At 63.6% G+C, this 113826-nt stretch carries 103 protein-coding genes (2 of these 103 only partly in view); 43 read left to right on the top strand and 60 right to left on the bottom strand.

What is annotated here, in order from left to right:
* The 9 genes from bamA to rpsB form a co-directional block, all read right to left on the bottom strand.
* Window positions 1-1842: the 5' portion of an outer membrane protein assembly factor BamA gene (bamA, locus tag CXQ81_RS08300; RefSeq protein ID WP_101336962.1), read on the bottom strand. It extends 546 nt beyond the left edge of the window; 1842 of the gene's 2388 nt are visible here — the first part of the coding sequence; the start codon lies at window positions 1840-1842; its stop codon lies beyond the left edge, outside the window.
* 74 nt (window positions 1843-1916) lie between these two features.
* The gene (gene rseP / locus CXQ81_RS08295; RefSeq protein ID WP_101336961.1) at window positions 1917-3269 is read right to left on the bottom strand and encodes a sigma E protease regulator RseP; all 1353 of its coding nucleotides are present in this window, start codon (window positions 3267-3269) and stop codon (window positions 1917-1919) included.
* Between the two features lie 54 nt (window positions 3270-3323).
* On the bottom strand, window positions 3324-4514 hold the full coding sequence (gene ispC / locus CXQ81_RS08290) for a 1-deoxy-D-xylulose-5-phosphate reductoisomerase (RefSeq protein WP_101336960.1): 1191 nt from the start codon (window positions 4512-4514) through the stop codon (window positions 3324-3326).
* Entirely contained in the window at window positions 4511-5317 is an 807-nt protein-coding gene (locus CXQ81_RS08285) for a phosphatidate cytidylyltransferase (RefSeq protein WP_101336959.1), read from the bottom strand. Before CXQ81_RS08285 ends, ispC begins: the two co-directional genes overlap by 4 nt.
* Window positions 5317-6072, bottom strand: coding sequence for a polyprenyl diphosphate synthase (gene uppS, locus CXQ81_RS08280; protein ID WP_007924072.1), 756 nt, complete (start codon window positions 6070-6072; stop codon window positions 5317-5319). Before uppS ends, CXQ81_RS08285 begins: the two co-directional genes overlap by 1 nt.
* Before the next feature lie 14 nt (window positions 6073-6086).
* Window positions 6087-6644, bottom strand: a complete 558-nt coding sequence (gene frr, locus CXQ81_RS08275) for a ribosome recycling factor (protein ID WP_007924074.1) — start codon at window positions 6642-6644, stop codon at window positions 6087-6089.
* A complete protein-coding gene (gene pyrH / locus CXQ81_RS08270; protein ID WP_007924076.1) occupies window positions 6641-7384 on the bottom strand; it encodes a UMP kinase in 744 nt (247 codons plus the stop codon). Before pyrH ends, frr begins: the two co-directional genes overlap by 4 nt.
* Window positions 7385-7592: 208 nt before the next feature.
* Window positions 7593-8459 carry a translation elongation factor Ts gene (tsf, locus tag CXQ81_RS08265; RefSeq protein ID WP_009042383.1) on the bottom strand — a complete coding sequence of 289 codons (867 nt, stop codon included), beginning with the start codon at window positions 8457-8459 and terminating at the stop codon, window positions 7593-7595.
* A 204-nt stretch (window positions 8460-8663) separates the two neighbouring features.
* A complete protein-coding gene (rpsB, locus tag CXQ81_RS08260) occupies window positions 8664-9404 on the bottom strand; it encodes a 30S ribosomal protein S2 (protein WP_007924078.1) in 741 nt (246 codons plus the stop codon).
* 407 nt (window positions 9405-9811) lie between these two features.
* Between rpsB and map the strand changes: the two genes are divergently transcribed.
* From map to dapC, 3 genes are read left to right on the top strand one after another with little or no spacing between them, the layout of a single operon-like run.
* On the top strand, window positions 9812-10594 hold the full coding sequence (map, locus tag CXQ81_RS08255) for a type I methionyl aminopeptidase (RefSeq protein WP_007924079.1): 783 nt from the start codon (window positions 9812-9814) through the stop codon (window positions 10592-10594).
* 47 nt (window positions 10595-10641) lie between these two features.
* Window positions 10642-13344 (top strand): [protein-PII] uridylyltransferase, encoded by a 2703-nt coding sequence (locus CXQ81_RS08250; protein ID WP_087091379.1) that lies wholly within the window; start codon window positions 10642-10644, stop codon window positions 13342-13344.
* Window positions 13345-13383: 39 nt separating this feature from the next.
* The gene (gene dapC / locus CXQ81_RS08245) at window positions 13384-14583 is read left to right on the top strand and encodes a succinyldiaminopimelate transaminase (RefSeq protein WP_101336958.1); all 1200 of its coding nucleotides are present in this window, start codon (window positions 13384-13386) and stop codon (window positions 14581-14583) included.
* A gap of 111 nt (window positions 14584-14694) precedes the next feature.
* On the opposite strand, the gene CXQ81_RS08240 is transcribed toward dapC, so the two are convergent.
* Window positions 14695-16341: a Na+/H+ antiporter gene (locus CXQ81_RS08240; protein WP_087091377.1), complete on the bottom strand. Its 1647-nt coding sequence runs from the start codon at window positions 16339-16341 to the stop codon at window positions 14695-14697.
* Window positions 16342-16621: 280 nt separating this feature from the next.
* Between CXQ81_RS08240 and CXQ81_RS08235 the strand changes: the two genes are divergently transcribed.
* The 4 genes from CXQ81_RS08235 (at window position 16622) to CXQ81_RS08220 (ending at window position 19752) form a co-directional block, all read left to right on the top strand.
* Window positions 16622-16930 carry an arsenate reductase gene (locus tag CXQ81_RS08235; RefSeq protein ID WP_238437447.1) on the top strand — a complete coding sequence of 103 codons (309 nt, stop codon included), beginning with the start codon at window positions 16622-16624 and terminating at the stop codon, window positions 16928-16930.
* Between the two features lie 34 nt (window positions 16931-16964).
* Entirely contained in the window at window positions 16965-17999 is a 1035-nt protein-coding gene (gene dapD, locus CXQ81_RS08230; protein ID WP_007924084.1) for a 2,3,4,5-tetrahydropyridine-2,6-dicarboxylate N-succinyltransferase, read from the top strand.
* Between the two features lie 140 nt (window positions 18000-18139).
* Window positions 18140-19345: an aminotransferase class V-fold PLP-dependent enzyme gene (locus CXQ81_RS08225; protein WP_101336957.1), complete on the top strand. Its 1206-nt coding sequence runs from the start codon at window positions 18140-18142 to the stop codon at window positions 19343-19345.
* Window positions 19342-19752, top strand: a complete 411-nt coding sequence (locus tag CXQ81_RS08220) for a SufE family protein (protein ID WP_101336956.1) — start codon at window positions 19342-19344, stop codon at window positions 19750-19752. Before CXQ81_RS08225 ends, CXQ81_RS08220 begins: the two co-directional genes overlap by 4 nt.
* A 145-nt stretch (window positions 19753-19897) precedes the next feature.
* Here the strand turns inward: CXQ81_RS08220 and tcdA are convergent, their stop codons facing one another.
* Window positions 19898-20707, bottom strand: a complete 810-nt coding sequence (gene tcdA, locus CXQ81_RS08215; protein ID WP_178081050.1) for a tRNA cyclic N6-threonylcarbamoyladenosine(37) synthase TcdA — start codon at window positions 20705-20707, stop codon at window positions 19898-19900.
* Window positions 20708-20970: 263 nt separating this feature from the next.
* Here tcdA and CXQ81_RS08210 point away from each other — a divergent pair, with 263 nt between their 5' ends.
* From CXQ81_RS08210 to CXQ81_RS08195, 4 genes are all read left to right on the top strand, one after another.
* Window positions 20971-23565, top strand: a complete 2595-nt coding sequence (locus CXQ81_RS08210; RefSeq protein ID WP_101336954.1) for a glycosyltransferase — start codon at window positions 20971-20973, stop codon at window positions 23563-23565.
* A 199-nt stretch (window positions 23566-23764) separates the two neighbouring features.
* The gene (dapE, locus tag CXQ81_RS08205) at window positions 23765-24916 is read left to right on the top strand and encodes a succinyl-diaminopimelate desuccinylase (protein ID WP_053259788.1); all 1152 of its coding nucleotides are present in this window, start codon (window positions 23765-23767) and stop codon (window positions 24914-24916) included.
* Window positions 24916-25725, top strand: a complete 810-nt coding sequence (locus tag CXQ81_RS08200) for a putative RNA methyltransferase (protein WP_101336953.1) — start codon at window positions 24916-24918, stop codon at window positions 25723-25725. Before dapE ends, CXQ81_RS08200 begins: the two co-directional genes overlap by 1 nt.
* Before the next feature lie 83 nt (window positions 25726-25808).
* Window positions 25809-26186 (top strand): hypothetical protein, encoded by a 378-nt coding sequence (locus tag CXQ81_RS08195; protein WP_007927921.1) that lies wholly within the window; start codon window positions 25809-25811, stop codon window positions 26184-26186.
* 77 nt (window positions 26187-26263) lie between these two features.
* Here CXQ81_RS08195 and CXQ81_RS08190 read toward each other — a convergent pair whose 3' ends face one another.
* A complete protein-coding gene (locus CXQ81_RS08190; RefSeq protein ID WP_007927922.1) occupies window positions 26264-26473 on the bottom strand; it encodes a cold-shock protein in 210 nt (69 codons plus the stop codon).
* Window positions 26474-26717: 244 nt separating this feature from the next.
* Here CXQ81_RS08190 and plsB point away from each other — a divergent pair, with 244 nt between their 5' ends.
* From plsB to CXQ81_RS08175, 3 genes are read left to right on the top strand one after another with little or no spacing between them, the layout of a single operon-like run.
* Window positions 26718-29222: a glycerol-3-phosphate 1-O-acyltransferase PlsB gene (gene plsB, locus CXQ81_RS08185; RefSeq protein ID WP_101336952.1), complete on the top strand. Its 2505-nt coding sequence runs from the start codon at window positions 26718-26720 to the stop codon at window positions 29220-29222.
* 52 nt (window positions 29223-29274) lie between these two features.
* Window positions 29275-29673, top strand: coding sequence for a YbaY family lipoprotein (locus CXQ81_RS08180; protein ID WP_053259786.1), 399 nt, complete (start codon window positions 29275-29277; stop codon window positions 29671-29673).
* A 27-nt stretch (window positions 29674-29700) separates the two neighbouring features.
* Window positions 29701-30390, top strand: coding sequence for a DUF4197 domain-containing protein (locus tag CXQ81_RS08175; RefSeq protein WP_053259785.1), 690 nt, complete (start codon window positions 29701-29703; stop codon window positions 30388-30390).
* A 115-nt stretch (window positions 30391-30505) separates the two neighbouring features.
* Here CXQ81_RS08175 and CXQ81_RS08170 read toward each other — a convergent pair whose 3' ends face one another.
* Complete coding sequence (locus tag CXQ81_RS08170; RefSeq protein ID WP_101336951.1) at window positions 30506-33571, bottom strand: efflux RND transporter permease subunit; 3066 nt, start codon at window positions 33569-33571, stop codon at window positions 30506-30508.
* A 6-nt stretch (window positions 33572-33577) separates the two neighbouring features.
* Complete coding sequence (locus tag CXQ81_RS08165) at window positions 33578-34678, bottom strand: efflux RND transporter periplasmic adaptor subunit (protein WP_101336950.1); 1101 nt, start codon at window positions 34676-34678, stop codon at window positions 33578-33580.
* 93 nt (window positions 34679-34771) lie between these two features.
* Between CXQ81_RS08165 and CXQ81_RS08160 the strand changes: the two genes are divergently transcribed.
* On the top strand, window positions 34772-35407 hold the full coding sequence (locus tag CXQ81_RS08160) for a TetR/AcrR family transcriptional regulator (protein WP_101336949.1): 636 nt from the start codon (window positions 34772-34774) through the stop codon (window positions 35405-35407).
* Window positions 35408-35492: 85 nt separating this feature from the next.
* Here CXQ81_RS08160 and CXQ81_RS08155 read toward each other — a convergent pair whose 3' ends face one another.
* Window positions 35493-36275: a class I SAM-dependent methyltransferase gene (locus tag CXQ81_RS08155; protein WP_009042366.1), complete on the bottom strand. Its 783-nt coding sequence runs from the start codon at window positions 36273-36275 to the stop codon at window positions 35493-35495.
* Window positions 36276-36369: 94 nt separating this feature from the next.
* On the opposite strand from CXQ81_RS08155, the gene CXQ81_RS08150 reads away from it, so the two are divergent.
* Window positions 36370-36990 (top strand): energy transducer TonB, encoded by a 621-nt coding sequence (locus CXQ81_RS08150; protein ID WP_178081049.1) that lies wholly within the window; start codon window positions 36370-36372, stop codon window positions 36988-36990.
* Between the two features lie 63 nt (window positions 36991-37053).
* Here CXQ81_RS08150 and CXQ81_RS08145 read toward each other — a convergent pair whose 3' ends face one another.
* The 6 genes from CXQ81_RS08145 to ppc form a co-directional block, all read right to left on the bottom strand.
* Entirely contained in the window at window positions 37054-37881 is an 828-nt protein-coding gene (locus CXQ81_RS08145; protein WP_101336947.1) for an oxaloacetate decarboxylase, read from the bottom strand.
* A 32-nt stretch (window positions 37882-37913) separates the two neighbouring features.
* Window positions 37914-38774, bottom strand: coding sequence for a DUF72 domain-containing protein (locus CXQ81_RS08140; RefSeq protein WP_101336946.1), 861 nt, complete (start codon window positions 38772-38774; stop codon window positions 37914-37916).
* Window positions 38774-39076: a hypothetical protein gene (locus CXQ81_RS31425; RefSeq protein WP_009047187.1), complete on the bottom strand. Its 303-nt coding sequence runs from the start codon at window positions 39074-39076 to the stop codon at window positions 38774-38776. Before CXQ81_RS31425 ends, CXQ81_RS08140 begins: the two co-directional genes overlap by 1 nt.
* Window positions 39077-39262: 186 nt before the next feature.
* A complete protein-coding gene (tsaB, locus tag CXQ81_RS08130) occupies window positions 39263-39937 on the bottom strand; it encodes a tRNA (adenosine(37)-N6)-threonylcarbamoyltransferase complex dimerization subunit type 1 TsaB (protein WP_101336945.1) in 675 nt (224 codons plus the stop codon).
* Window positions 39938-40035: 98 nt separating this feature from the next.
* Window positions 40036-40683, bottom strand: a complete 648-nt coding sequence (adk, locus tag CXQ81_RS08125) for an adenylate kinase (RefSeq protein WP_007927955.1) — start codon at window positions 40681-40683, stop codon at window positions 40036-40038.
* 289 nt (window positions 40684-40972) lie between these two features.
* The gene (gene ppc, locus CXQ81_RS08120) at window positions 40973-43603 is read right to left on the bottom strand and encodes a phosphoenolpyruvate carboxylase (RefSeq protein ID WP_101336944.1); all 2631 of its coding nucleotides are present in this window, start codon (window positions 43601-43603) and stop codon (window positions 40973-40975) included.
* Window positions 43604-43843: 240 nt separating this feature from the next.
* Here ppc and CXQ81_RS08115 point away from each other — a divergent pair, with 240 nt between their 5' ends.
* The 3 genes from CXQ81_RS08115 to CXQ81_RS08105 all read left to right on the top strand — a co-directional run bounded on the left by CXQ81_RS08115 (window position 43844) and on the right by CXQ81_RS08105 (window position 45730).
* Window positions 43844-44188 (top strand): hypothetical protein, encoded by a 345-nt coding sequence (locus CXQ81_RS08115; protein ID WP_007927959.1) that lies wholly within the window; start codon window positions 43844-43846, stop codon window positions 44186-44188.
* Window positions 44189-44474: 286 nt separating this feature from the next.
* The gene (locus CXQ81_RS08110; protein WP_007927961.1) at window positions 44475-44888 is read left to right on the top strand and encodes a DUF4398 domain-containing protein; all 414 of its coding nucleotides are present in this window, start codon (window positions 44475-44477) and stop codon (window positions 44886-44888) included.
* A gap of 53 nt (window positions 44889-44941) precedes the next feature.
* On the top strand, window positions 44942-45730 hold the full coding sequence (locus CXQ81_RS08105; protein ID WP_101336943.1) for an OmpA family protein: 789 nt from the start codon (window positions 44942-44944) through the stop codon (window positions 45728-45730).
* A 108-nt stretch (window positions 45731-45838) separates the two neighbouring features.
* Here the strand turns inward: CXQ81_RS08105 and CXQ81_RS08100 are convergent, their stop codons facing one another.
* From CXQ81_RS08100 to CXQ81_RS08030, 15 genes are all read right to left on the bottom strand, one after another.
* Complete coding sequence (locus CXQ81_RS08100; protein WP_007927965.1) at window positions 45839-46165, bottom strand: hypothetical protein; 327 nt, start codon at window positions 46163-46165, stop codon at window positions 45839-45841.
* Window positions 46162-47079, bottom strand: coding sequence for an alpha/beta hydrolase (locus tag CXQ81_RS08095; protein WP_101336942.1), 918 nt, complete (start codon window positions 47077-47079; stop codon window positions 46162-46164). The genes CXQ81_RS08100 and CXQ81_RS08095 overlap by 4 nt, the downstream gene beginning before the upstream one ends.
* A 118-nt stretch (window positions 47080-47197) precedes the next feature.
* Complete coding sequence (locus CXQ81_RS08090) at window positions 47198-48475, bottom strand: flavohemoglobin expression-modulating QEGLA motif protein (RefSeq protein WP_087091361.1); 1278 nt, start codon at window positions 48473-48475, stop codon at window positions 47198-47200.
* A 33-nt stretch (window positions 48476-48508) separates the two neighbouring features.
* On the bottom strand, window positions 48509-49054 hold the full coding sequence (locus CXQ81_RS08085; protein ID WP_087091360.1) for a hypothetical protein: 546 nt from the start codon (window positions 49052-49054) through the stop codon (window positions 48509-48511).
* Between the two features lie 63 nt (window positions 49055-49117).
* Window positions 49118-49834 (bottom strand): TetR/AcrR family transcriptional regulator, encoded by a 717-nt coding sequence (locus tag CXQ81_RS08080; protein WP_007927974.1) that lies wholly within the window; start codon window positions 49832-49834, stop codon window positions 49118-49120.
* 101 nt (window positions 49835-49935) lie between these two features.
* On the bottom strand, window positions 49936-51435 hold the full coding sequence (lysS, locus tag CXQ81_RS08075; protein WP_007927975.1) for a lysine--tRNA ligase: 1500 nt from the start codon (window positions 51433-51435) through the stop codon (window positions 49936-49938).
* A 110-nt stretch (window positions 51436-51545) separates the two neighbouring features.
* Window positions 51546-52641, bottom strand: a protein-coding gene (gene prfB, locus CXQ81_RS08070) for a peptide chain release factor 2 (RefSeq protein ID WP_097136878.1) whose coding sequence is annotated in 2 segments (ribosomal slippage) — window positions 51546-52568 and window positions 52570-52641 — 1095 coding nt in all. Because the reading frame shifts where the segments join, the coding sequence is not laid out codon by codon here.
* Between the two features lie 108 nt (window positions 52642-52749).
* The gene (locus CXQ81_RS08065; protein ID WP_007927977.1) at window positions 52750-53751 is read right to left on the bottom strand and encodes a PleD family two-component system response regulator; all 1002 of its coding nucleotides are present in this window, start codon (window positions 53749-53751) and stop codon (window positions 52750-52752) included.
* Between the two features lie 48 nt (window positions 53752-53799).
* Entirely contained in the window at window positions 53800-54813 is a 1014-nt protein-coding gene (locus CXQ81_RS08060; protein ID WP_007927978.1) for a chemotaxis response regulator protein-glutamate methylesterase, read from the bottom strand.
* The gene (locus tag CXQ81_RS08055; RefSeq protein ID WP_101336941.1) at window positions 54810-57146 is read right to left on the bottom strand and encodes a hybrid sensor histidine kinase/response regulator; all 2337 of its coding nucleotides are present in this window, start codon (window positions 57144-57146) and stop codon (window positions 54810-54812) included. The genes CXQ81_RS08060 and CXQ81_RS08055 overlap by 4 nt, the downstream gene beginning before the upstream one ends.
* Complete coding sequence (locus CXQ81_RS08050) at window positions 57143-57823, bottom strand: chemotaxis protein CheW (RefSeq protein ID WP_101336940.1); 681 nt, start codon at window positions 57821-57823, stop codon at window positions 57143-57145. Before CXQ81_RS08050 ends, CXQ81_RS08055 begins: the two co-directional genes overlap by 4 nt.
* Window positions 57820-59094, bottom strand: coding sequence for a protein-glutamate O-methyltransferase CheR (locus tag CXQ81_RS08045; protein ID WP_101336939.1), 1275 nt, complete (start codon window positions 59092-59094; stop codon window positions 57820-57822). Before CXQ81_RS08045 ends, CXQ81_RS08050 begins: the two co-directional genes overlap by 4 nt.
* Entirely contained in the window at window positions 59091-59627 is a 537-nt protein-coding gene (locus CXQ81_RS08040) for a chemotaxis protein CheW (RefSeq protein ID WP_101336938.1), read from the bottom strand. The genes CXQ81_RS08045 and CXQ81_RS08040 overlap by 4 nt, the downstream gene beginning before the upstream one ends.
* Window positions 59627-61249: a methyl-accepting chemotaxis protein gene (locus tag CXQ81_RS08035; protein WP_101336937.1), complete on the bottom strand. Its 1623-nt coding sequence runs from the start codon at window positions 61247-61249 to the stop codon at window positions 59627-59629. The genes CXQ81_RS08040 and CXQ81_RS08035 overlap by 1 nt, the downstream gene beginning before the upstream one ends.
* 232 nt (window positions 61250-61481) lie before the next feature.
* Window positions 61482-62207: a tellurite resistance TerB family protein gene (locus CXQ81_RS08030; RefSeq protein ID WP_007927990.1), complete on the bottom strand. Its 726-nt coding sequence runs from the start codon at window positions 62205-62207 to the stop codon at window positions 61482-61484.
* A 189-nt stretch (window positions 62208-62396) separates the two neighbouring features.
* On the opposite strand from CXQ81_RS08030, the gene CXQ81_RS08025 reads away from it, so the two are divergent.
* From CXQ81_RS08025 to CXQ81_RS07995, 7 genes are all read left to right on the top strand, one after another.
* Window positions 62397-63311, top strand: coding sequence for a LysR family transcriptional regulator (locus tag CXQ81_RS08025; protein WP_101336936.1), 915 nt, complete (start codon window positions 62397-62399; stop codon window positions 63309-63311).
* Window positions 63312-63415: 104 nt separating this feature from the next.
* A complete protein-coding gene (locus CXQ81_RS08020) occupies window positions 63416-64906 on the top strand; it encodes a gamma-aminobutyraldehyde dehydrogenase (protein ID WP_081002215.1) in 1491 nt (496 codons plus the stop codon).
* A gap of 87 nt (window positions 64907-64993) precedes the next feature.
* Entirely contained in the window at window positions 64994-66145 is a 1152-nt protein-coding gene (gene ydcS / locus CXQ81_RS08015) for a putative ABC transporter substrate-binding protein YdcS (protein ID WP_101336935.1), read from the top strand.
* Between the two features lie 161 nt (window positions 66146-66306).
* Entirely contained in the window at window positions 66307-67344 is a 1038-nt protein-coding gene (locus CXQ81_RS08010) for an ABC transporter ATP-binding protein (protein ID WP_101336934.1), read from the top strand.
* Between the two features lies 1 nt (window position 67345).
* Window positions 67346-68293, top strand: a complete 948-nt coding sequence (locus CXQ81_RS08005; RefSeq protein WP_007927996.1) for an ABC transporter permease — start codon at window positions 67346-67348, stop codon at window positions 68291-68293.
* A complete protein-coding gene (locus CXQ81_RS08000) occupies window positions 68283-69110 on the top strand; it encodes an ABC transporter permease (protein ID WP_007928000.1) in 828 nt (275 codons plus the stop codon). The genes CXQ81_RS08005 and CXQ81_RS08000 overlap by 11 nt, the downstream gene beginning before the upstream one ends.
* Before the next feature lie 142 nt (window positions 69111-69252).
* Complete coding sequence (locus tag CXQ81_RS07995; protein WP_101336933.1) at window positions 69253-70677, top strand: gamma-aminobutyraldehyde dehydrogenase; 1425 nt, start codon at window positions 69253-69255, stop codon at window positions 70675-70677.
* 116 nt (window positions 70678-70793) lie between these two features.
* Here CXQ81_RS07995 and CXQ81_RS07990 read toward each other — a convergent pair whose 3' ends face one another.
* Window positions 70794-71222 (bottom strand): hypothetical protein, encoded by a 429-nt coding sequence (locus CXQ81_RS07990; protein WP_256593462.1) that lies wholly within the window; start codon window positions 71220-71222, stop codon window positions 70794-70796.
* Between the two features lie 166 nt (window positions 71223-71388).
* Between CXQ81_RS07990 and CXQ81_RS07985 the strand changes: the two genes are divergently transcribed.
* The 3 genes from CXQ81_RS07985 to CXQ81_RS07975 all read left to right on the top strand — a co-directional run bounded on the left by CXQ81_RS07985 (window position 71389) and on the right by CXQ81_RS07975 (window position 73669).
* The gene (locus CXQ81_RS07985) at window positions 71389-71694 is read left to right on the top strand and encodes a hypothetical protein (RefSeq protein ID WP_101336931.1); all 306 of its coding nucleotides are present in this window, start codon (window positions 71389-71391) and stop codon (window positions 71692-71694) included.
* A gap of 167 nt (window positions 71695-71861) precedes the next feature.
* Entirely contained in the window at window positions 71862-72458 is a 597-nt protein-coding gene (locus CXQ81_RS07980) for a TetR/AcrR family transcriptional regulator (protein WP_101336930.1), read from the top strand.
* A 5-nt stretch (window positions 72459-72463) separates the two neighbouring features.
* On the top strand, window positions 72464-73669 hold the full coding sequence (locus CXQ81_RS07975; protein ID WP_101336929.1) for a DUF418 domain-containing protein: 1206 nt from the start codon (window positions 72464-72466) through the stop codon (window positions 73667-73669).
* Between the two features lie 3 nt (window positions 73670-73672).
* Here the strand turns inward: CXQ81_RS07975 and CXQ81_RS07970 are convergent, their stop codons facing one another.
* On the bottom strand, window positions 73673-74206 hold the full coding sequence (locus CXQ81_RS07970; RefSeq protein WP_101336928.1) for a GNAT family N-acetyltransferase: 534 nt from the start codon (window positions 74204-74206) through the stop codon (window positions 73673-73675).
* A 191-nt stretch (window positions 74207-74397) separates the two neighbouring features.
* Here CXQ81_RS07970 and CXQ81_RS07965 point away from each other — a divergent pair, with 191 nt between their 5' ends.
* Entirely contained in the window at window positions 74398-76017 is a 1620-nt protein-coding gene (locus CXQ81_RS07965) for a glucan biosynthesis protein D (protein ID WP_007928017.1), read from the top strand.
* A gap of 192 nt (window positions 76018-76209) precedes the next feature.
* Here CXQ81_RS07965 and CXQ81_RS07960 read toward each other — a convergent pair whose 3' ends face one another.
* From CXQ81_RS07960 to CXQ81_RS07950, 3 genes are all read right to left on the bottom strand, one after another.
* Entirely contained in the window at window positions 76210-77316 is a 1107-nt protein-coding gene (locus tag CXQ81_RS07960; RefSeq protein WP_009042333.1) for an NADH:flavin oxidoreductase/NADH oxidase, read from the bottom strand.
* 294 nt (window positions 77317-77610) lie between these two features.
* Window positions 77611-79320 (bottom strand): single-stranded-DNA-specific exonuclease RecJ, encoded by a 1710-nt coding sequence (gene recJ, locus CXQ81_RS07955; RefSeq protein ID WP_053259755.1) that lies wholly within the window; start codon window positions 79318-79320, stop codon window positions 77611-77613.
* A gap of 61 nt (window positions 79321-79381) precedes the next feature.
* Window positions 79382-79921, bottom strand: a complete 540-nt coding sequence (locus CXQ81_RS07950; RefSeq protein WP_007923023.1) for a YaeQ family protein — start codon at window positions 79919-79921, stop codon at window positions 79382-79384.
* Between the two features lie 149 nt (window positions 79922-80070).
* On the opposite strand from CXQ81_RS07950, the gene CXQ81_RS07945 reads away from it, so the two are divergent.
* On the top strand, window positions 80071-81270 hold the full coding sequence (locus CXQ81_RS07945) for a CaiB/BaiF CoA-transferase family protein (RefSeq protein ID WP_101336927.1): 1200 nt from the start codon (window positions 80071-80073) through the stop codon (window positions 81268-81270).
* A 66-nt stretch (window positions 81271-81336) separates the two neighbouring features.
* A complete protein-coding gene (locus CXQ81_RS07940) occupies window positions 81337-82206 on the top strand; it encodes a TIGR02285 family protein (RefSeq protein WP_371860875.1) in 870 nt (289 codons plus the stop codon).
* Between the two features lie 166 nt (window positions 82207-82372).
* Here the strand turns inward: CXQ81_RS07940 and CXQ81_RS07935 are convergent, their stop codons facing one another.
* Window positions 82373-82657 (bottom strand): DUF3509 domain-containing protein, encoded by a 285-nt coding sequence (locus tag CXQ81_RS07935; RefSeq protein ID WP_007923026.1) that lies wholly within the window; start codon window positions 82655-82657, stop codon window positions 82373-82375.
* A 188-nt stretch (window positions 82658-82845) separates the two neighbouring features.
* Entirely contained in the window at window positions 82846-83028 is a 183-nt protein-coding gene (locus CXQ81_RS31005) for a hypothetical protein (protein ID WP_124298080.1), read from the bottom strand.
* A 103-nt stretch (window positions 83029-83131) separates the two neighbouring features.
* Here CXQ81_RS31005 and CXQ81_RS07930 point away from each other — a divergent pair, with 103 nt between their 5' ends.
* Complete coding sequence (locus CXQ81_RS07930) at window positions 83132-83794, top strand: response regulator transcription factor (protein ID WP_101336926.1); 663 nt, start codon at window positions 83132-83134, stop codon at window positions 83792-83794.
* Window positions 83795-83802: 8 nt separating this feature from the next.
* On the opposite strand, the gene CXQ81_RS07925 is transcribed toward CXQ81_RS07930, so the two are convergent.
* From CXQ81_RS07925 to xerD, 6 genes are all read right to left on the bottom strand, one after another.
* Window positions 83803-85047, bottom strand: a complete 1245-nt coding sequence (locus tag CXQ81_RS07925) for an EAL domain-containing protein (RefSeq protein ID WP_101336925.1) — start codon at window positions 85045-85047, stop codon at window positions 83803-83805.
* Window positions 85048-85137: 90 nt separating this feature from the next.
* Complete coding sequence (locus tag CXQ81_RS07920; RefSeq protein ID WP_101336924.1) at window positions 85138-88713, bottom strand: ATP-binding protein; 3576 nt, start codon at window positions 88711-88713, stop codon at window positions 85138-85140.
* A 169-nt stretch (window positions 88714-88882) separates the two neighbouring features.
* Entirely contained in the window at window positions 88883-90292 is a 1410-nt protein-coding gene (gene thrC / locus CXQ81_RS07915; RefSeq protein WP_053259750.1) for a threonine synthase, read from the bottom strand.
* 104 nt (window positions 90293-90396) lie between these two features.
* On the bottom strand, window positions 90397-91701 hold the full coding sequence (locus CXQ81_RS07910; RefSeq protein ID WP_007927672.1) for a homoserine dehydrogenase: 1305 nt from the start codon (window positions 91699-91701) through the stop codon (window positions 90397-90399).
* Window positions 91702-91832: 131 nt separating this feature from the next.
* Window positions 91833-92564, bottom strand: coding sequence for a thioredoxin fold domain-containing protein (locus CXQ81_RS07905; RefSeq protein ID WP_007927673.1), 732 nt, complete (start codon window positions 92562-92564; stop codon window positions 91833-91835).
* A gap of 207 nt (window positions 92565-92771) precedes the next feature.
* Complete coding sequence (gene xerD, locus CXQ81_RS07900) at window positions 92772-93668, bottom strand: site-specific tyrosine recombinase XerD (protein WP_007927674.1); 897 nt, start codon at window positions 93666-93668, stop codon at window positions 92772-92774.
* A gap of 107 nt (window positions 93669-93775) precedes the next feature.
* Here xerD and CXQ81_RS07895 point away from each other — a divergent pair, with 107 nt between their 5' ends.
* Window positions 93776-95581 (top strand): sodium:proton antiporter, encoded by a 1806-nt coding sequence (locus CXQ81_RS07895; protein ID WP_101336923.1) that lies wholly within the window; start codon window positions 93776-93778, stop codon window positions 95579-95581.
* Between the two features lie 69 nt (window positions 95582-95650).
* On the opposite strand, the gene CXQ81_RS07890 is transcribed toward CXQ81_RS07895, so the two are convergent.
* From CXQ81_RS07890 to ffh, 6 genes are all read right to left on the bottom strand, one after another.
* A complete protein-coding gene (locus tag CXQ81_RS07890) occupies window positions 95651-96064 on the bottom strand; it encodes an acyl-CoA thioesterase (RefSeq protein WP_007927676.1) in 414 nt (137 codons plus the stop codon).
* 91 nt (window positions 96065-96155) lie between these two features.
* Complete coding sequence (gene rplS, locus CXQ81_RS07885) at window positions 96156-96506, bottom strand: 50S ribosomal protein L19 (protein WP_009047143.1); 351 nt, start codon at window positions 96504-96506, stop codon at window positions 96156-96158.
* Window positions 96507-96551: 45 nt separating this feature from the next.
* A complete protein-coding gene (gene trmD / locus CXQ81_RS07880; RefSeq protein WP_053260045.1) occupies window positions 96552-97304 on the bottom strand; it encodes a tRNA (guanosine(37)-N1)-methyltransferase TrmD in 753 nt (250 codons plus the stop codon).
* Window positions 97305-97306: 2 nt separating this feature from the next.
* Window positions 97307-97843 (bottom strand): ribosome maturation factor RimM, encoded by a 537-nt coding sequence (gene rimM / locus CXQ81_RS07875; RefSeq protein ID WP_007927679.1) that lies wholly within the window; start codon window positions 97841-97843, stop codon window positions 97307-97309.
* A gap of 5 nt (window positions 97844-97848) precedes the next feature.
* Window positions 97849-98100, bottom strand: a complete 252-nt coding sequence (gene rpsP, locus CXQ81_RS07870) for a 30S ribosomal protein S16 (protein ID WP_007927680.1) — start codon at window positions 98098-98100, stop codon at window positions 97849-97851.
* 248 nt (window positions 98101-98348) lie between these two features.
* Window positions 98349-99725 carry a signal recognition particle protein gene (gene ffh / locus CXQ81_RS07865; RefSeq protein WP_007927681.1) on the bottom strand — a complete coding sequence of 459 codons (1377 nt, stop codon included), beginning with the start codon at window positions 99723-99725 and terminating at the stop codon, window positions 98349-98351.
* Window positions 99726-99923: 198 nt separating this feature from the next.
* Here ffh and CXQ81_RS07860 point away from each other — a divergent pair, with 198 nt between their 5' ends.
* The 3 genes from CXQ81_RS07860 (at window position 99924) to CXQ81_RS07850 (ending at window position 103687) form a co-directional block, all read left to right on the top strand.
* Window positions 99924-100736, top strand: coding sequence for an inner membrane protein YpjD (locus CXQ81_RS07860; protein ID WP_007927682.1), 813 nt, complete (start codon window positions 99924-99926; stop codon window positions 100734-100736).
* Window positions 100737-100748: 12 nt separating this feature from the next.
* The gene (locus CXQ81_RS07855; RefSeq protein ID WP_101336922.1) at window positions 100749-101987 is read left to right on the top strand and encodes a transporter associated domain-containing protein; all 1239 of its coding nucleotides are present in this window, start codon (window positions 100749-100751) and stop codon (window positions 101985-101987) included.
* Between the two features lie 383 nt (window positions 101988-102370).
* Window positions 102371-103687 (top strand): MFS transporter, encoded by a 1317-nt coding sequence (locus CXQ81_RS07850; RefSeq protein ID WP_101336921.1) that lies wholly within the window; start codon window positions 102371-102373, stop codon window positions 103685-103687.
* A gap of 93 nt (window positions 103688-103780) precedes the next feature.
* Here CXQ81_RS07850 and purT read toward each other — a convergent pair whose 3' ends face one another.
* The 5 genes from purT to CXQ81_RS07825 all read right to left on the bottom strand — a co-directional run bounded on the left by purT (window position 103781) and on the right by CXQ81_RS07825 (window position 107019).
* Complete coding sequence (purT, locus tag CXQ81_RS07845) at window positions 103781-104962, bottom strand: formate-dependent phosphoribosylglycinamide formyltransferase (protein ID WP_101336920.1); 1182 nt, start codon at window positions 104960-104962, stop codon at window positions 103781-103783.
* 103 nt (window positions 104963-105065) lie between these two features.
* A complete protein-coding gene (locus tag CXQ81_RS07840) occupies window positions 105066-105533 on the bottom strand; it encodes a VUT family protein (protein ID WP_053259746.1) in 468 nt (155 codons plus the stop codon).
* Between the two features lie 86 nt (window positions 105534-105619).
* A complete protein-coding gene (locus CXQ81_RS07835) occupies window positions 105620-105832 on the bottom strand; it encodes a DUF1289 domain-containing protein (protein WP_007927703.1) in 213 nt (70 codons plus the stop codon).
* The gene (locus tag CXQ81_RS07830) at window positions 105829-106353 is read right to left on the bottom strand and encodes a gamma carbonic anhydrase family protein (protein ID WP_007927713.1); all 525 of its coding nucleotides are present in this window, start codon (window positions 106351-106353) and stop codon (window positions 105829-105831) included. The genes CXQ81_RS07835 and CXQ81_RS07830 overlap by 4 nt, the downstream gene beginning before the upstream one ends.
* A gap of 66 nt (window positions 106354-106419) precedes the next feature.
* Complete coding sequence (locus CXQ81_RS07825) at window positions 106420-107019, bottom strand: CoA pyrophosphatase (protein ID WP_007927715.1); 600 nt, start codon at window positions 107017-107019, stop codon at window positions 106420-106422.
* 147 nt (window positions 107020-107166) lie between these two features.
* Between CXQ81_RS07825 and CXQ81_RS07820 the strand changes: the two genes are divergently transcribed.
* From CXQ81_RS07820 to ptsP, 6 genes are all read left to right on the top strand, one after another.
* Window positions 107167-107718, top strand: coding sequence for an NUDIX hydrolase (locus CXQ81_RS07820; protein ID WP_007927716.1), 552 nt, complete (start codon window positions 107167-107169; stop codon window positions 107716-107718).
* Between the two features lie 47 nt (window positions 107719-107765).
* A complete protein-coding gene (locus CXQ81_RS07815; RefSeq protein WP_007927719.1) occupies window positions 107766-108269 on the top strand; it encodes a murein L,D-transpeptidase family protein in 504 nt (167 codons plus the stop codon).
* A gap of 295 nt (window positions 108270-108564) precedes the next feature.
* Window positions 108565-109296, top strand: coding sequence for a GntR family transcriptional regulator (locus CXQ81_RS07810; RefSeq protein WP_009042314.1), 732 nt, complete (start codon window positions 108565-108567; stop codon window positions 109294-109296).
* A gap of 44 nt (window positions 109297-109340) precedes the next feature.
* Window positions 109341-110447 carry an N-acetylglucosamine-6-phosphate deacetylase gene (nagA, locus tag CXQ81_RS07805; RefSeq protein WP_087091336.1) on the top strand — a complete coding sequence of 369 codons (1107 nt, stop codon included), beginning with the start codon at window positions 109341-109343 and terminating at the stop codon, window positions 110445-110447.
* Window positions 110428-111450, top strand: coding sequence for an SIS domain-containing protein (locus CXQ81_RS07800; protein ID WP_101336919.1), 1023 nt, complete (start codon window positions 110428-110430; stop codon window positions 111448-111450). The genes nagA and CXQ81_RS07800 overlap by 20 nt, the downstream gene beginning before the upstream one ends.
* A gap of 30 nt (window positions 111451-111480) precedes the next feature.
* On the top strand, window positions 111481-113826 hold the 5' portion of the coding sequence (ptsP, locus tag CXQ81_RS07795) for a phosphoenolpyruvate--protein phosphotransferase (RefSeq protein WP_101336918.1). Its footprint extends 177 nt past the window's final position; the window shows 2346 of its 2523 coding nt (coding positions 1-2346); its start codon is at window positions 111481-111483; its stop codon lies off the right edge, out of view.

Below are 113826 nucleotides of genomic sequence, written 5' to 3'. Positions count from 1 at the left end.
ATCGGTCAGCGGCTGGAACAACTGGCCGCGGTAGTCGAGCTTGAAGAACGACAGGTCGCTACCTGGAGTAGTGGCTTCCAGCACCAGGCTTTGGGAATGACCACGGGTCGCCAGGACACCTTTGTTCAGGGTCGACTCGGACCAGCCGGCCGAAGCCTTGAAGTTCAGGTAGTTATCGCCTTCGCGGTTCACGAAGTCGAAGATTTCGTCGACGGTATAACGACCGGTCTTGATCTTGTCTTGCTGCGCGGTCAGGCCGAAGGTCAGACGCGAAGTCTCGCTGATCGGGTAGCCAACGCTGACGCCGGCACCCAGGCTGTCTACCGCATAGCTCGCCACGTCGACATCGAGGTCGTCGTAGTCAGTGGTGCGATAGAACGCGTTATAACCCAGGCTCACACCATCGGCGGTCCAGTAGGGGTCGACATAACCGAAGTTGTAACGGCTCTGGTATTCGCTGCGAGTCAGGCCGATGCTGACCTTGTTACCGGTACCCAGGAAGTTGTTCTGGGTGATCGAACCACCGAGGATCAGACCGGCGCTCTGGGCGAAACCGACGCTGGCGGTGATCGAACCGGAAGCCTGCTCTTCTACTGCGTAGTTGACGTCTACCTGGTCGTCGACACCTGGCACGGCCGGGGTTTCGACGTTGACTTCCTTGAAGAAGCCCAGACGCTCCAGACGGGTCTTGGACTGGTCGATCAGGTAAGTCGAAGCCCAGCCACCTTCCATCTGACGCATTTCGCGACGCAGCACTTCGTCCTCGGACTTGGTGTTGCCGCGGAAGTTGATGCGGTTCACATAGGCACGCTTGCCAGGATCGACCACGAACGTGATATCGACCGTGTGATCTTCGTCATGAGGCTGCGGAACACCGTTGACGTTGGCGAAGGTATAACCCTCGTTGCCCAGGCGGCGGGTGATCAGCTCGGAAGTGGTGGTCATCAATTTGCGCGAGAACACCTGGCCCTTCTCGACCAGCAGCAGCGACTTGACCTGGTCTTCAGGCACTTTCAGGTCACCGCTGAGTTTCACGTCACGAACGCTGTACTTCTCGCCTTCGTTGACGTTCACAGTGATGTAGACATGCTTCTTGTCCGGGGTGATCGAAACCTGGGTCGAAGCGATATCCATGTTGATATAGCCACGATCCAGGTAGTAGGAACGCAGGCGCTCCAGGTCACCGGACAGCTTCTCACGCGCATACTTGTCGTCGTTCTTGAAGAACGACAGCCAGTTGGTGGTTTTGAGTTCGAACAGTTCGACCAGGTCTTCGTCCGGGAATACGGTGTTGCCCACGACGTTGATGTGCTGGATGGCAGCGACGGTGCCTTCGTTGATGTTGACCTTCAACGCCACACGGTTGCGCGGCTGCGGAACCACTTCGGTATCGACGGTGGCCGAGTAGCGGCCCTGGGCGACATACTGGCGCTGCAGTTCGTTACGCACACCTTCAAGGGTCGCACGCTGGAAGACTTCGCCTTCTGCGAGACCGGATTGCTTGAGGCCTTTCATCAGGTCTTCAGTGGAAATCGCCTTGTTGCCTTCGATTTCGATACTGGCGACGGACGGACGCTCGACTACCGTGATGACCAGGACATTGCCATCGCGGCCCAGCTGGATATCTTGAAAGAAGCCGGTTTTGAACAGCGCACGTGTGGATTCCACCAGGCGACGATCGTCCGCCTGCTCACCGACGTTCAACGGCAAGGCCCCAAAGACGCTACCCGCGGAGACCCGCTGGAGGCCGTTGACGCGGATATCGGAGATAGTGAAGGACTCGGCGTGAACTTCGGCGATCATCAATACGGAGAGAACCGCAGTTAGCAGCAGACGTTTCATGAAGTCCTTTCTTATTCCAACTGGCAATAAAGAAACTGCCGCAAAATGCGGCAGATTCGCAATTCAGCGAAGCGTTACAGACGACCCAGATCGTTGACCAGGGCAAGCAACATCACCCCGACCACCAAGCTGATACCGATCTGTATCCCCCAACCTTGCACCCGATCCGACAAGGGACGACCACGCGCCCACTCGATCAGATAAAACAACAGATGCCCCCCATCCAGTACAGGAATGGGCAGCAAGTTCAGAACCCCTAGGCTAATACTCAGATAAGCAAGGAAATTCAAGAAATCAGCAACGCCCGACTGGGCAGAAGCGCCCGCCACTTTAGCAATGGTTATCGGTCCACTCAAGTTTTTTACCGAGAGCTCGCCGAACAACATTTTCTTCAGTGAATCGAGGGTCAGCACGCTCATGGTCCAAGTACGCCGGGCACCTTCGCCAATCGCAGCCAGCGGGCCATAACTGACCTCGCGAAGCATTTCCGGCGGCCAATCGACTGCCTTCACCCCAGCCCCCAGATAACCACTGGCAACTTTCTCTTTACCGCGCGCGGCCAAGGTCACCGGGACGTCGATTTGAGCACCATCACGCTCGACGCGCAGCACAATTTTGGTATCAGGACGTACACGCACCCAGTCGACGACCTGTTGCCAATCGGTCAGCGGCTGACCATCCAGCGTCAGCAAACGATCGCCGGTTTTCAGGCCAGCTGCCTGGGCCGGGCCTTTCGGGTCGAGCTCGGCCAGAACGGGGGCGAGCTCCGGACGCCAGGGGCGAATCCCCAGGGAACGAATAGGATCCGGCTCATCGGTCCCCTTGAGCCAATTGTCGAGCACCAGCTCACGGGGCGAATCGGCAGTCGAACCCTGCTCGCGAACCAACAACTGCAAGGTGCCGCTTTCGCCCAGACGCCGAACCAGCTGCAGGTTGACCGCCGACCACCCCAAGGTGGGTTCGCCATCGATTGCAACAATTTCCTGGCCGGAACTCAGGCCGGCCTTGGCGGCAATGCTTCCAGCCTCGACGCTGCCGATGACCGGACGCACCTGCTCGCTACCGAGCATCGCCAGCCCCCAGAAGAACACCAGCGCCAGCAGGAAGTTGGCGACAGGACCGGCGGCAACGATGGCGATACGCTGGCGCACCGACTTGCGATTGAACGACTGATCAAGCTGATCGACAGGCACTTCACCTTCGCGCTCGTCGAGCATCTTTACGTAGCCGCCCAGCGGGATGGCGGCAATCACGAACTCGGTACCCTGCCGGTCATGCCAACGCAGCAGCGGCATGCCGAAGCCCACGGAGAAACGCAGAACCTTGACGCCGCAACGACGCGCCACCCAGAAGTGACCGAATTCATGGAAGGTGACCAACACACCCAGGGCGATCAGGGTGCCGACAATCATATAGAGCGCGCTCATCTACTTTCTCCGCAATCCTATCCAGTGCCGATACGCTCAGGCTTGTCGCAATCCTTACCGGCCGTTGCGACCCAGCCACTGCTCAGCCAGGGCACGGGCTTTGGCGTCCGCCGCGAACACGGCGCTCAGTTCATCGACTGCAACAACCGGCTCAAGGCTTAAAACTTCTTCGATGATACTCGCGATCTCGGGGTAGCGGATGCGCCGTTCGAGAAACGCGGCAACAGCCACCTCGTTGGCTGCGTTCAACATGGCCGGAGCGCTGTTGCCAGCTTCCGCGGCCTGGCGCGCCAAACGCAAGCAAGGGAACCGCTGTTCATCAGGCGCCTGGAAATCCAGGCGTGCCACGGCGAACAGATCCAGAGGCGGCACGCCAGAGTCAATCCGCTCCGGCCAAGCCAGGGCATTGGCGATCGGCGTACGCATATCCGGGTTGCCCAACTGGGCCAGCACCGAACCGTCCACGTAGTCGACCAGCGAATGAATCACGCTTTGTGGATGAATCACCACTTCGACCTGGGCAGGCTTGGCATCAAACAACCAGCACGCCTCGATCAACTCGAGGCCTTTGTTCATCATGCTGGCCGAATCGACGGAAATCTTGCGCCCCATGGACCAGTTGGGGTGGGCACACGCCTGCTCGGGCGTTACCTGCTCCAGTTCGGCCAGCGGAGTTTGGCGGAACGGGCCACCGGATGCGGTCAGCAAAATACGCCTCACTCCCACATTGCTCAACCCACGGGAAAAGTCCGCGGGCATGCACTGGAAGATGGCGTTGTGTTCACTGTCGATAGGCAGCAATACCGAACCGCTCTTGCCCACCGCCTGCATAAACAGTGCGCCGGACATGACCAGTGCTTCTTTATTGGCCAGGAGAATTTTCTTGCCGGCCTCGACGGCAGCCAGGGTCGGACGCAAGCCCGCAGCACCGACGATAGCCGCCATGACCGCATCGACTTCAGGGTCGGACGCCACCTCACACAACCCCTCTTCGCCCACCAGTACACGGGTGCGCGAACCGGCATTGCGCAAGTCTTCCTGCAAGCTGCGCGCGGCAGCGATATGCGGGACGACGGCAAAACGGGGAGCGTGACGGATGCACAGCGCCAGCAACTCAGTCAGACGACTGAAACCGCTCAAGGCGAAGACCTGATAACGCTCGGGATGACGGGCAATGACGTCCAGCGTACTGAGGCCGATAGAGCCGGTGGCTCCGAGAACCGTAATCTGCTGTGGGCGACTCACAATGCAGCCATCCACAACAGCACGGCAAATACCGGAATGGCCGCGGTCAGGCTGTCGATACGATCGAGCACGCCACCATGCCCCGGCAGCAGGTTACTGCTGTCCTTGATCCCGGCCTGGCGCTTGAACATACTTTCGGTCAGGTCGCCGACCACCGAGATGAACACCACGATAGCCGCTCCGAGCAAGCCTAGAATGATCTGCCCGACGGACCAGCCCGCAACCAGACCGACCACCGCAGTGATCACCAGGCTCAGCAACAGGCCGCCGTACACTCCCTCCCAGCTCTTGCCCGGGCTGACCTGCGGCGCCAGCTTGCGCTTGCCGAACGCCTTGCCGGAGAAGTAGGCACCGATATCAGCGCCCCAGACCAGCACCATCACCGCCATGATCAACCAGTTACCCAAAGGCTGCTGCTTGATGAAGACCAGGCCTTGCCAGGCCGGCAGCAGAATCAGCAGACCGATCACCAGCTTGGCCGCGGCACCGGCCCAATGCTCGCTGGTGCGTGGGTAGGTGAGCACCAGGAAAGTCGCCAGCCCCCACCAGAGCACCGCTGCACCTAGCACCCAAGGCGCGATACCCGGCAGCAACTGCATCAGGAACAATAGCGCAGCGACCACTACTGCATAGGCAATACGGGTCGGCTGAGCCTCGAAGCCTGCCAGACGCGCCCACTCCCAGGCCCCAAGGGTCACCACCAGCCCGATAAACAGGGCGAAGGCCGAACCTTCGAGCAGGAAAAAACCGCACAAGGCGATCGGCAGCAGGATCAGTGCCGTGATGATTCGTTGTTTGAGCATTAAACCCGGGCTCCAGCCTCGACCTGCTCGCTCGTTTTACCGAAGCGGCGCTGGCGAGAAGCGTAATCGGCCAGCGCAGCGCGCATGGCATCGTGTTTGAAGTCCGGCCAGAACAGGTCGGAGAAGTACAGCTCGGCATAAGCCAGCTGCCAGAGCAGGAAATTGCTGATGCGGTGCTCGCCACCCGTACGAATGCACAGGTCCGGCAACGGCAGGTCGCCAGTCGCCAGGCAGGTTTGCAACAACTCAGGGGTAATGTCCTCAGGACGCAGATGCCCCGCCTGAACTTCCCGCGCCAGGCGCTGAGCGGCCTGGGCGATATCCCACTGACCGCCATAGTTGGCAGCGATCTGCAGAATGAAGCGGTCACTACCCGCAGTCATTGCCTCCGCCTCGCGCATTGCCGCCTGCAACTCAGGATGGAAACGCGAACGATCACCAATGATGCGCAGGCTGATGTTGTTTTCGTTGAGGCGCTTGGCCTCGCGGCGCAATGCTTTGAAGAACAGGTCCATCAAGGCACTGACCTCATCGGCCGGCCGCTGCCAGTTCTCACTGGAGAAGGCAAACAGGGTCAGCACCTCGACCTTGGCCTCGGCACAGACCTCGATCACTGCCCGCACGGCATCCACACCCGCCTTGTGCCCGGCGACGCCGGGCATGAAGCGTTTTTTCGCCCAGCGATTGTTGCCATCCATGATGATCGCGACATGGCGCGGCACCGAGGACGGCGCACTCTGCTTGGTCTTGTCCATTTAAAGCCCGACCCTTATACGGCCATCAGGTCCTTTTCTTTTTCGTCAGTTGCCTTAGCAATCTGAGCCTCGAACTCTTTGATCAGCTTGTCGATCTCAGCTCCGGCGCGACGCTCTTCGTCTTCACTGATTTCCTTGTCCTTGGACAGCTTCTTCAGATCGCCCAAGGCATCGCGACGAATATTGCGCACGGCAACACGGGCATCTTCAGCAGCAGCACGCGCCTGCTTGGTGAAGCCTTTGCGGGTTTCTTCAGTCAGCGGCGCCATTTTGATCAGCAGCAGCTCGCCAAGATTGGTCGGATTGAGGTTCAGGCCAGCACTGCCGATGGCCTTGTCGATTGCCCCAAGCATGTTGCGCTCGAATGGCACTACCTGCAGGGTCTGAGAGTCTTTCACAGTAACGTTGGCCACACCGCTCAATGGGGTGTCAGTGCCATAGTAAGGCACCATCACGCTACCCAGGATGCTCGGGTGCGCCTTGCCGGTACGGATCTGGCCAAACGCGTGAGCCAGCGACTCCAGGGACTTCTTCATGCGCTCTTGAGCGTCTTTCTTGATTTCGTTGATCATTGTTCGCCTTCCTCGATCAGGGTTCCTTCAGCGCCGCCATGCACGATGTTCAGCAGGGCGCCGGGCTTGTTCATGTTAAATACGCGCAACGGCATCTTATGGTCGCGGCACAGGCAGATCGCCGTCAGATCCATGACACCCAGCTTGCGATCCAGCACTTCATCGTAGGTCAGATGATCGAACTTCTCGGCATGCGGGTCTTTGAATGGGTCTGCGGTGTACACACCGTCAACCTTGGTTGCCTTGAGCACTACGTCGGCATCGATCTCGATCGCCCGCAAGCATGCTGCGGAGTCGGTCGTGAAGAACGGGTTGCCGGTACCGGCAGCGAAGATCACCACTTCCTTGGAGTTCAGATGGCGCATCGCCTTGCGACGGTCATAGTGATCGGTCACACCCACCATGGAAATGGCCGACATGACGATCGCCGAGATATTCGCACGTTCCAGAGCGTCGCGCATGGCCAGGCCGTTCATCACAGTGGCCAGCATACCCATGTGGTCGCCTGTTACCCGATCCATGCCTGCCGCGCTGAGCGCCGCGCCACGGAACAGGTTGCCACCACCGATGACCAGGCCGACCTGAACACCGATGCCCACCAGCTGGCCGACTTCCAGCGCCATGCGATCGAGCACCTTAGGGTCGATCCCGAACTCTTCCGAGCCCATCAGGGCCTCGCCGCTAAGCTTGAGTAGAATGCGTTTATAGCGAGCTTGATAACCACTGCCCTGCTGAGCCATTGCGAATCTCTCCTGCGGCGTATTTTAAAAATTCTCTGCAAGCTGTTTGCAGCCTGCGTTCACTCTAGCTTGACGCTGTCACAGCGCCATCAGAACACGACTTTGTAAACCGGTTCCGAAGGCAACCCAATAAATTGGTTACCCCATTTGAAAAGAGGCTGCGCGCGTGAGCGGGCAGCCTCTTTCGGGCGACAGTTGAAAAACCGTCTTACTGTTGCTTGGCAGCAGCCAGTTGCGCGGCAACTTCTTCAGCGAAGTTGTCTTCTTTCTTCTCGATGCCTTCACCTACCGCGAAGCGGGTGAACGAAACGATTTCTGCGCCGCCTTTCTTGGCCAGGGCACCTACGGTGATTTCTGGATCCTTGACGAAAGCCTGCTCAACCAGGCTGGCTTCGGCCAGGAACTTGCTGATACGACCACCGATCATTTTTTCAACGATTTCGGCTGGCTTGCCTTTCATCTTGTCTTCGTTCAGCTGCAGGAACACGGCTTTTTCGCGCTCGATGGCTTCAGCGGAAACTTGCGATGGCAGCAGGAACTCAGGGTTGCTTGCAGCCACGTGCATGGCGATGTCCTTGGCCAGTTCCACGGAACCGCCTTTCAGGACAACCGCAACACCGATCTTGTTACCGTGCAGGTAAGTACCGACCACGTCACCTTCAACGCGAGCCAGACGACGGATGTTGACGTTCTCGCCAGTCTTGCCAACCAGGACCAGACGATCGGCTTCTTGAGCTTCGATCAGCGGAGCGGCATCGGTCAGCTTGTCAGCGAAAGCTTTTTCCACGCTGGCAGCGACGAATGCCTTGAAGTCGTCCTGCAGAGCCAGGAAGTCGGTCTGCGAGTTGACTTCCAGCAGAACGGCGGCTTTACCGTCGTCCTTGATGGCGATGGCGCCTTCAGCAGCGATGTTGCCTGCTTTCTTGGCAGCCTTGATGGCGCCCGAAGCACGCATGTCATCAATGGCTTTCTCGATGTCGCCGCCAGCCTTGGTCAAGGCTTTCTTGCAGTCCATCATGCCTTCGCCGGTACGCTCGCGCAGTTCTTTAACCAACGCTGCAGTAATCTCTGCCATTTTCAAATTCCTCTTGGATAGGTTTTCAACCATTCCACCCGACTCAACGGGCGATCAATTCTTGAGCTGCGCTCTCGAAAACCCTTGATAGCCGCCACACATGACAAGAACTGCAGGGGCGCCATCGGTAAATGATTTCCGAGGTGGCAAAAAGGGGGCCAAGCCCCCTTTTTGCGTACTGAGTAAACGCTAAGCGTCAGTTACTCAGGCTTCAGCTGCCGGCGCTGGAGCGTCTTCAGCGAATACTTCGGTGCCGCCAGCAACGTTGTTGCGGCCACGGATCACGGCGTCAGCCATCGAACCCATGTACAGCTGGATGGCGCGAATGGCGTCATCGTTGCCTGGGATGATGTAGTCAACGCCTTCCGGGCTGCTGTTGGTATCGACAACGCCGATGACCGGGATGCCCAGCTTGTTGGCTTCGGTGATCGCGATGCGCTCGTGGTCAACGTCGATCACGAACAGTGCGTCAGGCAGACCGCCCATGTCCTTGATACCACCCAGGCTACGATCCAGCTTTTCCAGATCGCGAGTGCGCATCAGCGCCTCTTTCTTGGTCAGCTTGGCAAAGGTGCCGTCTTCCGACTGAACTTCCAGGTCACGCAGACGCTTGATGGAAGCACGGATGGTCTTGTAGTTGGTCAGCATGCCGCCCAACCAGCGGTGATCGACGTACGGCGAACCGCAACGTGCTGCTTCTTCAGCAACGATCTTGCCAGCGGAACGCTTGGTGCCGACGAACAGAATCTTGTTTTTGCCCTGGGCCAGACGCTCTACGAAAGTCAGAGCTTCGTTGAACATTGGCAGGGTTTTTTCAAGGTTGATGATGTGAATCTTGTTACGCGCGCCGAAAATGTACTTGCCCATTTTCGGATTCCAGTAACGGGTTTGGTGACCGAAGTGCACACCGGCCTTCAGCATATCGCGCATGTTGACTTGGGACATGATAGTTCCTTAATAAGTCGGGTTAGGCCTCCACGTATCCCAATGACCAACCAACAGCTTGTGCTGAGGGCACCCAGGTCATCGTGTCGACACGTGTGTGGGTTTAGGCTTTTCAGGGCATCCCCGGAAAGCGGCGCATTTTATACCACAAGAAGGGTAAAAACGGAACCCGGATTCTCATTTCCCCCGGAGGGCTTTTTTGCTCCCCCCTTGGAATCGGGCCAGAATGCTCCACTGTTATAGAAAGAAGCGACGCACAGAGCCTCAGATTTGCCCCGGGGCTCTGTTAGAATCGCACCTTTGAGGCTTTTGAAAGCGCGGCGACCCCACAGCGGGTTCAGCCTTCGATGCACCGTTTTCAAGCCATTCCGTGTTTATCCGCGCCACTGAGCGTCAAGAGAGCCTGTATGACCGTCACCCTCAAAACTCCCGAGGACATCGCAAAAATGCGTGTCGCCGGCAAACTGGCCGCCGAAGTGCTGGAAATGATTGCCGAGCATGTCAAACCCGGCGTGACCACCGAAGAGCTGGACCGCATCTGCCACGACTACATCGTCAATGTGCAGCATGCGATTCCCGCGCCGTTGAATTACAAGGGTTTCCCCAAGTCCATCTGCACCTCGATCAACCACGTGGTGTGCCACGGCATCCCGAACGAGAAGCCGCTGAAGGATGGCGACACCCTGAACATCGATGTCACCGTCATCAAGGATGGCTACCACGGCGATACCAGCCGCATGTTCCACGTCGGCACCGTGCCGGTCTGGGCCGAGCGCCTGTCGCAGATCACCCAGGAATGCATGTACAAGGCCATCGAACTGGTCAGGCCGGGCTGCCGCCTGGGCGACATCGGCGAAGTCATCCAGAAACACGCTGAAAAGAACGGTTTCTCGGTGGTGCGCGAGTTCTGCGGCCACGGTATCGGCAAGGTGTTCCACGAAGAGCCGCAGATCCTGCACTACGGCCGCGCCGGCACCGGCATGGAACTGAAAGCCGGCATGACCTTCACCATCGAGCCGATGATCAACCAGGGCAAGGCCGACACCAAGGTGCTGGGCGACGGCTGGACCGCGATCACCAAGGACCGCAAGCTCTCCGCGCAGTGGGAACACACCCTGCTGGTGACCGAGACCGGCTACGAGATCTTCACCCTGCGCAGCGATGACACCATCGCGCGCGTCTCGGCCTGATCCACGCAGCTGCGCCCTGACCTATAGATAGAAAGGAAAGCCAATCGATGCCGCAGGTGGATCCCGAATTGTTCGACCGCGGCCAGTTCCAGGCGGAACTGGCCCTGAAGGCAAGCCCTATCGCTGCCTTCAAGAAAGCCATTCGTCAGGCACGTGAAGTGCTCGACGAGCGCTTTCGCAGCGGACGGGATATCCGCCGGCTCATCGAGGACCGCGCCTGGTTCGTCGATAACATCCTGCAAAAGGCCTGGGACCAGTTCGACTGGAGCGACGACGCCGACATCGCCCTGGTGGCGGTCGGCGGCTACGGTCGCGGCGAGCTGCACCCCTACTCGGACATCGACCTGCTGATCCTGCTGGACAGCGCCGACCACGAGATTTTCCGCGACTCCATCGAACGCTTCCTGACCCTGCTCTGGGACATCGGCCTGGAAGTCGGGCAAAGCGTGCGCTCGGTGGAAGAATGCGCCGAAGAGGCCCGCGCCGACCTGACGGTGGTTACCAACCTGATGGAAAGCCGCACCATCTGCGGCCCCGAACGCCTGCGCCAGCGCATGCTCGACGTCACCAGCACGGCGCACATGTGGCCGAGCAAGGACTTCTTCCTGGCCAAGCGCGCCGAACAGAAAGCCCGGCACCACAAGTACAACGATACCGAATACAACCTGGAACCCAACGTCAAAGGCTCGCCCGGCGGCCTGCGGGACATCCAGACCATCCTCTGGGTCGCCCGTCGCCAGTACGGCACGCTGAACCTGCGGGCCCTGGCCGGCGAAGGTTTCCTGGTGGAAAGCGAGAACGCGCTGCTGGCCTCGTCCCAGGAGTTCCTGTGGAAAGTCCGCTACGCCCTGCACATGCTCGCCGGGCGTGCCGAAGACCGCCTGCTGTTCGATCACCAGCGCTCGATCGCCAAGCTGCTGGGGTTCGAGGGCAACGATGCCAAGCAGGCCATCGAAAGCTTCATGCAGCAGTACTACCGGGTGGTGATGAGCATCGCCCAGCTCAGCGACCTGATCATCCAGCATTTCGAGGAAGTCATCCTCGCCCCGGAAGACGAAGCGCCGCCGCAGCCGATCAACTCGCGCTTCCAGTTGCACGACGGCTACATCGAGGCGATCAACGCCAACGTGTTCCGCCGTACGCCGTTCGCCATGCTGGAAATCTTCGTGCTCATGGCCCAGCACCCGGAGATCAAGGGCGTACGCGCCGACACCATTCGCCTGCTGCGCGAAAATCGCCACCTGATCGACGACGATTTCCGCCACGACATTCGCAATACCAGCCTGTTCATCGAGCTGTTCAAGTGCGAGATCGGCATCCACCGCAACCTGCGGCGGATGAATCGCTACGGCATTCTCGGGCGTTATCTGCCGGAGTTCGGCCATATCGTCGGGCAGATGCAGCATGACCTGTTCCACATCTATACGGTCGACGCCCACACCCTGAACCTGATCAAACACCTGCGCAAACTGCAGTACACCCAGGTTTCGGAGAAATTCCCGCTGGCCAGCAAGCTCATGGCCAAGCTGCCCAAGCCCGAGTTGATCTACCTGGCCGGGCTCTACCACGACATCGGCAAGGGCCGGCACGGTGACCACTCGGATATCGGCGCCGTGGACGCGGAAGCCTTCTGCATCCGCCACCAGTTGCCGCTGTGGGACACGCGCCTGATCGTCTGGCTGGTGCAGAACCATCTGGTGATGTCGACCACCGCCCAGCGCAAGGACCTGTCCGACCCGCAAGTCATCCATGACTTCGCCCAGGTCGTGGTCGACCAGACCCGCCTGGACTATCTCTACGTGCTGACGGTTTCCGACATCAACGCGACCAACCCGACGCTGTGGAACTCATGGCGCGCCAGCCTGTTGCGCCAGCTCTACACCGAGACCAAGCGCGCCCTGCGCCGCGGCCTGGAAAACCCGGTGGACCGCGAAGAGCAGATCCGCCAGACGCAAAGCGCGGCCCTGGACATTCTGGTCCGCGCCGGCACCGACCCGGACGACGTCGAGCAGCTCTGGGCGCAACTGGGTGACGACTACTTCCTGCGCCACACCGCCGGCGATGTGGCCTGGCACAGCGATGCGATCCTCCAGCAGCCGGCCGACGGCGGCCCGCTGGTGCTGATCAAGGAAACCACCCAGCGCGAATTCGAGGGTGGCACGCAGATCTTCATCTACGCCCCGGACCAGCACGACTTCTTCGCTGTGACCGTGGCCGCGATGGACCAGTTGAACCTGAACATCCATGACGCCCGGATTATCACCTCGAGCAGCCAGTTCACCCTCGACACCTATATCGTGCTCGACAATGACGGCGGCTCGATCGGCAACAACCCGCAACGCGTCAAACAGATCCGCGACGGCCTTACCGAGGCCCTGCGCAATCCTGACGACTACCCGACCATCATCCAGCGTCGAGTACCGCGTCAGCTCAAGCACTTCGCGTTCCCGCCGCAAGTGACTATCCACAACGATGCCCAGCGCCCGGTCACCGTGCTCGAACTGAGCGCTCCCGATCGCCCCGGCCTGCTGGCGCGTATCGGCAAGATCTTCCTGGAGTTCGACCTGTCGCTGCAAAACGCCAAGATCGCCACCCTGGGCGAGCGCGTGGAAGACGTGTTCTTCATTACCGACGCGCACAACCAGCAACTGTCCGATCCCCAGCTGTGCAGCCGACTGCAGGACGCCATCGTCGAACAGCTGAGCGTCAGCCACGAACCGCCTACCGCCTTGACGCGCCTGAGCTTCTGACCACGCGCCACGACCCGCTTTGAGTGAGACACCGCACCGATGAACAACGCTCTGAACCAGCTGCAGCCCTACCCGTTCGAGAAACTCCGCGCCCTGCTCGGCGGCGTCCAGCCCAACCCGGCCAAGCGCCCTATCGCACTGTCCATCGGCGAACCCAAGCACCGCTCGCCGAGTTTTGTCGCCGAGGCCCTGGCCAATAACCTCGACCAGATGGCCGTGTATCCGACGACCCTGGGGCTTCCAGCCCTGCGCGAAGCCATCGCCAGCTGGTGCGAACGGCGTTTTGGCGTGCCCGACGGCTGGATCGACCCGGCGCGCAATGTGCTGCCGGTCAACGGCACCCGCGAGGCGCTGTTCGCCTTCACCCAGACCGTGGTCAACCGTGGCGACGACGCACTGGTGGTCAGCCCGAACCCCTTCTATCAGATCTACGAAGGCGCGGCCTTCCTCGCCGGCGCCAAGCCGCACTACCTGCCGTGTCTGGATGAAAACGGCTTCAATCCGGACTTCGACGCGGTACCAGCCGAGATCTGGCAGCGTTGCCAGATCCTGTTCCTGTGCTCGCCGGGCAACCCGACCGGCGCGCTGATCCCGATCGAAACCCTGAAGAAACTCATCGCCCTGGCCGACCAGTACGATTTCGTGATCGCCGCCGACGAGTGCTACAGCGAGCTGTACTTCGACGAGCAGACCCCGCCACCCGGCCTGCTCAGCGCCTGTGCCGAGCTGGGACGCCAGGACTTCAAGCGTTGCGTGGTGTTCCACAGCCTGTCCAAGCGCTCCAACCTGCCGGGCCTGCGCTCCGGCTTCGTCGCCGGCGACGCCGAGATCCTCAAGGGCTTCCTGCTGTACCGCACCTACCATGGCTGCGCCATGCCGGTTCAGACCCAGCTGGCCAGCATCGCCGCCTGGAACGACGAAGTGCATGTGCGCGCCAACCGCGCGCTGTATCGCGAGAAGTTCGATGCGGTGCTGGAGATCCTGGCGCCGGTACTCGACGTGCAGCGCCCGGACGGCAGCTTCTACCTGTGGCCGAACGTGGCGGGCGACGACACGGCGTTCTGCCGCGACCTGTACGAACAGGAACATGTGACCGTAGTGCCGGGCTCCTACCTGTCACGCGACGTCGACGGCAGCAACCCGGGAGCCGGTCGGGTGCGCATGGCCCTGGTGGCGCCATTGGCCGAATGCGTGGAAGCCGCCGAGCGGATCCGCGATTTCGTGTTGCGCCGCCAGTAACTCCCCCCCTGTAGGAGCGAGGCTTGCCCGCGATAGAAACGACGCCGTACAACTGATACACCGCGTTATCGTTCATCGCGAGCAAGCTTCGCTCCTACAAGCAGACCGACGTTATTTCACCTGCCCCAGATTGGCCTCGCTGAGGTCCAGCTCGCCCAATACCTCGCGCAACACGTCGTCGCCGATCTGGTGCTGGCGGCTCAACCGATACAACTCCAGCCGCTGCGCCCGCAGCGCCTTCAAACGCAATTTGCGCTCCAGCAAGTCCATCTGAAACGCCAGCGCCTGGGCCTCGGCGGAATCGTTGAACACCTCCAGTTGATGGCGATACTCCGACATCAGCCGCCCCTTGAGTTCGGTGGCCAGCGCCGCCTGGGCCGCATCCGGCGAGCTGGCCCCATCGGCCACTTCCTCGGCCTCCAGGGCATGGATCGCCGCCTCGGCGGTTTTGCGCCAGGCGTCACGCACTTCGGCATGCCGCTTCTCATCAGGACTCTTCTGGATGCCCCGCAGTAACAGCGGCAAGGCGATACAGGCGGCCACCAGCGACAGCAGGATCACCCCGGCGGCAATGAAGATCAGCAGGTCGCGCTCGGGAAAAGCCTCGCCCGCTCCCAGCAACAGCGGCACCGACATGACGCCCGCCAGGGTCACCGCCCCGCGTACCCCGCCCACCGTCAGCAACCAGCAGGAGCGCGCGGTCGGCACCAGGGTCAGTTCGCCCTTGCCACGCCAGCGGCGCAACAGGCCGGACAGGCGCCAGATGCTTTGCACCCAGATGAACCGCAGCACCAGCAATACCAGGAAGATCGCTCCCACATCCAGGCAGCGATAGAACAGGGTCGGCCACAAGGTGGTTTCGTGGCTGACCACGGCCTTGATGATGTCCGGCAGTTGCAGGCCCAACAGCAGAAAGATCAGGCCGTTGAAGGCGAACTCCAGCAGCGACCAGACGCTGCGGTTGAGCAAGCGCGTGCTGGTCTGCCGGGGCAACAGATCGAGCCAGCTCTGCATCATCCCCGCCGCCACCGCCGAGAGGATGCCCGAGGCTCCCAGGCGCTCGGCCAGCACGTAGGCGGCGAACGGCAGCAACAGCATGAACACCACATGGGTCGCCGGGTCGTCCCAGCCGCGGGCGATCATCCAGGCTCGCAAGCGCCCCACCAGCCAGCTCAGGGCCACGCCGACCGCCAGGCCGCCGACGGCCACCAGGACAAAAGTCAGGCTGGCATTGGCCAGGGAAAACACCCCGGTCACGGCCGCCGCCAGGGCGAACTTGAAGGTCACCAGGCCGGAGGCGTCGTTCATCAGCGCCTCCCCCTGCAGCATGTGCATCAAGGGCGTCGGCAGGCGGTTCTGGGAAATCGCCGAGACCGCCACGGCGTCGGTCGGCGACAAGACAGCCGCGAGGGCGAAGGCGACCGGCAAGGGAATGGTCGGCAGCAACCAGTGAATGAAATAACCGGCCCCCACCACGGTGAACAGCACCAGGCCCACGGCCAGGGTCAGGATCGGCCCGCGCAGGCGCCACAGCTCGCGCTTGGGCATGCGCCAGCCATCGGAGAACAGCAGCGGCGGCAGGAACAGGAACAGAAACAATTCCGGGTCCAGGGCCACGTGCAGCCCCAGGGTGGGCCAGGCCAGCAACGCCCCGGCGGCGATCTGCAGCAGCGGCAACGGCAACGGAATCACCCTTCCGACCAGCCGCGAGAGACTCACCAGCATCAGCAGGATAAGGACGGTATAAGCGGTTTGCATAAAGCGGTTTTCCCAATCGATCAGCAGCGGACTTCAGGCAACAGGTTACCGTCGAAGTGCCATATTAGCCGCTTAAGCTGGGGCCTCGCCGCTGCACAAAAGTCGCAAGCGGCCCATGCCGCTGTCACACAAAGCTACAAAGCCGGGCCTTCGCCGACGCCGAACCGGCGCGGGCATGGCATAATCCGTGACCTTTAACTCCAGCATCTCAAAAGGGGGCAATTCCTTGACCGCTTCAAGCAAAACGTTGCACCTTTTCGGCATCAAAGCCTGCGACACCATGAAAAAGGCGCGCACCTGGCTCGATGAACACGCTGTCAGCTATGACTTCCATGACTACAAAGCGGCCGGAATCGACCGCGAACACCTGGCCCAGTGGTGCAACGAGCACGGCTGGCAGGTGGTGCTGAACCGTGCGGGCACGACCTTTCGCAAACTCGACGACGAACGCAAAGCCGATCTCGACCAGGCGAAAGCGATCGAACTGATGCTCGCGCAACCCTCGATGATCAAGCGCCCGGTGCTCGATCTCGGCGACCGAACCCTGATTGGCTTCAAGCCCGATATCTACGCGGCAGAAATCAAATAACGCCTGCCCGCTCAATTTTGTAAGAGGTAACAGCATGTCCACTACCCTGTTCAGCCTGGCCTTTGGTGTCGGCACTCAAAACCGTCAAGGCGCATGGCTGGAAGTGTTTTACGCCGCGCCCCTGCTCAAGCCGTCCGCGGAAATCGTTGCCGCCATCGCCCCGGTGCTGGGTTACAGCGAAGGCAACCAGGCCATCACCTTCACCACCACCCAGGCCGCAGAGCTGGCCGACGCCCTGAAAAGCATCGACGCCACCCAGGCCGCGCTGCTGACCCGCCTGGCCGAGAGCCACAAGCCGCTGGTCGCCACCCTGCTGGCCGAAGACGCCCAGTTGACCTCCACCCCGGAGGCCTACCTGAAGCTGCACCTGCTGTCCCACCGCCTGGTCAAGCCGCACGGCCTGAACCTGGCCGGGATCTTCCCGTTGCTGCCGAACGTGGCCTGGACCAACCAGGGCGCGGTGGACCTCGGCGAACTGGCCGAGCGTCAGCTGGAAGCCCGCCTGCGCGGCGAGCTGCTGGAAGTGTTCTCGGTGGACAAGTTCCCGAAAATGACCGACTACGTGGTACCGGCCGGCGTGCGCATCGCTGACGCCGCGCGTATCCGCCTGGGCGCCTATGTCGGCGAAGGCACCACCGTGATGCACGAAGGCTTCGTCAACTTCAACGCCGGCACCGAAGGCCCGGGCATGATCGAAGGCCGGGTGTCCGCTGGCGTATTCGTCGGCAAGGGTTCGGACCTGGGCGGCGGTTGCTCGACCATGGGCACCCTGTCGGGCGGCGGCAATATCGTGATCAAGGTCGGCGAAGGCTGCCTGATCGGCGCCAACGCCGGTATCGGTATCCCGCTGGGCGACCGCAACACCGTGGAATCGGGCCTGTACGTGACCGCCGGGACCAAGGTGGCGCTGCTGGACGAGAACAACCAGCTGGTCAAGGTGGTCAAGGCCCGCGAACTGGCCGGCCAGCCTGACCTGCTGTTCCGTCGAAATTCGGAGACCGGTGCCGTGGAGTGCAAGACCCACAAATCGGCCATCGAACTGAACGCAGCGCTGCACGCTCACAACTAAGCGTCACGCACCTCTACCTGCAGGAGCGAGGCTGGCCCGCAAAGCTTTGGGCTGCCTCGAGGCCCCCTTGGCGGGCAGCCTCGCTCCTACCGGTTACAGGTCCGGCGTATACCCGCCCATGTTCACCAGGGCCCGATAGCATGATGATTCCTTCTCCCTGGCGTGCCGACTTCCCGGCCATCGCCGCCCTGCAACGGCAGGACCAGACCTATCTGGACAACGCCGCCACCACGCAAAAACCCCAAGCCCTGCTGGACGCCCTGGCGCACTACTACGCCAATGGCGCGGCCAATGTGCATCGCGCGCAGCACCTGCCCGGCGCTCACGCCACCCAGGCGTTCGAGAACAGCCGACACAAGGTGGCGCAGTGGCTGAACAGCGGTGACAGCGGGCAGATCATCTTTACCCACGGCGCGACCTCCGCGCTGAACCTCCTGGCCTATGGCCTGGAACACCAATTCAACCCGGGCGACGAAATCGTCATCAGCGCCCTGGAGCATCACGCCAACCTGCTGCCCTGGCAGCAACTGGCGCACCGCCGCGGCCTCAACCTGGTGGTCCTGCCGCTGGACGACGACGGCCTGATCGATCTCGACGCTGCGGCACGCCTGATCGGCCCGCGCACCCGGCTGCTGGCCGTCAGCCAGCTGTCCAACGTGCTCGGTGCCTGGCAGCCCCTGCCGCAGCTGCTGGCCCTGGCCAAGGCGCACGCCGCCCTGACCGTGGTCGACGGCGCCCAGGGCGTGGTCCACGGCCGCCACGATGTGCAGGCGCTGGGCTGCGATTTCTATGTGTTCTCCAGCCACAAGCTCTACGGCCCGGACGGCGTCGGCGTGCTGTACGGGCGCACCGAGGCGCTGCAAGGCCTGCGTCACTGGCAGTTTGGTGGCGAGATGGTCCAGCAGGCCGAATACCAGCACGCCAGCTTCCGCCCCGCCCCGCTGGGTTTCGAAGCCGGTACCCCGCCAATCGCCAGCGTGATTGGCCTGGGCGCGACCCTGGATTACCTCAGCGGTCTCGACCAGGACGCTGTCAGCGCCCATGAAGCCGCGTTGCACGACTACCTGCTGCACGGCCTGCTGGCCCGCAAAGGCCTGCGCCTGTTGGGCAAGCCGCAGCTGGCGCTGGTCAGCTTCGTGGTCGATGGCGTGCACAACGCCGACCTGGCTCACCTGCTGACCGAACAGGGCATCGCCGTGCGCGCCGGGCATCACTGCGCTATGCCGCTGCTGAAAAGCTTCGGTCTGGCCGGGGCGACCCGCGTATCCCTGGCGCTGTACAACGACTCCGAGGACCTGGAGCGCTTTTTCGAGGCCCTCGATCAGGCCCTGGAGCTGTTGCGATGAGCCTGCCCGCCGAGGCCCTGGCCGCCCTCGACAGCTTTCAGGGCGCTCCCGGTTGGGAACAGCGCGCACGCTTGCTGATGCAATGGGGCGAACGCCTGGCACCGCTGAGCGACGCCGACAAGGTCGAGGCCAATCGGGTGCATGGCTGTGAAAGCCAGGTCTGGCTGGTGGGCACCTTGCAGGACGGTCACTGGCAGTTCGCCGCCAGCAGCGATGCACGCCTGATCCGTGGCTTGGTGGCCCTGCTGCTGGCGCGGGTCAACGGCTTGTCCGCCGAGGAACTGCAACGGGTGGACTTGCCGGACTGGTTCATTCAGCTGGGCCTGTCGCGCCAGTTGTCGCCGTCGCGCAGCAATGGGCTGAACGCGGTATTGCAGCGGATGCGCGAGCTGGCTGGCAACTACTGATCCAATCGCGATCTACCCGACCCGAATCTCTGTAGCCGCTGCCGCAGGCTGCGATCGGCTCCGCAGGAGACGTGCTCTTGAGGCCCCCGGAAGCCCCTTCGGGCCTTATCGCAGCCTGCGGCAGCGGCTACAGGAATCTATTGCGTCAGATGGGTTTGACTCTGTCCGCCGGGCGCCGCACGCCAGCCACCAGCTTGTCCACCGCCTTGGTCGCCGCGACCATGCCGAAAGTCGCGGTGACCATCATCACCGCGCCAAAACCGCCGGCGCAGTCGAGCTTCACGCCATCGCCGACAAAGCTCTTCTGCAGGCAGATGCTGCCGTCCGGTTTCGGGTAGCGCAGCTGTTCGGTGGAAAACACGCAAGGCACGCTGTAGTGACGGGTCACGGTGCGGGAAAACCCGTAGTCGCGCCGCAGGGTCGAGCGCACTTTCGAGGCCAGCGGGTCGTTGAAGGTGCGGTTCAGGTCGCAGACCTGGATCAGCGTCGGGTCGATCTGCCCGCCCGCGCCGCCGGTGGTGATGATCTGGATCTTGCGCCGTTTGCACCAGGCGATCAGCGCCGCCTTGGCGTTGACGCTGTCGATGCAGTCGATCACGCAATCGATGTTCGGCGTGATGTATTCGGCCATGGTCTCGCGGGTGACGAAATCCGCCACCGCATGCACGGCGCAGGCCGGATTGATCCCGCGCAGGCGCTCGGCCATGACCTCGACCTTGGCTTTGCCGACCGTGCTGTCGAGGGCATGCAACTGCCGATTGCTGTTGCTGACGCAGACGTCGTCCAGGTCGAACAGCGAGATCTCGCCCACGCCGCAACGGGCTATGGCTTCCGCCGCCCAGGAGCCGACCCCGCCGACCCCGACGATCGCCACATGGGCGGCGCGCAAGCGTTCCAGCCCCTCGATGCCATACAACCGGGCGACGCCAGCAAACCGCGGATCTTCTGTACTCATGACCATTACCCCAAAAACCGGCGCGCATTATAGGGCCGATGCCCGCCAAGAGCATCTTTGCCCTATGAATGGCAGTCGGGGCTGCTTTAATGAGGGAACAATCTGAAAATTTCGTCGCCGAGAACTTAAATCAAGTTGAATTGCCCAACCTGCGGCTTTCCCCTGTGCGCTGTACGCTCAGCCGAAGGCCAGTGTAGGATGCGCGCCGCTTGGCGCATGCCGACCGTTCCCCCGTTCCACACCCTTTGGAACCCGAAATAGCTATGTCATCGCGTAAATTTGGACTCAACCTGGTGGTGGTTCTGGCAATCGCCGCCCTGTTCACCGGCTTCTGGGCACTGGTCAACCGCCCGGTTTCCGCCCCCAATTGGCCTGCACAAATCTCCGGCTTTTCCTACTCGCCTTTCCAGCTGGGCCAGTTCCCGCAGAAAGACCAGTTCCCGACCGACGACGAAATGCGTCGCGACCTGGAGATCATGAGCAAGCTGACCGACAACATTCGGACCTACTCGGTCGACGGCACGCTGGAGAACATCCCCAAGCTGGCGGAAGAGTTCGGCCTGCGCGTGACCCTCGGGATCTGGATCAGCCCGGACCTGGAGCGCAACGAGCGTGAAATCACCCGCGCCATCGACATCGCCAACAACTCGCGCAGCGTGGTGCGCGTGGTGGTCGGTAACGAAGCGATCTTCCGCAAGGAAATCACCGCCGACCAGTTGAGCGTCCTGCTCGATCGCGTGCGGGCCGCGGTCAAGGTGCCGGTCACCACTTCCGAGCAGTGGCACGTCTGGAAAGAACACCCGGAACTGGCCCAGCACGCCGACCTGATCGCCGCCCACGTCCTGCCCTACTGGGAGTCCATCCCAATGGACAAGGCCGGGCAGTTCGTCCTCGACCGCGCCCGCGACCTGAAACAGATGTTCCCGAAAAAACCGCTGCTGCTGTCCGAGGTGGGCTGGCCGAGCAACGGCCGCATGCGTGGCGGCGCCGACGCCAGCCCGGCGGACCAGGCGATCTACCTGCGTAACCTGGTCAACAAGCTCAACCGCCAGGGCTACAACTACTTCGTGATCGAAGCCTTCGACCAGCCGTGGAAGGCCAGCGACGAAGGCTCGGTAGGCGCCTACTGGGGCGTGTTCAACGCCGCGCGCCAGCAGAAATTCAACTTCGAAGGCCCGGTGGTGGCGATCCCGCAATGGCGCGTGCTGGCCATCGGCTCGGTGGTCCTGGCGCTGCTGTCCCTGACCCTGCTGATGATCGACGGCTCGGCCCTGCGCCAGCGCGGGCGGACCTTCCTGACCTTCATCGCCTTCCTCTGCGGCTCGGTGCTGGTGTGGATCGGCTACGACTACAGCCAGCAATACAGCACCTGGTTCAGCCTGACGGTGGGCTTCCTGCTCGCCCTGGGTGCGCTCGGGGTGTTCATCGTGTTGCTCACCGAGGCCCATGAACTGGCCGAGGCGGTCTGGGTGCACAAGCGCCGGCGCGAGTTCCTGCCGGTCGAAGGCGACTCCAGCTACCGGCCGAAAGTCTCGATCCATGTGCCGTGCTACAACGAGCCGCCGGAAATGGTCAAACAGACCCTCAATGCCCTGGCCAACCTCGATTATCCGGACTTCGAAGTCCTGATCATCGACAACAACACCAAGGACCCGGCGGTCTGGGAGCCGGTGCAGGCCTATTGCGAAACCCTCGGCCCGCGCTTCAAGTTCTTCCACGTCGCGCCCCTGGCCGGTTTCAAGGGCGGCGCGCTGAACTACCTGATCCCGCACACCGCCAAGGACGCCGAAGTGATCGCGGTGATCGACTCGGACTACTGCGTCGATCGCAACTGGCTCAAGCACATGGTGCCGCACTTCGCCGACCCGAAAATCGCCGTGGTGCAATCGCCGCAGGATTACCGCGACCAGAACGAAAGCACCTTCAAGAAACTCTGCTACGCGGAATACAAAGGCTTCTTCCATATCGGCATGGTCACCCGCAACGACCGTGACGCGATCATCCAGCACGGCACCATGACCATGACCCGCCGTTCGGTCCTGGAAGAACTGGGCTGGGCCGACTGGTGCATCTGCGAAGACGCCGAGCTGGGCCTGCGGGTGTTCGAGAAAGGCCTGTCGGCGGCGTACTACCACGAAAGCTATGGCAAGGGCCTGATGCCGGATACCTTCATCGACTTCAAGAAACAGCGTTTCCGCTGGGCCTATGGGGCGATCCAGATCATCAAGCGCCATACAGCCAGCCTGCTGCGCGGCAAGGACACCGAGCTGACCCGTGGCCAGCGCTACCACTTCCTCGCGGGCTGGCTGCCGTGGGTGGCGGACGGCATGAATATCTTCTTCACCCTCGGCGCCCTGCTCTGGTCGGCGGCGATGATCATCGTGCCGCAGCGCGTCGATCCGCCGTTGCTGATCTTCGCGATCCCGCCCCTGGCGCTGTTCGTGTTCAAGGTCGGCAAGATCATCTTCCTCTACCGCCGGGCGGTCGGGGTCAACCTCAAGGACGCGTTCTGCGCGGCCGTGGCGGGCCTGGCGTTGTCCCACACCATCGCCAAGGCGGTGCTGTACGGCTTCTTCACCAGTAGCATTCCGTTCTTCCGCACGCCGAAGAACGCCGACAACCACGGCTTCTGGATGGCGATCTCGGAAGCCCGGGAAGAGCTGTTCATCATGCTGCTGTTGTGGGGCGCGGCGCTGGGCATCTACCTGGTGCAGGGCGGCCTGCCGAGCAACGACATGCGCTTCTGGGTGACCATGCTGCTGGTGCAGTCGCTGCCGTATGTGGCGGCACTGGTCATGGCCTTCCTGTCGTCGCTGCCAAAACCGCTTGCCGAAAGCGCACCGGTGGCGGCCGCATAAATCGCGGCAAAGCACTAAACGGCGGCCTCTGGCCGCCGTTTTGCTTTAAGATATCCGCCATTTTGCGCGCCTTGCCCCATTACCGTAGGAGCGAGGCTTGCCTGCGATAGCCACGACGCGGTTTGCCTGAGACACCCCAGGTTTTCCATCGCGGGCAAGCCTCGCGCCTACACATAACGCCTTGCACCGGAGTTTCCCCATGACGGCCCACGCCGACCTTTCGCCGACCCTGCAACTCGCCTGTGACCTGATCCGCCGCCCGTCGGTGACGCCGGTCGACGCCGACTGCCAGAAGCTGATGATGCAGCGCCTGGGCGATGCCGGCTTCAAGCTGGAGCCGATGCGCATCGAGGATGTGGATAACTTCTGGGCCAGCCACGGCAAGCACGAAGGCCCGGTGCTGTGTTTCGCCGGCCATACCGACGTGGTGCCCACCGGCCCGGTGCAGGCCTGGCAGAACGACCCGTTCGACGCGTTGATCGACGAGCACGGCATGCTCTGCGGGCGCGGCGCGGCGGACATGAAAGGCAGCCTCGCGGCGATGCTGGTGGCGGCCGAGCGGTTTGTCGCCGACTACCCGGACCACAAAGGCTCGGTGGCCTTCCTGATCACCAGCGACGAAGAAGGCCCGGCCCACCACGGCACCAAGGCGGTGGTCGAGCGCCTGGCGGCGCGTAAGGAGCGCCTGGACTGGTGCATCGTCGGCGAACCGTCGAGCACCAGCCTGGTCGGTGACGTGGTCAAGAACGGCCGTCGCGGCTCCCTCGGCGCCAAACTCACGGTGCGCGGCGTGCAGGGCCACGTGGCCTACCCGCACCTGGCCAAGAACCCGATCCACCTGGCCGCCCCGGCCCTGGCCGAACTGGCCGCGGAGCATTGGGACGACGGCAATGCCTTCTTCCCGCCCACCAGCTTCCAGATTTCCAACCTGAATTCCGGTACCGGCGCGACCAATGTGATCCCCGGCGAGCTGGTGGCGGTGTTCAACTTCCGCTTCTCCACCGAATCCACGGTCGAAGGCCTGCAACAGCGCGTGGCCACCATCCTCGACAAGCACGGCCTGGACTGGCATGTGGAGTGGGCGCTGTCGGGCCTGCCGTTCCTCACCGAGCCGGGCGCCCTGCTCGACGCGGTGTCGGCCAGCATCAAGGACGTCACCGGCCGCGAGACCAAGGCCTCCACCAGCGGCGGCACCTCCGACGGGCGCTTCATCGCCACCCTCGGCACCCAGGTGGTCGAGCTGGGCCCGGTCAACGCCACCATCCACCAGGTCAACGAGCGCGTGCTGGCCAGCGACCTCGACGTGCTGACCGAAATCTACTACCAGACCCTGATCAAGTTGCTCGCCTGATGCTTGCCTGCCCTATCTGCGCGGCGCCCCTGAGCGCCGTCGACAACGGTGTCGTATGCCCGGCCGGGCACCGCTTCGACCGCGCCCGCCAGGGTTACCTGAACCTGCTGCCGGTGCAGCACAAGAACAGCCGTGACCCGGGCGACAACCAGGCCATGGTCGAAGCCCGCCGCGACTTTCTCAATGCCGGCCATTACGCCCCGGTGGCCAGGCGCCTGGCCGAACTGGCCGCCGAGCGCGCCCCGCAGCGCTGGGTCGATATCGGTTGCGGCGAGGGTTACTACACCGCCCAGATCGCCGAAGCCCTGCCCCAGGCGGACGGTTATGCCCTGGACATCTCCCGGGAAGCGGTCAAGCGCGCCTGCCGCCGTGCCCCGCAGTTGACCTGGTTGATCGCCAGCATGGCCCGGGTGCCCCTGGCCGATGCCAGTTGCCAGTTCCTCACCAGTGTCTTCAGCCCGCTGGACTGGCAGGAAGCCAAGCGCCTGCTCAGCCCTGGAGGCGGACTGATGAAGGTCGGACCGACCAGCGGCCACCTGATGGAATTGCGCGAGCGCCTGTACGACGAGGTCCGCGAATACACCGACGACAAACACCTGGCGCTGGTGCCCGCGGGCATGGCGCTGCAACACAGTGAAACCCTGGACTTCAAGCTGACGCTGAGCAATCCGCAGGATCGCGCCAACCTGCTGGCCATGACGCCCCACGGCTGGCGCGCCAGTGCCGAACGCCGGGCCAGCGTGATCGAGCAGGCCGAGCCCTTCGAGGTCAGCGTGTCGATGCGCTACGATTACTTCGTGCTGCAATAACCCATTAATCCACGGCCTCGAGCAGCGACTCGAGGCCGAATAAATCCGCGAATGGATTTTTCAGACCCGCAGTGAGGACATCCATGCGCCAACCGGATATCGAGATTTACCTGAAAGACGCCGACGTCGACCACAAGGCCATCGCCGCCTGGCTCGGCGCGGCCCTGGGCCCGTGCAGCGACTGGGTGCAGAAAGGCCAGACCTACAAATGCAAGGCGGGCAGCGTGCCAGTGACCTGGCTGCCGAAAGCCGTGGGCAAATGGAACAGCCTGTACCTGGAAAGCGACCAGACGCCGTGGGACGACGACATCGCCTGTGCCCGCGCCGCCTTCGCCGCGCTGAACGTCGAAGTGCGCTGCGCACCGGGCAGCTGGGTCGAGGAAGAAGGTGAGGAATCGGCCGACCGCTGGATTCGCATCAGCGCCGACGGGGAAGAAGAGATTACCTGGCGTACCGCCTGATTCTGCTTACTGTAGGAGCGAAGCTTGCTCGCGATAGCGTTATCACGAGCACGCTTCGCTCCTACAAGGCACAGCGCTTACAAGCCGACTACATCCTCAGCCTGCAACCCCTTCTGCCCCTCTACCACGGCGTATTCAACCTGCTGCCCTTCGGTCAGCGAGCGGTGGCCTTCACCACGAATAGCACGGTAGTGGACAAATACATCGGCACCACCTTCACGCTGAATGAAGCCGTAGCCCTTGGCGTCGTTGAACCACTTCACGCTGCCGGTCTCGCGAGTTGCCATCAATCCATCCTCCGTCTTTTTATTATCAGTCGGCTTACTGAAACGAAGCCGTGAGAACTTTCGCCTGGACCTGGGTTTCTATTGATGGGCCCCGCATGCCCAGGCGTCAGTCGGGCGAGTATATGACAGGCAGAAAAACTCTCAACTCAATCTTGTTTGCCGCTTTTTTGCCGATTTTCGGTGAATCCGGCACACTAGCCGCCCCGAGCAACTGCTCGGTTTTTTCCACTAAAGCAGAAGCCGTATGACCCGCTCCCCGTTCCGCCGTCTTGTGTTTGGCACCTTGCGCCGACTGTTGTACCTCTGGGTTCGCTCGGAGACGATCAACCAGTCGTCCTTCACCCTCAACCTCGACCGCAGTCGTCCGGTGTTCTACGTCCTGCAAAACCCTTCGCTCACCGACCTTGCCGTGGTCGATGCCGAGTGCACCAAGGCCGGGTTGCCGCGCCCGGTGCTGCCAGTCTCGGTGGGTAACCTGCTGGAACCCGCCGCGTTCTTCTACCTGACCCCGGCCCCGGACTGGCTCGGCCGCCAGGACAAGCGCGGCGCGCCACCAACCCTGACCCGCCTGGTCAGCGCCCTGAGCCAGAATGCCGCCGAAGACGCGCAGATCATTCCGGTCAGCGTGTTCTGGGGCCAGTCGCCGGACAGCGAATCGAGCCCGTGGAAACTGCTGTTCGCCGACAGCTGGGCAGTCACCGGGCGTCTGCGCCGGCTGCTGAGCATCATGATCCTGGGCCGCAAGACCCGGGTGCAATTCTCCGCGCCGATCCACCTGCGCGAACTGATCGAGCACAACAAGGGCCACGAGCGCACCGTGCGCATGGCCCAGCGCATCCTGCGGGTGCACTTTCGCAACCTGAAGGCCGCGGTGATCGGCCCGGACATTTCCCACCGGCGCAACCTGGTCAAGGGCCTGCTGAACCAGCCGCTGGTCAAGCAGGCGATCCTCGACGAAGCCGAACGGGAAAAGATCTCCCCGGAAAAAGCCAAGGCCGTGGCCTTGCATTATGGCAACGAGATCGCCTCGGACTACACCTTCACCGCGATCCGCTTCCTCGAAGTGGTGCTGAGCTGGTTCTGGAACAAGATCTACGACGGGATCAAGGTCAACCACATCGAAAGCGTGCAGAAAGTCGCCCCGGGCCACGAAGTGATCTACGTGCCCTGCCACCGCAGCCACATCGACTACCTGCTGCTGTCCTACCTGCTGTTCCGCAACGGCCTGACCCCGCCGCACATCGCCGCCGGGATCAACCTGAACATGCCGGTGATCGGCAGCCTGCTGCGCAGGGGTGGAGCGTTCTTCATGCGCCGCACCTTCAAGGGCAACCCGCTCTACACCTCGGTGTTCAACGAATACCTGCACACCCTGTTCACCAAGGGTTTCCCGGTGGAGTACTTCGTCGAGGGCGGGCGTTCGCGCACCGGGCGCATGCTGCAACCGAAAACCGGGATGCTGGCCATCACCCTGCGCAGCTTCCTGCGCTCCTCGCGCATGCCGATCGTCTTCGTCCCGGTGTACATCGGCTACGAGCGCGTGCTGGAAGGCCGCACCTACCTGGGCGAGCTGCGCGGGGCGAGCAAGAAGAAAGAGTCGATCTTCGACATCTTCAAGGTCATCGGCGCCCTCAAGCAGCGTTTCGGCCAGGTGGCGGTGAACTTCGGCGAGCCGATCAAGCTGGCCGAGTTCCTCGACCAGGAACAGCCGGGCTGGCGCGCCCAGGAGCTGGGCCCGCAGTTCAAGCCGGCCTGGCTCAACGAAACCACCAACCGCCTGGGTGAAAAAGTCGCCCAGCACTTGAACGAGGCGGCGGCGATCAATCCGGTCAACCTGGTGGCCCTGGCGCTGCTGTCCACCAGCCGCCTGGCCCTCGACGACCGCGCCATGGCCCGGGTCCTGGACCTGTACCTGGCGCTGCTGCGCAAGGTTCCCTACTCGCCCCACACCACCCTGCCGGAAGGCGATGGCCGAGCCTTGATCGAGCACGTGAAGGACATGGACCTGCTGTCCGAGCAGAGCGATGCCCTGGGCAAGATCCTCTACCTGGACGAGCAGAACGCCGTCCTGATGACCTACTACCGCAACAACGTGCTGCACATCTTCGCCCTGCCGGCGTTGCTGGCGAGCTTCTTCCAGAGCTCGTCGCGCATGAGCCGCGAACAGATCCTGCGCTACACCCGGGCGCTGTACCCCTACCTGCAGTCGGAGCTGTTCATCCGTTGGTCCCTGGACGAACTGGACGGGGTGATCGACCAATGGCTGGAGGCCTTCGTCGAGCAAGGCCTGCTGCGCTTCGAGAAGGAGCTGTACCTGCGTCCGGCCCCAAGCTCGCGGCATTTCGTGCTGCTGACCCTGCTGTCCAAGAGCATCGCCCAGACCCTGCAGCGCTTCTACATGGCCATCTCGCTGCTGCTCAACAGCGGCCAGCGCAGCATCAGCGCCGAAGAGCTGGAAGACCTGTGCACGGTCATGGCCCAGCGCCTGTCGATCCTGCATGGCCTGAATGCCCCGGAGTTCTTCGACAAGAGCCTGTTCCGCCACTTCATCCAGACCTTGCTGGAGCAGGACGTGCTGCGCCGCGACGAGGCCGGCAAGCTGAGCTACCACGAACTGCTCGGCGAACTGGCCGAGGGCGCGGCCAAGCGCGTGCTGCCGGCGGAGATTCGCCTGTCGATCCGCCAGGTGGCCCTGCATCGCAGCGAAGATGCCGCCGAGCAGGTCGCCGCACCGCAGCAAAGCGACTAGATTCTTATCGGCGCCAGGCGGTTTCTGGCGCCCCCCGATACGGAGATCCAACATGAAAAAGTTCACCCTGCTCGCCCTTGCCACCCTGCTCGGGGCCTGTAACAGCATGCAACCTGCCAGCAAAGCCAGCCTCGATGGGGAAGTCTTCTACCTGCAACGCATCGCCCTGCCGCCAGCCGCCACCCTGAGCGTCAGCCTGCAGGACGTGTCGCTGGCCGACGCCCCCGCGGTGCTGCTGGCCGAACAGAAGGGCCCGGTCAAAGGCCAGGTGCCGCTGCCCTTCCACCTCAGCTACGACCCGGCCCAGGTCAAACCCGGGCACCGTTATTCGGTCAGCGCGCGGATCGAAGTGGCTGGCAAACTGCTTTTCGTCACCACCGAGCACAACGGGGTGAAACTCGACGGCAGCGATCCGCAACCGCTGAAAATCCGCGTCGATGCGGTTCGCTAATCCCTTCTCTCGAACAAGGAAGCTGCCATGCTCCGTTCTTCCCTTCGCTTCACCAGCCTGTGCGCCGGCCTGCTGATCTGTGCCAGCGCCCTGGCGCTGTCCCTCGGCGACCTGTCGCAGCAAGACGCCACCGGCGGCCTCAAGGACGCCCTGACCCAGGGAGCCCAGGTCGCGGTCAAACAACTGGGCACCGCCGGCGGTTTCAGCAACAACCCGGACGTGCGCATCGAACTGCCGGGCAACCTCGGCAAAGTGGCGAAGAAAATGAAGCAGTTCGGCATGGGCGCCCAGGTCGAGGAACTCGAGACCAGCATGAACAAGGCCGCCGAGGCCGCCGTGCCGCAGGCCCAGGCGCTGCTGGTGGATGCCGTGAAGAAGATGAGCGTGGAGGACGCCAAGGGCATTCTCAGCGGTGGCAAGGATTCCGCCACCCAGTATCTGAGCAAGACCAGCCGCGAACAGATCCGCGTGAAGTTCCTGCCGATCGTCAAACAGGCCACCGACCAGGTGGGCCTGGCCAAGCAGTACAACGCCTTCGCCGGCCAGGCCGCCACCTTCGGCGTGCTGGATGCGAAGAACGCGAATATCGAAAGCTACGTGACCGAACAGGCGCTCAACGGCCTGTTCGAGATGATCGGCAAACAGGAAGCGACCATTCGCGAGAACCCGGCGGCAGCGGCCACCAGCCTGGCGAAAAAAGTCTTCGGAACCCTGTAACCCCTACCTGTAGGAGCGGCCGGTCGACGCTCGATTGCTCGCGATCTAGACGCCGCGGTGTGCCTGACACACCGCGGCGTCTAAATCGCGGGCAAGCCTCGCTCCTACAGGCGAATCAGGTTTTCTTGACCCGGAACCACGCCGCATACAACGCCGGCAAGAACAGCAGGGTCAGCGCCGTCGCGACAATCAGCCCGCCCATGATCGCCACCGCCATCGGCCCGAAGAACACGCTGCGTGACAGCGGGATCATCGCCAGCACCGCCGCCAGCGCGGTCAGCACGATCGGCCGGAAACGCCTGACCGTCGCCTCGATGATCGCCTGCCACGGAGTGAGCCCGGCGGCGATGTCCTGCTCGATCTGATCCACCAGGATCACCGAGTTGCGCATGATCATCCCCGACAGCGCGATGGTCCCGAGCATGGCCACAAAGCCGAACGGCTGGCGAAACACCATCAGGAACAGGGTCACGCCGATCAACCCCAGCGGCGCGGTGAGGAACACCATCGCCGTGCGCGAGAAGCTGCGCAGTTGCAGCATCAGCAGGGTCAGCACCACCACGATGAACAGCGGCACGCCGGCCTTCACCGAGTTCTGCCCACGCGCCGAGTCTTCCACGGTACCGCCGACGTCCAGCAGGTAACCGTCCGGCAGTTCGGCGCGGATCGGTTCCAGGGTCGGCAGGATCTGCTGCACCAGGGTCGCCGGCTGTTCCTTGCCATAGATATCGGCGCGCACGGTGACGTTCGGCAGGCGGTTGCGGTGCCAGATGATGCCTTCCTCGAAGCCGTACTCCAGGGTCGCGACCTGCGACAGCGCCACGCTCTTGCCGTTGTCGGTGGGCACCGCCAGGCTCGACAGCAGCGACAGCTCGGTGCGTTCACGCAAGGTCCCACGCAGCAGGATCTCGATCAACTCGTTGTCTTCGCGGTACTGGCTGACGCTGGAGCCGGTCAGCGAGCTTTGCAGGAACTTCGCCAGGTTGGCTGTGCTCACGCCCAGGGCCCGCGCACGGTCCTGATCGATATTGAGGTAGACCACCTTGCTCGGTTCTTCCCAATCCAGGTGCACGTTGGTCACATGGGGGTTCTCTCGCACCTTGGCCGCCACCTTGCGCGCCAGGGCCCGCACCTCTTCGATGTGCTCGCCGGTGACGCGGAACTGCACCGGATAGCCCACGGGCGGGCCGTTTTCCAAGCGGGTAACTCGCGAGCGCAGGGCCGGGAACTGCTCGTCGAGGGTTTCGATCAGCCAGCTGCGCAGGCTTTCACGTTCCTCTATGGTCTTGGCCAACACCACGAACTGGGCAAAGCTCGCCGCCGGCAGTTGCTGGTCCAGGGGCAGGTAGAAACGCGGCGAACCGATACCGACGTAGGCCACGTAGTTATCGATGCCGGCATGATCCTTGAGCATGGCCTCCAGGCGCTTGACCTGATCGGCGGTGTTGCTCAGGGACGCGCCCTCGGCCAGTTTCAGGTCGACCATCAGTTCCAGGCGCCCGGAAGCCGGGAAGAACTGCTGCGGCACGAAGCGGAACAGCATCACCGAGGCGATGAACAACAGCACGGTCAGGGCGATCACGGTCTTGCGCCGGCGCACGCACCACTCCACCATCCGCCGCACCCGCTGATAGAACGGTGTGCCGTACGGATCGGGCTGGCCGTCGGCGCCGCCGTGCTTGGCCGCATGCAGCTTGGCCAGGTCCGGTAGCAGCTTCTCGCCCAGGTAGGGCACGAACACCACCGCGGCGATCCATGAGGCCAGCAGGGCGATGGTCACCACCTGGAAGATGGAGCGGGTGTATTCGCCGGTGCCGGACTGCGCCGTGGCGATCGGCAGGAAGCCGGCGGCGGTGATCAGGGTACCGGTGAGCATCGGGAACGCGGTACTGGTCCAGGCGTAGCTGGCAGCCTTGAGCCGGTCATAGCCCTGTTCCATCTTGATCGCCATCATCTCCACCGCGATGATCGCGTCGTCCACCAGCAAGCCCAGGGCCAGCACCAACGCGCCGAGGGAGATCTTGTGCAGGCCGATCCCCAGGTAATACATGGTGGCGAAGGTCATCGCCAGCACCAGCGGGATCGACAGGGCCACCACCATGCCGGTGCGCACACCCAGGGAAAAGAAACTCACCAGCAGCACGATGGCCAGGGCTTCCACCAGCACCCGGACGAACTCGCCGACGCCGGTCTTCACCGCGGCCGGCTGGTCAGAGACCTTGCGCAGCTCCATGCCGACGGGAAGGTTTTTCTGAATCCGGGCGAACTCCAGTTCCAGCGCCTTGCCCAGCACCAGGATGTCGCCGCCGTCCTTCATCGCCACCGCCAGACCGATCGCATCCTGCCCCATGAAGCGCATGCGCGGTGCCGGTGGATCGTTGAATCCGCGACGCACGTCCGCCACATCGCCGATGCGGAAGGTACGGTCGGCCACCCGGATCGGGAAACTGCTGATCTGCTCGACGCTCTGGAAATTACCGGACACCCGCAATTGCAGGCGTTCGCTGCTGGTCTCGAAGAAACCGGCGGTGGACACCGCGTTCTGTTCTTCCAGAGCCTGCTGCACCGCCGCCAGGGGCAGACCCAAGGTCGCCAGCTTGACGTTCGACAGCTCGATCCAGACCTTCTCGTCCTGCAAGCCCAGCAACTCGACCTTGCCCACGTCCTTGACCCGCTGCAGCTGGATCTGGATGCGATCGGAGTAATCCTTGAGCACCGCGTAGTCGAAACCGTCGCCGGTCAGTGCATAGATATTGCCGAAGGTGTCACCAAACTCGTCGTTGAAGAAGGGGCCCTGGATACCCGGCGGCAAGGTATACCGGATATCGCTGATCTTCTTGCGCACCTGATACCAGAGCTCGGGGATCTGCGCCGAGTGCATCGAGTCGCGCGCCATGAAGGTCACCTGGGATTCACCCGGGCGGGAAAACGAGACGATACGCTCGTACTCGCCGGTTTCCATCAGCTTCTTTTCAATACGTTCGGTGACCTGCCGGGAAACCTCCTGGGCCGTGGCGCCCGGCCAGCTGGTGCGGATCACCATGGCCTTGAAGGTGAAGGGCGGATCTTCGCTCTGGCCCAGCTTGGTGTAGGACAACGCCCCGACTATGGCCAGCAACAGCATCAGGAACAGCACGATCTGGCGGTTGCGCAACGCCCATTCGGAAAGATTGAAACCCATCGGGGATTACTCCTTGGCCGCCAGATTGACTACGCGGTTGGAGCGATCCACCGGGCGCACCTGCTGCCCCTCATGGAGCACATGCACACCCGCCGCCACCACCCAGTCGCTGACTCCGAGGCCTTCGAGTACCGGTACGCTCTTCTCGCCAAAGGCGCCGAGACGCACCGGGGTCTTTTTCAGGGTGTTGTTGGCGTCTACCCGCCAGACATAGGCGGCACCGTTTTCCGCGGTCACCGCCGACAGCGGCACCGACAGCGGCACACTGCCCGCTGTCTGAATGAACACTCGGGCACTCTGCCCCAGTTCGGCCGGGACCTTGCCGGCGGTAAAGGCAATGCGGGCGGCGAAGGTACGGGATCGTGGGTCGGCGGCCGGCGACAGCTCGCGGATCTGCCCGGCGAAGCGCTGGTCGGGCTGGCTCCACAGCTCCACCGACACCAGCTGGCCGATGCGGAAACGGCCGAAACCCTGCTCCGGCAGGCTGATCAGCACTTCCCGCTCGCCGTCGGTGGCCAGGGTAAAAACGGTCTGGCCGGCGGCAACCACCTGGCCGACCTCGACCGTACGCCGGGCCACGACGCCGTCCTGGGGCGCGCGCAGCACGGCGTAACCGGCCTGGTTGCTGGCCACGTCGAACTCGGCCTTGATCTGCTTGAGCCGGGCCAGACCGGAGCGATATAGATTCTCGGCGTTGTCGTACTGGGAACGGCTGACCAGTTGCCGATCCATCAGGGTCTTGTAGCGGTCACGCTCGGAGCGCACCAGGTTCAGGTTGGCTTCGGCCGCCGCCACCTGGGCCCGAGTGGCTTCCAGTTGCAGCCGCACGTCCTGCGGATCGAGCTCGGCCAATGGCTGATCGGCCTTTACCCGCTGCCCCTCATCGACCAGTCGTCGGCTGACCTTGCCCCCGATCCGAAACGCCAGGTCCGGTTCGTAACGCGCCCGGACCTCGCCAGGGTAGCTGTCCATGGCCTGCGCCGCGGGCTCTGGCAGCACCACCATGGCCGGGCGGACGGTGGTTTGCGCGGTTTCTTCATGGCCGCACGCGGACAGCAGAACGGCCAGGCTGACTGGCAACGCGAGGGATAAGGCATAGCGGAACATGGTGAGGGACCTTTCGCTAAGGGTGCTTCGAATAATTATACTGGTGGGTATGTTATTAATAGCAAACTCACCAGTCCAGTATTAAAGCGAAGAATGTCCGACAATCTTTCTACCTCAAACGGCCCCGGCCGCCCCAAGGACCTGGCAAAACGCCAGGCCATTCTCGAAGCCGCGAAAACGCTGTTTCTGAGCAACGGCTACGCCAATACCAGCATGGACGCGGTGGCTGGCGAAGCGGGTGTTTCCAAACTGACGGTGTACAGCCATTTCAACGACAAGGAGACCCTGTTTTCCGCCGCGGTGATGGCCAAGTGCGAGGAGCAGTTGCCAACGCTGTTCTTCGAATTGCCCGCCGGCATGCCGATCGAAAACGTGCTGCTGAATATCGCCCGGGGCTTTCACCTGCTGATCAACAGCGAAGAATCCTTGAACCTGCATCGCCTGATCATGGCCCTGGGCAGCCAGGACCCGAAGCTCTCGCAGATCTTCTTCGAGGCCGGACCGCAGCGCATGCTGCAAGGCATGGAACGGCTGTTGACCAGGATCGACCAGAGCGGCGCCCTGCGCATCGACAAACCGCGTAACGCCGCCGAGCATTTCTTCTGCCTGCTCAAGGGCGCGGCGAACTTTCGCCTGCTCTACGGCTGCGGCACGCCGCTGAGCGACGAAGCCGCCGAGGAGCATGTGCGGGAAGTGGTGGGGTTGTTCATGCGGGCGTATCGAGCCTGAAGACCCTATCGCGAGCAAGCTCGGTCCTACAGGTCATGCGCAGTCCCTGTAGGACCGAGCTCGCTGGCGAAAAAACCGATGAAGATCAGGCCTTGAGCGCCTTCTTCGGATAGATATCGTAACGGCTGGATTTGCCATCCAGCGCATGGCTCGGCTTGGGGCCTGCGATGCACGGCGCCTTGCGCGGGCGCTTGACCACCACCCGGTGGCTGGCCAAGGCCAGGGCGGCCTCCAGCAGCGCCGGGGCGTCCGGGTCGTCCCCGACCAGTGGGCGGAACAGGCGCATTTCCTTTTTCACCAGCGCGGTCTTTTCCCGATGCGGGAACATCGGGTCCAGGTAGATCACCTGGGGCGGCTCGCCCTCCCAGTTGCGCATCACCTCGATCGAGTTGCCCTTGAGCAGGCGCATGCGGGCCACGATCGGCGCCACCTCGAAATCCTCTCCCGCCCGGGCCAGGCCATCTTCCAGCAAGGCGCCGATCAAGGGCTGGCGTTCGATCAGGCTCATCTCGCAACCGAGGCTGGCCAGGACGAACGCATCCTTGCCCAGCCCCGCCGTGGCATCCAGGATCCGCGGACGCACACCCTGGGCGATGCCCACCGCCTTGGCGATCATCTGCCCACTACCGCCGCCATACAGCCGTCGGTGAGCCGCGCCACCCTCGACAAAGTCCACCCGCACCGGCCCTGGCGCATCGGCGCCGAGCTGCTGCAGTTGCAAGCCCTGCTCGCCGACCTGCAGGGCGAATTCCGCCTCGTCGATCTGCAATGGCAGCCCCAGTCGCTCGGCCCAGTGCGCCGCCTGCGGCTGGAATGCATCGGCCAAGGCCTCGACTTTGATGCGGCAGGCCGCTGGTTGCTCACTCATCTGAAAACACGCTCAAAAAATTAATGATCGGCAAAAGCTGCCGATAAAAGAACTATCCGGCATTTTGCCAGAGCTGAGCGTCGACCCGAGAGAAATGTCAGACATTCGAAGCCTATCCATTGGCGTCATATCGCCCCACGGCGATTACGGCCTAAAAAATTCCCAGGCACTGAGCGGCGTCAGCCATCTGTGGCAGGATTTTTTTGCCCAGGCGCTGGCCGAGCAACGCGGCGATGGCGCGAAGGTCACTGACGACAATTCTCCGGTGGCCGTGGACGGCCCGACCGAACCCCATGGCGGCAGCGACCTGCTGGCGCAAATCGTTACCCAGCGTCATTGCGACGTCCAGGACACCGAGATCCGTCCACCGGAACCGTTGTTCCTACCGATCGCCGAGTTCGAGACCGAGCTGCTGGACAAACCGTTTCCGCCGTTCCCGCCGGAAGAAATCGCCGCCCAGCAACACCAGCAAGACTTCGAAAGCGGCTGGGTGCGGCCCATCGTCCTCAATGCCGGCCAGCCCCTGCCCGAGCCTGGCCCGGCGCCGCAGCCGCGGCCATTGCACCTGCCGATCGCCGAATTCGAAATGGACCTGCTGGACAAACCCTTCCCGCCCTTCCCGCCGCAAGAGCTCATCGAGCAACAGAAGCAGTTCGATTTCGATACCGGCTGGGCGCGTCCGCTGATCCTGCAGAACCTGCGGATCGCCGCCTGACCTCAAGCCGGTTTCACCGACAGACCCACTACCGGCAATGGCGCCCAGCGGCAACCCGGCCGTTCAACCCTTGAACAACCGATTGATCTGCCCGAACGGCAACGCCTGGTCGGCAAAGTCGAAGCTGCCGTGGTCGCGGATTTCCTGCGCCGCCTGATAGAAGGCGCCATAGGCGGCCCGCGCCAGGGCCGAACCGACGCTGATCCGCTTCACCCCCAGCTCGCTCAACTGCGCCAGGGTCAATTTCACGCCACCCGACATCAGCACGTTGACCGGTTTGGGCGCCACCGCGCGGACCACGGCGATGATTTCCTCGGCCGAGCGCAACCCAGGCGCATACAGCACATCGGCGCCGGCCTCGGCATAGGCTTGCAGGCGGCGAAGGGTGTCCGGCAGGTCCTGCCGGCCATGCAGCAGGTTTTCCGCCCGTGCCGTGAGCACAAAGGGAAAAGGCAATTGCCGCACTGCGGCGACCGACGCCTCGATACGCTCGACCGCCAGCTTGAAGTCATAGATCGGATCATCGGCCCGGCCCGTGGCGTCTTCGATGGAGCCGCCCACCGCCCCGCAGGCGGCCGCTTGGCGCAGGGTCCGGGCACAGCCTTCGGGGCTGTCGGAAAAACCGTTCTCCAGGTCCACCGCCACCGGCAGGCTGCTGGCGCCGACTATGGCGCGAACGTTGCCCAGGGTGTCCTCCAGGGACAAGGCGCCTTCAGCGTCGGGGCGGCCCAGGGAGAACGCGAAACCGGCGCTGGTGGTCGCCAGGGCCTCGAAGCCGAGGCTGGCCAGCATCTTGGCGGAGCCCGCGTCCCAGGGGTTGGGAATCACGAAAGCCCGATCACGCTCATGCAGGGCCTTGAAGGTTTGGGCACGAAGGGTTTGCGCATCCATTGGCGGACTCCTGGACAGGGAAATGATCCCGTTCAGAGCAAGCCGAGTTGCTCCGCGGCGGGCTCTCTGTATAGCTCAGGCAAGGCTGGCAATCCAGGCAGGCGCTCCATCAGGCGCACATGGAAACGCCGCGCCAGCTCGGCAGCCAGGCGGTTATCGGCGGTGTGCAGGAAGATGTAGGGGGTTCGCCCTTCCTCGATCCAGCCGGCGACCTTGTCGATCCAGGGCTCCAGGAACGGATCGTTGGCCTCAAGCTCCGGATGACCGATAAAGCGCACCTGGGGAAACTGGGTGAAGGCGGCCGGGCGCGGCGGTACCTTGGGTTTCTTCGATTGCGCATGGAGCACCGACGGCTCGCTGGAAGTGCAACTGAACAAGGCGCGCGGGTCGAGGCAGATGCGCTCTACCCCACGATCCAGCAGCAGGCGGTTGAGCATGCGCTCGGCATCGCCCTTGGCGAAGAAATCCCGATGCCTGACTTCCACCGCCAACGGCCGCTCCAGGCCGTCGATAAAGCCCGCCAGTTCCGCCAGGCGCTGCGGTGTGAAGCTCGCGGGCAGTTGCAGCCACAGCGGCGAAACACGTTCGCCCAGCGGGCTGAGCAACTGCAGGAAGCTCTCGGCCGCGCCCAATTGTTCGCGCAGGTCGCCGCCATGGCTGATGTCGCCGGGAAACTTGGCGGTGAAGCGGAAATGTTCGGGCATGGTCTGCGCCCAGCGCTGCACCGTGGCCTCGGCGGGGCGCGCATAGAAGGTGGTATTGCCTTCCACGGCATTGAAGACCTGGCAATACAGGCCGAGAAAATCCGTCGGCCGCGCGCTTTCCGGGTACAGGTACTCACGCCAGGCGTTTTCGCTCCAGGAAGGACAACCGAGGTAATAAGGCAGCAACATCAGATGTGCAGGTCGAGACCCACCACTTCCATATCCCAATCGACGAAACCGGCGGTGGTCAGGTAGCTGGCCAGAGCGTTGGCGACGCTTCTTTTCATGGCGCGCTGGAAGATCATGTCCTGTGGACGGGCGGGAAGATTGCTGGTGCGCCCGGCAGAAGCCTGGGAGCGCGCCTGGGCAGGAGTCTCGGGTTGGACTTCGACGGCATCTGCGTCCTCGAGGGAGTCGTCCAGCAGCACGCTGCCTTTGCGAGGCTTGCGCTTGATGGGGTAGGACTGAGAGGAAATGCCGTCTATGCGCATAATCACATGCTCGATATCGATGATGGCAATTTAGCGGCACCTCGCCGACTACGCAAATGCCCGAGTGATAACTAGAACACAGAAAATGCAAAAGGTTTAAAAGCCACCGAAAACTGGCACGAAAACCTGACGATTGACACGCTCGCCACGCGGACTCGTGATGGCGAACAGCTCTGCAGCGGCCTGTCAGCGCGCTTTTGGCGTCGCCACCTTGTCCCGCAGGTACACCGGTTGCGCCTCATCCGCCGGGATCGCCTCGTCGCGCTCCCAGGCAAAGCGCGCCAGGGTCAGCAAATCTTCGGCGTGGGGCAGCATGCCCGCGTCCTGGCCACTGAGATTGACCCCGATACGCTCGGCGTAGCCCCAGCCGGTGCCCGCGCCGAACCAGTCGCCGCTGGCGTCCGCCGGCAACGCAGCGGCTTCCGGCGGCAGCACCGCTTCGGCCCCTGCCAGGCGCATCTCGCCCGCCACTTCGCGGTAGCAGCCCCAGTAGACCTCATCCATTCGCGCATCGATGGCGGCGGCCACCTGGGTCGCGCCGTGTTCGCGCAATGCGCGCTGCGCCAGCACCGCCAGGTTCGACACAGGCAGCACCGGGCGCTCCAGGGCGAAGGCCAGGCCCTGGACCACGCCGATGGCGATCCGCACACCGGTAAAGGCCCCGGGCCCGCGACCGAAGGCAATGGCATCGACGGCCTGCAGGCTGGTGCCGGCATCGGCCAGCAGTTTCTGGATCATCGGCAGCAGCTTCTGTGCATGCAGGCGCGGGATCACCTCGTAGTGGCTCGTCACCTTGCCGTCGTGCAGCAAGGCGACCGAGCAGGCTTCAGTCGCGGTGTCCAGGGCCAGCAAGGTGCTCATCGATGTTTCCATAAGGCAGAGGGAGTTGAAAAAAGTGACGCATTATAAACAGCAACGGCCCGCAAGCGGGCCGTTGAAGATCAAGCCGGTACGACTGATCAGCTCAGCGCTTCGAGCACCTTGCCGGTGATCGACTCGACCGAACCGACGCCCGCGATGTGGCTGTACTTCGGCTTGCCCTGGCTGGCGGCCAGGCTCTGGTAGAACTCCACCAGCGGCTTGGTCTGGGAGTGGTAGACCGACAGGCGATGACGCACGGTTTCTTCGGTGTCGTCTTTACGCTGGACCAGGTCTTCACCGGTGATGTCGTCTTTACCGGCGATTTTCGGCGGATTGTAGACGGTGTGGTAAACGCGGCCCGAGGCTTCGTGCACACGGCGACCGGCGATACGCTGGACGATCTCTTCGTCGTCGACGGCGATCTCGACCACGTTGTCCAGCTCGACGCCGGCTTTGACCAGCGCTTCGGCCTGAGGAATGGTGCGTGGGAAGCCGTCGAACAGGAAACCCTTGGCGCAATCGGCCTGGCTGATGCGTTCCTTGACCAGGTTGATGATCAGGTCATCGGAGACCAGACCACCGGCGTCCATCACGCTCTTGGCTTTCAGGCCCAGTTCGGTGCCGGCCTTGACCGCTGCGCGCAGCATGTCGCCGGTGGAGATTTGCGGAATGCCGAACTTTTCGGTGATGAACTTTGCCTGAGTACCTTTACCGGCCCCGGGAGCTCCCAGCAGAATTACGCGCATCGATGTGCTCCTCAATTTTTTATTTAGAAACGCTCGGATTCGCCTCGTGGGGCCAATCTCGGAAATGGGATAGTGGCCGCCCAAACGGCCAAAGGCTGATCAAGATACACAGCCGACACAGCGCACACAAGCAGCCGAAAGTCGGAGCAACCCGCCGCCTTTATGCCCTGGCGACAGGGTATTGCTGGTCGCAACCCCATAACAAAGTGTCGCCTGGCGACGGTCGCCAGCCCTCTCGGGCCAGCGCTCGAAGTACCGTGCCAAGCCACTGAAAACCCCGGCAATTACCTTAGCCGGTATTGCGCAAACCGGCGGCAATCCCCGCCACAGACACCAGCAGCGCCTGTTCCACCGGGCTGTCCTGGGCGCCGTCCTGGCGTCGCGAACGAGCCAGCAGTTCGGCCTGCAATAGATGCAGCGGGTCCAGGTAGGTATTGCGCAGGCGAATGAACTCCAGGGTGTCGGGGCTATGTGCCAGTAACTGCGACTGACCGGTCAACCCCAAGACCACCGAACACGCCTGCGACAATAAGTCGCGTAAATGCGCACCCAATGGCAGCAGCGCCGGTTCGACCAATCGTTCGTCGTAGGAACGGGCGATATCCGCGTCGGCCTTGGCCAGCACCATCTCCAGCATGTCGATACGCGTGCGGAAAAACGGCCACTGTTCGCGCATCTGCCCCAGCAACTCGCCCTCCCCGCGCTCCAGGGCCTTGCTCAAGGCGGTTTCCCAGCCCAGCCAGGCCGGCAGCATCAGGCGGGTCTGGGTCCAGCCGAAAATCCACGGGATGGCCCGCAGGCTTTCGATGCCGCCGGCACGCCGCTTGGCCGGCCGGCTGCCCAGTGGCAGGCGCCCCAGTTCCTGCTCCGGCGTGGACTGGCGGAAATACTCGACGAACTGCGGGTTCTCCCGCACCACCGCGCGATAGGCCTTCACCCCATCGTCGGCCAGTTCGTCCATCAGGTCGCGCCAGGCTGGCTGCGGCAGGGGCGGCGGCAGCAAGGTCGCTTCCAGCACCGCCGCCAGGTAGAGATTGAGGTTCTGCTCGGCGATGTCCGGCAGGCCGAATTTGAAACGAATCATTTCCCCTTGCTCGGTGGTACGGAAGCGCCCCGCCACCGAACCCGGCGGCTGCGACAGGATCGCCGCGTGGGCCGGGCCGCCGCCACGCCCCACGGTGCCACCGCGACCATGGAACAGCAGCAGCTCGACCTGCTGCTCACGGCAGATATCCACCAGTTTTTCCTGGGCCCGGTACTGCGCCCAGGCGGCAGCGGTGGTGCCAGCATCCTTGGCCGAGTCGGAATAACCGATCATCACTTCCTGCGGGCCCTGCAGACGCGAGCGATAGCCCGGCAGAAGCAGCAACTGCTCGATCACCGGGCCGGCGTTGTCCAGGTCGGCCAGGGTTTCGAACAGCGGCACCACGCGCATCGGCCGCAGCACGCCCGCTTCCTTGAGCAGCAGTTGCACGGCGAGCACATCGGATGCCGCGCCGGCCATGGAGATCACATAGGAACCCAGCGAAGCCGCCGGGGCCGCGGCGATTTCCCGGCAGGTCGCCAGCACTTCGGCGGTGTCGGCCGAGGGCTTGAAATAACCGGGCAACAGCGGACGACGGCTGCCCAGTTCGCGCATCAGGAAATCGATGCGCTCTTGCTCGCTCCAGTCGCCGTAGCGGCCCAGGCCCAGGTAGTCGGTGATTTCGGTCATGGCCGCGGTGTGCCGCGAGGAGTCCTGGCGCACGTCCAGGCGCACCAGGAACAGGCCGAAGGTCACCGCGCGGCGCAGACAGTCGAGCAACGGACCGTCGGCGATCACGCCCATGCCGCATTCGTGCAGGGACTCGTAGCAGAGCTCCAGCGGGTCCAGCAGCTCGCGGTTGTTCTGCAGCACCTGGGCAGTCGCCGGCACGCTACCGCTCAACGAGGCCTGGGCCCAGTTGCGGGTGGCCCGCAGGCGCTCGCGCAATTGCTTGAGCACCGCGCGATACGGCTCGGCGCTGTCGCCGGCCAGTGCCCGCAATGTCGCGTTGGCTTGCTGCATGGACAGGTCGGCAGCCAGTTGATCGACATCGCGCAGGTACAGGTCGGCGGCCATCCAGCGCGCCAGCAACAGCACCTCGCGGGTCACCGCCGCGGTGACATTGGGGTTGCCGTCACGGTCGCCGCCCATCCACGAAGCAAAGCGAATCGGCGCCGCCTCCAACGGCAAATGCATGCCGGTGGCCGCGTGCAAAGCCTGGTCGGCCTTGCGCAAATAGTTGGGGATGGCCTGCCACAGCGAATGCTCGATCACCGCGAAGCCCCACTTGGCTTCGTCCACCGGGGTCGGCCGGGTACGGCGGATTTCTTCGGTGTGCCAGGCCTCGGCGATCAGCCGCTGCAAGCGTGTCTGGATCTGCGCGCGCTCGGCCAAGGTCAGGTCGCGATGGTCCTGGGCAGCCAACTGCGCGGCGATGGCATCGTATTTCTGGATCAGCGTGCGGCGAGCGACTTCGGTGGGGTGGGCGGTCAGCACCAGCTCGATCTCCAGCCGTCCCAACTGCCGGGCCAGCGCCTCGGCGCCATGGCCTTCGGCCCGCAGGCGCGCCAGCAGTTCCGGCAGCACCCGCGACTCGAACGGCGCCGGCTGCGTCTCCTCGCGACGGTGAATCAACTGGTACTGCTCGGCGATGTTGGCCAGGTTGAGGAACTGGTTGAACGCCCGCGCCACCGGCAGCAGTTCATCCTCGCTGAGCTGGTTGAGGCTGGCGCTGAGTTCGGCATCCAGCGAACCGCGCCGGTCGGCCTTGGCACCCTTGCGAATCTGTTCGATCTTGTCGAGGAAACCCTCGCCATACTGTTCACGAATGGTGTTGCCCAACAGCTCACCCAGCAGGTGAACATCTTCGCGCAAGCGCGCATCAATATCGGTCATCTACCTGTTCTCCAGCGGACTCGGGGCTCCTGGTAAGCCCCAAGAGTGCCGCCAGCACATGGCTATTAGCAAGGGCGGTCTTGACGCGAACAGCTACGGGCAACACCGGTGCACGACGAAGCGCCTTTAAACCTTGCACGATGGAGCTAGTCTCAAGAGTAAGCCGCACAACGGCTTAGCGCCGGCACAGGCCGGTCACTCACCAAGCCCTGCCACAAGCAGGTGTTCATTGAGGTTGCCATGAAAATCCGTGAGCTCGCGCAACACTGGGAAGAAAACGCCAAGGGTCGCCTGACCCAGACCGGCTACACGATCTATCTGGATGTCGAAGCCGCCGCACGCCTGGCGGCAATTTCCGAGATGTATCCCAAACGCCGGACCGAGGAACTGCTCGGCGAACTGATCGGGGCCGCCCTGGAGGAACTCGAGACCAGCTTCCCTTATGTCCAGGGCCAGCATGTGGTCGCCACCGACGAAGAAGGCGATCCACTCTACGAAGACATCGGCCCTACCCCGCGTTTTCTCGCCCTGTCGCGGCGTTATCTGCACGATCTGTCGGCTCAGGCAGACGAGCAGAAACACTGATCCACGCCTGCATTTCTCACCGATAAGAGCGTTATTCCTGACCCCGGATCGGGTCAGGAGTACCCCTGCGCACGGCAAAAGTTCCTTATTTAGAGCCTTGTCCACACAGTCAGGAAATTTCCGGGCGATAGGCCATCTTCTCTGAACTATTCAAAAAAGCCTCGGGTCACAGCCAATAACCATCACTGGAACGGCCGTTTCATTTTCAACGCCCCCAGCCTTGTCGTCACTCAGCGTTACGGCGTCGGAACCGGGATGGATTTTGATGTTTTTCAGGAGTTATCCAATGGAGTTGAAGACCATGAAGATCAGCACTGCCAAATCCTCGTCAACCTCTCTGCGCGGGCTGAAACTGGCCGCGCTGGCTCTCGGTAGCAGCCTGGTCCTGGCCGGTTGCGCCGGTAATCCGCCAAGCGAGCAATACGCGGTGACGCAATCTGCGGTCAACAGCGCAGTCAGCGCAGGCGGTACCGAATTTGCCGCGGTGGAAATGAAATCGGCTCAGGACAAGCTCAAGCAAGCCGAGCTCGCCATGCACGACAAGAACTACGACGAAGCCCGGCGTCTGGCCGAGCAGGCCGAATGGGACGCCCGCGTCGCCGAGCGCAAGGCTCAGGCAGCCAAGGCCGAACAGGCATTGAAGGACTCTCAGAAAGGCGTTCAGGAACTACGTCAGGAAGGCATGCGCAGCGTGCAATGAGCCGCGGGCGCCGATTCCCACGTATTCGCAATCGATAAAAGGACGAAACCATTATGCGTAAACAACTGATGATCCCTGCCCTGTTGGCCCTGAGCGTAGCGCTGGCGGCATGCTCCACCCCGCCTAACGCCAACCTGGAAAACGCCCGGACCAACTACTCGGCCCTGCAGGCCAACCCGCAGGCCACCAAGGTGGCGGCCCTGGAGACCAAGGACGCCAGCGAATGGCTGGACAAGGCCGACAAGGCCTACCTGAACAAGGAGGACGAAAAGAAGGTCGACCAACTGGCCTACCTGACCAACCAGCGGATTGAAGTGGCCAAGCAGACCATCGCCCTGCGCACCGCGGAAACCCAGCTCAAGGACGCCGGCGACCAGCGCGCCAAGGCGCTTCTCGATGCCCGCGACGCGCAGATCAAGCAACTGCAATCGAGCCTCAACGCCAAGCAGACCGACCGCGGTACGCTGGTGACCTTCGGTGACGTGCTGTTCGCCACCAACAAGGCCGACCTGAAGTCCAGCGGCCTGGTCAACATCAACAAGCTGGCGCAGTTCCTGCGCGACAACCCTGACCGCAAAGTGATAGTCGAAGGCTACACCGACAGTACCGGCAGCGCGGCCTACAACCAGTCGCTGTCCGAGCGTCGCGCCACTTCGGTACAGGTCGCCCTGATCAAGATGGGTGTCGATCCGGCACGCATCGTCGCCCAGGGTTATGGCAAGCAATACCCGGTTGCCGACAACGGTAGCGTTTCCGGGCGCGCCATGAACCGTCGCGTGGAAGTGACCATTTCCAACGACAACCAGCCGGTCGCGCCACGTTCGGCCATCAGCGCCAACTAAGCCCGGCCCCGCACGATAAACCGTGCACCCAATAAAAAGCCCCGCCTTGATCGGCGGGGCTTTTTTATCCGGCAACCGGATCGCGGCTTGCGCTGGCATGCCGAGCAGTCACTGCTCCAGCTTCGGGGTTTCCTGGCCCATGCAGCGCACGGCGCGCTTCTTGTTGTTGATCAGCACGCCCGTCAGCCCCTTCTGCTCGGTGTCGAACAGCACCAGCACGCCATCGATGCATTGCGCCACCTCGGCCGCCGGCTCCAGGGACACCTTGTAGTCTTCGCCGGGCACGGTCTTGAGCATGGTGAAATCGTTGAGCAGCAGCGCATCCTCCGGCTTGGCGAAATGCAGGTAGCCGTAGTACCACAGGCACGCCACGGTGCCGATGATGCTGCAGATACCGGTGATGATCAGGGGGATAGCGTTACGTTCTTCGCTCATTGCGGACTCTCTGGAGGTTCTACGACTGGATTCAAAGGTGTGGGGTAATTGGGGATTTCGCCCAGGCGGCGCAGGCCGTTGAAATGCTGCGGGTCCTCAAGGTAACGCAACATCACCTGGCGCCAGACCGGGTCGGCGAAGGTCTGCACATGACCGCCTCGGGTCAGTTGCAGCACCCTGGGCGGGGGCGCAGCTTGATACAGACGGATGCCGTTGGAAAGCGGTACGAGGGAATCGTCGATGCTGTGGTAGATCAGCTTGGGCACGCCATCCAGGCGCGCCATGGCCTTGATCGCACTGTCGCCATCGGGCACCAGCCACGACAGCGGCACCTGGAACGGCCAGGTCATCCAGGACGTGCTCAGGGCAAAACGGCCCACCTCGCGGTAACTGGCTGGTACCCCGTCGAAGACAATGGCCTTGAGCTGGCGCTGGCGTTCCGGATGCTGCTCCACCAGATAGTGGATGGCCAGGGCGCCGCCCAGGCTCTGGCCCAGGACGATCAGCGGCTTGCCCTGGACCTCGGGCGCCCGGTCCAGCCACTGGAAGGCCGCGTCAACGTCCTGGTAGATCGCCGGCAGGCTCGGTTTGCCTTGCGACACCCCGTAGCCACGGTAGTCCACCAGCAGCACCTGGTAGCCCTGCTCCGGCAACCACCAGCTGCCGCCGAGGTGCCCGGACAGGTTGCCGCCATTGCCGTGCAGGTGCAGCACCGTGCCCTTGACCGGCACCCCGGCCTTGGCCGGCAGCCACCAGCCGTGCAAACGCGTACCGTCGGCGGCGGTCAGGGTGACGTCGCGGTAGTCGAGCCGGGCCTTGTCCGGAGTGAACGGCAGGCCCCGCTCGGGATAGAACAGCAGCGAGCTGCAACCGCTCAGGGTCAGCAGCAGGCAGACAATGCCGAGGACTCGCATCCGTTTGAAGCCTTATGCCGAGGGTGAAAAACGCCCCCTGTAGGAGCGAGCTTGCTCGCGATACGTGGTGTCAGGCACACCGCCATCGCGAGCAAGCTCGCTCCTACACAGGGGGTGGTTACAGGATGTTCGAGTAATCCGCCTCGATCCGGTCCAGGCTCAGGTGATTGAGGAAGTTGGAGAAGCACATCCACGCCGACAGCGCGTTCATGTCGCGGAACTGGTCCGGCAGGTACTTGGGCGGCACCACCAGGCCTTCGTCGACCAACTGGCGCAGGGTCCGCATGTCCTCCAGGGTAGTCTTGCCGCAGAACAGCAAAGGTATCTGCTCGAGCTTGCCCTTGCGCACGGCCAACTGAATGTAGTTGTAAACCATGATGAAGCCCTTGAGATAGGACAAGTCTTTGGTGAATGGCAGGCCCGTCGGCACCGAACCGCGGAACACCCGGCTGGCATTGCCGTAACTTTCGGCCATTTCGAAACCCTGTTCGCGGAAGAACTCGAACACCTGCATGAAATCCGCGCCCTCCTCCACCATGTGAATGGCGCGAGTGCGGTTGGTCAGCTTGCGCAGCCGGCTCGGGTAGGAGGCGAAGGTAATGATCTCCATCAGGATCGCCAGGCCTTCCTGGGTCACGGTCGACGAGGGCGGGCCCTTGGACAGGAAGGTGCAGATCGGCTGGTTCAGGCCGTTGAGGGTGGTGCCCACGTGGACCAGGCCTTCGTGGACTTCCAGGGCGCGCACATCGCGATCGTTGAACAGCGCGTCGGCGCGGATCTTGATGTAATCGGCGCCGGCCGCCGCGTCCGCGACTATGCCATCGGACTCGAAGACCCGGATGGTTTCCTCGGCCTCGCCGAACACCTTGTTCAGCCGGCTTTGCAGCAGGTTCACCGCTTCCTTGGCGCTCAGGGTCTTGGGTTCGTCCTTGAGATCGCCACGGCCGTCGATATTGTTCAGGTAATCCGAGAGCATCAGGCCCAGGTCGGCCAGGGTCGGGTCGCCGGCATGAAAGGCGTCGGAGGCCGCGCCGTAGAGCTCCTGGGAAATCAGCCCGAAGTCCTCGGTGCCACGGGCCTCGAGCATCCGCACTACCATGCGGTACTCCTTGCACATGCGCCGCATGATCTGCCCCACCGGGTTGAACTGGCCCAGCTGCCGGGTGATGTCACGCTCGATGTTCTGGAACTCCAGCTTCACCGCGCTGGAGTCGAAAGACAGCGGCCGGCCTTCGTAATAGGCACGGTCCACCGCCGGCATTTCCTTGCCATTGGCCTTGAGGAAACCTTTGCGGATGTTGTCATCCCACTTCACCGCATCCAGTACGCGGATCGGCGTCTGTGCCAGCACAATGCGATCGGACAAGGTGCGTATCGTCTGCTGGTAATCGTCCACCCCAAAACTCCCGTTAAAACGTCTGTACTGCGTTTACTTGCCTGCCCGCTGGAAGCGCGCCGCCTCGACGAACACGTCGGAGTTGGCGGGATCGTCCAGATAGGCGAAAACCTGTGGCAGCGCGCTGTCGATCAGCACGCCCTCGCCGTCCTTGGTGTCGAACGGTTCGCCCCGCAGGGCGTTCTGCCCGCGGGCCTGATTGATCTGCTCGAGATCGAGCTGGTAGAGCACCAGCTCGTGTTCGTCGGTCAACTCGAAACCGGCGATGGTGAAGTGCCCACCCAGCGCCTGGGGCACCGCCGCCGAGAGATACCAGCGGCTGCCGTGGCGGGAAACGGTGAACTCGTAAGTATCGTGCTGCTGCGGCTTGGCCTTGACGGAAGTGACGGCCTTGTAGCGGTTGTTGCCGATACGGCTCAGCTGCAGGGTGAGCGGTTCGCCCCAGGCATTCTTGCTGGTCCATTTGCCGAGCAACGCCGCGGGCGCAGCCTGGTCGGCCGGCAAGGGTTCCTTGAAGGACACCAGGCAGCCGCTGAGCAGCAGGAACGACAAGGCGATCACAACGCGCCAGGCTTTCATTCAACACTCCCTATCAGCAGTCGACCCGTAGCCGCTAGCGCAGCCTGCGTTCGGGCGGGCGGATCACACCGAGGCCAATACCAGGTGCATGTACCGGGTCAGAATGCCCAGCATGTCCTCGTCGGCCAGAGGCTCTGCCCCGTTGAGCAGGCCCTGATATTCCATCCGTCCGATTATAGACGTCAACACTTTGGCATCCTGTTGCGGCTCGCGGGAACCCAATACCTGGAAAAACTGGCAGGTGCCCTGCAGCAGGATCTGCTGGTGGGAACGCACCAGCAACGCCAGGCGCGGGTTGAGCAGCGCTTCCTGGCGAAACGCCTGCTCGGCCATCAGATGCTCGCGGCGGTTGTGCAGTTGGCGCTGCACGTAATCGGCGGTCAGGCGCGCAATGTCATCGGCCAGTTGCGCGCGGGACTGCGGGCTGCCGTCGCCATAGGCGACCATCTCCCGCAGCAAGCCCTCGTTGTTGGCCCACAGCTTGGCCATGAAGGCGGCGCTGCGCTCGACGTATTGGGCAAAGGTATCGGTGAGCAGGTCATCGATATCCTTGAAGTAGTAGGTGGTGGCCGACAGCGGCACACCGGCTTCGGCGGCGACCGCGCGATGGCGCACGGCGCGCACGCCATCGCGCACGACGATGCGCATGGCCGCGTCGAGAATATCCTGGCGACGTTGCTCACTGCCCTGTCGGCTGGCCTTGCGGCCCTGGTACTGAACACTTTCAGCGACCGCAGTGGCGATGCCAGCTGCACCTTCTTGAGCAATTGCACGGTTCACGACAGGTATTCCTCTCACATAAAAAATGAAAAAAGCAGTACGTCAGTGCCACACAGACAATAAAAAGCCGCCTGTTAGCGGCGGCTTTTTATTCAACATATTTACGCTTGCGGCCGCATGTGCGGGAACAGGATCACGTCGCGGATCGACGGGGAGTTGGTCAGCAGCATCACCAGGCGGTCGATGCCGATACCTTCACCGGCGGTCGGCGGCATGCCGTACTCCAGGGCGCGAACGAAGTCGGCATCGTAGTGCATGGCTTCGTCGTCACCGGCGTCCTTGTCGGCCACCTGGGCCATGAAACGCTCGGCCTGGTCTTCCGCGTCGTTCAACTCGGAGTAGGCGTTGGCGATTTCGCGGCCACCGATGAACAGCTCGAAACGGTCGGTCACGTTCGGGTTCTCGTCGTTGCGACGGGCCAGCGGCGAGACTTCGAACGGGTACTGGGTAATGAAGTGCGGCTGCTCCAGCTTGTGCTCGACCAGCTCTTCGAAAATCATCACCTGCAGCTTGCCCAGGCCTTCGAAGCCGAGCACCTTGGCACCGGCCTTCTTGGCGATAGCGCGAGCCTTGTCGATGTCGTTCAGGTCCTCAAAGGTCAGCTCGGGGTTGTACTTGAGGATCGAGTCGAACACCGACAGGCGGGCGAACGGCTCGCCGAAGTGGAACACCTTGTCGCCGTATGGCACGTCGGTGCTGCCCAGGACCAGCTGCGCCAGTTCGCGGAACAGTTCTTCGGTCAGGTCCATGTTGTCTTCGTAGTCGGCGTAGGCCTGGTAGAACTCCAACATGGTGAATTCAGGGTTGTGCCGGGTCGAAACGCCTTCGTTACGGAAGTTGCGGTTGATCTCGAACACTTTCTCGAAGCCACCGACCACCAGGCGCTTGAGGTACAGCTCCGGGGCGATACGCAGGAACATTTCCATGTCCAGGGCGTTGTGGTGGGTCTCGAACGGCTTGGCCGCCGCACCGCCGGGAATGGTCTGCAGCATCGGCGTTTCCACTTCCAGGAAGTCACGCTTCATCAGGAAGCTGCGGATATGGGCGATGACTTGCGAACGCACGCGGAAGGTTTCGCGTACGTCTTCGTTGACGATCAGGTCGACGTAGCGCTGGCGATAGCGCTGCTCGGTGTCGGTCAGGCCGTGGTGCTTGTCCGGCAGCGGACGCAGCGACTTGGTCAGCAGGCGTACCTGGGTCATCTCGACGTACAGGTCGCCCTTGCCGGAACGGGCCAGGGTGCCTTCGGCGGCGATGATGTCGCCCAGGTCCCAGGTCTTGACCGCGTCCAGGGTTTCTTCCGGCAGGGTCTTGCGGTTGACGTAGACCTGGATCCGCCCGGTCATGTCCTGGATCACCATGAACGAGCCACGGTTGAGCATGATGCGACCGGCAACCTTGACCGGGATTGCAGCCTCGGCCAGCTCTTCCTTGGTCTTGTCCGCGTATTGCTTCTGCAGGTCGTTGCAGTAGTTGTCGCGGCGGAAGTCGTTCGGGAAGGCATTGCCCTTGGCGCGCTCGGCAGCAAGCTTTTCCTTGCGCAGGGCGATCAGGGTGTTTTCTTCCTGTTGCAGGGCCTGGTCGAGTTGTAGGTCGCTCATGTCTTTAAATTTTCCATCACAGGTACGTTGCCCCTTGCCTGTGGCAAGGGATCGCGGGCCAGCCTCGCTCCTACAGAAGCGCGCCGTGCCCGCGGCATGGGTGTCGCGGCTTACAGCCCCGATTTCAGGCTGGCCACCAGGTATTCGTCGATGTCGCCGTCGAGCACCTTGTCGCAGTCACTGCGTTCGATGTTGGTACGCAGATCCTTGATCCGCGAGGCATCGAGCACGTAGGAGCGGATCTGGTGACCCCAGCCGATGTCGGACTTGGTGTCTTCCAGCGCCTGGGAAGCGGCGTTGCGCTTCTGCATTTCCTGCTCGTACAACTTGGCCCGCAGCATCTTCATGGCGGTGTCCTTGTTGGCGTGCTGGGAACGTTCGTTCTGGCAACTGACCACGGTGTTGGTCGGTACGTGGGTGATACGCACGGCCGAGTCGGTGGTGTTTACGTGCTGGCCACCGGCACCGGAGGAACGATAGGTGTCGATGCGCAGGTCCGCCGGGTTGATCTCGATTTCCACCTTGTCGTCGATCTCGGGCGAGACGAATACGGCCGAGAACGAGGTGTGGCGGCGGGCGCCGGAGTCGAACGGACTCTTGCGCACCAGGCGGTGCACGCCGATCTCGGTGCGCAGCCAGCCAAAGGCGTACTCGCCCTTGATGTGCACGGTGGCGCCCTTGATCCCGGCGACTTCGCCTTCGGACAGTTCCATGATGGTGGCGTCGAAGCCACGCTTGGAGGCCCAGCGCAGGTACATGCGCAGCAGGATGTTGGCCCAGTCCTGGGCTTCGGTGCCGCCGGAGCCGGCCTGGATATCCAGGTAGGCGTTGTTCATGTCCATTTCGCCGCTGAACATGCGACGGAATTCCAGCTTGGCCAGGGCCTCGTCGAGACGGGTCAGTTCGGCGACCACATCGCCTACCGCGCCTTCGTCGTTCTCTTCGACGGCCATCTCCAGCAGATCGCGGCAATCGGCCAGGCCACCGGACAACTCGTCCAGGGTCTCGACGATCTGTGCCAGCGCAGAGCGCTCGCGGCCCAGTTCCTGGGCGTATTCAGGCTTGTTCCAGACGTTCGGATCTTCAAGCTCGCGGTTGACCTCGGTCAGACGCTCATGCTTTTGATCGTAGTCAAAGATACCCCCGAATAGTTTCGGAGCGCTCGGACAGGTCCTTGATAGTGTTAAGGATCGGGTTGATTTCCATGGCAGGCAGCACTCGTTGGCGAACTTTTGAAAGCCGGCGAGTATAACGTAATCAAGCTGGTGCGGCAGCCCGCCTGGCGGCTTTAGGCCCCCGCGGTGGCGGTTTTTTTCACTCGATCCCCACCTGATTGCGACCATTGTGCTTGGCCAGATACAGGCCTTTGTCGGCGGCCGAGATCAATTGCCGGCAACTGGTGCTCGGCTGCGGCGTCATGGTGGACAGGCCGATGCTGATGGTCAGGCTCGCCCCTTCGGTCGGCGCGATATGCGGAATCTTCAGCGCGGCCACGGTCTGGCGCAGTTTCTCGGCCACCAGCCGCGCCCCACCGGGCGAGGTGTTCGGCAGCACCAGGGCAAACTCCTCCCCGCCATAACGCGCCGGCAGATCCGACGGTCGGCTGCTGGCTTCGCGGATCGCCGTCGCCACCTTGCGCAGGGCTTCATCGCCTTCCAGATGACCGAAGTTGTCGTTGTAGGACTTGAAGTAATCGACATCGATCATCAGCAGCGACAACTGGGTCTGGTCGCGCATTGCCCGGCGCCATTCCAGCTCCAGGTACTCGTCGAAATGCCGGCGGTTGGACAGGCCGGTCAGGCCATCGGAGTTCATCAGGCGCTGCAGCACCAGGTTGGTATCGAGCAGCTGCTGCTGGCTGACCCGCAGTGCGCGATAGGCCGCGTCCCGCTGCAACAGGGTCATGTAGGAGCGCGAGTGGTAACGGATGCGCGCCACCAGCTCGATATTGTCCGGCAGTTTGACCAGGTAATCGTTGGCCCCGGCGGCGAAGGCCGCACTCTTGATCAGCGGGTCTTCCTTGGTCGAAAGCACGATGATCGGAATGTTCTGGGTCGCCGGGTGGTTGCGGTACTCGCGCACCAACGTCAACCCGTCCAGGCCCGGCATCACCAGGTCCTGCAGGATCACCGTCGGCTTGATGCGGATCGCCTGGGCAATGGCCTGGTGCGGGTCGGCACAAAAGTGGAAGTCGATGTTTTCTTCATTCGCCAACCCACGCCGCACAGCCTCACCGATCATTGCCTGGTCGTCGACCAGCAGCACCATCGCAGCATTTTCATCGGTCTTAAAATCGTCGAGCTGTAAATCATTCATGGGTTGTCACCTGAGTTGCTACCTGGCCAGGACAGCTGCGTTTGTCGGTCATTTGGCAAATATCTCCAGCAATCGTGGAGCGATCTTGTCCAGTGGGCGAATCTCTACGGCAGCGTCGATGGCAGCGGCCGCCTTGGGCATGCCATACACCGCACTACTCTCCTGGTCCTGGGCGATGGTCAGATAACCCTGGTCGCGCATCAGTTTCAGGCCCTGAGCGCCATCGCGGCCCATGCCGGTCAGCAGTACGCCGACCGCATCGCCATTCCAGTAACTGGCGACACTTTCAAAAAACACATCGATCGATGGCCGATAGATCTCGTTTACCGGCTCGGCGGTGTAGGCCAGGGTGCCGTTCTTCAACAGCCGGATATGGTGATTGGTCCCGGCCAGCAGTACCGTACCGCTCTGCGGTGGCTCGCCTTCGCGGGCCAGGCGCACCTTGAGCCTGGAGGCGCTGCTCAGCCATTCGGCCATGCCTGCGGCAAACACCTGGTCGACGTGCTGCACCAGCACGATGGCGGCCGGAAAATGGGCGGGCAGCCCCTTGAGCAACACTTCCAGCGCCGCCGGGCCACCGGCGGACGAGCCGATCGCCACCAGGCCCTGGCGTTGCGCCATGGTGCGCATCGGCACCGGCGCCGAACGCACGTGGTTGCCGCGCTGCTGGCCGATCAGCCAGCCGATATTGAGGATCTTGCGCAGTAAAGGCGCCGCCGCTTCCTGCGCATTGCCGGCCCCCAGGGCCGGTGTATCGACCACGTCCAGCGCGCCATGTCCCATGGCCTCGAACACCCGATGCACGTTCTGCTGGCGATCCACCGTGACGATCACGATAGCGCAAGGGGTTTCGGCCATGATCCGGCGGGTCGCCTCCACGCCGTCCATCACCGGCATGATCAGGTCCATCAGGATCAGGTCGGGCGTCAGCTGCGCGCAGTACTCGACCGCCTCGGCGCCATTGGTCGCGACCCACACCACTTCATGCGCGGGTTCGAAGGCCAGGGCCCGGCGCAGGGCCTCCACGGCCATGGGCATGTCATTGACGATCGCGATTTTCATGCCCGCGCTCCTCCAATCAGCTCCACCACCGCATCCAGCAGGGCGTCATCATGGAAACTGGCTTTGGCTAGATAATAGTCGGCCCCGGCATCCAGTCCACGGCGCCGGTCCTCTTCGCGATCCTTGTAGGAAACCACCATCACCGGCAACGACTGCAGGCGATTGTCACGGCGCAGGAGTGTGACCAATTCAATCCCATCCATTCGGGGCATATCGATGTCGGTGATCAGCAGGTCGAAGTCTTCCGAACGCAAGGCGTTCCAGCCATCCATGCCGTCGACGGCGACCGCTACGTCATAACCACGGTTGAGCAAAAGCTTGCGTTGCAGCTCACGCACGGTGAGCGAGTCGTCGACCACCAGGATGCGCTTGCGCGCCGTCTCGGCCTGATGGCGGTTGTGCCGGGCGATGCGTTCCAGGCGGCCAGTATTGAGCAGCTTGTCCACCGAACGCAGCATGTCCTCGACGTCGACGATCAGCACCACCGAGCCGTCATCGAGCAAGGCTCCGGCGGAAATGTCCTGGACCTTGCCCAGGCGGTCGTCCAGCGGCAGCACCACCAGGGTCCGCTCGCCGATGAAACGCTCGACCGCCACGCCGTAGACCGCGTCGCGCTCGCGAATCACCACGACCTTGAGCGTGGATTCATTGTTCTGCCCCGCCGGGCGTTGCAGCAACTGGCTGGCCGCGACCAGGCCGACGTGGCGGCCTTCGTGCCAGAAATGCTGGCGTCCTTCCAGCTGGACAATGTCGTCGGGCTCCAGATCGCACATGCGTTCGATATGCGCCAGCGGGAAGGCATAGGCCTCTTCGCCGACCTCCACCACCAGGCTGCGCACCACCGACAGGGTCAGCGGCACTTCGAGGTGGAAACGACTGCCCTGCCCCGCCACCTGCTCCAGCTGCACCGCGCCACGCAACTGACGCACCATGTGCTGCACCGCGTCCAGGCCGACACCGCGCCCGGAGACCTCGGTGACCTTGTCCCGCAGGCTGAAGCCCGGCAGGAACAGGAAGGTCAGCAGCTCTTCTTCGCTCAGCTGGGCAGCGGTCTCGGCGGGGGACAACTGGCGCTCGACGATGCTCTGGCGCACCCGTTCCAGGTCGACGCCATTACCGTCATCGCTCAGCTCCAGCACCAGCAGCCCGGCCTGGTGGGAAGCGCGCAGGCGAATCAGGCCCTCGGCCGGCTTGCCCGCCAGCAGCCGCTGTTCGGGCGTTTCGATGCCGTGATCGACCGCGTTGCGCAGCAGGTGGGTCAGCGGCGCCTCGAGTTTTTCCAGCACGTCGCGATCGACCTGGGTCTTCTCGCCCTCGACCTCCAGGCGAACCTGTTTGCCCAGGCTGCGCCCGAGGTCGCGAACCATCCGCACCTGGCCCACCAGCACATCGGCGAACGGCCGCATGCGACAGGCCAGCGCGGTGTCGTAGAGCACCTGGGCGCGCTGGCTGGCCTGCCAGCCGAATTCATCCAGCTCGGCGGTTTTCTCCGTCAGCACCTGCTGGGATTCCGCCAGCAGGCGTCGCGCATCTTCCAGGGCTTCGAGGGCCTCCAGGCCCAGCACCTGCTCCTTGAGATGCCCATTGAGGTTTTCCAAAGCGCGCAGGCCGTTGCTCTGCAGGCGTTTGAGGCGCTGCAGAGCCGCCAGGTAGGGCTTCAGGCGCTGGGTTTCCACCAGCGACTTGCTCGACAGGTCGAGCAGGCTGTTCAGGCGTTCGGCCGTGACCCGCAACACCCGTTCGCCCCCCTCGGCGAGCTTCTTGCCCTTGTGCGTAATCGCCGCGGCTGTCTCTTGCAGCGTTTCCTGCAATACCTCCTGCGGCATCTCGAACGGCGGGACCTGTGGTTCGGGTTCGACCCGCGGGGCTTGCAGTTGCAGCTCGACCATGGGCGGCAGGTGCGGCTCGATCCGGGGCAGGACAACGCCCGCAGGCGCCGCGCCCGGCGAGCCGACCAACTGCTCCATAAGCGCCACGTAGGCGGCAATGTCCTGCTCACTGACCTCGCTGCCCGGCGTGGCGATGCGCATCAGGAAATCGGTGCCCTGCAGCAGCGCATCGATATGTTCGGGACGCAGGTACAGCCGCCCTTCCTGGGCGCTGACCAGGCAATCTTCCATCACATGGGCCACGCTGACCCCGGCGTCGACCCCGACGATCCGCGCCGCGCCCTTGAGCGAGTGGGCGGCGCGCATGCAGGCTTCCAGCTGGTCGGCCTGGGTCGGATTGCGCTCCAGCGCCAGCAGGCCGGCACTGAGCACCTGGGTCTGGGCTTCGGCTTCCAGGCTGAAGAGTTCGAGCAGCGAGGCGTCGCGCATTTGATCAGGGGTCATGTCAGGCTCCGGGTCACGGCGGACAGCAACTGCTCTTCATCCAGCCAACGCAGGCTGCGGCCCTTCCATTGCAGGACGCCACGGGTGTACTTGGCACTGGCCTGCTGGCCGGAAACCGCGGCGGCGTCCAGGGTACGCTCGTCGATGGCATGGATGCCCTCCACCTCGTCCACCGGCACCACCACCGGGCCGCCCTGGGCGGCGATGATCAGCATCCGCGGAATCACCCGCGCCCCCGACACGACCGTGCTGGTGGAGTCCAGCCCCAGCAGCTCCACCAACGACAGGCACGCCACCAGCGCACCACGCACATTCGCCACGCCCAGCAAGGCTCGCGAGCGCTGGTGCGGCAAGGAATGGATCGGCTGCAGCGGCGCCACTTCCACCAGGCAACGGGTGGCAATGCCCAGCCATTCCTCGCCCAGGCGGAACATCAATAACGAACGGGTGACGACATCCGTATCGGCCTCGACCGCTTGCTCATGGCGCTCCTGCTGCAATGCATAGCGGTCGAGCAGGCGGGTGGCCGCGGCGGAATACACCGAGCAATTGCGGCAATGCACATGCCCGGCCAGCAACGGGCAACTCTTGTCGCCGTGGATACCGATACGGTTCCAGCAATCGTCGATGGCCTGTGCATCTTCGTGAGTCACGTTCAACGAAACAGAGCCGCTCATGATTTACGCTCACTGTCTGCTGCACGGCCGCTGCGGGCCGCGCGCTCCTGCAATCGACGGGCACCGGCGACGTCGCCCTGGGAAGCCAGCAAAGCGGCCAGGTGCGCCAGCGCTTCGGCGTGCTGCGGATCCAGGTACAGGGCCTTGCGATAGAAACCCTGGGCTTCCAGGGCGCTGCCCGCCACGTCGCTGAGCAGCCCCAGCCAATAGAACACCTGCGCCACCGGCTCGTGGGTGTCCAGGTAATGCTCGCAAGCCACCCGGGCCTCGGCGCTTTTGCCTTCGTTGGCCAGGGCCGCGATGCTCGCCAGCAACGTCGTGGCATCGCTGGCCGGCCTGGTCGGCGCGGGGCGTTGGCTCGCCACGGCGGCACTGGAGAACGGTCGGCTGCGCACGGGAGGCGCGATGCTGCGCACCGGCTGGCGCGCCGGCAATGCGCTTGGGACAAAGGCCGGCGCGGGTTCGGGCTCGGGTTCGTTATGCCGGCTGAAGGCAAAGGACTGGGCAATGCCGATCGAGCGCATGCCCAGGCGGCCCAGCAGGCTGCCTTCGGCCGGGCCGATGAACAGCACGCCGTCGACATGCGTCAGGCGCTTGAGCACTTCGAACACCTGGCGCTGGGTCGGCTGATCGAAATAGATCAGCAGGTTGCGACAGAAGACAAAATCGTAGGGCGGCTCATTGGCCAGCAAGGTCGGGTCCAGCAGGTTGCCGACCTGCAGGCGCACCTGCTCGCGCACCCGCTCGCTAAGGCTGTAGCGCTCATCTTCGGCGGTGAAATGCCGTTCGCGAAAATCGCTGTGCTGGCCGCGAAAGGAGTTCTTGCCATACACCGCCTGCCTGGCCCGCTCGACCGACAGCGGGCTGACATCGAACCCTTCGACCTTGAACTGATGAGGGGCCAGCCCGGCATCGAACAGGGCCATGGCAATCGAGTACGGCTCCTCGCCGGTGGAACACGGCAGGCTGAGGATGCGCAAGGCCCGCATGCCCTTGAGTTCGGCAAGCCGCGAGCGCGCGAGTTTGGCCAGGGTCGCAAAGGATTCCGGGTAACGGAAAAACCAGGTTTCCGGAACGATCACCGCTTCGATCAGGGCCTGCTGTTCATCCCGCGAGCCTTGCAGGGTCTGCCAGTAATGGTCGGCGCTGGGCGCCTGCTGGGCGATGCTGCGCTGGCGTACCGCGCGCTCGATGATCGCCGGGCCCACCGAGGCCACATCGAGGCCGATGCGCTCCTTGAGAAAATCGAAAAATCGCTGGTCGCTGCTCATGACGACTCCCCGAGCAACGCCGGATCCAGCGGCAGCGAGGGAAACAGCAGCGCACGCACCTCGGAATCCAGCAGATCGTCGACACGCACCCATTGCAGCAGGCCCTGGGCGTCTTCGTAGACCGGGCCCAGGTACGGCGCATTGCGGTTATCCAGGCCGTAGGCCTTGAAGTCCTGCGGATTGCAACGCAGGGTGTCAGTGGCCTGCTCGAGGATCAGCCCCAGCAACTGAGCGGGCTGTGCCGCCTGCGGGTGGTAATGCACCAGCACCAGGCGGGTGCTGGTGCGCTCCTGCGCCGGCTCGCCAAAGGTCAGGGCACTCAGGTCGAGCACCGGCACCACCGCGCCGCGATGGGCGAAGACCCCGGCCACCCAGGACGGCGCCCGGGGAATCGGCTTGAGTTGCAGGCGCGGCAATACCTCGACCACCTCGATGGCCTGCAAGGCGTAACGTTCGGTGCCGATGCGGAACACCAGGAACAGTGCGTCTTTCGTCGCCGTCCCTGCGCCGCCTTTCGCTGCGAGCTCGTTCATCAGACTTTGAAACGCGAGACGCCGCTGCGCAGCCCCACCGCCACCTGGCTCAGTTCATCGATGGCGAAACTGGCCTGGCGCAGCGACTCGACGGTCTGGCTGCTGGCATCGCCCAGTTGCACCAGGGCGTGGTTGATCTGCTCGGCACCGGTGGCCTGGGCCTGCATGCCCTCGTTGACCATCAACACCCGCGGCGCCAGGGCCTGGACCTGATGGATGATCTGCGACAGCTGCTCGCCGACCTGCTGCACCTCGGCCATGCCGCGGCGCACTTCTTCGGAGAACTTGTCCATGCCCATGACCCCGGCCGAGACCGCCGACTGGATCTCCCGGACCATTTGCTCGATATCGTAGGTGGCGACCGCGGTCTGGTCCGCCAGGCGCCGCACTTCAGTGGCCACCACGGAAAAGCCGCGCCCGTACTCGCCGGCTTTCTCGGCTTCGATCGCGGCGTTGAGCGACAGCAGGTTGGTCTGGTCGGCGACCTTGACGATGGTCACCACCACCTGATTGATGTTGCCGGCCTTCTCATTGAGGATCGCCAGCTTGGCGTTGACCAGGTCGGCCGCGCCCATCACCGAATGCATGGTTTCTTCCATCCGCGCCAGGCCCTGCTGGCCGGAGCCGGCCAGCACCGAAGCCTGGTCGGCGGCGGTGGAGACTTCGGTCATGGTGCGCACCAGATCGCGAGAGGTGGCCGCGATTTCCCGGGAGGTCGCACCGATTTCGGTGGTGGTCGCCGCGGTCTCGGTAGCGGTCGCCTGTTGCTGCTTGGAGGTGGCGGCGATCTCGGTGACCGAGGTGGTGACCTGGACCGAGGAGCGCTGCGCCTGGGACACCAGGGAGTTGAGCTCGGTCATCATGTCGTTGAAGCCGGTTTCCACGGCACCGAATTCGTCCTTGCGATCCAGGTTCAGGCGGCTGGTCAGATCGCCCGTGCGCATGACGTCGAGGATCTTCACGATACGGTTCATCGGCGCCATGATCGCGCGCATCAGCAACAGGCCACACAGGCCCGCCGCCAGCACCGCCACCAGCAGGGAAACGCCCATGGTGACTTTGGCCGCGGCCACCGCATCGTCGATCTGCAAGGCGGCCGAATCGGCGACCCCCTTGTTCTCGTCGATAATGTCGTTGAGTTTCATCCGACCGGCGATCCAGGTGGGCGTCAACTGGTCATGGAACACGCGGACAGCCTCGGCTTCCTGATTACGCCGATGCAGATCCAGGACCATGGCCTGGATCTTGAGAAATTCCTGATGGCGTTTTTCAAACTCGTCGAACTCCAGCTGGTCGGTCTCACCGCGAAGCGTTTCCTTGTAGCTGGCCATGTATTTCTGCAGGCGTTGCTCGAAGCTTTTGAAATCGGCCTCGTCCTTGGCACTGACGCCCTTGCCTTCGTTCAGGCCGATGATTTCCTGGGTATGCAGGAAACTGTCGACCCACGAACCGCGAATCATCGAACTGAAATAGACCCCGGGAATGGCATCGGAGCGCATGCGGTCTTCGCCGGCCTCGATCTTCAACAAACGGGAGTACGAGGCTATGACCATCAGCAGCATGATGGTGATAATCACCGCAAAGCTCGCCAAAATGCGTTGGCGCAACGTCCAGTTCTTCACAGTCAGTCCTCGGGGCCATTCAAATGGTGGGGAGTATAGCCGAGGGCGTGCCATCATTTATCAGCGTATTGCGCACCACGTCTCACTCAGAGCGAAAGGCAGGGTCCGCTCTGGAGGGCTACTTTCCGCCAGATGACTCGAGCGCCGCCAGTGATGATCCGGCATAAGCAGAGGGCATTTCTGCCATCAAAGAGGGCGTGCGAAGCTTTCTCCAGCGCACGCCCGACTGGCGTCAAAGATTGGCCTGGCGCACCTGTTTTTCCAGTTCGAGTTTCAACCCCGGCTCCAGCTTGAGTTGACGCGCCAGCTCATCCAGATAGGCCTTTTCCATGAAGTTTTCCTCGTCCACCAGCATCACGCTGGCGACGTACATTTCGGCGGCCATTTCCGGGCTGCCGGCGGCACGCGCCACATCCGCCGGGTCCAGGGGTTTGTTGAGTTCGGCGTGCAGCCAGTGCTGCAGCTCCTGATCGTTGTCCAGCCGGGTGAACTCACCTTCGATCAGGGCGCGCTCGCGCTCGTCGATATGGCCATCGGCCTTGGCCGCGGCCACCAGCGCCTTGAGGATCGCCTGGCTGTGTTGTTCGACCTGTTGCGCGGGCAGGCGGTCGAGGGTCTGCGGCTCGCTTTTCGGCGCGCCGGCCTGCTGCGCCTGCCAGTTGCCGTAGGCCTTGTAGGCGATCACACCCAGCGCCGCCAGGCCGCCATAGGTCAGCGCCTTACCGCCGAATTTGCGGGCTTTTTTATTGCCCAGCAGCAGGCCCATGGCGCCGGCCGCCAACGCCCCGCCGCCAGCACCGGACAACAGGCTGCCGAGCCCGCCGGAACCGCCACCGAGTAACCCGCCCAGCGCGCCCTTGTCGGCAGCGGATGCCTTGTTCTGCTGCGCCCCGGTCTTGTTCTGCAACAGGTCCTGGCCAGACTTGAGCAGTTGATCGAGCAATCCACGGGTGTTCATCCAAACCTCCAGCAACTTGAGTTGATCGAATCAATAAGGCCACCAGCCTAGATCGAAGTGCCCCGATCCTGGGCTCGAGTGTGCTTCCAGATGTTGCTTCGCCAGGCTCGGTCGTATGCCTGGGCAGCCCTTCGATTAAAAAGATATACACTCGAAAAAATCGATAAAACCGCCTGACCGGTGATGCCCATGATGACCTTGCGCCAGATCCGTCACTTCATCGCCGTGGCCGAGACCGGCTCGATCTCGTCTGCCGCCCAGGCGGTGTTCATTTCCCAGTCGACCCTGACCCTGGCGATCCAGCAGCTCGAACAGGAAATCGGCGTCAACCTGTTCAACCGCCATGCCAAGGGCATGACCCTGACTCACCAGGGCCACCAGTTCCTGCGCCAGGCGCACCTGATCCTGGCCACGGTCGACAATGCCAAGCGCAGCCTGCAACAGAGCACCGACCAGGTGGCCGGCCAGTTGATCGTCGGCGTGACCAGCCTGGTCGCCGGTTACTACCTGGCAGACTTGCTCACGCGTTTCCAGCGCGCCTACCCCAATGTAGAAATCCGCGTGATGGAGGATGAGCGCCCCTACATCGAGCACTTGCTGGTCAGCGGCGAAATCGACATCGGGGTGTTGATCCTCTCCAATCTCGAGGACCGCCACGCCCTGCAGACCGAAGTGCTGACCCACTCCCCCCACCGCCTGTGGCTGCCCGCCCAGCACCCGCTGCTGGAACACGACAGCATCAGCCTGGCGGATGTCGCTCGCGAGCCGCTGATCCAGCTCAACGTCGATGAAATGGACCGCAATGCCCAGCGCCTGTGGTCCGGCGCCGGCCTGCAACCGCGCATCACCCTGCGCACCGCCTCCACCGAAGCGGTGCGCAGCCTGGTGGCGGCCGGGCTTGGGGTGTCGATCCAGCCGGACATGACCTATCGCCCCTGGTCGCTGGAGGGCGACATCATCGAGGCCCGGCCCATCGCCGACCTCAGCCAGACCCTCGATGTCGGCCTGGCCTGGCGCCGGGGCACGGCGCGCCCGGCGCTGGTCGACCCGTTCCTGACCGTGGCTCGTGAACAGCCCCACGGCGGGCGCAAGCCATCTATTTAATCGAACGCTGCGTTCAGTATTTGGTATTTGTCGAGCACCGGCCCCGCCACTAGTCTCTGATCATCCGTCCAGAGAGGGCCGGGCCTCCGTCACTGGAGAGCACCATGGCCATACAAGAAAAGAGAACCCGGAAAATGGCTGGCGCGCAGACTCCGTTGTCCACCGCTTTGTTGATCGATGGCGAATTGGTCGCCGGCCAGGGGCTTGTCGAACCTATCCTCAACCCGGCCACCGGCGAAGTGCTGACCCGGATCGCCGAGGCCAGCAGCGAACAGGTGGAAGGCGCGATCCTCGCCGCCCACCGCGCCTTTACCGACTGGTCGCGCACCACACCCCAGCAACGCTCGAACATCCTCCTGGCGATTGCCGATGCCGTGGAAAAGCAGGCCGACCACCTGGCCCGCCTGGAATCGCTGAACTGCGGCAAGCCGCTGCACCTGGCGCGCCAGGACGATCTGGGCGCCACCGTCGACGTGTTCCGTTTTTTTGCCGGCGCCGTGCGCTGCCAGACCGGCCAGCTCGCCGGCGAGTACCTGCCGGGCTACACCAGCATGGTGCGGCGCGACCCTATCGGCGTGGTGGCGTCGATCGCGCCGTGGAACTACCCGATCATGATGGCCGCCTGGAAGATCGCTCCGGCCCTGGCCGCCGGCAATACCCTGGTGTTCAAGCCGTCGGAGCATACCCCGCTGTCGATCCTGGCCCTGGCGCCGACCCTGGCCGAACTGCTGCCGCGCGGCGTGCTGAACATTGTCTGCGGCGGTGGCGAAGGCGTGGGCAGCCACCTGGTCAGCCACCCCAAGGTACGCATGGTGTCGCTGACCGGCGATATCGTCACCGGGCAGAAGATCCTCCAGGCCGCCTCGAAAACCCTGAAACGCACGCACCTGGAACTGGGCGGCAAGGCCCCGGTGATCGTCTGCAACGACGCCGACCTGCAGGCCGTGGTCGAGGGTGTGCGCAACTACGGCTATTACAACGCCGGGCAGGACTGCACCGCGGCCTGCCGGATCTATGCCCAGGGCGGGATCCATGACCGTCTGGTGGCCGAACTGGGCGCCGCCGTGAGCAGCCTGCGGTTCGCCGGCAAGCGCGATGCCGACAACGAGATCGGCCCGCTGATCAGCACTCGCCAGCGCGACCGAGTGGCCAGCTTCGTCGAACGCGCCCTGGGCCAACCGCATATCGAACGGGTGACCGGCGCGGCGGTGCATTCGGGCGCCGGCTTCTATTACCAGCCGACCCTGCTGGCCGGCTGTCGGCAGCAGGATGAAATCGTCCAGCGCGAAGTGTTCGGCCCGGTGGTCACCGTCACCCGTTTCGACGAGCTGGCGCAGGCAGTGGACTGGGCCAACGACTCGGAATACGGCCTGGCCTCGTCGGTCTGGACCCAGAACCTGGACAAGGCCATGCAGGTGGCGGCCCGCCTGCAATATGGCTGCACCTGGATCAACAGCCATTTCATGCTGGCCAGCGAAATGCCCCACGGCGGCTTGAAACGCTCCGGCTACGGCAAGGACCTGTCCAGCGATTCGCTGCAGGACTACAGCGTGGTGCGCCACATCATGGCCCGCCACGGCAATGACCTGGAATAACGGCACTAAGCTGATAACAAGCCCTTAGGGCGCGCTCCACCACGTTCACAACTGCCCCGACCATAATTTGAAGAAGAGGGTTTCCCCATGTTCGTGCACAAGACCGCACTGCTCAGTGCAATCACCACCGCCCTGCTGGCCAGCGCCAGCCTCCAGGCCGCCGAACCGCTCAAGGCCGTCGGTGCCGGCGAAGGCCAGCTGGATATCGTGGCCTGGCCCGGCTACATCGAACGTGGCGAGAGCGACAAGAACTACGACTGGGTCACCGGCTTCGAGAAGGAGACCGGTTGCAAGGTCAACGTCAAGACCGCGGGCACCTCCGACGAGATGGTCAGCCTGATGGCCAAGGGCGGCTACGACCTGGTCACCGCGTCCGGCGACGCCTCCCTGCGGCTGATCGTCGGCAAGCGCGTGCAGCCGATCAACACCGCGCTGATTCCCAACTGGAAAAACCTCGACCCGCGCCTCAAGGACGCGCCCTGGTACGTGGTCGACAAGCAGACCTACGGCACACCCTACCAGTGGGGCCCGAACGTGCTGATGTACAACACCACCGTCTTCAAGCAGGCACCGACCAGCTGGAGCGTGCTGTTCGACGCGCAGAACCTGCCGGACGGCAAGCCCAACAAGGGCCGCGTGCAGGCCTATGACGGGCCGATCTACATCGCCGATGCCGCGTTGTACCTCAAGAGCACGAAACCGGAACTGGGGATCCAGAATCCCTACGAACTGACCGAGGCCCAGTACAAGGCGGTGCTCGACCTGCTGCGCGCCCAGCAACCGCTGATCCACCGCTACTGGCACGACACCACGGTGCAGATGAGCGACTTCAAGAACGAAGGCGTGGTCGCCGCCAGCTCCTGGCCGTATCAGGTCAACGGCCTGGTCAACGAGAAACAGCCGATCGCCTCGACCATTCCCAAGGAAGGGGCCACCGGCTGGGCCGACACCACCATGCTGCACAGCGAGGCCAAGCATCCCAACTGTGCCTACAAGTGGATGGACTGGTCGCTCACGCCGAAGGTCCAGGGCGATGTCGCTGCCTGGTTCGGCTCGCTGCCAGCCGTGCCGGCGGCCTGCCAGGAAAGCCAACTGCTGGGCGCCGAGGGCTGCAAGACCAACGGCTTCGACCAGTTCGACAAGATCGCCTTCTGGAAAACCCCGCAGGCCGAGGGCGGCAAGTTCGTGCCGTACAGCCGCTGGACCCAGGATTACATCGCAATCATGGGCGGCAGGTGAGTTCCCTGTAGCCGCTGCCGCAGGCTGCGATAAGGCCGAAGGCCTTCAGCGATCTCAAGATCCTGCGCCCCCTTCGGGGTCGATCGCAGCCTTCGGCAGCGGCTACAGGTTCCTGCGCTCTTCGCCAAACCTGATTCCGCGCTTTCCCGGAGCACCGCACCATGACGCTTGCAGTCCAGTTCACCAACGTTTCCCGGCAGTTCGGCGAGGTGAAGGCCGTTGACCGGGTGTCCATCGATATCCAGGACGGCGAGTTCTTTTCCATGCTCGGCCCTTCCGGCTCGGGCAAGACCACCTGCCTGCGCCTGATCGCCGGTTTCGAACAGCCGAGCGCCGGCTCGATCCACATCCACGGGGCCGAAGCCACCGGGTTGCCGCCCTATCAGCGCGATGTCAACACCGTGTTCCAGGATTACGCGCTGTTTCCCCATATGAACGTGCGTGACAACGTGGCCTACGGCCTGAAAGTCAAAGGCGTCGCCAAGGCCGAACGCCTCAAGCGCGCCGAAGAAGCCCTGGCCATGGTCGCCCTGGAAGGCTACGGCGAGCGCAAGCCGGTGCAGCTGTCCGGCGGCCAGCGCCAGCGCGTGGCCCTGGCCCGGGCGCTGGTCAATCGGCCGCGGGTCCTGCTGCTGGACGAACCCCTGGGGGCGCTGGACCTGAAGCTGCGCGAACAGATGCAGGGCGAACTGAAGAAGCTGCAGCGCCAGCTCGGCATCACCTTCATCTTCGTCACCCACGACCAGACCGAAGCCCTGTCGATGTCCGACCGCGTGGCGGTGTTCAACAAGGGCCGCATCGAGCAGGTCGACAGCCCGCGCAACCTGTACATGAAACCGGCCACCACCTTCGTCGCCGAGTTCGTCGGCACCTCCAACGTGATTCGCGGCGAGCTGGCCGAACGCCTGAGCGGCAGCCAGCGGCCCTTCTCGATCCGCCCGGAACATGTGCGTTTCGCCGAAGGCCCGCTGCCCAGCCACGAGATCGAAGTCAGCGGCCTGCTGCACGATATCCAGTACCAGGGCAGCGCCACCCGCTACGAGCTGCAACTGGACAACGGCCAGACCCTCAGCATCAGCCGGGCCAACGACCAATGGCTGGACAGCGGCGCCCAGCACCAGACCGGGCAACGCCTCAGCGCGCGCTGGGCCCGCGCCGCGATGATCCCGCTGGCCGATACCCTGGCGAGCGGGGTGTGACATGAACACCCTGGCGATCACTTCCCAAAGCCCCGGCGGCTCGCCGCTGCGGCGCTTTTCCAACCTGCTGTACCGACGGCCGAACCTGTACCTGGCGCTGCTGCTGGTGCCGCCGCTGCTCTGGTTCGGCGCGATTTACCTGGGCTCCTTGCTGATCCTGCTCTGGCAGGGCTTCTACACCTTCGATGACTTCACCATGGCGGTCACCCCGGACCTGACCCTGGCCAACTTCGCCGCGCTGTTCCAGCCGTCGAACTTCGACATCATCCTGCGCACCCTGAGCATGGCCATCGCCGTATCGCTCGCCAGCGCCGTGGTCGCCTTCCCCATCGCCTACTACATGGCGCGCTACACCAGCGGCAAGACCAAGGCGTTCTTCTACATCGCGGTGATGCTGCCGATGTGGGCCAGCTACATCGTCAAGGCCTACGCCTGGACCCTGCTGCTGGCCAAGGGCGGCGTGGCCCAGTGGTTCGTCCAGCACCTTGGGCTGGAGCCGCTGTTGCAGTTCATCCTGGGGATTCCCGGGGTCGGCGGCAGCACCCTGTCGACCTCGCACCTGGGGCGCTTCATGGTGTTCGTCTACATCTGGCTGCCGTTCATGATCCTGCCGATCCAGGCCTCCCTGGAACGCCTGCCGCCGTCCTTGCTGCAAGCCTCCGCCGACCTCGGCGCCAAGCCGCGCCAGACCTTCATGCAGGTGATCCTGCCGCTGTCGGTGCCGGGCATCGCCGCCGGCTCGATCTTCACCTTCTCCCTGACCCTGGGCGACTTCATCGTGCCGCAGCTGGTGGGCCCGCCCGGCTACTTCGTCGGCAGCATGGTCTACGCCCAGCAAGGGGCAATCGGCAACATGCCGATGGCCGCCGCCTTCACCCTGGTGCCGATCGTGCTGATCGCCATTTACCTGTCCATCGTCAAACGCCTGGGGGCCTTCGATGCGCTCTGACTCAGCCAAGCATGGAGAACCAGCCTCGCTGGGCCTGCGCCTTGCCGCGTGGGGCGGGTTGCTGTTCCTGCATTTCCCGATCCTGATCATCTTCCTCTACGCCTTCAATACCGAAGACGCAGCCTTCAGCTTTCCGCCCCAGGGCTTCACCCTGAAGTGGTTCAGCGTGGCCTTCGCCCGCCCCGACGTACTCGAGGCCATCAAGCTGTCGTTGCAGATCGCCGCCATCGCCACCCTGATCGCCATGGTCCTCGGCACCCTGGCCTCGGCGGCGTTGTACCGGCGGGACTTCTTCGGCAAACAGGGGATTTCACTGATGCTGATCCTGCCCATCGCCCTGCCCGGGATCATCACCGGCATCGCCTTGCTGGCAACCTTCAAGACATTAGGGATCGAGCCGGGGATGTTCACCATCATCGTTGGCCACGCGACCTTCTGCGTGGTGATTGTCTACAACAACGTGATCGCCCGCCTGCGCCGCACCTCCCACAGCCTGATCGAAGCCTCGATGGACCTGGGCGCCGACGGCTGGCAGACGTTCCGCTACATCATCCTGCCGAACCTCGGCTCGGCGTTGCTGGCCGGCGGCATGCTGGCGTTCGCCCTGTCGTTCGACGAAATCATCGTCACCACCTTCACCGCCGGCCATGAACGCACCCTGCCGCTGTGGCTGCTCAACCAGCTCAGCCGGCCGCGGGACGTACCGGTGACCAACGTCGTCGCCATGCTGGTGATGCTGGTGACCATGCTGCCGATCCTCGGCGCCTATTACCTGACCCGCGGCGGCGAAAGCGTGGCGGGCAGCGGTGGGAAATAACCCTGTAGCCGCTGCCGCAGGCTGCGATCGACCCGCAGGGTCGTGGCGCCCTCCGGTTCGCTGAAGGCCTTCGGCCTTATCGCAGCCTGCGGCAGCGGCTACAGATCGCAGAACATCCAACAGATATTTCAGGAGAACAGCCATGCAAACCAAACTCTTGATCAACGGCCAACTGGCCAGCGGCGAAGGCCCTGCCCAGGCGGTATTCAACCCCGCGCTGGGCAAGGTGCTGGTGGAAATCAACGAGGCCAGCGAAGCCCAGGTCGATGCCGCGGTGCGCGCCGCCGACGCGGCGTTCCAGAGCTGGTCGCAAACCGTGCCGAAAGAACGTTCGCTGCTGTTGCTCAAGCTGGCCGACAGCATCGAAGCCCATGGCGAGGAGCTGGCCCGGCTGGAGTCGGACAACTGCGGCAAGCCGCTGAGCGCGGCCTTGAACGACGAGATCCCGGCGATTGCCGACGTGTTCCGTTTCTTCGCCGGCGCCAGCCGTTGCCTCAGCGGTTCGGCCGGCGGCGAATACCTGCCGGGGCACACCTCGATGATCCGTCGCGACCCGGTGGGAGTGATCGCCTCCATCGCGCCGTGGAACTACCCGCTGATGATGGTCGCCTGGAAAATCGCCCCGGCCCTGGCCGCCGGTAACACCGTGGTGCTCAAGCCCTCGGAGCAGACCCCGCTGACCGCCCTGCGCCTGGCCGAACTGGCGGCGGCGATCTTTCCCGCTGGCGTGCTCAACCTGGTCTTCGGCCGCGGCGCCACCGTGGGCCAACCGCTGGTGACCCATCCGAAGGTGCGCATGGTGTCGCTCACCGGCTCCATCGCCACCGGCTCGAACATCATTTCCAGCACCGCCGACAGCGTCAAACGCCTGCACATGGAACTGGGCGGCAAGGCACCGGTGATCATCTTCGACGACGCCGACATCGACGCCGCCGTGGAAGGCATCCGCACCTTCGGTTTCTACAACGCCGGCCAGGATTGCACCGCTGCCTGCCGCATCTATGCCCAGGAGGGTATCTATGAGCGCTTCGTCGAGAAGCTCGGCGCGGCGGTCGCCAGCATCAAATACGGCCTGCAGGGCGACCCGGATACCGAACTGGGTCCACTGATCAGCGCCCAGCATCGCGACCGCGTGGCCGGGTTCGTCGAGCGCGCCATCGCCCAGCCGCATATCCGCCTGGTCACCGGCGGCAAGGCGGTGGACGGCAACGGCTTCTTCTTCGAACCGACGGTGCTGGCCGACGCCCGGCAAGACGACGAAATCGTCCGCCGCGAAGTGTTCGGGCCGGTGGTCTCGGTCACCCGCTTCGCTGACGAGGCCCAGGTCCTGGGCTGGGCCAACGACTCGGAGTACGGCCTGGCGTCCTCGGTATGGACCGCCGATGTCGGCCGCGCCCACCGCCTCTCGGCGCGCCTGCAATACGGCTGCACCTGGGTCAATACCCACTTCATGCTGGTCAGCGAAATGCCCCACGGCGGGCAGAAGCTCTCCGGCTACGGCAAGGACATGTCCCTGTACGGGCTGGAGGACTACAGCGTCGTGCGCCATGTGATGTTCAAGCACTGACCGGCATCGCGGGCAAGCCTCGCTCCTACGAACCTGTACAACCCGTAGGAGCGAGGCTTGCCCGCGATGGTCACGACACGCATGAAAGAACGATGTGGCCAGGCCCGGCGGCCCGGCTAATAGCAATTACCGTCGGTTTCAGCACAGAACTCGTAGGGCGTGTTGCTGATGAACCTATCGAGCCAGTGGTGCTCCCAGTCCGGCCACTGAATGATGTAGGTCTTGCTGGCCTTGATGAACTCCAGGCCAAAGATGCGGATGCTGTTGTCGTCCTCGTACATCCGCAGGTCCAGCGACCAGTCTTCGATCAAGGGCGTGCGATAGACCCGTTGCGGCTCCTTGAGGTCGATGACTTGCAAGTAGCCCAGGCCGCCGAAAGGCACCAGCAGGCCACCGGCCGAGGCATGCTGCAGCAGGTAACGGCCGGAGGGGCTGGTGCTCGAATAGGGCTTGCGCTCGAGCACGGTGTTCAAGGCGCAGACGAACACCAGCGCGCAGGCGAACAGCAGTAAAACCAGCACCGTCAGCGTCTTCCTGTACTTCATCGCGCGCCCGCCGAAAAACTGCAATTCATTTGCCCGATCTCCTTGAAAGGCGGCTATTGAACGAGGTCTGGCCAAGCCGATCAAGTTGCGGCACCATCCGCCGCCACACAGCGCCAGGCTCCGCAGCCCGCGGCGCTGAAACCTCTCCGGCAGCCAGGATGCGCCCATGCCCTCGCGAATCGTCAGCCTGATGCTGCAAGTGGCCGTCTGGCTGGTGCTACCGTTCGCCGCCCTGCAACTCGGCCTGGTACTGACCGGCGCCGTCGCCGCGCCTTTTATCTCGGCCCTGGCGATCCCCACCGGGGTCCTGTCCCTGGTGCTGATTCAGATCAGCCTGGTGTATGCCGCCGCCAAAGGCTGGCACGCCTGCCGCATGCCGGCCCACTATCGCTGGCTGGGCCTGTGGCTGGGCTGCGTGCTGGTGCTGTGTGCCGTGCCGCGGTTCATGCCGTTGGCGGGGAGCGGCATATGAATCCCTGGACTCACGGGTGCCCCGTCGATCCTCCTGCTCGGCCAGCGATAGACCGGGGAGCGCGTGGCGGAAGTCATCCCGTCGACTGATTTTTTGCAGACAAGGCTTGCCAAGCATTCAGGTTCATCCTTTAATTGAGTGATCAGTCAATTAACTAATGAGCTCACATGCGCCCCGCCAATCCCCTGCAACGCGAAGCCAAGCGAACCGCCCTACTGGATGCCGCTGCCCAGTGTTTTGCCGAAGCCGGTTTTGTCGCCACCCGCACCGCTGACATTTGCAGCACCGCGGGCATGAGCTCCGGCAATCTGTTCCATTACTTCAGCAGCAAGCACGAACTGCTGTTGGCGCTGATCGCCCGGGAAGGTGAAGAGACCGCCGCCGCGATGGCTGCACTGGTCGCGGCTGAAGACCCGATGGCGGCCCTGTCAGGCTTCCTCGAGCACGTCTGCCAACTGGCCAGCGACCGCCATTACGCCGGCCTGACCCTGGAGATTTCCGCCCTCGGCCACCGCGACGAAGCCGTGGCACACCTGGTCAAGGCCAACGATCTGGTGTTGCGCGAAGGGCTCGCCGCTCTGGTGGACGCCGCAGGCCGAGCCGGGCAATTGCACACCAAACTGAGCCCCGAACAGGCCGCCACCTGGCTGGCCGCGCTGGTCGACGGCCTGTTCGCCCGGGTCGCCGCCGACCCGCTGTTCAACCCGCAAGACCAATCCCAGGTGCTGCAACAACTGGTGGCCCACCTGCTGCAAGGACGCTGACCCAGATGAACAGCCCCGCTCGCCCCGGCCTCGAGAAAATCACGTCCGCCACTCGCCTGCTGCACATCGATGCCCTGCGCGGGTTCGCCTTGCTAGGCATCCTGGCGGTGAACATCTGGGTGTTCACCGACCCTTACTACGGCGCCTCAGTGAGCAATCCGGCCTACCCCGCCGCCATCGATCACGCCATCCGCTTCCTGATCTCGACCTTGTTCGAAACCAAGTTCTACCTGCTGTTCTCCTTTCTCTTCGGCTACAGCTTCACCCTGCAACTGGCTTCGGCGCAGCGCTCGCAGAGCGCGTTCGTACCGCGCATGGTACGCAGGCAACTGGCGCTGCTGGTGATCGGACTGATCCACGGCGCCGTGCTGTTCTACGGTGAGATTCTGTCTCTCTACGCAGTGCTCGGCCTGGTATTGCTGGGGCTGCGCAACCTTTGCCCGCGACGCGCGCTCAAGCTGGCGGTGGGACTGCTGGTGTGCTCGGCGCTGATTTTCATGGCGCTGGGCCTGCTGCAACTAGCCGAAAGCAATTACGTCGGCAGCATGGAATGGGAACCCGTGGACAAGGCCTTCCTGCTCGGCTCGAGCGCCTTGGGCACCTTGAGCTTCAACCTCAGTCACCTGCCAGAGACCATCCTCGCGTTATGGCTGTTGCAGGGCCCCAGTACCTTGGCAATGTTCCTGTTCGGCTATGTAGCCGGACGCCGCGGCTGGCTGGTGGCGCCCTACGTCTTCGACGCCTGGAAGGACAGGTTATTGAGCCTGATGCTGCCCATCGGCCTCGGCGGCGCGCTCATCTATGGCTATACCGCCGCCTATGCCCCCGGCGCTGGCCTGGAAGCCCTGGGATACGGCATAGGCCAGTTGACCGCCCCCCTGCTCACCGCCAGCTACGTGCTGCTGCTCCTTGGCGCGTTCAACTCGCCCCTGGGCGAACGAGTGTGCAGGTTGCTGGCCCCCATGGGACGCATGTCGCTGAGCAACTACCTACTGCAATCCTTGCTCCTGAGCCTGATATTCACCGGCTACGGCCTGGGCCTGATCAACCAGCTGGGCTCGGCCTGGATCCTGCTGATCGTGATCGCTCTCTACGCGCTGCAACTGTGGCTCAGCACCCTGTGGATGCGCGGCCATCAATATGGCCCTTGCGAATGGCTGCTGCGGGCCGTAACCCTCCTCGCCTGGCCGGCCTGGCGCAAAGCCCGCTGAAGATCAGGCCAGCCTGAGGTACAGATGGATGTCCTCGGGTTCCAGGCGATACAGCTCTGGATCGGGGGCCGCCAACAGCTCGCAGCCCAGGCGGCGATAGAAATCCACGGTATTGCGCGACGGCGTGGCCGAGACATACAGCCCCTCGCCGCCCATGCGCCGTGCCTGCTCGGCGGCCAGGCCGAACAAGCGCTGGCCCAGGCCACGCCCGCGATACGCCTGGCTGACATGCAGGAACTTCAACTGCCGCAGCTGCAGGCCGGCGTTGTGGATCACCAGGCAATCGACCACCGCGGCGGCCACCAGCCGGTGCTCGTCGAACACCCCGTACAGCCAGCCGCCGCGCTGTTCACACGCCTGCAAGACCCGCGCGTCATGCTCGGCTTCGCCGGGCGGCCAGCCGGTCACCACCTCGCGCTGGGGATAACCCAGCAGTTGCCCGTCCTGCAGGCGGTAGAACGCCTCGATCAGCTCTGCACGGTCAATCAGTTTGAACAGCGGGATGTCTTGCGGGGTCAAAGGGCGTTCATTGAGCATCTTGGTTTTCCTGAAGCCATCCGTGGTTTTACGTATCGATACACGCGGGGCATTTTTTGCCTCGGGCGAACCGATTATTCTATCCGCCCGCGGTTAAAAGTCCGTTGTGTTTGGCCGAAGGCATGACCGAACCTCCATTTCCGATCCAGCGCAGCCAGGAAGGGCTCGGGATCTCCTGACAAGGTTCACTTATGCATCGCAGGCATCTTCTGAAAGCATCCATGGCGCTGGCCGCCTACACCGGCCTGTCAGCCACGGGTCTGCTGGCCACCCGGGCCTGGGCGGGCGCCGCCGACGGCGAAGCGCAAGCCTTCGATTTCGAGATTCTCAAGGCCCGGGCCAAGCAGTTGGCCGGCAAGCCCTACGTGGACACCAAGCAGGTGCTGCCGCCGACCCTGGCGACCATGACCCCGCAGAACTTCAACGCGATCCGGTACGACGGCAACCACTCGCTGTGGAAGGAGCTGAACGGCCAGCTGGACGTGCAGTTCTTCCACGTCGGCATGGGCTTCAAGCAGCCGGTGCGCATGCACAGCGTCGATGCCAAGACCCGGCAGGCGCGGGAAGTGCATTTCCGCCCGTCGCTGTTCAACTACCAGAACACCAGCGTCGACACCGCGCAGCTCAAGGGCGACCTGGGTTTTGCCGGCTTCAAGCTGTTCAAGGCCCCGGAGCTGGACAGGCACGATGTGGTGTCCTTCCTCGGCGCCAGCTATTTCCGCGCGGTGGACAAGACTGGCCAGTACGGTCTCTCGGCCCGCGGCCTGGCGATCGACACCTACGCCAAGAAGCGCGAAGAATTCCCCGACTTCACCCAGTTCTGGTTCGAGACCCCGGACAAGGACAGCACCCGCTTCGTGGTCTATGCCCTGCTCGATTCGCCCAGCGCCACCGGCGCCTACCGCTTCGACATCGACTGCCAGGCCGAGCGCGTGGTGATGGACGTCGATGCGCACGTCAACGCCCGCACCGCCATCGAACAACTGGGCATCGCGCCGATGACCAGCATGTTCAGCTGCGGCACCCATGAGCGGCGCATGTGCGACACCATCCATCCGCAGATCCACGACTCGGACCGCCTGGCCATGTGGCGCGGCAACGGCGAGTGGATCTGCCGCCCGCTGAACAACCCGGCGACCCTGCAATTCAACGCCTTCGCCGACAAGGACCCGAAGGGTTTCGGCCTGGTGCAGACCGACCACGAGTTCGCCAACTACCAGGACACCGTGGACTGGTACAGCCGGCGCCCGAGCCTGTGGGTCGAGCCGACCACCGCCTGGGGCGAAGGCTCGGTCGACCTGCTGGAGATCCCCACCACCGGCGAGACCCTGGACAATATCGTGGCCTTCTGGACCCCGAAAACACCGCTGGCCGCCGGGGATTCGCTGAACTACGGCTACAAGCTGTACTGGAGCGCCCTGCCACCGGTGGGCACGCCGCTGGCGCGGGTCAACGCCACCCGTTCGGGCATGGGCGGCTTCGTCGAGGGCTGGGCGCCGGGCGAGCATTATCCGCCGGTCTGGGCCCGGCGCTTCGCCGTGGACTTCAACGGCGGCGGGCTGGAGCGGCTGCCGGAGGGCACCGGCATCGAGCCCGTGGTCACTGCGTCGAACGGTCAGGTCAAGGATTTCCACGTGCTGAAGCTGGACGAGATCCAGGGTTATCGCGTGCTCTTCGACTGGTACCCGACCAACGACAGCGTCGATCCGGTGGAGCTGCGGCTGTTCATCCGCAGCAACGATCGCACCCTGAGCGAAACCTGGCTGTACCAGTACTTCCCGCCGGCACCGGACAAGCGCAAGTACAGCTGATGCAGCACTATCTGTAGCCGCTGCCGCAGGCTGCGATGGGCCGCGCAGCGGACCCAGGCTCTTCAGTCGATCCGCGTCGCCCGATTTGCGACCGGTTCCCGGTCGATCGCAGCCTGCGGCAGCGGCTACAGGTTGCCCGCCAGCACAAAAAACCGGCCCTCACAGGCCGGTTTTTTTATGCCTCCGCGCAGCTCACTCGCGCAGATCCGACTCGTGAATCGGCTGGTCGCGATGGGTCGCGCGCTGGTACTGCGCCGGCCAGATCGCCTTGTGCCCGCTCAGGTCGTCGTCGGCGTGCAGCGGCCAGTACGGGTCGCGCAGCAGCTCCCGGGCGAGGAAGATGATGTCGGCCTGGCAGGTGCGCAGAATATGCTCGGCCTGGGCCGGCTCGGTGATCATGCCCACGGTGCCGGTGGCGATCCCCGACTCCTTGCGCACCCGTTCGGCGAAGCGGGTCTGGTAGCCCGGGCCGGTGGGGATTTCGGCATTGACCGCGGTGCCGCCCGACGAGACATCGATCAGGTCCACACCCAATGCTTTCAGGCGGCATGCCAGCTCGACGGTTTCGTCCGGATTCCAGCCGTCCTCAACCCAGTCGGTGGCCGACACCCGGACGAACAGCGGCAACTCTTCCGGCCAGACCGCCCGCACCGCCTCACACACCTGCAGGACCAGGCGAATGCGGTTATCGAAGGAGCCACCGTACTGGTCGCGACGCTGATTGCTCAGGGGCGAGAGGAATTGATGCAGCAGGTAGCCATGGGCGGCATGCACTTCGACCACCTTGAAACCGGCGACCAGGGCGCGTTTGGCCGAATCGACGAAGGCCTGGACGATCGCGGCGATCTGCCCTTCGTCGAGCTGGGTCGGCGGCGTGTGTTGCGGGTCGAAGGCAATCGGCGAAGGGCCAACCGGGACCCAGCCGCCCTCCTCGGGCTTGACGCTGCCGTGCTTGCCCAGCCAGGGCCGATGGGTGCTGGCCTTGCGTCCGGCGTGGGCCAGCTGGATGCCGGCAACCGCGCCCTGGGCGGTGATGAACCGGGTGATGCGTTGCAAGGGTGCAATCTGTTCGTCGTTCCACAGGCCGAGGTCCTGGGCGGTGATGCGCCCGTCGGCGGTGACCGCCGTGGCCTCGGTGAAAATCAGTCCGGCGCCGCCCACGGCACGACTGCCGAGGTGCACCAGGTGCCAGTCATTGGCCAGTCCATCTACGCTGGAGTACTGGCACATGGGCGATACCGCGATGCGGTTGAGTAAGGTCAATTGACGAAGGGTATAGGGCTCAAGCAGCAGACTCATGGGGCACCTCTCGATCAGTGGTCAGGCTCCAGGGTTCTGTTTGAAAAGTCGACGAGTGACTGGAAAGGAACAGCGCCCGCCCCCGCGGGAGAAAAAGGACAAAACGTCACAAGGCCAATCAAGCAGTGTTTAGAGCCTAGTCGACAACGGCGCGACCAGCAGGGTTCCGATGCACTTTGTCAGTGCCCGGCCTGGTACACCGCAGCGTCCTCTTCGCCGGCAAGCCTGGCTCCTACAGAAGCAGCGCCCACCGTTCGTAGGAGCGAGGCTTGCCCGCGAAAGCGTCCGCGCGGGTCAGCGCGGTTCGATATGGGCAATCATCAGTTGCACCGTTTCCTGGCCGCGGAACTCGTTGAGGTCCAGCTTGTAGGCCAGTTCCACCCAGCGGATGGTCGGGTTCGGCCAGATATCGCGGTCGATGCCGAAGGCAATGCCGTCGAGTTTCACCGAACCGCATTCGCTGCGCAGCACCACCTTGAGGTGGCGCTCGCCGACGACGCGCTGCTCCACCAGCTGGAACACGCCATGGAACAGCGGCTCGGGAAAGTGCTGGCCCCAGGGCCCGGCATGGCGCAGGGCGCGGGCCAGTTCGAGGTGGAACTCTTCCACCGCCAGGGTGCCGTCCGACAGCAGGCGCCCGGTCAGGTCTTCCTCGCGCAGCTGGCGGCGCACCTCGGCATCGAAGGCCTCGGCGAAGGCCGGGAAATTCTGCTCCGGCAGCGACAGGCCGGCGGCCATGGCGTGACCGCCGAACTTGCTGATCAGGTCCGGATGTTTGGCCGCCACCGCGTCCAGGGCGTCGCGGATATGAAAGCCCGGCACCGAACGCGCCGACCCCTTGAGCATGCCTTCGCCGGCGTCGGCAAAGGCGATGGTCGGCCGGTGGTAACGCTCCTTCAGCCGCGAAGCGAGAATCCCGATCACTCCCTGGTGCCAGTCGGGCTCGAACAGGCACAGGCCGAACGGCATTGATTCCACCGGCAAGTCCTTGAGCTGGGCCAGGGCTTCGCGCTGCATGCCCTGCTCGATGGATTTGCGATCCTGGTTCAACTCGTCCAGCTGGCTGGCCATTTCCCGCGCCAGGGCCATGTCATGGCTGAGCAGGCATTCGATGCCCAGGCTCATATCGTCCAGGCGGCCGGCGGCATTCAACCGTGGGCCAAGGATGAAGCCCAGGTCGGTGGAGGTGATGCGCGACGCCTCGCGCTTGGCCACTTCGAGGATCGCCTTGATCCCCGGCCGCGCGCGCCCGGCGCGAATCCGCTCCAGCCCCTGGTGCACCAGGATGCGGTTGTTGGCGTCCAGCGGCACCACGTCGGCCACGCTGCCCAGCGCCACCAGATCCAGCAGCTCGCCGATATTCGGTTGCGGCTTGGCTTCGTACCAGCCAAGGCTGCGCAGGCGGGCGCGCAGCGCCATCAGCACATAGAAGATCACCCCGACCCCGGCCAGCGCCTTGCTCGGGAACTCGCAGCCGGGCTGGTTCGGGTTGACGATGGCGTCGGCCGCCGGCAACTCGTGGCCCGGCAAGTGGTGGTCGGTGACCAGCACTTTCAGCCCGGCCGCCTTGGCCGCCGCCACGCCCTCGACACTGGAGATGCCGTTGTCCACGGTGATCAGCAACTGCGGCTTGCGCTCCAGAGCCACCGCGACGATTTCCGGGGTCAGGCCATAGCCGTACTCGAAACGGTTCGGCACCAGGTAATCGACATGGGCCGCGCCCAGCAGGCGCAGGCCGAGCAGCCCCACGGTACTGGCGGTAGCGCCGTCGGCGTCGAAGTCGCCGACGATCAGGATGCGTTCGCGCTGCTCCAGCGCCGTCACCAGCAAGTCGACTGCCGCCTCGATGCCCTTGAGCTGCTGGAACGGGATCAACCGCGCCAGGCTCTTGTCCAGCTCGGCCTCGGACTGCACGCCACGGGCGGCGTACAGGCGGGTCAGCAACGGCGGCAGATCACCGAGAAACGGCAGGGTGGCGGGCAACTCACGAGGTTCGATACGCATGGGGTGACAGAAGCTTCTCTTCGATACGGGGGATACGGCGAAACAACGCGGCGTGGCGAACTCAGCGTTCGCCCAACAGCCATTCCAGCTGGACTTCGTGCTGGCCGCGATCGTCGGTGACGAAGATCGTGCCTTCGCTGATCATCACGTCCCACTTGATAACGCGCGGCATGTCCTTGGCCAGGACTTCCAGGACGTCCTGAGGCACGCCGGCGATATTGAGGTTCTTCAGGTTCTTCACCGCGTCCACTACGCGGGTCTGCCACACGCGCAGGCTGCCGTAGGCCAGCAGGCTGGTGCGCTCGGTACGGCGCGAACACCAGGTCAGGCGCTCGGCGTCCGGCTGGCCGACTTCGATCCAGTGCAGCACGCGGTCGTCCAGGCTTTTTTCCCACAGGGCCGGCTCATCCACTTCCGACAGGCCACGACCGAACGACAGGTGTTCGTTGTACCAAAGGGCGTAGGCCAGCAGACGCACGGTCATGCGCTCTTCGGTTTCCGACGGATGGCGGGCGATGGTTTGCTTGACGCTTTCGTACACCCCGCGATCGAGGTCAGTCAGGTTCAATTCAAACTTGTAGGTGGTAGACGGCTGGGCCATGGACGGGGCTTCTTGATACGAGGAAAGGCGGCAAGTCTAACCGATGCACGCGCCAATCCACGAATCGCGCACCATCATCCTTTGGCGAGGGAGCGCCGGGCTATGTTAAAACGCTCTACCGTCCAATCTTTGTCCTACAAGGATCTTCCATGCCGCTTACCGCCAAACCTCTTGCCGGCCTGAAAGTCGTCGAACTCGGCACCCTGATCGCCGGCCCGTTCGCCTCGCGCATCTGCGCCGAATTCGGCGCCGAAGTGGTCAAGGTCGAATCGCCGGACGGCGGCGACCCGCTGCGCAAGTGGCGCAAGCTGTATGAAGGCACGTCCTTGTGGTGGTTCGTCCAGGCGCGCAACAAAAAGTCCCTGACCCTGAACCTCAAGCACCCGGACGGCCTGGAGGTGCTGAAGAAGCTGTTGGCCGAGGCCGACATCCTGATCGAGAACTTTCGCCCCGGGGTCCTGGAAAAGCTCGGCCTGGGCTGGGACACCCTGCATGCGCTCAATCCCAAGCTGGTGATGGTGCGCCTGTCCGGCTTCGGCCAGACCGGGCCGATGAAGGACCAGCCCGGTTTCGGCGCGGTCGGCGAGTCCATGGGCGGGCTGCGCTACATCACCGGTTTCGAGGACCGGCCGCCGGTGCGCACCGGCATTTCCATCGGCGACTCGATTGCCGCCCTCTGGGGCGTGATTGGCGCGCTGATGGCCCTGCGGCACCGTGAGGTGAACGGCGGCCAGGGCCAGGTGGTGGACGTGGCGTTGTACGAAGCGATCTTCGCCATGATGGAAAGCATGGTCCCGGAGTTCGATGTCTTCGGCTTCATCCGCGAACGCACCGGCAACATCATGCCCGGCATCACGCCCTCCTCCATTCATACCAGCGCTGATGGCAAGCATGTGCAGATCGGCGCCAACGGCGATGCGATCTTCAAGCGCTTCATGCTGCTGATCGGCCGCGACGACCTGGCCAACGACCCGGCCCTGGCCAGCAACGACGGCCGCGACAGCCGGCGCGACGAGCTGTACGGGGTCATCGATCGCTGGGTCAACTCGCTGCCGCTGGAGCCTGTGCTCGAATTGCTGAACCAGGCACAAGTCCCTGCCAGCCGCATCTTCAGCGCCGAGGACATGTTCAGCGATCCGCAGTTTCTCGCCCGGGAAATGTTCCTCCAGGCCAAGCTGCCGGACGGCAAGGCATTCAAGATGCCCGGCATCGTGCCGAAACTCTCGGACACCCCAGGCTCGTCCGAATGGGTCGGCCCCGCGCTCGGCGAACACAATGCCCAGGTACTGGGCGCCCTGGGCTACGACGAGCAGCAGATCAAAAGCCTGCGTGACAACGGCGCGATCTAGTTTGAAAAGCAATGCCTTTTACCGACAAGGATCAGCAGCCTGATGACCCCATGCCGTAGCAGGCGAATGATTCGTGGCATACGCCTGTTGTCGATGCTGCTGGCGCTCGGCGCCTGGTCACCGGCCAGCCAGGCCCGGGACACGCTGATCTGGGTGTTGCGCGACCTGCCGCCGATGACGATTTTCGAAGGTCCGCAAAAAGGCCTGGGCGTGATCGATCAGGCCCTGCCCGCGCTGATGGCCAGCCTGCCGGAGTACGACCATCAGTTCGTGCACGTCAACCGCGCCCGGGCCATGCAGATGCTCCGGGAACTGCCCTTCGTCTGCGATCCGGCGCTGCTGTTCACCCCGCAGCGGGCGCAATGGCTGGCGTTTTCCATCACCACTTTTCGCATGTTCAGCAACGGCCTGGCGGTACAGCGCCAGGACCGTCCCGACCTGCTGCCGTTTATCCATGACGGCCAGATCGACCTGGGCGCACTGCTGGTCAGCCCCCTGCACAATGTGGGCGTGGTGGCCGAGCGCAGCTATGGCGAACCGATCGACAGCCTGCTCAAACAGGCTCCGCTCGGCGCGCTGATGGCCCACTACGGCAACAGCGCCATCGGCAACCTGCTGCAGATGCAACGCCACGGGCGCCTGAAAGCCTTGATCGGTTACCAGACAGAAATCCGTTTCCAGGCGCAACAGCAAGGGATCGATCCCGATGAGCTGGAGTTCTACCCGATCCAGGGCATGCCCAGATACCAGTCAGTGAACGTCGGCTGCTCGAACACAGCGCAAGGCAGGCAGGCGGTGGAGCGCATCAACCGGGCGCTGCTCGAACTGCGCCCGCACACCTTGCTGGAGCTTTATGCCCAGTGGCTGGAACCGTCACGGCGCGAGCAATACCGCAGCGATGCCCTGGCGTTTTTCCGCGACGCGCCGCTGCGATAAAAAATCCGGGCAAAAAGAAACCCCGAGCAGTGGGGAGACGACTCGGGGTTAAACGTGGCCTGAAACCAGACCCGCGCAACAGGCGACAAGCACCGGAGCACAATGCTCGATCCTGTTGCCAAGGGTCTGACTGATGGCTTGCTGCGAAGGTTCCCGAAAATTCCAGTCAGCGTGCGCTGTCGAACGCCTTCTCCCGGGCCACATTGCGCAAGGCCGCGATGACACAGGGTTCCAGACGGCCTTCGGCGATCAATACGTCGCGATGCAGACCGTCGACGACATCGGTCAACTGGCGCTTGTCGGTCAACTGGGCCTGGCTGAACTCGCGCTCGACCACGATGGCCCCCAAGGCATTCTTCAGGGTCACCAGGCATTCCCCCTGCGCGCGCGGGGTCAGAGTTACCTGATACGGGCTCAAAGCTTCACCCAACAATAGGCTGATACTTTCCATCTCGATCACCACTCAATAGCTGGAATTAAGGCTCGAATACACCAATGCCGGTAGCTTTCTGGCATTCAAGTGACCATCGCCCAGAGAAGAAAGTTCGCAACCGCCAGCGGTTGCCGACCTGAGTCGATCCAGCATGCCCGCAAAACATGACAGATAAAAAACAGCCCGGATCAGACTAGAATCGGCACTCAAACCAGAAACGAACGCGACGGAGCCGGCTGATCGATCAGCGCCTCGACCTTCTTGTAGCGCAATACCGCCTGTTGGCAGGAATAGCGCCGAGGGTCGATCCGAACCGGCATCGCGACCTGCTCCCGAGGCGGATTTTCAGGCCTGGCGCAGGTCTTTCTGGCAGGTGGGGGTGTGGCCATGGGGGCCCTCTCCTCGAGCGGTTGGCAAAGCCCGGCGGCGCAGCGATGACGGTGCCCGGTTGCAGGGCCTGTCCGAAATGCTGCCTTCTCACCGGAGCGAGTCTTGAATCAAACGTCCAATAAAAAACTGCGGATCGTCCTGGCCGACGATCACCCGATTTTCCTCATCGGCCTGCGGGCCGTCCTGGAGCGCGACGACAACCTGGAGATCGTCGGCGAAGCCAGTTCCCCGACCGCCCTCGGCGAACTGCTGCAAAGCTGTCCCTGCGACGTACTGGTCACCGACTTCATGATGCCGGGCGAACAGCAGAACGATGGTCTACGCCTGATCGAGCAACTGCGCCGGCATCATCCCCGGCTGCCGATCGTGGTGGTGACCATGCTCAACAATGCCGGGCTGTTCCGTTCGATTCTCGACCTGGGCGTCTCGGGGCTGCTGAGCAAGGCCAGCCTGGCCGACGAGCTGCCAGCGGCGATCAGCCATGTGCGCCGCGACAAGGTGTTTGTCGCCCAGGCCATCCAGCAACTTCTCAGCCTGGCGGGCGAGGTCGGGCCGGATCGCTTGTTGTCCGGGGAACAGCTGTCGCCCCGCGAGCTCGAGGTCATCCGCCTGCTGGCGGCCGGACTGACGGTCGGGGAAATCGCCGCCAAGCTCAGCCGCAGCAAAAAGACCGTCAGCACCCAGAAGGTCAGCGCCATGCGCAAGCTCGGCCTGTCCAGCGCCGCGGCGCTGTACATCTACGTGCAGGAACACGGGCTCGCCTGAGCCCCGGCTCAGCCGGCCTGTTCGTCGAGCTCGTCATGCAAGCGCCGGGCGATCCACTGGCGCACGGCGACGGCGCTCATGGGCTCGGCGATGAAACAGCCTTGCAGGCGCGCCTGCCCCAGCTTCTTGGCCTCCTGATAGTCGGCGGCGCTCTCGATACCCGCCAGCACCACGCCCAGCGACATGCGCCGGGCCATGCTCATGGCGCCGGCCACCACGGCCGCCTTGCGCTCATCGCCAGCCAGCCCGCAGACGAAGGCCGGCGGGATCTTCAGCTCGGTGAACGGCAATTCCAACAGGCGCTGCAGGCTGGTGCCGCCGGTGCCGAAGTCGCCAATCGACAGCTTGCAGCCGATCATGCGCAGGCGCAGCAGGGCCTCCACATGGGCGATATCGGTTTCCAGTTCGGTGGTCTCGACGATTTCCAGGGTCAGCAGGCGTGCCGGCACTTCAAAACGCCGTAGCAGGGTTTCCAGCTGACGCGCGAAGTTCGGCAGTTCCAGCATGCCCACCGGGATATTCACCGAGATCGCCAGCGAACGGCCCATGACCAGGCGCACTCCGGCCGACAATTGCAGGGCCTGCTCCAGCATGAGCCAGGTGAAGGCTTCCTCCAGGCCGGCGAATTCGATCACTGGCAGGAACTCGGCGGGCAGCATCAAGCCGTGTTCCGGGTGCTGCCAGCGCGCCAGCGCCTCGACGCCCAGGACCTCGCCGTCCTGGCTGACCACCGGCTGGAAGTGCGCGACCCCATGACGCTGTACCGCCGCCAGCCCTTCCTCGGCGGTCGGCACCTCCGGCTGGAACACATCCAGGGCCAGGGTTTCGCGCACCTGGGCCAGCGACAAGTCTTGCGGCCCAGGCTCGAAGCATTGCTGGTACAGGCCCAGCAGTTCATTGAGCAGGGTGACCGAGGCCGGCTTGGGCAGACAGCCCAGCACATTCAGGCCCTGCTGCCGGGCCATGGCCGCGGCGCCTTCGCGGACATCCGCTTGCGCGTCGCTGAGAATGATCAGCGCCTTCGCCCGTTGCTGCTCTGCCAGGTAACGAATCAGCTCCAGCCCGTCGGCCTGCTCCAGGTACAGATCGCAGATGGCAATATCCACCGGCCCCTTGTTGTCCAGGGATTGTCGGGCGGCGGCAACGCTTTCGGCATTCAACACGTTGAACACGCCATTGGCGTTGAGCATCTGGTGCAGGGCCATCAACTGGAACGAATTGTCTTCAAGAACGAGCACTTTCAACCTGTGCATGGAACGACCTCCGATACGGCGAGAGCGGCGAGAATCCGCAGCGGGCCGGTACGTTAATCGCAGCGGGCAGGCCGCCCCATAAGACAAGTCTTAATCGCTACCCAGATGCGGCTCGATATCGCTGCGCAAGCAACCGATGGCCTCCTTCAGGCGCAGCCAGTGCTCCGCCAGCACCGCCGTCGAGCGGGCCCGGGCAACGGCCTCCAGGTCGATGCAGACCTGGGCCAGCGGCAGCGCATCGATCAGGCAGCACACCCCTTTGAGGCGGTGCGTGGACGCGCCGATACGCGCCCAGTCCTGCTCCAGCACCGCCGATTCCAGGGCCGCCTGCTCCTGCCCCAGGTTGCTCCACAGCTCGCGCAGCATGCGTTGCAGGATCGGCTCGTCCGCCTGGGTCATGGTGCGCAGGGTCTGGATGTCGAAGGACGGCGGCGGCAAGAAGCGCGCAAGCATCTGCGCCAACCGGTCCAGGGTCACCGGCTTGACCAGCAGTTCATCCATGCCGGCCTGCTCGCAGCGCTGCTGCTCATCCTCGAAGGCATTGGCCGTGCAACCGATCAGCGGGCAGGCGTCACGCCCTTCCCGGGCCTCGATCTGCCGTATCGCTTCGCTCAGCTGATAACCGCTCATGCCCGGCATGTGGCAGTCGGTCATCACCAGGTCGAACGCCTCGCCCTGCCAGCGCGCCAGCGCCACCTCGGCGCTGTCGAGCGCCACCACCTTGTGCCCGAGGAACATCAGTTGCTGGCTGAGCACCATGCGATTGGCGCGTACGTCGTCGACCACCAGCACCGACATGCGACGGCTCTGCGGGCGCTCGCGGGTCACCTGGGGCGACTGGCTGAAATCCTCGACCACCTGTTCCGGGTAAAGCTCAAGGGTCACGGTGGTTCCCGCGCCAGGTTGGCTTTGCAGCAGAATGCGCCCGCCCATCAGCTCCACCAGTTGCTTGCAGATGCTCAGGCCCAGGCCGGTGCCGCCCTGCTCCGGCGTCGTCTGCAGATGGGCCTGGATGAACGGATCGAACAGGCTCGCCTGCTTCTCGGGGCTGATGCCCGACCCGGTGTCGGCCACGCTGATGCACAAACGGTCGGCGCCATGTTCATCGGCCTGGCGCTCCACGGACACCCGCACCTCACCGGCCTGGGTGAACTTCAGGGCATTGCTCAGCAGGTTGTGCAGCACCTGGCGCAGGCGCAGCGGGTCGAGCCAGTAGAAGCCGTCCGCCGCCTTGTCGAAGGCCAGCGTCAGGTGCAGCCCCTTGTTGCGCGCGGTGACCTCGAACAATTGCTGTATGTCTTCGAAGAAGCCTCGCAGGGCCACGGTCTGCGGCGCCAGCTGCATGTGCCCGGCCTCGATCTTGGCCAGATCGAGGTTGTCGCCCATCAGGCCGACCAGCTCCTGTGCCGACTGGTAGGCCACGCGCAGCGCATCGGAAAACGGCATGCCGCGCAGGCGCGCCTGTTCCTTTTCCAGTTCCAGCAAACCGATGATCGCGTTCATCGGCGTGCGTATCTCGTGGCTCATGGTCGAGAGAAAGGCGCTCTTGGCATAGTTCGCCTGATCCGCCGCGCGACGCGCTTGCAGCAGCTCTTCCTCCAGGCGCTTGCGCTCGGTGATATCGATCCAGCCCCCCAGCAACCCCTGCAATTCACCCTGGGCGCTGTAGAACGGTACCGTCCATTGATAGACATGCACCGGGCCCCTTCTGGACTCGATCTGACGGTCGACGAACACCGACTCCTGGGACTCCAGCTGCTCCAGGAACTCGCGGTGCAACTGCCGGGCCGTGGCCTCGGGCAACACATCCAGCTCGGTCAGGCACAGCCCCTTGATCTGTTCCAGGCGCATGCCGGTCTGGGTTTCGTAGCTTTTGTTGCAGGTGATCAGGCGCCCGGCCAGGTCGCGGACGAAGATCGGGTTGGGGATACCGTCGAGCAAGGCGCGCTTGAACGCCACCTGGTCGTTGAGGCGTTGCTCGGCTTGCAGGCGCTGGCGGATCTGCCCCTTGAGCCGGGTGTTCCAGGCCAGGGACAGCAGGCCGAACAGGATGGCGGTGAAGGTGACCCAGTAGATCCACACCGGCACCCGCTGCCACATGGGCACCGGCACCGGGGTCACCCCGAGCCATTTCAGGCGGATGGCGCTGAGCTCGGCCACCGGGAAGGCTTCCAGGGCCTTGTTCAGAATGCTCAGCAGCTCGGGCTGGTCCCGGCGCACCGACAACTCGTCGGCCGACCACTTGCCTTCGACGCTGCGGCCGATGCGCAGCCCGTTCGCCGGATACCCCTGCACCTCGACTTCATTCTGGATGGTCGCGTCGGCCTCGCCATTGGCCACCAGGGCCCGCGCCTCCTGGTAGGTAGCGACCGAACGCAGGCGGACCTTCGGGTAGTTCTGCCGGACGTAGCTTTCCAGCGCATGCTTGGCCGGCAGCGCCAGCACCCGGCCCGCCAACTGGCTGAAGGTGTTGAGCTGGATGTCCTCGGCGCGGACCACGAACACCCAGGCCGAACCGCCGAAGGGGTGGGTGAAGTCGAGGAAGCCGCAGCGCTCGTCATTGGCCGACAAGGTGGTGTTCATCTGGGCCCGGCCCTTGAGCAGCAGGTCCAGGGTATGGGTCGTGGAAAAACTTTCCTCCTGGATGAACTGCAGGCCGGTCATTCTCGAGATGCGGTTGAGCAGGTCGATGTTCAGCCCGGTCCACTGGCCGTCCTTGTCCTTGAACACGTAGGGTGGGTACTGCTGGGAAGCCACCACCACATGCTGATGTTCGAGCAGCCAGGCGCGCTCCGCCTTGCTCAACTTGATCCGCTCGTCGCCGGTGCTGGCGCCCAGCCCAGTGGTCCAGCGGGCCAGGATTTCCCGGTCCGTGGAATCGTCGATGCTCTCCAGCGCTCGCTCGATCAGGCGGCTCAACAACGGGTCGCTCTGGCGCGTGGCGAAGGCAAAGCCGATCGGCGGCAGCCGGCTGCCGGTGCGGACCTGCAACCCCAGGTAAGGACGCAGCGCCTTGTAGGCACGGACGATCACTTCATTGCCGATAAAGGCATCGACATCCCCCTGATTCAGCGCTTCCAGGCCGCTGTACAGATTGGGCGAGAGAATGATCTGGCTGTGGGGATAAGCCGCGTGGGCGACCTTCGCGTCCGCATACCCTTCCAGCAGCACCACTTTCTTGCCGGCCAGGTCCTCGGGGATCTGGGCCTCGTCCCGGCGTACGACCACCACCGCCCGGTCAGGCATGTAGTCGCTGGAAAAGTGCAACCCGGTGACCCCGCGCTCGTAACCGTTGGCGCTGGTGAGGATGTCGATCGTGCCATTGCGCAGCGCCTCGACCGCTTGCTCGCGCTCGGAGAACCCCAACACCTCCATGGGCATGCCCAGGCGTTCGCCGACCAGGCTCAGGTAGTCGGCGCTGATGCCCTGGTAACGATTGCGGTCGCGCGTGATGTCGATCGGCTGGTAGTCATCGATCGAAATGCCCACCTTCAAGGTGCCACGGCCCGCCAGCCATTGCCGTTCGACCGGGGCCAGGGTGAGCGGCTCCAGTTCGACGAAGGCCGGCACCAGCTTGAAGGGCAGGTTCTGCGCCGCCATCAGGCACGGGGCCAGGGCCAGCGTCGCCAAAACCATCAATGTGCACAAAACCGGGCGCAGCAACATAAGCATCCTGTGGGTGATCCTCGACGCGTCGCCGCCCTATTCTAGATGCTCTGTCCTTGAGCTCTGGCCTTAAGTTCTGTCCTTGGAAGACGCGCCGCGATAAACAGCCTGTGTATAAAAAGACAAAGCCCGTCAGAGACGGGCCTTGTTGACGATCGATGTCAGTCGATCAGAGCGGTTTGCCGCGATTGCCGTGCTGGCTGACAAAGGCCTGGACGGCCTTCAGGTCGTTGGCCAGGACGGTGCAACGCTCTTCGCGCTCGAACAGATCGGACAGGTGCGCCGGCAATTCCAGGGCCTTGCCGATCCCGGCCTGCTCCACCGCTTCCGGGAACTTCACCGGATGTGCGGTGCCCAGCACCACCATCGGGATGTCCAGGCTGCGACGGCACTCACGGGCGGCCTTGACGCCGATCGCGGTGTGCGGGTCGAGCACTTCTCCAGTCTGGGCGAAGACTTCGGCGATGGTCTCGCAGGTCTGGGCGTCGTCCACGGCCAGGGAGTCGAACAGCTTGCGCGCTTCGGTCCAGCGCTCCTGCTCGACGCTGAAACCGCCACCCTGCTTGAAGGAGTCCATCAGCCCGGCCAGCGCGGCACCGTTGCGACCGTGCAGGTCGAACAGCAGGCGCTCGAAGTTCGACGAGACCATGATGTCCATCGACGGCGACAGGGTCGCGTGCAGGGTTTCCTTGACGTACTGGTTGCCGCTCATGAAGCGGTGCAGGATGTCGTTGCGGTTGGTGGCGACGATCAGCTGGTTGATCGGCAGGCCCATGTTGCGGGCCAGGTAACCGGCGAAGATATCGCCGAAGTTGCCGGTCGGCACCGAGAACGCCACCGAACGCGCCGGGCCGCCCAGCTGCAGGGCCGCGTGGAAGTAGTAGACGATCTGGGCCATGATCCGCGCCCAGTTGATCGAGTTCACCGCCACCAGGCGGGTGCCCTTGAGGAAGCCCTGGTCGGCGAAGCTGGCCTTGACCATTTCCTGGCAGTCGTCGAAGTTGCCTTCGATGGCGATGTTGTGGATGTTCTCGCCGAAGATGGTGGTCATCTGCCGGCGCTGCACTTCGGACACACGGTTGTGCGGGTGCAGGATGAAGATATCGACGTTGTCGCAGCGCTTGCAGCCTTCGATGGCGGCCGAACCGGTATCACCGGAAGTGGCGCCGATGATCACCACGCGCTCTCCACGCTTCTCCAGCACGTAGTCCAGCAGGCGACCCAGCAGTTGCAGGGCGAAGTCCTTGAACGCCAGGGTCGGGCCGTGGAACAGCTCCAGGACCCACTCGTTGCCGTTCAGCTGGCGCAGCGGGGCGATGGCGTTATGGGAAAACGCACCGTAGGTTTCTTCGAGGATTTTCTTGAAGTCGGCATCCGGAATGCTGCCGGTGACGAACGGGCGCATCACCCGGAAGGCCAGCTCGTGATACGGCAGGCCAGCCCAGGAAGCGATTTCCTCCTGGGTGAAACGTGGCAGGTTTTCCGGTACGTACAGACCGCCGTCGCTCGCCAGGCCGGCCAGCAGGACGTCTTCGAAATTCAGGGCCGGTGCCTGGCCGCGGGTGCTGATGTAACGCATATAAGCAAACCTTTGGTGTGGAGCTGCAAGCTTCAAGTGACAGGCGACAAGTCAAAGCGAATCGGCTTTTACTTGCAGCTTGCGGCTTGGCGCTTGCCGCTGAATTAATTCAGATGTTCGACGCGGATCCGCACGACCGGACCGACCACGCCCTGCAGGGCTTCCAGCGCGGTGATCGCATCGTTGATGCGCTGTTCCACCACCCGGTGGGTCAGCAGGATCATCGGCACCAGGCCGTCGTGTTCTTCGACCTCTTTCTGCATGATCGACTCGATGTTGATGCCGCGCTCGGACAGGATGCTCGCCACCTGGGCCAGTACGCCCGGGTGATCCTTGGCCTGGATCCGCAGGTAGTAGGCGCTTTCGCAGGCCTCGATCGGCAGGATTGGGTGCGCCGACAGCGAGTCCGGCTGGAAGGCCAGGTGCGGCACGCGGTTCTCCGGGTCGCTGGTCATGGCGCGAACCACGTCCACCAGGTCGGCGATCACCGACGAAGCGGTCGGCTCCATGCCGGCACCGGCGCCGTAGTACAGGGTGGAGCCGACGGCGTCGCCGTTGACCATCACCGCGTTGAACACGCCATTGACGTTGGCGATCAGGCGATCGGCCGGGATCAGCGTCGGGTGCACGCGCAGCTCGATACCGGCATCGGTGCGGCGGGCCACGCCCAGGTGCTTGATGCGATAGCCCAGGGCCTCGGCGTAGTTCACGTCGGCGGTGGTCAGCTTGGTGATGCCTTCGGTGTAGGCCTTGTCGAACTGCAGCGGGATACCAAAGGCGATGGACGCCAGGATGGTCAGCTTGTGCGCCGCGTCGATGCCTTCGACGTCGAAGGTCGGATCGGCTTCGGCGTAACCCAGGGCCTGGGCCTCGACCAGCACGTCTTCGAAGGTGCGACCCTTCTCGCGCATTTCGGTGAGAATGAAGTTGCCAGTGCCGTTGATGATCCCGGCCACCCAGTTGATACGGTTGGCCGACAGGCCTTCGCGGATCGCCTTGATGACTGGAATACCACCCGCCACAGCGGCCTCGAACGCCACGATCACACCCTTCTCACGGGCCTTGGCGAAAATTTCGTTACCGTGTACGGCGATAAGCGCCTTGTTGGCGGTGACCACATGTTTACCATGCTCGATGGCCTTGAGTACCAGCTCGCGGGCAACGGTATAGCCGCCCATCAGCTCTATGACGATGTCGATCTCAGGGTTCGTGGCCACTTCGAACACATCGTTGGTAATCGCAATACCGGTCGTTTGGAACTGAGGCTTTGGCGTGCGCATGGCAATTTGTGCCACTTCGATTCCACGCCCGGCACGACGAGCAATTTCCTCGGCGTTACGCTGAAGTACATTGAAGGTACCGCCACCGACGGTACCCAGCCCACAGATGCCCACTTTGACCGGATTCACTCTGAACTCCCCATGAAACGGCCGACACTAGGTCGGCCGTGGAAAACAGCCGCAAACCACACGGCTCTCTATTAATGACGCGTCGGCCACAACCGCCGCGCCATGATCGTCAAAGGCTCGACGACGCAGGATTATTTCGCGCCCAGCGCCAGTTTGGCGACTTGTGGCGCAGGCTGGTAGCCCGGAATCACTTGGCCGTCGGCCAAAACGATGGCCGGCGTGCCGTTCACCCCGATCGACTGGCCCAGGGCGAATTGCTTGGAAACCGGGTTGGCGCACTTGGCGGCCTTGATTTCCTTGCCATCGACCATCTTGTCCATGGCCGCTTTCTTGTCGGCCGAGCACCAGACCGCCTGCAATTGCTCGTCGCCCGGCGAACCCAGGCCCTGGCGCGGGAAGGCAACGTAACGCACTTCCACGCCCATCTTGTTCAGCTCAGGCACTTCGGCGTGCAGCTTGTGGCAGTACGGGCAGGTGGTGTCGGTGAAGACGGTGATGTGGGTCTTGGTTTCGCCGATGGCCGGGTAGACCACGGTTTCAGCGACCGGAATGGCGTTGATCAGCTTGGCCACGCCCAGGCGCTCGGTCTTTTCGGTCAGGTTGACCGGCTTGCCGTCCTTGAGCTGGAACAGGTAGCCCTGCATCACGAACTGGCCGTCGGCGCTGGCGTACAGCACGCGGCTGCCCTTGAGCTTGACTTCATAGACACCGGGCAGCGGGCTGGCGCTGATGCTTTCTACCGGGACTTCGAGCTGCAGGCCCTGGAGGCTTTTACGAATCGCTTTTTCGGCGGCGTCATCGGCCATAACAAAGGTACTGGCCAACGCAATGGCTGCGGCGGCGATTATCTGGGTCACGCGCATTGGGAACTCCTGAAGGCGGACAAATGGGACGGTCAGAACGCCCGTACTGGAACACCGGGTCATAACGGCCCACTTTGTAAACCGGCAAAGCCTACCACATAAGGCCCGCCTGGCGGGCTCCCGCTGAGCCAAGCCGGTCATTTGCCGATCAGCGCAGAACCGCTCCCGGGTCGCCGCAGCCGGTGTTCGCGGCGACCGACACCTCACTCAACCGCGAGGATGGTGCTTGGCATGCAGCTCCTGCAAACGGGCCCGGGCGACATGGGTGTAGATCTGGGTGGTCGACAGGTCGCTGTGGCCAAGCAGCATCTGCACTACCCGCAGGTCGGCGCCGTGGTTGAGCAGATGGGTGGCGAAGGCATGTCGCAAGGTGTGCGGCGACAGCGACTTGCCGATCCCGGCGACCTTGGCCTGATGCTTGATCCGGTGCCAGAAGGTCTGCCGGGTCATCTGCTCGCCGCGCTGGCTGGGGAACAGCACATCGCTGGGCCGCCCGCCGAGCAGCTCGCCACGGGCATCGCGCATGTAGCGCTCGACCCAGACAATCGCTTCCTCGCCCATCGGCACCAGGCGCTCCTTGCTGCCCTTGCCCATCACCCGCAACACGCCCTGGCGCAGGTTGACCTGCTCCAGGGTCAGGCTGATCAGCTCGGTGACCCGCAGGCCGCAGGCATACAGGACTTCAAGCATGGCGCGATCGCGCTGGCCGATGGCCTCGCTGAGGTCGGGAGCGGCCAGCAGGGCCTCGACATCGGCCTCCGACAAAGACTTGGGCAACGGCCGCCCCAACTGCGGCATGTCAACTTGCAGCGTGGGATCCACGGCAATCAGCTTTTCCCGCAGCAGGTAACGATAGAAGCCGCGCACCCCGGAGAGAAAACGCGCGGTCGAGCGTGGCTTGTAGGCCTGCTCCACCCGCCAGGCGAGGTGGTCGAGAATCAGCTCGCGACCGGCATTTACCAGCTCCAGTCCCTTTTCCTGTAGCCAGCCGTTGAACAACGCCAGGTCACTGCGATAAGCCTCGCGGGTGTTGTCCGAAAGACCCTTTTCCAGCCATAGCGCATCGAGGAAACGGTCTATCAGGGGATGGTCGATGGCAGGCATAAATACTCGAAAGGCGCGGCCTTGAGGCCGGGCGCAAATAAATAGTGAACTGTGCAGAGGGTCGCTAGTCTTTCATAGCCCGCTATTTCAAGGAACAGGGAGCTTCAATGAACGAACAACAGATTCTGTTGGCCTTTGGCGGCATAGGCGTGGCGGCAGTGGGCTGCCAATGGCTGGCCTGGCGCCTGAAACTGCCGGCCATTCTGTTCCTGCTGTTGAGCGGCATTCTCGCCGGCCCGGTCCTGGGCTGGCTCGACCCGCAGGAACTGTTCGGACCGCTGCTGATGCCACTGGTGTCGCTGGCGGTGGCCTTGATCCTGTTTGAAGGCAGCCTGACCCTGCACCTGTCGGAGTGGCGCGAGATCGGCAAGGTGGTGCACCGGCTGGTGACCATCGGCGCCCTTTCGACCTGGGCGGTGATCACCCTGGCCACCCACTGGCTGCTGGGCTTCGACTGGCTGCTGGCGCTGCTGTTCGGCACCCTGACCCTGGTCACCGGGCCCACCGTGATCGTGCCCATGCTGCGGGTGGTGCGGCCCAAGGCGTCGATCGCCAACATCCTGCGCTGGGAAGGCATCGTCATCGACCCGATCGGTGCCCTGCTGGCGGTGGTGGTCTACAGCTTCATCATCGCCAGCGCCGAGGGCCAGGGCCTGCAGCACAGCCTGATGACCTTCGGCGGGGTAATCCTCTGCGGCAGCCTGTTCGGCATCGTCGGCGGCTGGGTGCTGGGGACCATCATGCGCCGCCAGTGGCTGCCGGAATACCTGCACAACCTGGCCACGCTGGCGGCGGTGCTGGGCATCTTCATCGGCGCCAACCAGGTGATGCATGAGTCCGGCCTGCTGGCCGTGACCCTGATGGGCATGTGGATGGCCAACATGAAGGACGTCGACGTCCGGCACATCCTGCATTTCAAGGAAAACCTCAGCGTGCTGCTGATTTCCGGGCTGTTCATCCTGCTGGCGGCGCGCCTGGACCTCAACGCCCTGATCGCCCTGGGGCCGCTGGTGTTGATTCTGCTGCTGGTGATCCAGTTCATCGCCCGGCCCTTGAACGTGCTGCTGTCCACCGCTGGTTCGAACCTGAGCTGGCGCGAGCGGGCCCTGCTGGCCTGGATCGCGCCCCGAGGCATCGTTGCCGCGGCGGTCTCGGCGATCTTCGCCATTCGCCTGGACCAGGCTGGTCATGAAGGGGCGCTGCTGCTGGTGCCGCTGACCTTTGCCGTGATCATCGGCACCGTGGTGCTGCAAAGTGCCACCGCGCGGCCGCTGGCACGTCTGCTGAAGGTCGCGGAACCGGCACCGAGCGGCTTCCTGATCGTCGGTGCGAACGCCCCGGCGCGAGCCATCGGCAAGGCTCTGCAACAACTGGGCAGCCGCGTGCTGCTGACCGATTCGAGCTGGGAGAACATCCGGGCCGCGCGCATGGACGGCCTGCCGACCTACTTCGGCAACCCGGCATCGCAACACGCCGATGCCCATCTGGACCTGGTGGGGCTTGGCCATCTGCTGGCGCTGTCGCCCTCCGGCGAATTGAACACCCTGGCCTCCATGCGTTTTCGCCACGACTTCGGCCATCAGCGCCTGTTCGGCCTGGCCAACAGCCAGGAAAGCCGGCGCACCGACAAGCACCGGGCCAGCCATGAACATCGCGGGCACCTACTGGGTAACGAGACGCTGTCCTACAGCAAACTGGCCAGCCTGCTGGGACAGGGTGCGGAGCTGTACAGCACCAACCTGACCGAAGGTTTTGGCTGGGAGGATTACCAGGCGCTGCATGGTGAGCGGGCGACCCTGCTGTTCGCTCGCGACAACAGCGGCTGGGTGCATGTGCTGACGCCAGGCAGCGCCCTCAAGCCCTCCGCGGGCTGGACCCTGGTGGCGTTGATTCAGAAGGATACGGCGGCCTGATAGCCCATCGCGGGCAAGCCTCGCTCCTACAGAACGGTGAAATCCCGCAAGAGCGAGGCTTGCTCGCGATCAGTCGACAAACCCCGGCAGCACCGGTACCGGGCGCTTGTCGTCATCGATGGCGACAAAGCTGAACAGGCCGTGGATGGCCTTCTCTCGCCCATCGCAGCTCATGCTCTCGACGAACACCTCAACCTCGACCTTGAGGCTGGTATTGCCGACCTTCACCACCCGTCCCACCAGCTCGACGATGGATCCGGCGGCAATCGGGTGATTGAAGTCGATACGGTCGGTGGACACGGTCACCAGCGGCAGCCGGCAGAAACGGGTCGCGGCGATGAACGACACTTCGTCCATCCAGGCCAGCGCCGTGCCGCCGAACAGGGTGTTGTGGTGGTTGGTGGTCGACGGGAATACCGCCTTGGTCACGCGGGTCACCGACAGCTCGGTCCGGCGTTGGATTTCTTGCTCGCGGGGGCTCATGGTTCTACTGCCTGAAACACAATTCGGGGATAAATGACGGGCAACAAAAAAGCAGCCCGTAGGCTGCTTTTTTCTGCATCGGAAGCTGGACTTAAGCCAGTTTTTCCTTGATGCGAGCTGCTTTACCCGACAGGTCGCGCAGGTAGTACAGCTTGGCTTTACGTACGTCACCGCGACGCTTGACAGCCATGCTGTCGATTTGCGGGCTGTAGGTCTGGAAAGTACGCTCTACGCCAACACCGTTGGAGATTTTACGAACGGTGAATGCACTGTTCACGCCGCGGTTACGCTTGGCGATTACAACGCCTTCGAACGCTTGCAGACGGGAACGATCGCCTTCCTTCACTTTCACCTGAACGACAATGGTGTCGCCCGGGGCAAAGGCTGGGATCTCTTTGGTCATCTGCTCTGCTTCGAGTGCAAGAATGATTTTGTTGGTCATGCTGTGCTCCTAAGGTAAATCGTCAGATCTACCATCGATACGTTGTTAACTATCGTCCCGCTCGCGGATGTATTCCTCGAGCAGCTTCTTCTCTTCTCCAGAAAGCGAGCGGCTTTCCAGAAGATCGGCGCGTCGTTCATAGGTCCGACCAAGGGACTGCTGTAAACGCCAACGCCGGATGTGTGCGTGGTTGCCACTCAGCAACACGTCGGGAACACGCTGATCCGCATACACCTCCGGTCGGGTGTAGTGCGGGCAATCCAGCAGACCATCCGTGAAGGAATCCTCCTCCGCGGAATCCGCATGCCCTAAAGCTCCGGGCAGCAGTCGCGTAACCGCATCAATCAGGACCATCGCCGGCAGCTCGCCACCGGAGAGTACATAGTCGCCAATCGACCACTCTTCATCGACATGAGCTTCAATAAAACGCTCGTCAATGCCTTCATAACGACCGGCAATCAGGATCAATGCATCCTCATTCGCCAACTCGCGTACCGCCGACTGAGTCAGTCTGCGGCCTTGGGGCGACAGGTAAATCACCTTCGCGCCCTCCCCGGCTGCCTGCCTGGCCTGAACCAGAGCATCTTCCAGGGGCTTGATCTTCATCACCATGCCCGGGCCACCGCCAAATGGGCGATCGTCCACAGTGTGATGTCGATCCGTGGTGTAGTCTCGCGGATTCCAACAGGTCAGCTGCAAGAGCCCCTGTTTCACCGCGCGGCTGGTTATGCCGTAGTCGCTGATGGCGGAAAACATCTCGGGAAACAAACTGATCACTTCTACGCGCAGGCTAGCCACGTTCAGAAGTCCGCGTCCCAATCCACCTTCATCTCGCCCGCTGCCAGGTCGACGGCCAACACGCATTGCTCGGTATAGGGCAACAGGCGTTCGCGATCATCCAGGCTGCCAGCGCAAGGCTTGACCACCATTACATCGTTCGAGCCGGTCTCCAGCAGGTGATCGATCTTCCCGAACAGTTGTCCGTGAGTGTCGATGACCTTGAGACCTTGCAGCTGGTACCAGTAGTACTCGCCGTCGGTCAGTTCAGGGAACAGGTTGCGCGGCACGCAGATCTCATAACCAGCCAGAAGACGCGCTTCTTCACGATCATCGAGACCTTTGAGCTTTGCGACCAGGAATTTTTCATTCCCGCGTCCGCTGACCAGCTCAACCTGTTTCACGCTACCTTCGCGCTTGAGCGTCCAGGTTTTGTAATCCAACAGGTTTTTAATCGGATCAGTAAAGGAATAAACCTTCACTTCGCCGCGAACGCCGTGAACAGAGTAGATTTTGCCGATAACGATCAAATCATCAGCAGGAGCAGGCGTCGCGTTCATAGGGTTCAGGCTGCAGCCTTAGCCGATTCCTTCAACAGCTGAGCAACGCGCTCAGACGGTTGTGCACCAACGCTCAGCCAGTAGGCTACGCGCTCTTGGTTCACGGACAGGCGGACTTCTTGACCACGAGCGATCGGGTTGAAGAAGCCAACTTGTTCTTTGTGCGAACCGTCGCGTGGGTTGCGGCTGTCGGTCACGGTCAAGTGGTAAAACGGGCGCTTTTTGGAGCCGCCAAGGGCAAGACGGATTGTTAGCATGTGAACATCGTTCCTGTAGTCGGTGCTGCAAATCTAAATGCACAGCGGGCATGGGTGCCCGAAAGGCCGCATATTCTAAGGAATATCCGGACTTTTGCAAATGACTTTTTCCGGCGCCTACCGGCTGCCATCCAGATTTGCTATAGGGCCGTTGGCAACAACGGCAAGTCAGCTCCCGCCAAGCGCGGGTTTGCTGGAGGTCCCGCGTCCCCGCGGGAAACGCCGGCATGGCTGCCGGCGTGGATTCTTCAGATCTTCGGCATGCCGCCGCCGGGCAACATTCCGCCCATGCCGCGCATCATTTTCGCCATCCCGCCCTTGGCGGAGAATTTCTTCATCATCTTCTGCATCTGCTTGTGCTGCTTGATCAAGCGACCGATGTCCTGCACCTGGGTGCCGGAACCCATGGCGATCCGACGCTTGCGCGAACCGCTGATCAGCTCAGGGTCGCGGCGCTCCGCCGGGGTCATGGAGTTGATGATGGCTTCCATCTGCTTGAACTGCTTCTCGGCCGCGCCCTGGGCATTGCCCATTTGCGCCAGGTTCACGCCACCGATATTCGGCAGCTTGTCCATCAGGCCACCGAGGCCGCCCATGTTCTTCATCTGTTGCAGCTGGTCGCGGAAGTCTTCGAGGTCGAAGCCTTTGCCTTTTTTCAGCTTTTTCGCCAGCTTGTCGGCTTTTTCCTTGTCGAGGGTCTGTTCGGCCTGCTCGATCAGGCTGAGCACGTCGCCCATGCCGAGGATGCGCGAAGCGATACGCTCAGGGTGGAACGGTTCGAGCGCTTCGCTCTTCTCGCCCATACCGATGAACTTGATCGGCTTGCCGGTGATCGCACGCACCGACAGCGCGGCACCGCCACGGGCATCGCCGTCGACCTTGGTCAGGATCACGCCGGTCAGCGGCAGTGCGTCGCCAAAGGCCTTGGCCGTGTTGGCGGCGTCCTGGCCGGTCATGGCGTCGACCACGAACAGGGTTTCCACCGGCTTGACCGCCGCGTGCAACGCTTGGATCTCGTCCATCATGTCGGCGTCGATGTGCAGACGACCGGCGGTGTCGACGATGACCACGTCAATGAACTTGAGCTTGGCTTCTTTAATAGCCGCTTCGGCGATCGCGACCGGCTTCTGGCTCAGGTCGGACGGGAAGAAGGTCACGCCAATGTCGTTGGCCAGGGTCTCGAGCTGCTTGATCGCCGCCGGACGGTAAACGTCGGCGGATACCACCATCACGCTCTTCTTCTTGCGCTCTTTAAGGAAGCGCGCGAGCTTGCCGGCGGTGGTGGTCTTACCGGCGCCCTGCAAACCGGCCATCAGCACGACGGCAGGCGGCACGGCGCTCAGGTTCAAATCTTCGTTGGCCGCGCCCATCAGGCTTTCGAGTTCGGCCTGGACGATCTTCACGAATGCCTGGCCCGGGGTCAGGCTGCGCGACACTTCAGTGCCGACCGCACGTTCCTTCACCGAGTTGACGAAGTCCTTGACCACCGGCAGGGCGACGTCGGCTTCGAGCAACGCCATGCGCACTTCACGCAGGGTGTCTTTAATGTTGTCCTCGGTCAGCTTGGCCTTGCCGGTGACATGGCGCAGCGTCTGCGAGAGACGGTCGGTTAGGTTTTCAAACATGCGCGATCCTTTCAGGCCCTAAGTAGACCGAGGTAATGGCGGCTCGGGGCCCCTATATAAAGAGGTGCTCCGTGGGCAGGTCGCGGATTATAGCGAAGACTGCGTGCGACGCACAGCCGCCGTCTGGTTGCACGGTCTTTCGTGTGATGGCGGTTCTATGCCAAACTCAACGACTTTCGGGCTTGCCTAACAGGATTTATGCTCCCCTTGTCACCCAGCTTGCTAACCACCCTCGCCGCCGCCTGTCTCTATGCCGCTGCGACCCTCTATCAAGGCACTCGTCTGGCTCAAGCCGCCAAGACGAACAAGCGCCTGCTGGTCTCGCTCGGCATCCTTGCCCTGCTCGCCCACAGCGCCAGCCTCCTGACCCACCTGATGACGCCCGTGGGCCTGGGCCTGGACTTCTTCAGCGCCGCCAGCCTGATCGCCGCCGCGGTGATTGCCCTGACCCTGCTGGCCTGCTCGCGCATTCCGGTGGAGAACCTGCTGGTCCTGCTGTTTCCGCTGGGGGCGCTGACCGTGCTGCTGGCGCAGTTCGTGCCCACCGGCACGGTGCCGGTGATCGACGAAGAGCCAGGCATCCTCGCCCATATCCTGCTGTCGATCCTCGCCTACGGCATGTTCACCATCGCCGTGTTCCAGGCCCTGTTGCTGCTGGTGCAGGACCACCAACTCAAGCACAAGCACCCGTCCGGGCTGATCAAGAACTTTCCGCCGCTGCAGACCATGGAAAGCCTGCTGTTCGGCTTCCTCTGGGCCGGCTGGACCCTGCTTTCGCTGTCGCTGATCTCCGGCTGGCTGTTCGTCGAGAACCTGTTCGCCCAGCACCTTGTGCACAAGACCCTGCTGGCCTGCCTGGCCTGGGTGGTGTTCAGCGTGCTGCTGTGGGGCCGCAACCGCCTCGGCTGGCGCGGACACAAGGCGATTCGCTGGACCCTGGCCGGCTTCTGCCTGCTGATGCTGGCGTACTTCGGCAGCAAGCTGGTCCGTGAATACATCCTGCATATCTGACGAGCGGCGATAATGGACAACCTGCCCACAGAGCCGATGCTCGTGGTCCTGGCCTTGCTGGTGCTGTGGTCGGGGCTGTTCACCGCCATCGAAGCCGCCCAGCAACACCTGCTGACCCTGCGCACCGCTTCGCGCTCCGGCGACAAACCGCTGGCGCGCCTGAGCTTCCCGCGCGACAGCCTGATTCTCTGCAACACCCTGTGTCGGGTGCTGGCGGTCATCATCAGTACCTTGCTGGCGCTCCTGCAGTGGGCGGAAAACGGCCCCTGGCTGGCCTGCCTGCTCGCCACCAGCGTGTTGCTGGTACTCGCCGACTACCTCCCGCGCACCCTGGCCACCCGTTATCCGGATGCGATCCTCAGCCTGGGCAATACCCTGCTGGGCGTGCCGCTGAAGATCATCTACCCGGCGGCCTGGCTGCTCCACAGCATCAGCCAGCTGTTGCTGCGCCCCTTCACCCGCAAGGCCGGCGCCGTCAAGCAGAGCGAAGACGAACAGGCTGTCGACCCGGACGACGCCGAAGAACATGCCAACGGCCGGCCGCACCCGGTGTCGGGCATCCATGCCCTGGACAACATCACCGTCAATGACATCCTGGTGCCGCGCAGCGAGGTCGACGGGATCAACCTCGACGACCCCATCGCCGACATCATCGAACAGCTGCGCCTATCCAAGCGCACCCGCCTGCCGGTGTTCCACAGCGATATCAACCAGGTCGAGGCGGTCCTCAACACCCGCCAGATCCGTCACCTGCTGCCGGATGCCAGCCTGACCCAGGAGGCGCTGCTGGCGGCCTGCCACGAACCTTACTTCGTGCCGGAAAGCACCCCGCTGCAGTTGCAACTGCTGAACTTCCACAAGCAGCAGCGCCGCCTGGGCATGGTGGTGGACGAGTACGGCGAAGTGCTGGGCATCGTCACCCTGGAAGACATCCTCGAAGAAATCGTCGGCGAATTCGAAAGCGAGCACAGCCTCGACAACCCACATATCCATCCCCAGGCCGACGGACGTTTCGTGATCGAAGGCGCGGCCTCGATTCGCGAGCTGAACAAGAGCCTGGGCTGGCACCTGCCCTGCGACGGCCCGAAAACCCTCAACGGCCTGGTCACCGAAGCGCTGGAGACTATCCCCGACAGCGCCGTTTGCCTGAAGATCGGCCGCTACCGCCTGGAAATCCTCGAAACCGAGGACAACCGGGTCAGTCGCGTGCTGATCTGGCACACCAAGCCGCTCACCGCGCCCGCCCTGTAGCCCTGTAGCCCTGTAGCCGCTGCCGAGCCCGCGAGGCTGCGATCGACCGCGAAGCGGTCGCAAACCCTGCATCCACCTTCTGCCTGACACACCGCGCAGGCAGACTTTGCGCCGGCTGCGCCGTCGAACGCAGGCTGCGCCAGCGGCTACAGGGCGGCAAGTCGCGCTTGTTTGATCGTTAGGGGCCTTCCTATAATCGATCCGCTTACCCAAGCCCCGCAGCACCCGCGTGCTACCCGCACCCAGCGGCTTCTGCCCTGCTCCGCCCGCTTCTGGCAGGCCTCGCTCCCACCCCGAGCCGCGCCCGCGCCAAACCCACATCCCTGGGTGTTCGACCATAATAATTCGCTCCCATGGAGCACATGACTGTCAGGGATAACCGCATGACGACCAGCACCACTTACAGCGCCTCCGTGCCTGCCCAGCCGACCAACTCCGCCAGCCGCGTGGCCACCGCCAGCTTTATCGGCACCGCCATCGAGTTCTACGACTTCTACGTGTACGCCACTGCCGCCGCGCTGGTGATCGGCCCGGTATTCTTTCCGCAGACGTCCGGCACCGCCCAGATGCTCTCGGCGTTCCTGACCTTCGGCATCGCTTTTCTCGCCCGCCCCCTGGGCTCGGCGCTGTTCGGCCACTTCGGCGACCGGATCGGCCGTAAGTCGACCCTGGTGGCATCGCTGCTGCTGATGGGCGTGTGTACCACGCTGATCGGCGTGCTGCCCGGCTATGACAGCATTGGCGCCTGGGCGCCGATCCTGCTGTGCCTGCTGCGCTTCGGCCAGGGCCTGGGGCTGGGCGGCGAATGGGGCGGCGCAGCGCTGCTCGCCACGGAAAATGCGCCCAAAGGCAAACGCGCCTGGTTCGGCATGTTCCCGCAGCTGGGACCGTCGATCGGTTTTCTGGCGGCCAACGGCCTGTTCCTGACCCTGGCCATGAGCCTGAGCGACGAACAGTTCCGCTCCTGGGGCTGGCGGATTCCGTTCCTGCTCAGCGCCGCCCTGGTGCTGGTCGGCCTGTATGTGCGCCTGAAACTGCATGAAACCCCGGTATTCGCCAACGCCATCGCCCGCCAGGAGCGGGTCAAGATGCCGCTGGTCGAGCTGTTCAGCCAGTACTGGCTGCCGGTGTTGCTGGGCGCTGCGGCGATGGTGGTGTGCTACGCGCTGTTTTACATCTCGACGGTGTTCTCGTTGAGCTACGGCGTCGCGACCCTCGGCTACAGCCGCGAAACCTTCCTCGGCCTGCTGTGCTTCGCGGTGCTGTTCATGGCCGCGGCCACGCCGCTGTCGGCCTGGGCCAGCGACCGCTATGGACGCAAGCCGGTGCTGATCATCGGCGGCCTGCTGGCGATTCTCTCCGGCTTCACCATGGAACCGCTGCTGACCCAGGGCTCGACCTGGGGCGTGGCGCTGTTCCTGTGCATCGAGCTGTTCCTGATGGGCGTGACCTTCGCTCCGATGGGCGCCCTGCTGCCCGAGCTGTTCCCGACCCACGTGCGTTATACCGGCGCATCGGCGGCCTATAACCTGGGCGGCATTGTCGGCGCCTCGGCGGCACCGTTCTTCGCCCAGAAGCTGGTGGCGATGGGGGGATTGAGTTGGGTTGGCGGCTATGTGTCGGCGGCAGCGGTACTCAGCCTGATCGCTGTGCTGTGCCTGAAGGAAACGCGCAATAACGACCTGAACCAGGTCGCCTGAAAAGAGTGCTTCGCGAGCAAGCTCGCTCCTACAGGTTCAGCGCAACCCTTGTAGGAGCGAGCGGGCGGCGATCCGACTTGCCCGCGATGTTTTTTACAGCTCGACAACGACCGCCTGGGAAGCGCGAGTCGCCTTGGCCCGCGCGGCCTCGATCGACTCGTCGCGCGCCAGGGCCACGCCCATGCGGCGCTGGCCGTTGACTTCGGGCTTGCCGAACAGGCGCAGGGCCGTATCCGGCTCGCTCAGGGCCGCGCCCAGGTTGGCGAAAGCGGTCTGGGTCGACTGGCCTTCCACCAGGATCACCGCCGAAGCCGACGGGCCGAACTGACGGATCAACGGGATCGGCAGGCCGAGAATCGCCCGCGCATGCAGGGCGAACTGCGACAGGTCCTGGGAAATCAGGGTCACCAGGCCGGTGTCATGGGGACGCGGCGACACTTCGCTGAACCAGACCTGGTCGCCCTTGACGAACAGCTCGACGCCGAACAGGCCACGGCCACCCAGGGCCTCGGTCACGGCCCTGGCCACACGCTCGGACTCGGCCAGGGCTTTCGGGCTCATGGCCTGAGGCTGCCAGGACTCCTGATAATCGCCCTTCTCCTGACGGTGGCCGACCGGCGCGCAGAAGGTGGTGCCGCCAACGTGGCGCACGGTCAGCAGAGTGATTTCGTAATCGAAATCGATGAAACCTTCGATGATCACCCGGCCCTTGCCGGCACGCCCGCCTTCCTGGGCGTAGTCCCAGGCCTTCTGCACGTCGTCGACGCTGCGCAGCAGGCTCTGGCCCTTGCCCGAGGAACTCATCACCGGCTTGACCACGCAGGGGAAGCCCAGGTCGTCCACCGCCTTGCGGTAGTCTTCGAAGGTATCGGCGAAGTGGTAAGGCGAGGTCGGCAGGTCCAGTTCTTCGGCGGCCAGGCGACGGATGCCTTCACGGTTCATGGTCAACTGGGCGGCCCGGGCGGTCGGGATCACGGTGAACCCTTCGGACTCCAGCTCCACCAGGGTGGCGGTGGCGATGGCTTCGATCTCCGGCACGATGAAGTGCGGCTTCTCCGCCTCGATCACTGCACGCAGCGCAGCGCCGTCGAGCATGTTGATCACATGGCTGCGATGGGCAACCTGCATCGCCGGCGCATTGGCGTAGCGATCCACGGCAATCACCTCAACGCCCAGGCGTTGCAGCTCGATCACCACTTCCTTGCCCAACTCACCACAGCCACACAGCAAAACGCGGGTCGCGGTTGGCGACAATGGAGTTCCGATACGGGTCATCTGAAAGTCCTCAAAAAGGAGCGGATCATCGAGGGTCGCGCACCAGGCGGGCGGCCCATGGGGAAGAAAGCGCGGCATTTTACATGAACCGCGGGCTTTGGCCTCAGCTGGCGCACGCCGCCTTGCGCAAACGCCAGGCCATGGCCAGCCAGACCACGGTCACGCCGGCGAACTTCGACCCCAGCGCCGTGAGGATCACGCCCGGGGTCAAGGCGTCGATCAGTCCGAAAAAGATAAAGGTGTCCAGGGGAATGCTCAACGCCGAACTTATCCACAGGCGGTCGTGCAGTGGGCGCTTGGTGATGCTGAACACCAGCCAGTCGATGCACTCGGAGACCGCGAACGCCGTGGCGCTGGCCAGGGCGATGGCCGGGTCGGAGGTCACGTAGGACAGCACCAGCGCCACCAGCATGGCGACGAGCGCGCCATGGCCGAAGCGGGTCTGCACCATGTCCCGCAGGACGAACACCAGCCCGCCCCAGGCCGACCAGATGATGTCCAGGTGCGGAGCGGTAGAAAAAGCGTAGTTGATCAGTACGACACTGCCGATATAGGCGATCAGGAAGAGCATGGGGCGAAAAGTACCTGTCAGTAAGGCGCACAGGGTACTTCAGGCGGGTGGGATGGGCCAGACGGGAGCTGGCCCGAGATAGCCGTCTAGCCGGACTGGGTGCCGATCATCCACAGCACCCCGCTGGACTTGGCGCGCTCATGACACAGCGCCAGCACCTCACGGCGCTCGGCGTTGTCCATGCGGCTCCAGCGGGTGATCTCGCTCACCGTGCGCTGGCAACCGGTGCAGATATCGTCATCGTCCAGCGCGCAAATGCTCACGCAGGGCGAACGGACGGGTTTTTCGGGTTCGGTCATTGTTCTTGCTCGGCCAGATCGCGGGCGTAACGCTGGGAATTATGCACATAGTGCGCGGCGCTGGCTTCGAGCATCTTCTTCTGCTGCTCGGTCAGTTCACGGACCACCTTGCCCGGCGAGCCCATCACCAGCGAACCGTCGGGGATCTCCTTGCCTTCGCCGATCAGCGAGTTGGCGCCGATGATGCAGTTCTTGCCGATCTTCGCGCCGTTGAGAATCACCGCATTGATGCCGATCAGGCTGTAGTCGCCGACGGTGCAGCCATGCAGCATGGCGTTGTGGCCAATGGTCACGCCGGTGCCGATGGTCAGCGGAAAGCCCATGTCGGTATGCATCACCGTGCCATCCTGCACGTTGCTGTTCCTGCCGATCAGGATCAGCTCGTTGTCGCCACGCAGCACCGCGTTGAACCAGACGTTGGCCCCCTCCTCCAGCTTGACCTTGCCCACCAGCGTGGCATTGGGTGCGACCCAGCTTTGCGGGTGGGTTTCGACACGGGCGTCGCCCAGGCGGTATTTCATATTGTTGTCCTCAAGGCCAGGCAGGTTCATATACACAGTGGGGTTCAGGCCATACGAGCGATGGCTTCAAATATTGATAAAGCTTTTGGGCGGCTGGTGCAGGCTGATCTGGGCGTCATACAGCAGGTTGATCAGCTCGACGATCATGATCGCCGTCAGGCCCCAGATCTTGTACTCGCCGAAGCGGTAGCTCGGCACGTACCAGCTGCGGCCCTGATAATCGATGCGGTGGGTGTGCTCGCGCGGGTCCTGGCGGAAAAACTCCAGCGGCACGCTGAACACCGCGGCGATCTCGGCGTCATTGGCCAGGTATTCGACGTAATCGGGAATCACCCCGACATAGGGCGTGACCTTGATCCCGTGCAGGGAAATCAGCGGGCTCAGGGGGCCGATCACTTCCACCAGCCCCGGGGGCAGGCCGATTTCCTCTTCGGCTTCGCGCAGGGCGGTAAAAACCAGGTCGGGGTCTTCCGGGTCGCGGCGGCCGCCGGGGAAGGCCACTTCGCCGCCGTGGGTGGACAATCCTTTGGCGCGCAGGGTCAGCACCAGCTCGGGCTCGTCACTGCGGGTAATGGGCACCAGTACGGCGGCCTCGGGGAAACGTCGATCCGTCTCCAGCGGTCGCGGCGTATGGTTGCTTACCCGGTGCAGTAGCTCGTCCAGCATGAGTCTTCTCGATCTGTCGACTACCTTGCATCATGCACCAAACAAACCGACCGCCCAAGCCCCGATCCACGCCATGTCGCGTAACGACAACTTGCCGACAAAGCCCCGTGCACGCCAAGATAGGCGCAGCCTTTTCGGATACCCAGCATGAAATTCTGCAGCCAGTGCGGTCACCCGGTCACCCAGCGCATTCCCGAAGGCGATTCACGCCTGCGTTTTGTCTGCGACAACTGCCAGACCATCCATTACCAGAACCCGAACATAGTCGCCGGCTGCCTGCCTACCTGGGGTACCCAGGTGCTGCTGTGCCGACGCGCGATCGAGCCGCGTCGTGGCTACTGGACGCTGCCGGCCGGTTTCATGGAGAACGGCGAGACCGTCGAACAGGCGGCGATTCGCGAGACGTTCGAGGAGGCCTGCGCCCGGGTCCGCAACCTGAGCATCTATACCCTGATCGACGTCCCGCACATCAGCCAGGTGCATGTCTTCTTCCGCGCCGAGCTGGCGGACCTGGATTTCGCCGCTGGCGCAGAGAGCCTGGAAGTTCGGCTTTTCGAAGAAGCCGACATTCCCTGGTCCGAGCTGGCTTTTCGCACGGTCGGGCGTACCTTAGAATGTTTCTTCGCTGACCGGCGGAACGAGGACTACCCCGTGCGTTCCGAGTCCATTCCGCCCCTGGCTCAGCCTGCCCTCACTTAAACAACAAAACGTACGCGGCACCTGTGTACTCTTAGGGATATCGTTTCATGCGCTGGTTGCTCGCTCTTTTCTGCTACTCGGTTATCGCGGTCTCCCACGCCTCCGCGACGGATACCCTGAACGGCAAGGTCATCGAGAAAGTCCTGGTCCTCAAGTCGGCCCATCAGTTGCAACTGATCAACGACGGCAAACCCATCAAGACCTACCGCATTTCCCTGGGTAAACGACCCAAGGGGCCAAAGCTCATGGAAGGCGACAAGCGCACTCCGGAAGGCTTCTACTGGCTGGACTGGCGCAAGACCAGCGACCGCTTCAACCTGGCCATGCATATCTCCTACCCGAACATCAGCGATTCCGCCCGCTCGCGCCGCGAGGGCGTGGAGCCCGGCGGCATGATCATGATCCACGGTACCCCGGACAGCGAAGACTACCCCGAGCAGTACTTCCATACCCTGGACTGGACCGACGGCTGCATCGCCATGCGCAACGTCGACATGCGCGAAGTCTGGGGCCTGGTCCCGGACGGCACGATGATCGAAATCCGCCCCTGATTCCTCGCTGAAACGCCGCTAAAACACCTCCGTTACAAAAAAAATCGCAGGCCGCGCCGGCTTCGAAAGGTGAATACCAATTCCCGTTCGAAAAACCGCCGCCCCTGCGATTTTCGCATTCACGGCCAGACCGCCCTAATACCACTTTCCCAAACCATCCCCGCCAACGCCCATAAAGCGCCTGTTTTCGTGCGTCATCGTCACACTACTGGCGTTGACATGGTATTTAAGTGGTATTAGTTTTTGCCACATTACCGGGCGACAACAAACCAATAACGCATCGGAATCTCGACAGATGAACCACATCCTGGCCCTGCGCCCTGACGATACCCAGCCGACCCCGCTGTACCTGCAACTGGCGCGCAACCTTGAAGCCGCGATCCATGCCGGACAGTGGAAAGCCGAACAGGCCCTGCCCTCGGAACGCAACCTGAGCGAGATGCTCAATATCTCCCGCGTCACCGCGCGCAAGGCCCTGGAAGTGCTGTTCGAACAAGGCCTGATCCGCCGCAGCCAGGGCTCCGGCACCTTCATTACCCCGCGCCTGGAACAACCGCTGTCGCGGCTGTCGGGCTTCAGCGAAATGCTCCGCCTCAAGGGCTTCGTGCCCGGTTCCCAATGGCTGGAGCGGGAAATCACCACGCCGACCCACGAAGAACTGATCCGCCTCGGCCTGTCGCCGAACGACAAGGTGGCGCGCCTCAAGCGCCTGCGCAAAGCCGACGACACGGTGATGGCGATCGAAATGAGCACCCTGCCGGCCACGATCATTGCCCAGCCGGATGCCGTGGGCGACTCGCTCTACGCCTACCTCGATGGCATCGGCCGCCCGGTGGTCCGTGCCCTGCAGCACATCCAGGCGATCAACGCCAGCGCCGAGTTCGCCGCCCTGGTGGGCATCGCCCCCGGCACCGCGATGCTGCTGATGACCCGTGTCGGCTACCTCGAGGACAACACCCCGATCGAAGTCACCGACACCTATTGCCGCAACGACTACTACGACTTCGTCGCCGAGCTGCGTCGCTGAGCCTGGCCGCCGAGTCGCCAAGAATCCGTCCCAGAGAGCTGCCCATGTCCGAACACAACATCCTCACCCCACAAGGCTGGATTCGCGGCCGCCTGAACCACCGGGACGGCAAGGTCACCGGCATCGAAGGCAGCCCCTGCGACCCGGCGGACAACGACCTGCCCTACCTGCTGCCGGGCTTCATCGACCTGCATGTGCACGGCGGCGGAGGCAAGGACATCATGGAAGGCGCCCCGGCGTTCGAGACCATCACCCGCACCCACGTGCGTTTTGGCACCACCTCGCTGCTGGCCACCACCATGACCGCACCGACCGAGGAGATCACCCGGGTCCTGGGCGCCATGGGCGAATACTGCGAACAGCGCCCCAGCGGCAGCGCCCGGGTACTCGGTGTGCATCTGGAGGGCCCGTACATCAACCCGGGCAAGCTCGGTGCCCAGCCCAATTTCGCCCACACCGCACTGATGGCCGAAGTCGAGGCGTACCTGCGCCTGGCGCCGATCCGGGTGATCACCATCGCCCCGGAAATCGCCGGCCATGACGCGTTGATCCGCGCCCTCAGCGCCCGCGGTATCCGCATGCAGATCGGCCACACCCTGGGCAGCTATGAGGAAGGCGTGGCCGCACTCGACGCCGGGGCCACCAGCTTCACCCACCTGTACAACGCCATGAGCCCGCTGCATCACCGCGAGCCGGGCATAGTCGGCGCCGCCCTGGCCCACGCCCAGTACGCGGAACTGATCCCCGACCTGCTGCACGTGCACCCCGGCGCCATGCGCGTGGCCTTGCGCTCGATCCCCTGCCTGTACTGCGTCACCGACTCCACCGCGGCAGCCGGCATGCCGGACGGCGAATACAAGCTCGGCAGCCACACCGTGACCAAATGCCTGGGCGGCGTGCGTCTGCCGGACGGCACCCTGGCCGGCAGCACCCTGACCATGGACCAGGCCTTGCGCAACCTGGTGAAGATCGGCCTGCCCCTGGCCGAGGCTTCGCAACGCTTGTCACAGTTTCCCGCCGATTATCTCGGCCTGGCCGAACGCGGGCGCTTGCAGGTCGGCAGCTGGGCCGACTGCGTGTGCCTGGACCGCTCACTCACACTGACCGCCGTGATGGTCGAAGGAGAAGACATTGACTTCAAAAATGCTTGAAGAGGCGCTGTCCGCCGCCGCGGCCGTCGAAGGCCAGTTGCAGCACCTGGACCCGCAACTGATCGAGGTGGCCGGGCGCCTGAACCGCCAGCCGCCGCAAGTGGTGATGACCGTCGCCCGCGGCAGCTCCGACCATGCCGCCAGCTACTTCGCCTACCTGACCATGCAGCAGCTGGGCTTCCCGGTCGCGTCCCTGCCGATGTCGGTGGTGACCATGCAACAGGCGCCGCTGCGGGTCAGCGGCCAGGCGGCATTCGCCTTTTCCCAGTCCGGGCAGAGCCCCGACCTGGTCAACAGCATGCGCCTGCTGCGCAAACGCGGGGCCTTGAGCGTGGCCATGGTCAACGCCCAGGACACCCCGCTGGAAGCCGCCAGCGAGTTCTGCCTGCCGCTGCACGCCGGCGCCGAACGCAGCGTGGCGGCAACCAAGAGCTTTATCGCCACCCTCAGCGCCAGCGCCCGCCTGATCGCCCACTGGAAACTGGACGCGCAGTTGCTGGAAGCCGGCCTCGCCCTGCCCCAGGGGCTGCGCGAAGCCGCGACCCAGAACTGGAGCCCGGCCGTCGAGGCCTTGCGCGATAGCCAACGGTTGATGGTGATCGGCCGTGGCGCCGGTTTCGCCATCGCCCAGGAAGCGGCGCTGAAACTCAAGGAAACCTCGGCGATCCAGGCCGAAGCCTTCAGCAGCGCGGAAGTTCGCCACGGCCCGATGGCGCTGATCGGCGACAACTACCCGCTGCTGGTGTTCGCCCCACGGGGAGCGGAGCAGGCCGGCCTGATCAGCCTTGCCGCCGACATGCGCCAGCGTGGCGCCCGGGTGCTGCTGGCGGCGCCGGACGACATCGTCGAACGCGACCTGACCCTGGGCCGGGCCGAACACCCGGCCCTCGATCCGATCCTGGCGATCCAGAGTTTCTACGGCATGGCCGCAAGCCTTGCCGAGGCCCGGGGCATGGACCCGGACCAGCCACGGCACCTGAGCAAAGTGACCCGCACCCACTGAGCCTTTCCTTCAACGGATGAGTACTGCGCCATGCACAACAACAATAAAGACCTGACGCTCGGCGCTCCCTTGAGCGGCCCGGTGCTCACCCTCGCCAGGGTGCCCGACCTGGTGTTTTCCAGCGGCGCCATGGGCGACGGGATCGCCATCGACCCGCTGAACAACACCCTGCACGCCCCCTGCGCCGGCGTGGTGGTGCATGCCGCCCGCACCGGCCACGCGGTGACCCTGCGCGCCGACAATGGCGCGGAACTACTGCTGCACCTGGGACTGGACACGGTCCAGCTGCAAGGCGAGGGTTTCTCCATGCTGGTGCAGGAAGGCGCCCGGGTCAGCAGCGGCCAGGCCCTGCTGCGCTTCGATCTCGACCAGGTCGCACGCAACAGCAAAAGCCTGATCAGCCTGATGATCCTGACCAACGGCGAACACTTCCAGACCCTGCCCATCACCCTGAAATCGGTGAAAGTCGGCGAACCGCTGCTGCACATCGTGCCGCGCGCGGCCAATACGGCCCAGGCGGAAGCGGGTGACTCCTCGACCGACGAGGTGGAAGGCCAGACCCGGGTCAATCATCGCGGCGGCCTGCATGCCCGGCCGGCCGCGCTGATCCGCCAGACCGCCCAGGGCTTCAGCAGCAAGGCGCACCTGCATTTCAACGGCAAGTCGGCGTCCTGCGACAGCCTGGTCAGCCTGATGGGGCTGGGGGTCGGCGAGCAGGACGAGGTGCGGGTCAGTTGCCAGGGCAAGGACTGCAAGGCCGCCCTGCTGGCGCTGCTGGACGCCCTCGCCACCCCGCTGGCCGAAGACGGCCATGCCGCGGCGCCAGCGGTGAAGGCCGTCGCGCCCCAGCACCCCGCCGAAGCCGGGGTGATCCAGGGGGTCTGCGCCGCCCCCGGGCTGGTCTGCGGGCCGCTGTTTCACCTGACCGCCATGACCCTGCCCAAAGACAGCGGCGATCACCCGCCCCAGGAACAACTGCAGGCGCTGGACCTGGCCCTAGACAAGGTTCGTAGCGACATCCGCGGCACCCTCGACCATGCCCGGCAGCGCAAGGACAATCAGGAAGAAGCGATCTTCGCCGCCCATCTGGCCCTGCTCGAAGACCCGGCGCTGCTGGACGCCGCCCGCCAGAGCATCGGCCAGGGACGCGCCGCCACCCACGCCTGGAGCGACGCCATCGGCGAACAGTGCGAGATCCTGCTGCAACTGGGCAATGCCCTGCTCGCCGAACGCGCCAACGACCTGCGCGACCTGCAACAGCGGGTCCTGCGCGCCCTGCTCGGCGAGGCCTGGCATTACCAGTTGCCGGCCGGCGCCATAGTCGCGGCCCACGAGCTGACCCCGTCCGATCTGCTGCAACTGAGCGAGCAAGGCGCTGCCGGCCTGTGCATGGCGGCCGGCGGCGCCACCTCCCACGTGGCGATCCTGGCACGCGGCAAGGGCCTGCCCTGCCTGGTGGCCCTGGGCTCGGAGCTGCTCGATGTGCCGCAAGGCCAGCAAGTGGTGCTGAATGCCGACCACGGTCGCCTGGAACTGACGCCGGACAGCGCGCGTATCGAACAGGTCCGGCAGAGCCATCTGCTCCGCCAGCAGCGGCGCGAGCAACAACAGCAACAGGCCCAGCTGCCGGCCAGGACCCTCGACGGCCAGGCGATCGAGGTCGCCGCCAATGTCGCCTCCAGCCAGGAAGCCCAGGACGCCCATGCCAACGGTGCCGATGGCGTCGGCCTGCTGCGTACCGAGTTTCTGTTTGTCGACCGGCATACCGCCCCCGACGAACAGGAGCAGCGTCTGGCTTATCAGGCCGTGCTCGACGCCATGGGCGACAAGTCGGTGATCATCCGTACCATAGACGTGGGCGGCGACAAGCAACTGGACTACCTGCCGCTGCCGGTGGAAGCCAACCCGGTGCTGGGCCTGCGCGGCATTCGCCTGGCCCAGGCCCGCCCGGAACTGCTCGACCAGCAACTGCGGGCCCTGCTGCAGGTCAACCCGCTGCAACGCTGCCGCATCCTGCTGCCGATGGTCAGCGAGCTCGACGAACTGCTGCATATCCGCGAACGCATCGATTGCCTGTGCGCCGAGCTGGGGATCAGCCAGCGCCCGGAGCTGGGGGTGATGATCGAAGTCCCGGCCGCCGCCCTGCTCGCCGAGCAACTGGCCGAATACGCCGACTTCCTCTCCATCGGCACCAACGATCTGTCGCAATACACCCTGGCCATGGACCGTGACCATGCCGGCCTGGCCGCGCGGGTCGATGCGTTGCACCCGGCGCTGCTGCGGCTGATCGCCCAGACCTGCACCGGCGCGGCCAGGCATGGGCGCTGGGTCGGCGTGTGCGGTGCACTGGCCTCCGACCCGCTGGCGACGCCGGTG

The sequence above is a fragment of the Pseudomonas sp. 09C 129 genome (assembly GCF_002843625.1).
Lineage (GTDB): Bacteria > Pseudomonadota > Gammaproteobacteria > Pseudomonadales > Pseudomonadaceae > Aquipseudomonas > Aquipseudomonas chlororaphis.
Note: the sequence above shows the minus strand (reverse complement) of the source record. Positions and strands in the feature narration are given on the sequence as shown.

Excerpts from the sequence above, each read along its gene's own strand:
- rseP (WP_101336961.1), bottom strand. The coding sequence starts at position 3,269 with ATGAGCGCGCTCTATATGATTGTCGGCACCCTGATCGCCCTGGGTGTG.
- CXQ81_RS08285 (WP_101336959.1), bottom strand. The coding sequence starts at position 5,317 with ATGCTCAAACAACGAATCATCACGGCACTGATCCTGCTGCCGATCGCC.
- uppS (WP_007924072.1), bottom strand. The coding sequence starts at position 6,072 with ATGGACAAGACCAAGCAGAGTGCGCCGTCCTCGGTGCCGCGCCATGTC.
- frr (WP_007924074.1), bottom strand. The coding sequence starts at position 6,644 with ATGATCAACGAAATCAAGAAAGACGCTCAAGAGCGCATGAAGAAGTCC.
- pyrH (WP_007924076.1), bottom strand. The coding sequence starts at position 7,384 with ATGGCTCAGCAGGGCAGTGGTTATCAAGCTCGCTATAAACGCATTCTA.
- tsf (WP_009042383.1), bottom strand. The coding sequence starts at position 8,459 with ATGGCAGAGATTACTGCAGCGTTGGTTAAAGAACTGCGCGAGCGTACC.
- rpsB (WP_007924078.1), bottom strand. The coding sequence starts at position 9,404 with ATGTCCCAAGTCAACATGCGCGATATGCTGAAGGCCGGTGTGCACTTC.
- map (WP_007924079.1), top strand. The coding sequence starts at position 9,812 with ATGACCGTCACCCTCAAAACTCCCGAGGACATCGCAAAAATGCGTGTC.
- CXQ81_RS08250 (WP_087091379.1), top strand. The coding sequence starts at position 10,642 with ATGCCGCAGGTGGATCCCGAATTGTTCGACCGCGGCCAGTTCCAGGCG.
- dapC (WP_101336958.1), top strand. The coding sequence starts at position 13,384 with ATGAACAACGCTCTGAACCAGCTGCAGCCCTACCCGTTCGAGAAACTC.
- CXQ81_RS08240 (WP_087091377.1), bottom strand. The coding sequence starts at position 16,341 with ATGCAAACCGCTTATACCGTCCTTATCCTGCTGATGCTGGTGAGTCTC.
- CXQ81_RS08235 (WP_238437447.1), top strand. The coding sequence starts at position 16,622 with ATGAAAAAGGCGCGCACCTGGCTCGATGAACACGCTGTCAGCTATGAC.
- dapD (WP_007924084.1), top strand. The coding sequence starts at position 16,965 with ATGTCCACTACCCTGTTCAGCCTGGCCTTTGGTGTCGGCACTCAAAAC.
- CXQ81_RS08225 (WP_101336957.1), top strand. The coding sequence starts at position 18,140 with ATGATGATTCCTTCTCCCTGGCGTGCCGACTTCCCGGCCATCGCCGCC.
- CXQ81_RS08220 (WP_101336956.1), top strand. The coding sequence starts at position 19,342 with ATGAGCCTGCCCGCCGAGGCCCTGGCCGCCCTCGACAGCTTTCAGGGC.
- tcdA (WP_178081050.1), bottom strand. The coding sequence starts at position 20,707 with ATGAGTACAGAAGATCCGCGGTTTGCTGGCGTCGCCCGGTTGTATGGC.
- CXQ81_RS08210 (WP_101336954.1), top strand. The coding sequence starts at position 20,971 with ATGTCATCGCGTAAATTTGGACTCAACCTGGTGGTGGTTCTGGCAATC.
- dapE (WP_053259788.1), top strand. The coding sequence starts at position 23,765 with ATGACGGCCCACGCCGACCTTTCGCCGACCCTGCAACTCGCCTGTGAC.
- CXQ81_RS08200 (WP_101336953.1), top strand. The coding sequence starts at position 24,916 with ATGCTTGCCTGCCCTATCTGCGCGGCGCCCCTGAGCGCCGTCGACAAC.
- CXQ81_RS08195 (WP_007927921.1), top strand. The coding sequence starts at position 25,809 with ATGCGCCAACCGGATATCGAGATTTACCTGAAAGACGCCGACGTCGAC.
- CXQ81_RS08190 (WP_007927922.1), bottom strand. The coding sequence starts at position 26,473 with ATGGCAACTCGCGAGACCGGCAGCGTGAAGTGGTTCAACGACGCCAAG.
- plsB (WP_101336952.1), top strand. The coding sequence starts at position 26,718 with ATGACCCGCTCCCCGTTCCGCCGTCTTGTGTTTGGCACCTTGCGCCGA.
- CXQ81_RS08180 (WP_053259786.1), top strand. The coding sequence starts at position 29,275 with ATGAAAAAGTTCACCCTGCTCGCCCTTGCCACCCTGCTCGGGGCCTGT.
- CXQ81_RS08175 (WP_053259785.1), top strand. The coding sequence starts at position 29,701 with ATGCTCCGTTCTTCCCTTCGCTTCACCAGCCTGTGCGCCGGCCTGCTG.
- CXQ81_RS08170 (WP_101336951.1), bottom strand. The coding sequence starts at position 33,571 with ATGGGTTTCAATCTTTCCGAATGGGCGTTGCGCAACCGCCAGATCGTG.
- CXQ81_RS08165 (WP_101336950.1), bottom strand. The coding sequence starts at position 34,678 with ATGTTCCGCTATGCCTTATCCCTCGCGTTGCCAGTCAGCCTGGCCGTT.
- CXQ81_RS08160 (WP_101336949.1), top strand. The coding sequence starts at position 34,772 with ATGTCCGACAATCTTTCTACCTCAAACGGCCCCGGCCGCCCCAAGGAC.
- CXQ81_RS08155 (WP_009042366.1), bottom strand. The coding sequence starts at position 36,275 with ATGAGTGAGCAACCAGCGGCCTGCCGCATCAAAGTCGAGGCCTTGGCC.
- CXQ81_RS08150 (WP_178081049.1), top strand. The coding sequence starts at position 36,370 with ATGTCAGACATTCGAAGCCTATCCATTGGCGTCATATCGCCCCACGGC.
- CXQ81_RS08145 (WP_101336947.1), bottom strand. The coding sequence starts at position 37,881 with ATGGATGCGCAAACCCTTCGTGCCCAAACCTTCAAGGCCCTGCATGAG.
- CXQ81_RS08140 (WP_101336946.1), bottom strand. The coding sequence starts at position 38,774 with ATGTTGCTGCCTTATTACCTCGGTTGTCCTTCCTGGAGCGAAAACGCC.
- CXQ81_RS31425 (WP_009047187.1), bottom strand. The coding sequence starts at position 39,076 with ATGCGCATAGACGGCATTTCCTCTCAGTCCTACCCCATCAAGCGCAAG.
- tsaB (WP_101336945.1), bottom strand. The coding sequence starts at position 39,937 with ATGAGCACCTTGCTGGCCCTGGACACCGCGACTGAAGCCTGCTCGGTC.
- adk (WP_007927955.1), bottom strand. The coding sequence starts at position 40,683 with ATGCGCGTAATTCTGCTGGGAGCTCCCGGGGCCGGTAAAGGTACTCAG.
- ppc (WP_101336944.1), bottom strand. The coding sequence starts at position 43,603 with ATGACCGATATTGATGCGCGCTTGCGCGAAGATGTTCACCTGCTGGGT.
- CXQ81_RS08115 (WP_007927959.1), top strand. The coding sequence starts at position 43,844 with ATGAAAATCCGTGAGCTCGCGCAACACTGGGAAGAAAACGCCAAGGGT.
- CXQ81_RS08110 (WP_007927961.1), top strand. The coding sequence starts at position 44,475 with ATGGAGTTGAAGACCATGAAGATCAGCACTGCCAAATCCTCGTCAACC.
- CXQ81_RS08105 (WP_101336943.1), top strand. The coding sequence starts at position 44,942 with ATGCGTAAACAACTGATGATCCCTGCCCTGTTGGCCCTGAGCGTAGCG.
- CXQ81_RS08100 (WP_007927965.1), bottom strand. The coding sequence starts at position 46,165 with ATGAGCGAAGAACGTAACGCTATCCCCCTGATCATCACCGGTATCTGC.
- CXQ81_RS08095 (WP_101336942.1), bottom strand. The coding sequence starts at position 47,079 with ATGCGAGTCCTCGGCATTGTCTGCCTGCTGCTGACCCTGAGCGGTTGC.
- CXQ81_RS08085 (WP_087091360.1), bottom strand. The coding sequence starts at position 49,054 with ATGAAAGCCTGGCGCGTTGTGATCGCCTTGTCGTTCCTGCTGCTCAGC.
- lysS (WP_007927975.1), bottom strand. The coding sequence starts at position 51,435 with ATGAGCGACCTACAACTCGACCAGGCCCTGCAACAGGAAGAAAACACC.
- CXQ81_RS08065 (WP_007927977.1), bottom strand. The coding sequence starts at position 53,751 with ATGAATGATTTACAGCTCGACGATTTTAAGACCGATGAAAATGCTGCG.
- CXQ81_RS08060 (WP_007927978.1), bottom strand. The coding sequence starts at position 54,813 with ATGAAAATCGCGATCGTCAATGACATGCCCATGGCCGTGGAGGCCCTG.
- CXQ81_RS08055 (WP_101336941.1), bottom strand. The coding sequence starts at position 57,146 with ATGACCCCTGATCAAATGCGCGACGCCTCGCTGCTCGAACTCTTCAGC.
- CXQ81_RS08050 (WP_101336940.1), bottom strand. The coding sequence starts at position 57,823 with ATGAGCGGCTCTGTTTCGTTGAACGTGACTCACGAAGATGCACAGGCC.
- CXQ81_RS08045 (WP_101336939.1), bottom strand. The coding sequence starts at position 59,094 with ATGAGCAGCGACCAGCGATTTTTCGATTTTCTCAAGGAGCGCATCGGC.
- CXQ81_RS08040 (WP_101336938.1), bottom strand. The coding sequence starts at position 59,627 with ATGAACGAGCTCGCAGCGAAAGGCGGCGCAGGGACGGCGACGAAAGAC.
- CXQ81_RS08030 (WP_007927990.1), bottom strand. The coding sequence starts at position 62,207 with ATGAACACCCGTGGATTGCTCGATCAACTGCTCAAGTCTGGCCAGGAC.
- CXQ81_RS08025 (WP_101336936.1), top strand. The coding sequence starts at position 62,397 with ATGATGACCTTGCGCCAGATCCGTCACTTCATCGCCGTGGCCGAGACC.
- CXQ81_RS08020 (WP_081002215.1), top strand. The coding sequence starts at position 63,416 with ATGGCCATACAAGAAAAGAGAACCCGGAAAATGGCTGGCGCGCAGACT.
- ydcS (WP_101336935.1), top strand. The coding sequence starts at position 64,994 with ATGTTCGTGCACAAGACCGCACTGCTCAGTGCAATCACCACCGCCCTG.
- CXQ81_RS08010 (WP_101336934.1), top strand. The coding sequence starts at position 66,307 with ATGACGCTTGCAGTCCAGTTCACCAACGTTTCCCGGCAGTTCGGCGAG.
- CXQ81_RS08005 (WP_007927996.1), top strand. The coding sequence starts at position 67,346 with ATGAACACCCTGGCGATCACTTCCCAAAGCCCCGGCGGCTCGCCGCTG.
- CXQ81_RS08000 (WP_007928000.1), top strand. The coding sequence starts at position 68,283 with ATGCGCTCTGACTCAGCCAAGCATGGAGAACCAGCCTCGCTGGGCCTG.
- CXQ81_RS07995 (WP_101336933.1), top strand. The coding sequence starts at position 69,253 with ATGCAAACCAAACTCTTGATCAACGGCCAACTGGCCAGCGGCGAAGGC.
- CXQ81_RS07990 (WP_256593462.1), bottom strand. The coding sequence starts at position 71,222 with ATGAAGTACAGGAAGACGCTGACGGTGCTGGTTTTACTGCTGTTCGCC.
- CXQ81_RS07985 (WP_101336931.1), top strand. The coding sequence starts at position 71,389 with ATGCCCTCGCGAATCGTCAGCCTGATGCTGCAAGTGGCCGTCTGGCTG.
- CXQ81_RS07980 (WP_101336930.1), top strand. The coding sequence starts at position 71,862 with ATGCGCCCCGCCAATCCCCTGCAACGCGAAGCCAAGCGAACCGCCCTA.
- CXQ81_RS07975 (WP_101336929.1), top strand. The coding sequence starts at position 72,464 with ATGAACAGCCCCGCTCGCCCCGGCCTCGAGAAAATCACGTCCGCCACT.
- CXQ81_RS07970 (WP_101336928.1), bottom strand. The coding sequence starts at position 74,206 with ATGCTCAATGAACGCCCTTTGACCCCGCAAGACATCCCGCTGTTCAAA.
- CXQ81_RS07965 (WP_007928017.1), top strand. The coding sequence starts at position 74,398 with ATGCATCGCAGGCATCTTCTGAAAGCATCCATGGCGCTGGCCGCCTAC.
- CXQ81_RS07960 (WP_009042333.1), bottom strand. The coding sequence starts at position 77,316 with ATGAGTCTGCTGCTTGAGCCCTATACCCTTCGTCAATTGACCTTACTC.
- recJ (WP_053259755.1), bottom strand. The coding sequence starts at position 79,320 with ATGCGTATCGAACCTCGTGAGTTGCCCGCCACCCTGCCGTTTCTCGGT.
- CXQ81_RS07950 (WP_007923023.1), bottom strand. The coding sequence starts at position 79,921 with ATGGCCCAGCCGTCTACCACCTACAAGTTTGAATTGAACCTGACTGAC.
- CXQ81_RS07945 (WP_101336927.1), top strand. The coding sequence starts at position 80,071 with ATGCCGCTTACCGCCAAACCTCTTGCCGGCCTGAAAGTCGTCGAACTC.
- CXQ81_RS07940 (WP_371860875.1), top strand. The coding sequence starts at position 81,337 with ATGATTCGTGGCATACGCCTGTTGTCGATGCTGCTGGCGCTCGGCGCC.
- CXQ81_RS07935 (WP_007923026.1), bottom strand. The coding sequence starts at position 82,657 with ATGGAAAGTATCAGCCTATTGTTGGGTGAAGCTTTGAGCCCGTATCAG.
- CXQ81_RS31005 (WP_124298080.1), bottom strand. The coding sequence starts at position 83,028 with ATGGCCACACCCCCACCTGCCAGAAAGACCTGCGCCAGGCCTGAAAAT.
- CXQ81_RS07925 (WP_101336925.1), bottom strand. The coding sequence starts at position 85,047 with ATGCACAGGTTGAAAGTGCTCGTTCTTGAAGACAATTCGTTCCAGTTG.
- CXQ81_RS07920 (WP_101336924.1), bottom strand. The coding sequence starts at position 88,713 with ATGTTGCTGCGCCCGGTTTTGTGCACATTGATGGTTTTGGCGACGCTG.
- thrC (WP_053259750.1), bottom strand. The coding sequence starts at position 90,292 with ATGCGTTACATCAGCACCCGCGGCCAGGCACCGGCCCTGAATTTCGAA.
- CXQ81_RS07905 (WP_007927673.1), bottom strand. The coding sequence starts at position 92,564 with ATGCGCGTGACCCAGATAATCGCCGCCGCAGCCATTGCGTTGGCCAGT.
- xerD (WP_007927674.1), bottom strand. The coding sequence starts at position 93,668 with ATGCCTGCCATCGACCATCCCCTGATAGACCGTTTCCTCGATGCGCTA.
- CXQ81_RS07895 (WP_101336923.1), top strand. The coding sequence starts at position 93,776 with ATGAACGAACAACAGATTCTGTTGGCCTTTGGCGGCATAGGCGTGGCG.
- CXQ81_RS07890 (WP_007927676.1), bottom strand. The coding sequence starts at position 96,064 with ATGAGCCCCCGCGAGCAAGAAATCCAACGCCGGACCGAGCTGTCGGTG.
- rplS (WP_009047143.1), bottom strand. The coding sequence starts at position 96,506 with ATGACCAACAAAATCATTCTTGCACTCGAAGCAGAGCAGATGACCAAA.
- rimM (WP_007927679.1), bottom strand. The coding sequence starts at position 97,843 with ATGAACGCGACGCCTGCTCCTGCTGATGATTTGATCGTTATCGGCAAA.
- rpsP (WP_007927680.1), bottom strand. The coding sequence starts at position 98,100 with ATGCTAACAATCCGTCTTGCCCTTGGCGGCTCCAAAAAGCGCCCGTTT.
- ffh (WP_007927681.1), bottom strand. The coding sequence starts at position 99,725 with ATGTTTGAAAACCTAACCGACCGTCTCTCGCAGACGCTGCGCCATGTC.
- CXQ81_RS07860 (WP_007927682.1), top strand. The coding sequence starts at position 99,924 with ATGCTCCCCTTGTCACCCAGCTTGCTAACCACCCTCGCCGCCGCCTGT.
- CXQ81_RS07855 (WP_101336922.1), top strand. The coding sequence starts at position 100,749 with ATGGACAACCTGCCCACAGAGCCGATGCTCGTGGTCCTGGCCTTGCTG.
- CXQ81_RS07850 (WP_101336921.1), top strand. The coding sequence starts at position 102,371 with ATGACGACCAGCACCACTTACAGCGCCTCCGTGCCTGCCCAGCCGACC.
- purT (WP_101336920.1), bottom strand. The coding sequence starts at position 104,962 with ATGACCCGTATCGGAACTCCATTGTCGCCAACCGCGACCCGCGTTTTG.
- CXQ81_RS07840 (WP_053259746.1), bottom strand. The coding sequence starts at position 105,533 with ATGCTCTTCCTGATCGCCTATATCGGCAGTGTCGTACTGATCAACTAC.
- CXQ81_RS07835 (WP_007927703.1), bottom strand. The coding sequence starts at position 105,832 with ATGACCGAACCCGAAAAACCCGTCCGTTCGCCCTGCGTGAGCATTTGC.
- CXQ81_RS07830 (WP_007927713.1), bottom strand. The coding sequence starts at position 106,353 with ATGAAATACCGCCTGGGCGACGCCCGTGTCGAAACCCACCCGCAAAGC.
- CXQ81_RS07825 (WP_007927715.1), bottom strand. The coding sequence starts at position 107,019 with ATGCTGGACGAGCTACTGCACCGGGTAAGCAACCATACGCCGCGACCG.
- CXQ81_RS07820 (WP_007927716.1), top strand. The coding sequence starts at position 107,167 with ATGAAATTCTGCAGCCAGTGCGGTCACCCGGTCACCCAGCGCATTCCC.
- CXQ81_RS07815 (WP_007927719.1), top strand. The coding sequence starts at position 107,766 with ATGCGCTGGTTGCTCGCTCTTTTCTGCTACTCGGTTATCGCGGTCTCC.
- CXQ81_RS07810 (WP_009042314.1), top strand. The coding sequence starts at position 108,565 with ATGAACCACATCCTGGCCCTGCGCCCTGACGATACCCAGCCGACCCCG.
- nagA (WP_087091336.1), top strand. The coding sequence starts at position 109,341 with ATGTCCGAACACAACATCCTCACCCCACAAGGCTGGATTCGCGGCCGC.